This window comes from Virgibacillus proomii, assembly GCF_018916875.1.
Lineage (GTDB): Bacteria > Bacillota > Bacilli > Bacillales > Amphibacillaceae > Virgibacillus > Virgibacillus proomii_B.
The window spans coordinates 115,343-230,685 of sequence record NZ_JAHLNO010000004.1; the positions used below are offsets into that span (position 1 = coordinate 115,343).

108 protein-coding genes, 4 pseudogenes, 2 riboswitches and 1 other annotated feature (2 of these 115 running past the window's edge) are annotated in these 115,343 nt (G+C 35.9%); of the genes and pseudogenes, 82 read left to right on the forward strand and 30 right to left on the reverse strand.

Annotated elements, in window-relative coordinates:
* The 10 genes from KQI21_RS01755 to KQI21_RS01800 form a co-directional block, all read left to right on the forward strand.
* Positions 1-1,127 carry the 3' portion of a replication initiation and membrane attachment family protein gene (locus tag KQI21_RS01755; RefSeq protein WP_216482294.1) on the forward strand. 217 nt of this gene lie to the left of the window's left edge, so the window shows 1,127 of its 1,344 coding nt (coding positions 218-1,344); its start codon lies beyond the left edge, outside the window; it ends in the stop codon at positions 1,125-1,127.
* A 23-nt stretch (positions 1,128-1,150) separates the two neighbouring features.
* Positions 1,151-2,077, forward strand: coding sequence for a primosomal protein DnaI (gene dnaI, locus KQI21_RS01760; protein WP_216482295.1), 927 nt, complete (start codon positions 1,151-1,153; stop codon positions 2,075-2,077).
* Positions 2,078-3,190: 1,113 nt separating this feature from the next.
* A complete protein-coding gene (ytxC, locus tag KQI21_RS01765) occupies positions 3,191-4,039 on the forward strand; it encodes a sporulation protein YtxC (protein WP_309245492.1) in 849 nt (282 codons plus the stop codon).
* A gap of 334 nt (positions 4,040-4,373) precedes the next feature.
* A complete protein-coding gene (gene thrS / locus KQI21_RS01770; protein WP_216482297.1) occupies positions 4,374-6,320 on the forward strand; it encodes a threonine--tRNA ligase in 1,947 nt (648 codons plus the stop codon).
* 1,160 nt (positions 6,321-7,480) lie between these two features.
* Positions 7,481-7,807 (forward strand): phosphotransferase, encoded by a 327-nt coding sequence (locus KQI21_RS16620; protein ID WP_373687619.1) that lies wholly within the window; start codon positions 7,481-7,483, stop codon positions 7,805-7,807.
* Positions 7,808-7,928: 121 nt separating this feature from the next.
* Positions 7,929-8,051: a sequence feature (ribosomal protein L20 leader region), on the forward strand.
* Between the two features lie 75 nt (positions 8,052-8,126).
* On the forward strand, positions 8,127-8,633 hold the full coding sequence (infC, locus tag KQI21_RS01780) for a translation initiation factor IF-3 (RefSeq protein ID WP_216482669.1): 507 nt from the start codon (positions 8,127-8,129) through the stop codon (positions 8,631-8,633).
* A gap of 60 nt (positions 8,634-8,693) precedes the next feature.
* Positions 8,694-8,891: a 50S ribosomal protein L35 gene (rpmI, locus tag KQI21_RS01785; protein ID WP_216482299.1), complete on the forward strand. Its 198-nt coding sequence runs from the start codon at positions 8,694-8,696 to the stop codon at positions 8,889-8,891.
* 62 nt (positions 8,892-8,953) lie between these two features.
* Positions 8,954-9,310, forward strand: a complete 357-nt coding sequence (rplT, locus tag KQI21_RS01790) for a 50S ribosomal protein L20 (protein WP_216482300.1) — start codon at positions 8,954-8,956, stop codon at positions 9,308-9,310.
* 361 nt (positions 9,311-9,671) lie between these two features.
* Positions 9,672-9,953, forward strand: coding sequence for a DUF1294 domain-containing protein (locus tag KQI21_RS01795; RefSeq protein WP_216482301.1), 282 nt, complete (start codon positions 9,672-9,674; stop codon positions 9,951-9,953).
* Between the two features lie 465 nt (positions 9,954-10,418).
* Positions 10,419-11,003, forward strand: a complete 585-nt coding sequence (locus KQI21_RS01800) for a TVP38/TMEM64 family protein (RefSeq protein ID WP_216482302.1) — start codon at positions 10,419-10,421, stop codon at positions 11,001-11,003.
* 264 nt (positions 11,004-11,267) lie between these two features.
* On the opposite strand, the gene KQI21_RS01805 is transcribed toward KQI21_RS01800, so the two are convergent.
* Both KQI21_RS01805 and KQI21_RS01810 read right to left on the reverse strand, forming a co-directional pair.
* Positions 11,268-11,528 carry a hypothetical protein gene (locus KQI21_RS01805; RefSeq protein WP_216482303.1) on the reverse strand — a complete coding sequence of 87 codons (261 nt, stop codon included), beginning with the start codon at positions 11,526-11,528 and terminating at the stop codon, positions 11,268-11,270.
* A gap of 262 nt (positions 11,529-11,790) precedes the next feature.
* Complete coding sequence (locus KQI21_RS01810) at positions 11,791-12,171, reverse strand: sigma-w pathway protein ysdB (protein ID WP_216482304.1); 381 nt, start codon at positions 12,169-12,171, stop codon at positions 11,791-11,793.
* A gap of 217 nt (positions 12,172-12,388) precedes the next feature.
* Between KQI21_RS01810 and dut the strand changes: the two genes are divergently transcribed.
* Complete coding sequence (gene dut, locus KQI21_RS01815) at positions 12,389-12,823, forward strand: dUTP diphosphatase (RefSeq protein ID WP_216482305.1); 435 nt, start codon at positions 12,389-12,391, stop codon at positions 12,821-12,823.
* Between the two features lie 1,101 nt (positions 12,824-13,924).
* The gene (locus KQI21_RS01820; protein ID WP_216482306.1) at positions 13,925-15,010 is read left to right on the forward strand and encodes a M42 family metallopeptidase; all 1,086 of its coding nucleotides are present in this window, start codon (positions 13,925-13,927) and stop codon (positions 15,008-15,010) included.
* Between the two features lie 803 nt (positions 15,011-15,813).
* Here the strand turns inward: KQI21_RS01820 and KQI21_RS01825 are convergent.
* The 6 genes from KQI21_RS01825 to sspI form a co-directional block, all read right to left on the reverse strand.
* Positions 15,814-16,413: a lytic transglycosylase domain-containing protein gene (locus KQI21_RS01825; RefSeq protein WP_216482307.1), complete on the reverse strand. Its 600-nt coding sequence runs from the start codon at positions 16,411-16,413 to the stop codon at positions 15,814-15,816.
* A 68-nt stretch (positions 16,414-16,481) separates the two neighbouring features.
* A complete protein-coding gene (locus KQI21_RS01830; RefSeq protein ID WP_216482308.1) occupies positions 16,482-17,153 on the reverse strand; it encodes an ABC transporter ATP-binding protein in 672 nt (223 codons plus the stop codon).
* Positions 17,146-18,276, reverse strand: coding sequence for an ABC transporter permease (locus KQI21_RS01835; protein WP_216482309.1), 1,131 nt, complete (start codon positions 18,274-18,276; stop codon positions 17,146-17,148). Before KQI21_RS01835 ends, KQI21_RS01830 begins: the two co-directional genes overlap by 8 nt.
* Positions 18,273-19,496, reverse strand: a complete 1,224-nt coding sequence (locus KQI21_RS01840) for an ABC transporter permease (protein WP_216482310.1) — start codon at positions 19,494-19,496, stop codon at positions 18,273-18,275. Before KQI21_RS01840 ends, KQI21_RS01835 begins: the two co-directional genes overlap by 4 nt.
* 47 nt (positions 19,497-19,543) lie before the next feature.
* Positions 19,544-21,118 (reverse strand): DUF6583 family protein, encoded by a 1,575-nt coding sequence (locus tag KQI21_RS01845; protein ID WP_253291239.1) that lies wholly within the window; start codon positions 21,116-21,118, stop codon positions 19,544-19,546.
* 709 nt (positions 21,119-21,827) lie between these two features.
* Positions 21,828-22,049, reverse strand: coding sequence for a small acid-soluble spore protein SspI (gene sspI / locus KQI21_RS01850; RefSeq protein WP_216482312.1), 222 nt, complete (start codon positions 22,047-22,049; stop codon positions 21,828-21,830).
* Between the two features lie 115 nt (positions 22,050-22,164).
* On the opposite strand from sspI, the gene KQI21_RS01855 reads away from it, so the two are divergent.
* From KQI21_RS01855 to pheT, 4 genes are all read left to right on the forward strand, one after another.
* Positions 22,165-22,902, forward strand: coding sequence for a TrmH family RNA methyltransferase (locus tag KQI21_RS01855; RefSeq protein WP_216482670.1), 738 nt, complete (start codon positions 22,165-22,167; stop codon positions 22,900-22,902).
* A gap of 528 nt (positions 22,903-23,430) precedes the next feature.
* Positions 23,431-23,598, forward strand: a complete 168-nt coding sequence (locus KQI21_RS01860; protein WP_216482313.1) for a hypothetical protein — start codon at positions 23,431-23,433, stop codon at positions 23,596-23,598.
* A gap of 253 nt (positions 23,599-23,851) precedes the next feature.
* Positions 23,852-24,886, forward strand: coding sequence for a phenylalanine--tRNA ligase subunit alpha (gene pheS, locus KQI21_RS01865; protein ID WP_216482314.1), 1,035 nt, complete (start codon positions 23,852-23,854; stop codon positions 24,884-24,886).
* Positions 24,887-24,900: 14 nt separating this feature from the next.
* Positions 24,901-27,327, forward strand: coding sequence for a phenylalanine--tRNA ligase subunit beta (gene pheT / locus KQI21_RS01870; RefSeq protein ID WP_216482315.1), 2,427 nt, complete (start codon positions 24,901-24,903; stop codon positions 27,325-27,327).
* A 160-nt stretch (positions 27,328-27,487) separates the two neighbouring features.
* Here the strand turns inward: pheT and rnhC are convergent, their stop codons facing one another.
* Positions 27,488-28,423, reverse strand: a complete 936-nt coding sequence (rnhC, locus tag KQI21_RS01875; protein WP_216482316.1) for a ribonuclease HIII — start codon at positions 28,421-28,423, stop codon at positions 27,488-27,490.
* A gap of 239 nt (positions 28,424-28,662) precedes the next feature.
* Between rnhC and zapA the strand changes: the two genes are divergently transcribed.
* The 12 genes from zapA (at position 28,663) to uvrC (ending at position 43,106) form a co-directional block, all read left to right on the forward strand.
* Positions 28,663-28,926: a cell division protein ZapA gene (gene zapA / locus KQI21_RS01880; protein WP_216482317.1), complete on the forward strand. Its 264-nt coding sequence runs from the start codon at positions 28,663-28,665 to the stop codon at positions 28,924-28,926.
* 21 nt (positions 28,927-28,947) lie between these two features.
* Positions 28,948-29,511 (forward strand): CvpA family protein, encoded by a 564-nt coding sequence (locus KQI21_RS01885; RefSeq protein WP_216482318.1) that lies wholly within the window; start codon positions 28,948-28,950, stop codon positions 29,509-29,511.
* Positions 29,512-29,889: 378 nt separating this feature from the next.
* A complete protein-coding gene (polX, locus tag KQI21_RS01890; protein ID WP_216482319.1) occupies positions 29,890-31,608 on the forward strand; it encodes a DNA polymerase/3'-5' exonuclease PolX in 1,719 nt (572 codons plus the stop codon).
* A gap of 35 nt (positions 31,609-31,643) precedes the next feature.
* The gene (locus KQI21_RS01895) at positions 31,644-33,986 is read left to right on the forward strand and encodes an endonuclease MutS2 (RefSeq protein WP_216482320.1); all 2,343 of its coding nucleotides are present in this window, start codon (positions 31,644-31,646) and stop codon (positions 33,984-33,986) included.
* 22 nt (positions 33,987-34,008) lie between these two features.
* Positions 34,009-34,425, forward strand: coding sequence for a DUF350 domain-containing protein (locus KQI21_RS01900; RefSeq protein WP_216482321.1), 417 nt, complete (start codon positions 34,009-34,011; stop codon positions 34,423-34,425).
* A 504-nt stretch (positions 34,426-34,929) separates the two neighbouring features.
* The gene (locus KQI21_RS01905; protein ID WP_216482322.1) at positions 34,930-36,627 is read left to right on the forward strand and encodes a long-chain-fatty-acid--CoA ligase; all 1,698 of its coding nucleotides are present in this window, start codon (positions 34,930-34,932) and stop codon (positions 36,625-36,627) included.
* A gap of 108 nt (positions 36,628-36,735) precedes the next feature.
* The gene (gene fadR, locus KQI21_RS01910; RefSeq protein WP_216482323.1) at positions 36,736-37,326 is read left to right on the forward strand and encodes a fatty acid metabolism transcriptional regulator FadR; all 591 of its coding nucleotides are present in this window, start codon (positions 36,736-36,738) and stop codon (positions 37,324-37,326) included.
* 18 nt (positions 37,327-37,344) lie between these two features.
* Positions 37,345-38,118, forward strand: a complete 774-nt coding sequence (locus KQI21_RS01915) for an enoyl-CoA hydratase (RefSeq protein ID WP_216482324.1) — start codon at positions 37,345-37,347, stop codon at positions 38,116-38,118.
* A gap of 18 nt (positions 38,119-38,136) precedes the next feature.
* Entirely contained in the window at positions 38,137-38,913 is a 777-nt protein-coding gene (locus KQI21_RS01920) for an electron transfer flavoprotein subunit beta/FixA family protein (RefSeq protein ID WP_216482325.1), read from the forward strand.
* A gap of 27 nt (positions 38,914-38,940) precedes the next feature.
* Entirely contained in the window at positions 38,941-39,915 is a 975-nt protein-coding gene (locus KQI21_RS01925) for an electron transfer flavoprotein subunit alpha/FixB family protein (protein WP_216482326.1), read from the forward strand.
* 979 nt (positions 39,916-40,894) lie between these two features.
* Positions 40,895-41,209 carry a thioredoxin gene (gene trxA / locus KQI21_RS01930; RefSeq protein WP_077321297.1) on the forward strand — a complete coding sequence of 105 codons (315 nt, stop codon included), beginning with the start codon at positions 40,895-40,897 and terminating at the stop codon, positions 41,207-41,209.
* Between the two features lie 106 nt (positions 41,210-41,315).
* Positions 41,316-43,106 (forward strand): excinuclease ABC subunit UvrC, encoded by a 1,791-nt coding sequence (gene uvrC, locus KQI21_RS01935; protein WP_216482327.1) that lies wholly within the window; start codon positions 41,316-41,318, stop codon positions 43,104-43,106.
* A 77-nt stretch (positions 43,107-43,183) separates the two neighbouring features.
* On the opposite strand, the gene KQI21_RS01940 is transcribed toward uvrC, so the two are convergent.
* A complete protein-coding gene (locus KQI21_RS01940) occupies positions 43,184-43,624 on the reverse strand; it encodes a DUF2507 domain-containing protein (RefSeq protein WP_216482328.1) in 441 nt (146 codons plus the stop codon).
* A gap of 769 nt (positions 43,625-44,393) precedes the next feature.
* On the opposite strand from KQI21_RS01940, the gene KQI21_RS01945 reads away from it, so the two are divergent.
* From KQI21_RS01945 to KQI21_RS01960, 4 genes are all read left to right on the forward strand, one after another.
* Positions 44,394-45,008 carry a succinate dehydrogenase cytochrome b558 subunit gene (locus tag KQI21_RS01945; RefSeq protein ID WP_216482329.1) on the forward strand — a complete coding sequence of 205 codons (615 nt, stop codon included), beginning with the start codon at positions 44,394-44,396 and terminating at the stop codon, positions 45,006-45,008.
* A gap of 29 nt (positions 45,009-45,037) precedes the next feature.
* Positions 45,038-46,813 carry a succinate dehydrogenase flavoprotein subunit gene (gene sdhA, locus KQI21_RS01950; protein ID WP_216482330.1) on the forward strand — a complete coding sequence of 592 codons (1,776 nt, stop codon included), beginning with the start codon at positions 45,038-45,040 and terminating at the stop codon, positions 46,811-46,813.
* Positions 46,806-47,570 carry a succinate dehydrogenase iron-sulfur subunit gene (gene sdhB, locus KQI21_RS01955; RefSeq protein WP_216482331.1) on the forward strand — a complete coding sequence of 255 codons (765 nt, stop codon included), beginning with the start codon at positions 46,806-46,808 and terminating at the stop codon, positions 47,568-47,570. The genes sdhA and sdhB overlap by 8 nt, the downstream gene beginning before the upstream one ends.
* Before the next feature lie 246 nt (positions 47,571-47,816).
* A complete protein-coding gene (locus KQI21_RS01960; protein WP_216482332.1) occupies positions 47,817-48,257 on the forward strand; it encodes an acyl-CoA thioesterase in 441 nt (146 codons plus the stop codon).
* 484 nt (positions 48,258-48,741) lie between these two features.
* On the opposite strand, the gene KQI21_RS15940 is transcribed toward KQI21_RS01960, so the two are convergent.
* Positions 48,742-48,918, reverse strand: a complete 177-nt coding sequence (locus KQI21_RS15940) for an ATP-binding cassette domain-containing protein (protein WP_253291240.1) — start codon at positions 48,916-48,918, stop codon at positions 48,742-48,744.
* 149 nt (positions 48,919-49,067) lie between these two features.
* Here KQI21_RS15940 and KQI21_RS01970 point away from each other — a divergent pair, with 149 nt between their 5' ends.
* Positions 49,068-49,415, forward strand: coding sequence for a methylenetetrahydrofolate reductase (locus KQI21_RS01970; RefSeq protein ID WP_216482333.1), 348 nt, complete (start codon positions 49,068-49,070; stop codon positions 49,413-49,415).
* Between the two features lie 134 nt (positions 49,416-49,549).
* On the opposite strand, the gene KQI21_RS01975 is transcribed toward KQI21_RS01970, so the two are convergent.
* Together KQI21_RS01975 and KQI21_RS01980 are read right to left on the reverse strand one after the other, a co-directional pair.
* A complete protein-coding gene (locus KQI21_RS01975) occupies positions 49,550-49,888 on the reverse strand; it encodes a hypothetical protein (protein ID WP_216482334.1) in 339 nt (112 codons plus the stop codon).
* Between the two features lie 22 nt (positions 49,889-49,910).
* The gene (locus KQI21_RS01980) at positions 49,911-50,549 is read right to left on the reverse strand and encodes a hypothetical protein (RefSeq protein ID WP_216482335.1); all 639 of its coding nucleotides are present in this window, start codon (positions 50,547-50,549) and stop codon (positions 49,911-49,913) included.
* 12 nt (positions 50,550-50,561) lie between these two features.
* On the opposite strand from KQI21_RS01980, the pseudogene KQI21_RS01985 reads away from it, so the two are divergent.
* The 5 genes and pseudogenes from KQI21_RS01985 to KQI21_RS15960 form a co-directional block, all read left to right on the forward strand.
* Positions 50,562-50,752 (forward strand): annotated as a pseudogene (locus tag KQI21_RS01985) (3-oxoadipyl-CoA thiolase); the annotation flags it as partial.
* Positions 50,753-51,225: 473 nt separating this feature from the next.
* Positions 51,226-51,381: a MurR/RpiR family transcriptional regulator gene (locus tag KQI21_RS17015; protein ID WP_253291241.1), complete on the forward strand. Its 156-nt coding sequence runs from the start codon at positions 51,226-51,228 to the stop codon at positions 51,379-51,381.
* 46 nt (positions 51,382-51,427) lie between these two features.
* On the forward strand, positions 51,428-51,652 hold the full coding sequence (locus KQI21_RS17020) for a phosphoheptose isomerase family protein (protein WP_253291242.1): 225 nt from the start codon (positions 51,428-51,430) through the stop codon (positions 51,650-51,652).
* 626 nt (positions 51,653-52,278) lie between these two features.
* Positions 52,279-52,464 carry an acyl-CoA thioesterase gene (locus KQI21_RS15955; RefSeq protein ID WP_253291243.1) on the forward strand — a complete coding sequence of 62 codons (186 nt, stop codon included), beginning with the start codon at positions 52,279-52,281 and terminating at the stop codon, positions 52,462-52,464.
* 52 nt (positions 52,465-52,516) lie between these two features.
* Positions 52,517-52,717, forward strand: a complete 201-nt coding sequence (locus KQI21_RS15960; protein ID WP_253291244.1) for an acyl-CoA thioesterase — start codon at positions 52,517-52,519, stop codon at positions 52,715-52,717.
* Between the two features lie 336 nt (positions 52,718-53,053).
* Here KQI21_RS15960 and KQI21_RS02000 read toward each other — a convergent pair whose 3' ends face one another.
* Positions 53,054-53,278 (reverse strand): helix-turn-helix domain-containing protein, encoded by a 225-nt coding sequence (locus KQI21_RS02000; RefSeq protein WP_010651078.1) that lies wholly within the window; start codon positions 53,276-53,278, stop codon positions 53,054-53,056.
* 708 nt (positions 53,279-53,986) lie between these two features.
* On the opposite strand from KQI21_RS02000, the gene KQI21_RS02005 reads away from it, so the two are divergent.
* The 12 genes and pseudogenes from KQI21_RS02005 (at position 53,987) to KQI21_RS02060 (ending at position 65,550) form a co-directional block, all read left to right on the forward strand.
* Positions 53,987-54,523 carry a GNAT family N-acetyltransferase gene (locus KQI21_RS02005; RefSeq protein ID WP_216482336.1) on the forward strand — a complete coding sequence of 179 codons (537 nt, stop codon included), beginning with the start codon at positions 53,987-53,989 and terminating at the stop codon, positions 54,521-54,523.
* 364 nt (positions 54,524-54,887) lie between these two features.
* Positions 54,888-55,418, forward strand: coding sequence for a helix-turn-helix domain-containing protein (locus tag KQI21_RS02010; protein WP_216482337.1), 531 nt, complete (start codon positions 54,888-54,890; stop codon positions 55,416-55,418).
* 50 nt (positions 55,419-55,468) lie between these two features.
* Complete coding sequence (locus KQI21_RS16625) at positions 55,469-55,933, forward strand: IS3 family transposase (RefSeq protein WP_216482338.1); 465 nt, start codon at positions 55,469-55,471, stop codon at positions 55,931-55,933.
* Positions 55,909-56,280 (forward strand): IS3 family transposase, encoded by a 372-nt coding sequence (locus KQI21_RS02020; protein ID WP_253291245.1) that lies wholly within the window; start codon positions 55,909-55,911, stop codon positions 56,278-56,280. Before KQI21_RS16625 ends, KQI21_RS02020 begins: the two co-directional genes overlap by 25 nt.
* A gap of 362 nt (positions 56,281-56,642) precedes the next feature.
* Positions 56,643-56,732, forward strand: a complete 90-nt coding sequence (locus tag KQI21_RS16630) for a transposase (RefSeq protein ID WP_216482340.1) — start codon at positions 56,643-56,645, stop codon at positions 56,730-56,732.
* 302 nt (positions 56,733-57,034) lie between these two features.
* Positions 57,035-57,310 carry a hypothetical protein gene (locus KQI21_RS02030; protein WP_253291246.1) on the forward strand — a complete coding sequence of 92 codons (276 nt, stop codon included), beginning with the start codon at positions 57,035-57,037 and terminating at the stop codon, positions 57,308-57,310.
* A 750-nt stretch (positions 57,311-58,060) separates the two neighbouring features.
* The gene (locus KQI21_RS02035; RefSeq protein ID WP_216482341.1) at positions 58,061-59,197 is read left to right on the forward strand and encodes a CdaR family transcriptional regulator; all 1,137 of its coding nucleotides are present in this window, start codon (positions 58,061-58,063) and stop codon (positions 59,195-59,197) included.
* Between the two features lie 139 nt (positions 59,198-59,336).
* Positions 59,337-60,605 (forward strand): GntP family permease, encoded by a 1,269-nt coding sequence (locus tag KQI21_RS02040; RefSeq protein WP_216482342.1) that lies wholly within the window; start codon positions 59,337-59,339, stop codon positions 60,603-60,605.
* Positions 60,606-60,666: 61 nt separating this feature from the next.
* The gene (locus KQI21_RS02045; RefSeq protein WP_216482343.1) at positions 60,667-61,827 is read left to right on the forward strand and encodes a glycerate kinase; all 1,161 of its coding nucleotides are present in this window, start codon (positions 60,667-60,669) and stop codon (positions 61,825-61,827) included.
* 1,651 nt (positions 61,828-63,478) lie between these two features.
* Positions 63,479-64,375, forward strand: coding sequence for a class A beta-lactamase (gene bla, locus KQI21_RS02050; protein ID WP_216482671.1), 897 nt, complete (start codon positions 63,479-63,481; stop codon positions 64,373-64,375).
* Positions 64,376-64,467: 92 nt separating this feature from the next.
* Positions 64,468-64,622, forward strand: a pseudogene (locus tag KQI21_RS16335) (metal ABC transporter solute-binding protein, Zn/Mn family); the annotation flags it as partial.
* 610 nt (positions 64,623-65,232) lie between these two features.
* Positions 65,233-65,550 carry a hypothetical protein gene (locus KQI21_RS02060; RefSeq protein WP_309245489.1) on the forward strand — a complete coding sequence of 106 codons (318 nt, stop codon included), beginning with the start codon at positions 65,233-65,235 and terminating at the stop codon, positions 65,548-65,550.
* A 351-nt stretch (positions 65,551-65,901) separates the two neighbouring features.
* On the opposite strand, the gene KQI21_RS02065 is transcribed toward KQI21_RS02060, so the two are convergent.
* Positions 65,902-66,849: a lytic polysaccharide monooxygenase gene (locus tag KQI21_RS02065; protein WP_253291247.1), complete on the reverse strand. Its 948-nt coding sequence runs from the start codon at positions 66,847-66,849 to the stop codon at positions 65,902-65,904.
* 405 nt (positions 66,850-67,254) lie between these two features.
* Here KQI21_RS02065 and KQI21_RS02070 point away from each other — a divergent pair, with 405 nt between their 5' ends.
* The 4 genes from KQI21_RS02070 (at position 67,255) to KQI21_RS02085 (ending at position 70,917) form a co-directional block, all read left to right on the forward strand.
* Complete coding sequence (locus tag KQI21_RS02070) at positions 67,255-67,467, forward strand: hypothetical protein (RefSeq protein ID WP_216482345.1); 213 nt, start codon at positions 67,255-67,257, stop codon at positions 67,465-67,467.
* A 219-nt stretch (positions 67,468-67,686) separates the two neighbouring features.
* Complete coding sequence (locus tag KQI21_RS02075) at positions 67,687-68,514, forward strand: GNAT family N-acetyltransferase (protein WP_216482346.1); 828 nt, start codon at positions 67,687-67,689, stop codon at positions 68,512-68,514.
* Between the two features lie 702 nt (positions 68,515-69,216).
* Positions 69,217-69,654 (forward strand): MarR family winged helix-turn-helix transcriptional regulator, encoded by a 438-nt coding sequence (locus KQI21_RS02080; RefSeq protein ID WP_216482347.1) that lies wholly within the window; start codon positions 69,217-69,219, stop codon positions 69,652-69,654.
* Positions 69,655-69,705: 51 nt separating this feature from the next.
* Positions 69,706-70,917: a serine hydrolase domain-containing protein gene (locus KQI21_RS02085; RefSeq protein WP_216482348.1), complete on the forward strand. Its 1,212-nt coding sequence runs from the start codon at positions 69,706-69,708 to the stop codon at positions 70,915-70,917.
* Positions 70,918-71,597: 680 nt separating this feature from the next.
* Here KQI21_RS02085 and KQI21_RS16635 read toward each other — a convergent pair.
* The 6 genes and pseudogenes from KQI21_RS16635 to KQI21_RS02115 form a co-directional block, all read right to left on the reverse strand.
* A complete protein-coding gene (locus KQI21_RS16635) occupies positions 71,598-71,942 on the reverse strand; it encodes a DoxX family protein (RefSeq protein WP_373687620.1) in 345 nt (114 codons plus the stop codon).
* Positions 71,943-72,080: 138 nt separating this feature from the next.
* Positions 72,081-72,701, reverse strand: a complete 621-nt coding sequence (locus KQI21_RS02095; RefSeq protein ID WP_216482350.1) for a nitroreductase family protein — start codon at positions 72,699-72,701, stop codon at positions 72,081-72,083.
* Positions 72,702-72,716: 15 nt separating this feature from the next.
* Positions 72,717-73,283, reverse strand: a complete 567-nt coding sequence (locus KQI21_RS02100) for an NADPH-dependent FMN reductase (protein ID WP_216482351.1) — start codon at positions 73,281-73,283, stop codon at positions 72,717-72,719.
* Entirely contained in the window at positions 73,280-74,347 is a 1,068-nt protein-coding gene (locus tag KQI21_RS02105; protein WP_216482352.1) for an LLM class flavin-dependent oxidoreductase, read from the reverse strand. Before KQI21_RS02105 ends, KQI21_RS02100 begins: the two co-directional genes overlap by 4 nt.
* A gap of 2 nt (positions 74,348-74,349) precedes the next feature.
* A pseudogene (locus KQI21_RS02110) lies at positions 74,350-75,281 on the reverse strand (ring-cleaving dioxygenase).
* Positions 75,282-75,328: 47 nt separating this feature from the next.
* Positions 75,329-75,772, reverse strand: a complete 444-nt coding sequence (locus tag KQI21_RS02115; RefSeq protein WP_216482353.1) for a MarR family winged helix-turn-helix transcriptional regulator — start codon at positions 75,770-75,772, stop codon at positions 75,329-75,331.
* Between the two features lie 795 nt (positions 75,773-76,567).
* Here KQI21_RS02115 and KQI21_RS02120 point away from each other — a divergent pair.
* The 6 genes from KQI21_RS02120 to KQI21_RS02145 all read left to right on the forward strand — a co-directional run bounded on the left by KQI21_RS02120 (position 76,568) and on the right by KQI21_RS02145 (position 84,712).
* On the forward strand, positions 76,568-77,605 hold the full coding sequence (locus tag KQI21_RS02120) for a DUF1646 family protein (protein ID WP_216482354.1): 1,038 nt from the start codon (positions 76,568-76,570) through the stop codon (positions 77,603-77,605).
* Positions 77,606-77,811: 206 nt separating this feature from the next.
* Positions 77,812-77,908: riboswitch (guanidine-I (ykkC/yxkD leader) on the forward strand.
* A 63-nt stretch (positions 77,909-77,971) separates the two neighbouring features.
* Positions 77,972-78,313, forward strand: a complete 342-nt coding sequence (locus KQI21_RS02125) for a DMT family transporter (RefSeq protein WP_216482355.1) — start codon at positions 77,972-77,974, stop codon at positions 78,311-78,313.
* Complete coding sequence (locus KQI21_RS02130; protein WP_216482356.1) at positions 78,313-78,627, forward strand: DMT family transporter; 315 nt, start codon at positions 78,313-78,315, stop codon at positions 78,625-78,627. Before KQI21_RS02125 ends, KQI21_RS02130 begins: the two co-directional genes overlap by 1 nt.
* A 1,721-nt stretch (positions 78,628-80,348) precedes the next feature.
* Entirely contained in the window at positions 80,349-81,611 is a 1,263-nt protein-coding gene (gene cypC, locus KQI21_RS02135) for a CYP152 family fatty-acid peroxygenase CypC (RefSeq protein WP_216482357.1), read from the forward strand.
* 1,181 nt (positions 81,612-82,792) lie between these two features.
* On the forward strand, positions 82,793-83,686 hold the full coding sequence (locus tag KQI21_RS02140; RefSeq protein ID WP_216482358.1) for a LysR family transcriptional regulator: 894 nt from the start codon (positions 82,793-82,795) through the stop codon (positions 83,684-83,686).
* An 84-nt stretch (positions 83,687-83,770) separates the two neighbouring features.
* Positions 83,771-84,712: an NmrA family NAD(P)-binding protein gene (locus tag KQI21_RS02145; protein ID WP_216482359.1), complete on the forward strand. Its 942-nt coding sequence runs from the start codon at positions 83,771-83,773 to the stop codon at positions 84,710-84,712.
* 640 nt (positions 84,713-85,352) lie between these two features.
* Here KQI21_RS02145 and KQI21_RS02150 read toward each other — a convergent pair.
* Positions 85,353-85,793 (reverse strand): Dps family protein, encoded by a 441-nt coding sequence (locus KQI21_RS02150; RefSeq protein ID WP_216482360.1) that lies wholly within the window; start codon positions 85,791-85,793, stop codon positions 85,353-85,355.
* Positions 85,794-86,563: 770 nt separating this feature from the next.
* On the opposite strand from KQI21_RS02150, the gene KQI21_RS02155 reads away from it, so the two are divergent.
* Positions 86,564-86,755 (forward strand): hypothetical protein, encoded by a 192-nt coding sequence (locus KQI21_RS02155; RefSeq protein ID WP_216482361.1) that lies wholly within the window; start codon positions 86,564-86,566, stop codon positions 86,753-86,755.
* 255 nt (positions 86,756-87,010) lie between these two features.
* Here the strand turns inward: KQI21_RS02155 and KQI21_RS02160 are convergent, their stop codons facing one another.
* Both KQI21_RS02160 and ymaG read right to left on the reverse strand, forming a co-directional pair.
* On the reverse strand, positions 87,011-87,223 hold the full coding sequence (locus KQI21_RS02160) for a spore germination protein (RefSeq protein WP_216482362.1): 213 nt from the start codon (positions 87,221-87,223) through the stop codon (positions 87,011-87,013).
* A gap of 408 nt (positions 87,224-87,631) precedes the next feature.
* Positions 87,632-87,843 (reverse strand): annotated as a pseudogene (ymaG, locus tag KQI21_RS15965) (inner spore coat protein YmaG).
* Positions 87,844-88,177: 334 nt separating this feature from the next.
* Between ymaG and KQI21_RS02165 the strand changes: the two are divergent.
* The 13 genes from KQI21_RS02165 to KQI21_RS02225 all read left to right on the forward strand — a co-directional run bounded on the left by KQI21_RS02165 (position 88,178) and on the right by KQI21_RS02225 (position 101,940).
* Entirely contained in the window at positions 88,178-88,411 is a 234-nt protein-coding gene (locus KQI21_RS02165) for a glutaredoxin family protein (RefSeq protein WP_216482674.1), read from the forward strand.
* A gap of 899 nt (positions 88,412-89,310) precedes the next feature.
* Positions 89,311-89,394, forward strand: a riboswitch (cyclic di-GMP riboswitch).
* A 513-nt stretch (positions 89,395-89,907) separates the two neighbouring features.
* Complete coding sequence (locus tag KQI21_RS02170) at positions 89,908-91,431, forward strand: VanW family protein (RefSeq protein WP_216482363.1); 1,524 nt, start codon at positions 89,908-89,910, stop codon at positions 91,429-91,431.
* Positions 91,431-93,086, forward strand: coding sequence for a GspE/PulE family protein (locus tag KQI21_RS02175; RefSeq protein ID WP_216482364.1), 1,656 nt, complete (start codon positions 91,431-91,433; stop codon positions 93,084-93,086). Before KQI21_RS02170 ends, KQI21_RS02175 begins: the two co-directional genes overlap by 1 nt.
* Positions 93,087-93,098: 12 nt before the next feature.
* Entirely contained in the window at positions 93,099-94,142 is a 1,044-nt protein-coding gene (locus KQI21_RS02180) for a type IV pilus twitching motility protein PilT (protein ID WP_373687617.1), read from the forward strand.
* Positions 94,142-95,356: a type II secretion system F family protein gene (locus KQI21_RS02185; RefSeq protein WP_216482365.1), complete on the forward strand. Its 1,215-nt coding sequence runs from the start codon at positions 94,142-94,144 to the stop codon at positions 95,354-95,356. The genes KQI21_RS02180 and KQI21_RS02185 overlap by 1 nt, the downstream gene beginning before the upstream one ends.
* 231 nt (positions 95,357-95,587) lie before the next feature.
* Positions 95,588-96,025 carry a type II secretion system protein gene (locus KQI21_RS02190; RefSeq protein WP_216482366.1) on the forward strand — a complete coding sequence of 146 codons (438 nt, stop codon included), beginning with the start codon at positions 95,588-95,590 and terminating at the stop codon, positions 96,023-96,025.
* A gap of 114 nt (positions 96,026-96,139) precedes the next feature.
* Positions 96,140-96,913, forward strand: a complete 774-nt coding sequence (locus KQI21_RS02195; protein WP_253291249.1) for a prepilin peptidase — start codon at positions 96,140-96,142, stop codon at positions 96,911-96,913.
* Between the two features lie 12 nt (positions 96,914-96,925).
* Entirely contained in the window at positions 96,926-97,930 is a 1,005-nt protein-coding gene (gene pilM / locus KQI21_RS02200) for a type IV pilus biogenesis protein PilM (protein ID WP_216482367.1), read from the forward strand.
* The gene (locus tag KQI21_RS02205; protein WP_216482368.1) at positions 97,914-98,510 is read left to right on the forward strand and encodes a PilN domain-containing protein; all 597 of its coding nucleotides are present in this window, start codon (positions 97,914-97,916) and stop codon (positions 98,508-98,510) included. Before pilM ends, KQI21_RS02205 begins: the two co-directional genes overlap by 17 nt.
* The gene (locus KQI21_RS02210) at positions 98,503-99,213 is read left to right on the forward strand and encodes a hypothetical protein (protein ID WP_216482369.1); all 711 of its coding nucleotides are present in this window, start codon (positions 98,503-98,505) and stop codon (positions 99,211-99,213) included. The genes KQI21_RS02205 and KQI21_RS02210 overlap by 8 nt, the downstream gene beginning before the upstream one ends.
* 24 nt (positions 99,214-99,237) lie before the next feature.
* Complete coding sequence (locus tag KQI21_RS02215) at positions 99,238-99,690, forward strand: type IV pilus modification PilV family protein (RefSeq protein WP_216482370.1); 453 nt, start codon at positions 99,238-99,240, stop codon at positions 99,688-99,690.
* Positions 99,674-100,162, forward strand: coding sequence for a PilW family protein (locus KQI21_RS02220; protein ID WP_216482371.1), 489 nt, complete (start codon positions 99,674-99,676; stop codon positions 100,160-100,162). Before KQI21_RS02215 ends, KQI21_RS02220 begins: the two co-directional genes overlap by 17 nt.
* A 5-nt stretch (positions 100,163-100,167) precedes the next feature.
* The gene (locus tag KQI21_RS02225) at positions 100,168-101,940 is read left to right on the forward strand and encodes a bactofilin family protein (RefSeq protein WP_216482372.1); all 1,773 of its coding nucleotides are present in this window, start codon (positions 100,168-100,170) and stop codon (positions 101,938-101,940) included.
* Positions 101,941-102,008: 68 nt separating this feature from the next.
* Here the strand turns inward: KQI21_RS02225 and KQI21_RS02230 are convergent, their stop codons facing one another.
* The 3 genes from KQI21_RS02230 to KQI21_RS02240 are packed head-to-tail and all read right to left on the reverse strand — an operon-like array spanning position 102,009 to position 104,504.
* Positions 102,009-102,788 (reverse strand): sulfite exporter TauE/SafE family protein, encoded by a 780-nt coding sequence (locus KQI21_RS02230; RefSeq protein WP_216482373.1) that lies wholly within the window; start codon positions 102,786-102,788, stop codon positions 102,009-102,011.
* A gap of 52 nt (positions 102,789-102,840) precedes the next feature.
* Positions 102,841-103,476, reverse strand: a complete 636-nt coding sequence (locus KQI21_RS02235) for a response regulator (RefSeq protein ID WP_216482374.1) — start codon at positions 103,474-103,476, stop codon at positions 102,841-102,843.
* Positions 103,473-104,504, reverse strand: coding sequence for an ATP-binding protein (locus KQI21_RS02240; RefSeq protein ID WP_216482375.1), 1,032 nt, complete (start codon positions 104,502-104,504; stop codon positions 103,473-103,475). The genes KQI21_RS02235 and KQI21_RS02240 overlap by 4 nt, the downstream gene beginning before the upstream one ends.
* A 593-nt stretch (positions 104,505-105,097) precedes the next feature.
* Here KQI21_RS02240 and KQI21_RS02245 point away from each other — a divergent pair.
* Positions 105,098-105,310 (forward strand): hypothetical protein, encoded by a 213-nt coding sequence (locus KQI21_RS02245; RefSeq protein WP_216482376.1) that lies wholly within the window; start codon positions 105,098-105,100, stop codon positions 105,308-105,310.
* Between the two features lie 70 nt (positions 105,311-105,380).
* Here the strand turns inward: KQI21_RS02245 and KQI21_RS02250 are convergent, their stop codons facing one another.
* The 3 genes from KQI21_RS02250 to KQI21_RS02260 form a co-directional block, all read right to left on the reverse strand.
* Positions 105,381-106,790, reverse strand: a complete 1,410-nt coding sequence (locus tag KQI21_RS02250; protein ID WP_216482377.1) for an MBL fold metallo-hydrolase — start codon at positions 106,788-106,790, stop codon at positions 105,381-105,383.
* Between the two features lie 327 nt (positions 106,791-107,117).
* On the reverse strand, positions 107,118-107,678 hold the full coding sequence (locus tag KQI21_RS02255) for a hypothetical protein (RefSeq protein WP_216482378.1): 561 nt from the start codon (positions 107,676-107,678) through the stop codon (positions 107,118-107,120).
* Between the two features lie 21 nt (positions 107,679-107,699).
* Positions 107,700-108,893 carry an FAD/NAD(P)-binding oxidoreductase gene (locus tag KQI21_RS02260; RefSeq protein ID WP_216482379.1) on the reverse strand — a complete coding sequence of 398 codons (1,194 nt, stop codon included), beginning with the start codon at positions 108,891-108,893 and terminating at the stop codon, positions 107,700-107,702.
* Between the two features lie 297 nt (positions 108,894-109,190).
* Between KQI21_RS02260 and KQI21_RS02265 the strand changes: the two genes are divergently transcribed.
* The 7 genes from KQI21_RS02265 to KQI21_RS02295 all read left to right on the forward strand — a co-directional run.
* Complete coding sequence (locus KQI21_RS02265) at positions 109,191-109,835, forward strand: Crp/Fnr family transcriptional regulator (RefSeq protein ID WP_216482380.1); 645 nt, start codon at positions 109,191-109,193, stop codon at positions 109,833-109,835.
* A 324-nt stretch (positions 109,836-110,159) separates the two neighbouring features.
* Complete coding sequence (locus KQI21_RS02270) at positions 110,160-110,651, forward strand: OsmC family protein (RefSeq protein WP_216482381.1); 492 nt, start codon at positions 110,160-110,162, stop codon at positions 110,649-110,651.
* 618 nt (positions 110,652-111,269) lie between these two features.
* Positions 111,270-112,562 (forward strand): globin-coupled sensor protein, encoded by a 1,293-nt coding sequence (locus KQI21_RS02275; RefSeq protein ID WP_216482382.1) that lies wholly within the window; start codon positions 111,270-111,272, stop codon positions 112,560-112,562.
* A gap of 347 nt (positions 112,563-112,909) precedes the next feature.
* On the forward strand, positions 112,910-113,362 hold the full coding sequence (locus KQI21_RS02280) for a MarR family winged helix-turn-helix transcriptional regulator (RefSeq protein ID WP_253291250.1): 453 nt from the start codon (positions 112,910-112,912) through the stop codon (positions 113,360-113,362).
* A 21-nt stretch (positions 113,363-113,383) separates the two neighbouring features.
* Entirely contained in the window at positions 113,384-114,208 is an 825-nt protein-coding gene (gene racE, locus KQI21_RS02285; protein ID WP_216482383.1) for a glutamate racemase, read from the forward strand.
* Positions 114,209-114,328: 120 nt separating this feature from the next.
* A complete protein-coding gene (locus KQI21_RS02290) occupies positions 114,329-114,541 on the forward strand; it encodes a hypothetical protein (RefSeq protein ID WP_216482384.1) in 213 nt (70 codons plus the stop codon).
* A 346-nt stretch (positions 114,542-114,887) separates the two neighbouring features.
* Positions 114,888-115,343, forward strand: partial view of a GerMN domain-containing protein gene (locus tag KQI21_RS02295; protein WP_216482385.1) — the 5' end (the start) only. 615 nt of this gene lie beyond the right edge of the window; the window shows 456 of its 1,071 coding nt (coding positions 1-456); its start codon is at positions 114,888-114,890; the stop codon falls past the right edge of the window.

Here is a 115,343-nt window from a genome sequence, read left to right on the forward strand (position 1 = left end):
TTCCTTTAGACGAGATATATACTGCAAGGCTAAAACTCGAAGGGATAGGTCTCCTTAAAACTTATCAAATGGATAACGAAGCAAACCGGGTCTTTACATACGTATTACTACCTGTCTATTCACCGGAACGATTTTTTCAAGATCCAATGTTATCTCAGCTTCTATATCATCATATTAGTCCTGATAAATACGATCGATTAAAGCAACATTTTTTACCAGTGGCTGATAAGAAGTACGGTATAAATATAACTGCTTCCTTTCAGGATGTGTTTGAAACAATCACTTCTGATTTTCAACCGAATGTAAATGAGCAATCATTGGATCAAACGCCTGATACAAGAGGTATAGATTTTGCACCAATTGAGCAAAGCTTAAAACAGCGCATGATCCCAGAGAAAAAAGTACTAACGGGTTATAACCGTAAACTGATTTCCCAAATGATGTTTTTATATGATTTAGCTACATACGAAGTGGAAAAAGCGGTTATTTGGGCATTAACAGAAGATAATAGCTTAAATGTAGAAGAGTTTAAAGCAGCTTGCTATGACTTATTTCAATCGAAATATAAAGGAAGTCATGTTCGGCTAATTGATAAGACAAAAAAAGTTAGCCCAACATCGGAACAGAAAACACCAAAAACGCAAGAAGAAAAGCTTATTCAACATTTTGAAACGATTTCTCCAAAACAGCTACTAGAAGATTTGTCAGGCGGTCATCAAGCCTCGGAACAAGATTTACGCTTAGTGGGGGAGATTATGACATCTCAAGGACTACCAACACCAGTTATGAATGTATTAATTCACTATGTTTTATTGCAAACAAATATGAAGCTAACTAAAAACTATCTCGCAAAAATTGCTAGTCATTGGTCAAGAGCGAATTTGAAAACAGCAAAAGAAGCAATGGATTTTGCTAAGCAAGAAGTAAAAAATTATCAAAAAGCAAAGAAAACTGAAAATAACTATAGTAGCAGACAATCAAAAGAGGTAATACCAGACTGGTTTAAAAAACAGAAGCAACAGCAAAAACAAGAAGCAGTAGCTACATATGAAGAACAGGTAGATGAAGTACAAGAGCAAAAAGAAATAGCAGCGCTCTTAAAGCAGTATTCTAGTAATAATAAATAATAGCAATTTCAAGGATGATGGATATGAAACCAGTACAATCGACATTGCAAAAGTGGATGAGAGAAAATAAAAACTTTCAGGAACATTATGCAAAAATTAAACAGGAAATCCTGAATGATCCGGAAATTAAAACTTTTTTGGCTAAACATCCACAACTGGCAAAAAAGGAAATTGATAAAAATTTAATTAAATTATATGAATTTAAATCGCAATCGAAGCAATGCGATAAATGTACTTGCTTAGATAAATGCATTAATATGCTTCCGGGCTATTCACCAATTCTGCATGTCGAAGGGGGAGAGCTCCATTTATCCTATGAAAAGTGCTTTCAACGCATTGATTATGAAAAACAGCAAGAACAGCAGCGGTTAGTTCAAAGTTTATATATGCCAAAACAAATATTAGAAGCTAAGATTGATTATATTGATGCTGATCCAAAGCGAAGTAAAGCAGTACGGGAGATTTTGAATTTCATTGAAAAGTGTAAGCAAAATATACCACAAAAGGGACTATATTTGTACGGTCCGTTTGGCGTTGGAAAAACATATTTTCTAGGCGCTTTAGCAAATAAGTTAAAGGAAATATATATATCCTCAGCACTTATTTATATGCCGGAATTTGTACGAGAGATGAAAGCTTCCATGAAGGACGATTCGTTAAATACAAAGCTGGACTATTTTAAAAAAGCAGATGTATTAATGCTCGATGATATTGGTGCAGAAATGCAGTCATCATGGTTCCGGGATGAAATTTTAGGATCTCTGTTGCAATTTCGTATGATGGAAGGTTTACCAGTCTTTTTTACCTCCAATTACAGTATGGAGGAATTAGAATCACATTTAGCGCTTACGAAAACCGGTGTTGAAAAAGTAAAAGCCGGACGGGTAATTGAGCGTATCAAACAAGTTAGTCAGCCAATTCCCGTATTTTCCGAGAATCGGCGTACGTAATTTTTTACTTGTATACAACCAGCTCTAGTAAAAGGGATGGTTTAATGGCAGACTTGTGTAGGATTACATCCGAGTATCTGGTAAATGAATTATCCAAGACAATTGATTTTCTGAATAGATGACACATATTCTAAAAACAAACGTTTCTCGTACGGTTTTAATATCCTCTTAGTTGGTTAGATAGCATTACAGTGTAAAAGTAGATTACCAAAATAATAATTTTTAGATGCAACTAGCAGATGTTAAGCCCCCTGGCTCTATCTGCTAGTTTTTATCATCTAGGAAATTATATCCGCTTCTACATGGCGGATAATTCTTTTGAAAAGTAGCTTCGTCTAGCTTATGTACTGGAAGCTTGTCCAAACTTCGATCTGCTTCCTACGACAAGTCAGAATCGGATCGAATCTAAAGGAAGGCCGACTAAAAGCGGGCTTGTCGCTCAGGCGTAGGCATACCCCTGTTACAGGGGTATGTTTTCTTTATTCCTAATATGAAGTGTCGTACTTCTATCATTTGAAAATCTGCTTAATATTTTGTGAACTTTATGAGAAAAACGGCTCCTAAATTCGCGATTCGTTTGGGTCAACAGGACAGTCTTATACTATAAGCCCTAAAATTTTATACTTTCCTATAGTAGAACAAAAGCTAGAAGTTCTCGGTTAGCAGCATACACAACTGGAGAATCTCTGACCAAATAAGGAAAACTTCATTCAAGGAGTGTTTCTCTCCTTGAAGTAGAACAAAGGTTAAACTCAGGCGTCCTTGAAAAAGAAGAACGCTTTTTCTGCGTGCGGTGTAAAACTACGGCTTTCGTTAAAGACTTGACGGCAAGCCAAGTTTTTCTAAGAGGAGTTTTAGTCAAGGAAAACAGACGTTGTGGTCTAAATTCATGTTTATTCCGTAACAGCTGCTCCCAGTTTTTTGGTGTCCAGGTAGCATCAATTGACTACTTTTTTGCTGGAAACTAGAAAAATCACTCTAGCAATTTGAATCATGTTTCTTATAAAAAATTCTACTTTCATTATAATTTACTAGTTTTTATGGATTACTCATTATTTTAACTCTTTGTCCATATAATGTAACAGTTTGGTTGGATGAGGGTGATGTTTATTGGTGGAATTATTTATTGAGTCAGATAAAGAAGTTATTCGGTTTTGTGAAAGGATGCGACAGCATAACAAACATATTAATTTGCACTGGAAAACTCATAAAGAATGGGGGAATCTTTTACAATTTGAAGAACATATACCTGGTCAAGTACTTACCGGAGCAATTGCTAAATCGTTGACAGATGTTTATATGTCACATCGTTTAAGTAAGCTAATTACATCCGTAATTGAAGATTTTTATTACTATACGGATGCAGATGAAAAGGAGAAAATTCTTGAATTAACAAATTGGATGATGGCAGGGAGGGATAAAAATGATCTGCTCATTCATAAAAAAGAAGATCCTTATCAACTGCTCGAATCCTTGTTTATCGCTAATATAAAGGATACAGTCACCATTCACTATGATTCGCTAGTTAAATTTCGTTTGAAAGTGTTTAGAGACTACATCATTCATTATGTTGGCCTTGCTATTGATGAATATAAACGAGAAGAAGAACATCAGGAATTTATCAATATGCTTAGGGGGTATATTGCACGGCGGGAACCTTCTGTATCCGCGATTTATCTTTTGCAGGGAGATACATTTTCCTTTTTCAAAGAGAATGGTAAACCATTTTCGAATACGGAACTGCGCGCTTTAATGCAAAAAGAGCCGCTGTATCTCGTGGGATTAGATGAGAGTGAATTAAATTTATCACCATTAATAGCAATGGCGCCCAAAAAGATTTATATATATGGCGATGATCCGTCTGATCCAAAAACATTAACTGTTATTAATGTCTTTCAAGAAAGAGTTATCTTTGAACCGCTCCATCAGTTTCCATTTGTTTATTTTACAAAGAAAGGGTAATTCTAAGCCTTGCTTTTTCATGAAACGAGCGCTATAATACAGGTTATACTATTATATGTTAACTACAGGTTAGGAAAAGGACTTGAATCATTATAAGATGTATGGCTAGAGAAGGGAGTCTGTGGCTGGAAGCTTCCACATACTAATAATGATTTACCACCTTGGAGCCCTGCTATGGAAGGCAAGTATATAGCAGCGTATCATCTGCGTTAAAGGTGCATGAAGCCGTATGTTTTACGGGAATTAGGGTGGAACCACGACGTTACTAACGCTCGTCCCTTTGCTTTTTAGGCAGAGGGATGAGCGTTTTTAAATTGAAGAAGGAGTGAGAGCAGTGACTGAGCAATTAACTTTTATTTTTCCAGATGGTGCTGAAAAAGCATTTCCTACAGGAACTACCGGAGAAGAAATTGCAGCTTCTATTTCTTCGGGATTGAAAAAGCAGGCATTAGCTATTAAATTGGATGATCAGCTATATGATCTAAGAAGAGAATTAGATCATGGTGGGCAGATCGAGATTATTACTTATAAAGATGATGAAGGTATTGAAATAATGCGTCATTCGACCGCCCACCTAATGGCACAGGCAATAAAAAGGCTTTATAAAGATGTCAACTTTGGTGTAGGTCCAGTTATTGAGGAAGGATTCTATTATGATTTTGATATGGAGCATTCTGTCACACCGCAGGATCTTGCTAAAATTGAAAAGGAAATGAAGCGGATTGTAGATGAAGCTCTAGAAATTGAGCGGATCGAAGTATCACGAGAAGAAACGAAAAAAATGTTCCAAGATGATGAACTAAAGCTGGAGTTGATTGACGCTATTCCTGAGGGTGAACAAGTCACTATTTACAAGCAGGGTGAGTTTTTTGACTTGTGCCGGGGTGTTCATGTTCCTTCAACGAATAAGATTAAAGCCTTTAAGCTGTTAAGCATTTCTGGTGCTTACTGGCGAGGGGACAGCAATAATAAACAGTTACAACGAATTTATGGGACAGCATTTCAAAAGCAAAGCGAAGTTGAAGCGTATTTAAAGATCCTCGAAGATCGAAAAGAACGAGATCATCGTAAACTTGGAAAAGAGTTAGGTATTTTTACAGTGTCGCAAAAAGTGGGGCAAGGATTGCCGTTATGGCTGCCTAAAGGTGCAACCATTCGTCGAATTATTGAGCGCTACATTGTTGATTTAGAAGAACGACTCGGTTACAATCATGTATATACGCCGGTATTAGGAAGTGTCGAGTTGTATAAAACAAGTGGCCATTGGGATCATTATAAAGAAGATATGTTCCCTGAAATGAAAATGGATAATGAAGAACTTGTTCTTCGTCCGATGAATTGCCCACATCATATGATGGTCTATAAAAATCAGTTGTATAGTTATCGTAATCTGCCTGTCCGTATCGCTGAACTGGGAATGATGCATCGTTATGAAATGTCTGGTGCACTTGCTGGCCTACAGCGCGTACGGGCAATGACTTTAAATGATGCGCATATTTTTGCACGTCCTGATCAATTAAAGGATGAGTTTATCCGAGTTGTAAAACTGATACAAAAGGTGTATGAAGATTTCGATATTAAGGACTATTATTTCCGACTTTCGTATCGTGATCCTGAGGATAAAGAAAAGTATGTGAATAATGATGCCATGTGGGAAAAAGCACAATCAATGCTAAAAGAGACAATGGAAGATTTAAAGGTGGATTATGTAGAAGCTGAAGGTGAAGCAGCGTTCTATGGACCGAAGCTTGATGTACAAGTGAAAACAGCACTTGGAAAAGATGAAACATTGTCTACAGTTCAACTTGATTTCCATCTTCCAGAACGTTTTGACTTAACCTACATTGGCGAAGATGGACAACCTCATCGTCCAGTCGTTATTCACCGTGGTGTGGTTTCTACAATGGAGCGTTTTGTAGCATTCTTAATTGAAGAATATAAAGGGGCATTTCCAACTTGGCTTGCACCAGAACAAGTCAGAGTAATCCCTGTTTCGCCAAAAGCTCATCTTGATTATGCGAAACAGGTTGCAGAAAAGTTAAGGCTGGAAGGCATCAGGGTTTCGGTAGATGAACGTGATGAAAAGATCGGATATAAAATCCGCGAAGCACAAACGCAAAAAATACCTTTTGCATTAGTCCTTGGTGATCATGAAATGAACGATCAAAGAGTGAATATTCGCCGTTATGGAGAGAAGGAAACAGAAACGATTCACCTTGATGCATTTATTTCCAAAATTAAAAAGGAAATTGAAAATAAAGTAATCCATAAAACTAACTAACCATAAAACGAATAAATCATCTTTTTATCCCGCATGTAAGGTGCCGTAAGACTCCCACTTCAAGACCTGAGTTGGTACAAAAGGGTCTAAGTGGGATAAACGGCACCTAAATGCCCGATTCGTTCAACTAACATTCCGAGTAAAAAGCGTTCTACGGAATGAAGTTTCACTTTATCCCGCATGTAAGGTGCCGTAAGACTCCCACTTCAAGACCTGAGTTGGTACAAAAGGGTCTAAGTGGGATAAACGGCACCTAAATGCCCGATTCGTTCAACTAACATTCAGTAGGAGATGGAAGAAAACTCCTACGGAATGAAGTTTCACTTTATTTTTTGATATTCATCCCTCTGAGATAAGATTGATAAAAATCTGTTTTTTTAGGGGGATTTTTTATTCCACATCAAAGGTGCTGTAAGACTTTCATTTGAACAGAGAAGACGAGATGTTAGATTAACGGGTACCCAAATGCTTGCTTCATTTGGAATGACCGAACAGAAGAGCTTTGGCAGCGATGTATCGCACGCAGAAAAAGTGTTTTTCTTTTTTAAGGGTTAGAAAAAAATTCGGTGTGATCCATCGCGATTTTTCAAAAATGTTGCGATCTTAACCTTTAATCTATTCTTTCATGGAGAAAAACGATCCTTGAATGAGGTTTCGATTTATTCTTAATCAGGTCGATGTAATTTAAAACAAAGCAATTACCTCTACGCCAAATTTGCCACTAGTATAAAACGTAAAACAGGGCTTTTACTAAAAGGATACAAAGATGTGGATTTAGGTAAACCGATAGCTAAGGGGAAATACAGCAGAAAAATATTATTGGATTGCAAAGCTGTTTCATGAAGGTGCTCTTACTAATGAAGCTATTAAGGAAGCTGATAAACAGTCTACGTCTATTCATGGACTTCATGTGCCAAAGGGATTCGACGTAATTAAGAGAAATAGGCAGACGATTATAAATATACGAAAGGGAAACCGTTAGAAGATCTATTAATAACAGATTATCGTTTTCTCATAGATAACTTATTTTGCTTTCCGTAAAACAACGGATACATCATATTACCATTCATCCAGATAAACTCGAATCGATAAAAAGAATTTAGAGCGACAAATTACTGCTGCTCCAGTTGGATATTAAACAAAGAGCAAAACGAATTGTATTGCTTAATGAAGTAAAGTTATGTCATGGAAATTATCATCTGTTTAATTTAATTTTAGCAAATGACCATGTGACGATAATCGATTGGGTAGACGTAAGTGAAGGGAACGGTTGTGCTGATGTATATCAATCGTTTTCGCTGTACAGACAGCATTCATTAGAGTTTGTGGAAAAGTATCTCTTTTATTATGTAAGATTAGCGGTATGCCCAGACAGATATTTTTTAGTTGGGCTCCCATTATTACGGGTGTTTAAGAAAATGAACAGCGGCTTTTGGAGGTTGTGCAGGCCCCTTTACTTGATTTTTCTCGTTACGGGTAGAGGATAAAACCATTTAGTTTTTATCAGTATTCGTCCATGTTTTGATTTTTTCGTTTCTCGATTATTCCTACGTTTTGACAGAGTTTGATTTTCGTGTTATTATGATAGGGCTGAATAATTGAATGATCTGAGACAAGTAGAAGCACCCGCTTCTCACCTGCTCGACGCCATCTGGCAGTTGACTGGTTCTAACGATTGAAATAGACAATTGGAGTGTGGGTGCGTCGTGATGCCCACGCTTTTTTAATGATGTGAATGAAATAATAACTTGTCGAAAATGATCACGCATTGATAAACTTTGGAGGTGGATGATAATTAGCAAAGACATGAATGTTAATGAGAAAATTCGTGCCCGGGAAGTACGATTAATTGACGCCAATGGAGATCAACTTGGCGTGAAGTCTCGTCATGAGGCTTTAGAAATTGCCCAAAAAAGAAATCTTGATCTGGTCCTTGTTGCACCAAATGCCAAGCCCCCAGTGTGCCGGATAATGGATTATGGAAAATACCGGTTTGAACAACAGAAGAAAGAAAAAGAAGCACGGAAAAAACAAAAGGTTATTAATGTGAAAGAAGTGCGGTTTACCCCTGGAATTGGCGATCATGATTTTGAAACAAAATTAAAAAATGCACGGAAGTTTTTACAAAAAGGTGATAAAGTAAAAGCGGCTGTCCGCTTTCGTGGACGTGCGATTACTCATAAAGAATTAGGAAGAGAAGTTCTGGATCGATTTGCTGAAGAAGTAAAAGATATTGCGACCGTTGAAACAAAACCTAAAATGGAAGGCCGTAATATGTTTATGATGCTTGCACCTTTAAATGAAAAACAATGATTAACGACAGCAGCATCAACACAATGAATCAGCGCATTTGTAATAAGGAGGAAATCAATTATGCCAAAAATGAAGACTCATAAAGGCTCACAAAAACGCTTTAAAAAAACAGGTACCGGGAAATTAAAACGCGGGCACGCTTATACGAGCCACATGTTTGCACATAAATCACAAAAGCAAAAACGTAAACTGCGTAAAACTACTACAGTATCAGCTGGAGATTACAGAAGAATTAAAACAATGCTTCCTTATAAATAAGTTTTAATAAAAGCATTTGGAAGCACAGACTACTTTTTGATTTGTATTAGGAGGGAATTAATATGCCACGAGTAAAAGGTGGAACAGTAACGCGTAAACGTCGTAAACGCGTGCTGAAATTAGCAAAAGGTTATTATGGTTCAAAGAGAACGTTATTTAAAACAGCAAAGCAACAAGTTATGAAATCAGGTCAATATGCATATCGTGACCGTAAACAGAAAAAACGTGATTTTCGTAAACTGTGGATTTCTCGTATTAATGCAGCAGCTCGTTTAAACGATATGTCATATAGTAAGTTAATGCACGGTTTAAAAGTAGCGGGAATTGATATTAACCGCAAAATGTTATCTGATCTAGCTGTTCATGATGAAAAAGCTTTTACACAGCTTGTAACGAAAGCAAAAGAAGCATTAAAATAGAAAATAATTAAAAAAGGCTAATGCTTGCGCTAAAGCAGGACATAGCCTTTTTTCTTTATTATCCCGTATGTAAGGTGCCGTAAGACTCCCACTTTAAGAGCCTGATTTGGTACAATAGGGTCTAAGTGGGAGAAAACGGCACCTAAATGCCCGATTCGTTCAAGGGCTTTTAGGTCATACCCTTGTGGTAATAACATTCAGTAGGAGAAGGAAGAAAACTCCTACTGAATGAAGTTTCACTTTATCATAATTCTATGCTTGAAATAATGTGAAAATCATGAAGTCTTCTATTAAGGAGGACTTCATGAATCGAAGTATAAAAAAATTCTAATTTTATATCAATGGAAAGGAATAATAATAGATGGGGATTTGGAGTAGTCTTTTACCATATTTAATTGGTGTTAATAGTATTACCTTTTTATTGATGGGAATCGATAAACAAAGAGCTAAAAAACAGCAGTATCGAATACCTGAACGTACATTTTGGCTTCTGGCAGTAGTTGGTGGGGCTCTTGGTGTTTGGCTCGGAATGAAGATTTTTCATCATAAAACAAAGCACATCACTTTTAACATAGGAGCACCTGCATTACTAGTTGTTCAAATTGGTATTATTGGTTGGTATTTATTGTATAGTAACCATTAAGTATAAGTTTATAAAGTCCCACATATATAAGGAAGAACGTAAGCTTCTCGTAGCCAAGTAGTTAACAAAGTAAAGTAAATGCGATTGGCAATGGCTTCCCTAAATGCCTGATGAATCGGATTGACAGGACAAGGAAAGCTTCTTGGTTAAGCATCGCACGCAGAAAAAGCGTACTTCTTTTTCAAGGACAGAGTTGCTACGGCAGCAATACATCGCGATTTTTCAAGGACAAGGAAAGCTTCTTGAATAGGCATCGCACACAGAAAAAGCGTACTTCTTTTTCAAGGAGATAGCGAATTTAGCCTTTGATCTACTTCTACCATGGATTAAAAAGACTTCAAAGAATGAAGTCGACTATACAAATTAACCTATATTCTTGTCATAAAGGCTCGTCTCCTGTCATATACATGTAATAATGCGCATCCAATATATTCGCTGCAGAGAATTAGCATGAGGAGGCGGGTTATGGAAGTTTTAGGAAATCACATCATCACTTTTATTGAAGCCGGGGGATTGTTTGCTCCATTATTATTTATTAGTTTTCATTTAATACGACCGTTATTTTTTCTCCCTGTTATGTTTATCTGTATATCAGGTGGTATCATATTTGGGGCTATTGCTGGAACTGTTTATTCGCTTATTGGCATTACATTATCTAGCATTTTTTTTTATTTTTTTGTTCATAAAATGCCAAAGTCAATGAATCGGTTTCAAAAATTGAAAGAAAGGATTATTGGCAAACAAAAGTCATTTACAACATCACAAATAGCACTGCTTCGCTTAATTCCATTTATTCATTTCCATTTATTATCACTGTGCTTATTAGAAATATCCACAGGGTTTAAAGATTATACAAAATCTTCTTTCTTCTCTAATATTCCATTAGCTTTTATTTATACTTCTATTGGTCAATGGATCGCGAATCTAACTCCTTTATACCTTAGTCTGTTCTTCTTGTTGCTTTTTCCCTGTGTGTATATGTTACGCAGAAAAGAAGTACATATTAAATGGCAGGAATTTTTCCATGTAAGGTCAGAAGAAAGGGTCTAAGGATACACTATATTTTTATAATACCATGACATGTGACAAGATATTATCATTCTTAGATAAACAACGGATGTCGAATTTGGCATTCGTTTTAATTTTTAACATAAAACATATCTCTGATTCCGCTCTCTTAAATGTATTAAATAGCTTCTTTATTATTTAGAAATATTCACTGTTAAGTAACGTTTCTTTAAATGAAAAACGAATATCATGTTAATGAAGTTATATATAGCTTACCTTTGTTATGTTAATTCTTATAGTGCGTGTTCAAAAAGGAGTTAAAAAGAATCGAGTTTGGTTAAAATCGTAACGTCTTAAAAAATTACGATGTGTTGCTGCCGAAGCATATCCTTGAAAAAGAAAAAGCACTTTTTCTGCATGCGGTGTATCGCTTCCAAAGTTTTCCTTGTTCTTGAAAAAGAAGAACGCTTTTTCTGCGTACGATGCGTCGCTACGTAGCTTTCCTTGTCCTGTCGCATTACCAATACTAGTACGTTCTGTGTATTGAAGTTCGAGGCGGCATAGCATCGAGCAACAGATTGTATGCATTTAAATAAATAAGCACAAACAAGCCAAATTAAAAATTAATACAGAACGGTTTTTTATTTCACCATTTCTTACTTTCAAAAATGCGAGAAGGGGAAGCAGGTTTCATCGTTCTTGCTACGCTTTATTAAAAACAAATTATACGATAATAACACTTGTAACCGTTGAACATGAATACTACTGTAATTTTAAAACAAAAATATCGATATCTTACGCTACTATCGAGAGAGGATTTTTTAAACGGCTAAATCAATAACTTACTTATAGGATGTTTCCATTCAATTTTTGCAAAGGGATAGCGAATTAAGATTTCCTCTTCAAGAAAATATAAGTCATCTCTTCTAAGACCGCTTAATTCCAAAGGATCCTTTACTGTTACATGTATATCAACAACTTCAAATGAATCCTCTGTTGTTCCGACATACTTTTCCCCTTCAAATAAGCATCCCTTATAAACAAACAGAACATTTTTTTTGCTGTTATTTGGATCGTCTAAAAAGTAAAAATCACCTTCTGCTTTAGCGATCCTTAGCTTTCGTAGAGGATTACGATAATATTGAACCCAAGTATATACAAGTAGTGCTAAAGCAAAAACAATTAGTATGCGAAACAAAATAACTATCATACTACCGTCTCCCTGCTAGTTATTCTCCTATAATACGTATATAATACGTATTAGCGTATTCGAAGGTTTCACTTTTTTTAAATCTTCATGTTACAATCATAAAAAAGAAGTGATGATTTGTCATAATTGCAAAAAGCGATAAGCAGTTATGAGAGGATTAAATAGTTCTTCATACATAATGAAGTGGCATAAAATTTACTAAAATGGGGGATATTGAATGGAATACAAATTGAAAATTAAATTGATAGATGATGAGGCAAAATTACCGTATCGTGCCAATGAGGGTGATGCTGGGATGGATTTATTTTCTATTGAAGAGAAGATTATCCATACAGGGGAAGCCGAATTAGTAAGAACAGGAATACAAATCGAATTACCCAAGGGAACAGAGGCACAAATAAGACCGAGAAGTGGTTTAGCTTTAAAGCATTCAATTACGGTGTTAAATAGCCCGGGTACCATTGATGAGGGTTACAGAGGCGAAATTAAGATCATTTTAATTAACCATGGAAAGAAGGATTTCAAGGTAGAAAAACATATGAGAATTGCTCAGATGATCATAGCTCCAGTATTATCAGTTAATCTTGAACAAACAGAAGTTTTGTCCAATACTAAAAGAGATAAAGGCGGGTTTGGTTCATCTGGAAAATAATAAGAAAGCGTTATGGAAACAGTCAACATCCTGTAGAAACTTGTAGTAGAAAAATTAAAGGGTCGTCGATTTCATATCCTCTTAGGATAGAGATCGACTAACTATTTTGTTTTAATTAAAGAGATTCAAGCACAGTAAAAACAGTTGCATTATGTATAAATTCCGTATAGATTATGAAGAGGTGGATTTAAACTAATAGAGCAGCATATTGTGAAAGATAAAAGTGAATTTGCAGGGATAAGTTGGAAGATGGATATAAACCAACTATTTACCATAGACTGTGGTGAAATATTACTAATAGAGTTTAGAATTAAAGATGTTAATACTATTTTTGAATTATTTCACAACCGGAAGCTTATGAATTTTTGCCAGATTGACGTACAATAAAAGAACAACGATTATACTGGCTGAGAAATTATGAGATACCATCCAAAAAAGTGTTTTGTCAGCTGTACCGAATATTGGTGACCAAAATTATTTGAAGTTGGGAATTATATGAAAGCAAATGATGAATTTATCCCGTATGTAAGGTGCCGTAAGACTCTCACTTCAAGACCAGAGTTGCTGAAAACGGCACCTAAATGCCCGATTCGTTCAACTAAACATTCCGTGTTCCACGGAATGAAGTTTCACTTTATTGGCTTCTACAATACGGATAAGAAATAATGTTGAGAACCAAACAGAAATCGCATTTGCTTATCTCAACATATTTCAAAAATAGGGGATACACAATATAAGCAGTAAAGGATTGGTAACATATCTGTTTCAAAAAAAGTTGAACTATTTCATGCTATTGCTCTCCCATAATAGAAGCTCAATATAAAGTAATTCAAAACTGTGGTTTTCGCTTTAATGGAAAAATAGAATTGGAAAATCAACCACTTACCGTTACATTCTTTGTAAAGGAGAATGGAGAAGTACTACATAGTATTCAAACAAATAACTAGCGTTTCTGAACAAGCAGAAACGCTCTATTTATTAATAATTGTCTTAAAGTAGGAAAACATATCTTATAAAATCGGGCGACTCAACTTACTATTTTGAAACCGTAAAAATTAGCGGTATAATATGGAATAGATAAAAGATAAGAGGTGACTCCATATGGAAAAGATAGATGATACATTAAAAATGTTTAAAGAGTTAACAGATGCAAAAGGTATTCCAGGTAATGAAAGAGAACCACGAAATGTCATGAAGAAATACATCACACCTTATGCAGACGAAGTGGTTTACGATAATTTAGGCAGCTTAATTGCAAAAAAGACCGGTATTCACGATGGACCGAAGATTATGGTAGCCGGTCATTTAGATGAAATCGGCTTTATGGTAACAAAAATTGATAAAAATGGCTTTATCTATTTTCAAACCACTGGCGGCTGGTGGAGTCAGGTGATGCTTGCACAACGTGTAACAATCATGGGAAGTAAAGGAGATATAACAGGAGTTATTGGTTCAAAGCCGCCACATATTCTTTCTCCAGAAGCTCGGAAAAAACCAGTCCAGATTAAAGATATGTTTATTGATATTGGTGCTTCAAGCAAAGAAGAGGCTGAGTCATTTGGTGTAAAACCTGGAGATTCTGTCGTTCCTTATTTTGAATTTACACCATTAAAAAATCAAAAAATGTTATTGGCAAAAGCATGGGACAACCGAATTGGTTGTGCGATCGCTATTGAAGTATTAAAACAGTTACAAGACAGTGAGCATCCAAATATCGTCTATGGGGTTGGCACTGTTCAGGAAGAAGTAGGACTTCGAGGTGCTAAAACGGCAGCTAATACGATCAAACCGGATATTGGTTTTGCTGTTGATGTTGGTATCGCTGGTGATACTCCTGGAATTTCTGAACATGAAGCTGACAGCAAAATAGGAAAAGGTCCGCAAATTGTACTTTATGATGCTTCTATGATTTCTCATAAAGGTCTGCGTGATCTAGTTGTTAAAACAGCAGAAGAAAATGAGATTCCATTCCAATATACATCAATGGCGGGTGGCGGAACAGATTCAGGCTCCATCCATCTTACCGCAAATGGTGTTCCTTCTTTATCTATTACGATCGCAACACGCTACATTCACACACATGCTGGAATATTGCATCGTGATGATTTTGATAATGCTGTGAAATTAATTGTCGAGACAATTAAAAAATTGGATCAGGATACTGTAGATTCACTTATATTTAATTAGTGATAAAATAATTAGGGGCTTATAATTAGACATAAGCCTCTTTTTAAAATCGGTAAATTTTTTTGATGCACTCACCAAATATGTACGCCGTAAAACATGGCTTAACTAAGTTTTACCTACTGAAAAGTAGTCAGAAAAATTAGAGCGACAAGCGCTCGTTTAGCGATGTACAAACCGGAAAACTTCTGAAGAGATAAAGTGAAACTTCATTTCTTGGATCTTTTTCCAATAAATGTTAGTACTGCAAGGGTATGACCTAAAGGCCTCTGAACCAATCGGGCATTTAGGTGCCGTTATCTCCAATTTAAACTTCTCCGAATTCTCTAAGTTGTAATTTTACGGCACCTTACATACGGATATAGGGCAACTTTATTCAAGGAATGTTTTTCTCCTCGAAAAAAGAAAAACACTTTTTCTTCGTGCGAAGGTAATGCTGTCGTAGCTTTCCTTGTCCTGTCGACCTAAACGAAACGGGAATTTTAGAGTCGTTTTACTTGTAAAGTTCACAAAATAATAAGCAGATTTTTGAAAATGAGAAAAACACGGCTCCTTATATTCGGGATAAAGGAAACATACCTCTAAAACAGGGGTATGCCGACGCCTGAGCGACAAGCCCGCTTTTACGGTCTTCCTTTAGATTCGAGCCGACTCTGACTTGTTGTAGAAAGCAAATCGAAGTTTACATAAGCTTTCAGTATATAAGCTAGACGAAGCTACTTTTCAAAAGAATTATCCGCCATGTAGAAGCGGATATAATTCCCATAAAATAAAAAAGAAAATGAGTGAATATAATTTTCACTCATTTATGCTAAATAATTGGCCATTACTTTTTTAACATAATTTTGCGTTTCTCTAAACGGTGGAACGCCTTGATATTTATCGACATTTCCTGGACCTGCATTATAGGCTGCTAAAGCAAGTTCCGTATTTCCATTGTAACGACGAATCATTTGGCTTAGGTAACTAACACCACCATTGATATTTTGCGCAGGGTCAAATGGATTAGAGACACCTAAGGCTCTGGCAGTTGCAGGCATCAATTGCATCAATCCTTGAGCACCAGCGTTGCTCTTTGCATATGGATTGAAGTTAGATTCTGCTTGGATGACAGAACGTATTAATTTTTCATCGATTTGATATTTTGCTGCAGCATCACGTATTAAGGAATCAATGTTACTGTCTGATTCAGTTGCAGTTATTGAACGAACAGGTGTATATGTATGCTTTTGTGGAGTTAATGGTGAATATGCCTGCAGTTCATTTGCTTTGTTTATTTGCTCTTGGAGCAACTCCCTGAATGCGAGATCAATCATTGGAGAGTGACTGGAAAATCCGCTCGAACCAGATGAAAGCACAGACATTGCTTCGTATTGCATCATTTGCTGTAAATCTCTAATCTCCATATCAACATCCTCCTTCCTATCTTATCTCCTACTATTTTACTATATTCTCGTTTTTTCGCAATCTGTTTTTAAAAACTTGCAATCTCTTTCCCGGCCTGTTGTAATAGATCTTTATAAAATGGATCTTTACCAATACAGAGCACACGTGTACATAATCCCTTTATTTCATCCATATCATGGGAAGTATAGACGATCATTTTTTGATTATCTACAGCTAATTTTTGCAAGTAGAAGCTAATCTCTTTTTTAGATTTTAAATCAATTCCTACAGTAGGCTCATCTAATAGAAGAAGGTTCGGATCATGAATAAGACTGATTGCTAAATTCAACTTTCGTTTCATTCCTCCTGACAATGTATGTGCCTTCTCGTTCCACCTGTCTAAATTCATATCAAGACATAGCTGTTCCAATTGTTTTTCTGACTTCTTTTTCCAAGATAATTTCTCAAAAAACAACATATTTTCTCTTACAGTGAAGTTTTCCCAAATAGCGATATCCTGAGGGACAAAACCGATATGACGTCGTATTTGCTTTCGATTTTTTTTATAAGACCAATCGTATAAATAAATATTTCCTTCAGTCGGTGGCTGTAACGTAGCGAGTATTTGTAATAAAGTGGATTTTCCCGCACCATTTTCTCCCACTAAGCCAATGATTTCACCTGGTTGAACGGTAAAAGAAAGATTTGTAATTATTGGCTTTTTATGATAAGCCTTTGTAATATTGTCCACTTTAAGCATACTGATTCTCCTTTCTTCCATACCATAAGCAAATAATTAGTACGACCATGTATAGCCAAATATTGTGAAATAATCCATCTAGAAATGGTACAAGAGGATGAAGTACACTTAAAAATGGCAATTGGCTCATTAGATCATCTGTCGGAATAATAGCTCCGCTCGTTAATGCAAGTAACAATGTAATTATTAGTGATAAACTATAGTACGCAACAATTTTTTTCATGCTTATTGCGAGCAAAAAAGCGAATCCGTTAATCATGAGTCGGAATGAAATGATTGCAGCAATTCGTGAAAGATTAATGGCTTCTCCAAAGACATAAGAAAAGATAAAAACAGCTGCTAAATCGATAACGAACAACAAGATTGTATATACTAGAAGATTTAATAAAGCATATGTTTTAAAAGCAAAGCGAATAAATACAAAACGGGTCTGAACGGAAGAACGAGTTTCCTTTACTAACCAGTCAAATAAGAAAAAGGTTGCCAAGATGGAAAACAATGCCCACAATCCCCAATGATCCCATAACTTTAAATTCGTTTCATTTGTTTTTGCTTGGCCTTTAAATTGAAAACTAGCTTTTAATAAATCTTGCTCAGCCTCTATTTTTTTGCTTGTTGTAATGATTTCTTCTATTTTCCAATTTGTATTCGTCATCAATTGCTCTTCTAATTGTAGAATGGTATAAGCGGTTTTAGCACGACCAGTATCTTCTTGTACAAAGGAAGCAATCATTTCCGATACAGGTGTATAGGCAAAAGATAAATCCGATTGATAGCTTGTTAGTAAACGATTACGACTACCTCTGTTAACTTGATTCTCATAGCCTTCTTTAATAATAAATACACTATCTAATTCATGTTTTTTCAATTGCTGTAATGCCTGCTCTTCCTCCAATTGCTTAACACGGATAAATGGAGCTTCGTTAATTTTATCTACCAGTTCTCTAGCTGTAGTTGATTGGTCCTCTATTACAATTCCCACAGGAACTTTACTGTCTGCTTGAAAAGCTGTTACAGCATGGTTAAAACCAAGTATAGCACCTACAGGTAAGATCAGCCAAAATAATAAAGCAGGAAATTGCTGTTTCCAATGTAAGAAGCGAGTTTGGATAATAGCTTTCATTGACGGATGCGCTCCTTTCCCAGTGCCATGCTTAAAAGAAGAAAAAATCCAACCCCGGTCATTGTAAGTAAAGGAATGTAGTCAACAAATAAGCGGTCGTTTAATACTACTTCTTGAAGCCAGTACAGCGCTTCAGTTGAAAAGATGTAGCTTAATAGATTCTGTACATTCAAAGGTAGATAAATTGTCGGGAAAAACGCACCACTTAACAATAGAACCATCATCGTAATGCCAATTTGTGTTAGCAAACGTAATCGATAAGAAGCAATAAGCACTTCAATCATTGCAATGCTAAATAGAAAGCAAGTACTATATAAGATTGTAACGATAATTATCCTTATCGAATCCATCAGATGAATATCCCAATGTAATAATTCAATGACGAAGAATAAGAAAATGTAGCTTATTATCGTAACAAAGCCAAGGGTAACCAATAACTTGGCAAAGATTTGCTGTAAAGGATGAACGCCATATAAAGTTAGACGTTGTTTTAGTCGAGGTGACAAATCTTGATATAGGAAATTATAAATGATTAACAGCCAGATCGTAAAAATGATAAACCAACTTGCTAAGCTATAGTATGTAATTGGATTAGCTGTAGCTTGATTTATAATTTCCTCTTCCTGGATAAGCTGCTTCCTGCCGATCGTATAAAAAACAAACTCCTTAAATTGTTCAAATACCAGATCATTTCGCTCTTGGTCATTAATAGGAAGTTGTTTCGCATAGGTGTTAATGGTCAATACATTTGCTTGAGAAGCTCGAATATGTCTCGTTACACTTTCGATTAGTGTTTTTACCATTTGACTTTGAATCGGCTGAGTGGAGTTACCAATAATCGGTAAGGTTACGGGAACTCCCTGATAAAGATTCGCTGTAAAGCTTTCTGGAAATACGATATATGTACTGAGTTCATCTGTTTCTAACTTCTCAGTTGCTACTGTTTCATCCATGGAACTTAATTGAATGTAAGTTCCAAGTTGAGAAGTCTCATCCATCATACCAACCAGAAGCTTTGTTTCCTTTGATTGATCCAAGTCAACGAGGCCTACTTGAATCGGAGATCGTTCGTTCGGAGTAACGAATGTTACGATAATCGTGGCTAATAAGCCAATAATGATAAAGGGAAATAGCAAAACAAGAGGAAGTGTTAGCCACTTCCTCTTGAGCTGCAATACATTATTTTTAATTAACAGTAAAGTTATCCTTGCGAAATGCATAAAGAGGGCACTTCCATTCCATCGAATTATTTAGCTGTTTGCCTAAGTTAAAATTCTAGATTGCCACTAGCTGACAGCAACTCAACTAACCAACCTTCAAACTTAGGTCCAACCTCTGTTTCAAAGTATTGCATTATTTCTTCTGCCTGCATTGCTCCTAGATCTTTTGTTTCATCATCTTTCGGAATTTTTACGCTATCCATGGTTTTTCCATCAACAGCAGCATGTAGCGAAAATAGATGCTGGCTATCCGCAGCGGGTGCAAATGCAAAGCTGTGATCAGCATTCATTTTATCATCTTTATAAGTAGAAGAACCACTCCATATAATACTGCCACTTTCACCAGCAGGGTCTTCTAAACTGAACGTCCTTTCAAAATCTCGTTTCCCATCCTTTAATGATTCTTTACCATCATAGGAGAGGACAAGATCTTCAATTGTTAGTTTAATAGAGTCTTTAGCTTTCTCATCTTTCCAAGATAAATCTCCTGCTGCATTCATTTTACCTTGGCTAATAGAATCTTCAAAACTGAAGTCAAGGTTAAATTGTTGCTTTTCCTCTTTTAGGAGATGTGTTCCCTTTATACTAAACGTAACAAGCTGATCTTTATCAGGCCCTAGTTTTACACTAAAATCACGCTGGGCAATAACGTCATCATGAACCCAAATAGTTGATGTTAAACCATTTGGAATGTGTAGATCATCTATTCCATCTTTTCCTTCTTTTAAGGATGTATCAAATTCCTTCATCACTTGATCGATGTCACTATCAAGTGCTGAACTGCCCATTGCTTGTAGTTCTAATTGTTTGCGGATAAGGTCTTTTAGCTTATCATCTGATTGTAATTTTTCGACAGTTTCCTTAAGTATTTCTTTCAGCTTTTTTTCACTTAATTTCATCGTGATTTTTTCTGTATCTAAAGATTGATCATGAACCTTAATTGTTTCGTCTTCTGATTTAAATGCCTCATCAGAAAGTTGGTCATAAATCATTTCGCCATATTCTTTTTTTATATATTCGACATCTTCTTCAGAGAGTGAGCCTTCAAAAAAAGTAGCAAAATCAATGTTTTCTTCACCTGTAAATGTCATCGGATCTAATTGATACAGCAGATTACCTACATTTTTTCCTTTAACGGAAAGCAATTCATCAAGAAATGGTAAGCCAAGCATGAATTGTTCTGCAGTTAAATAATATTCAACGCCATCGACTTTAATGCCGCCAATATCTGCTTGCAATCTCCCAGCCATTTGTTTATTTTTCATATCTACTGCATGTTTTAATGAAATAGTCGAGTTGTTAATATATTGGGATAGACCCATTTCTCCCATACCAAGATCTTCTGTCGCCATATTCGATTCTGCTGACAGTTCGTAATTTGTTTCAACAGGTTTTTCCTTTGATTGCTCTAGCCAATCAAGTTCAGGCTCATATCGTTTTTCTATTTGTTCAGTCATAAATTCCATCGTATTTTTTTCTGCTAAGAAATATTTCTGTTTATCTGATACATTTGCAAAAATGTATGCTGCCACACCACCACCGATTAGTAGTATTGCTGCAATAATAATACTAATTAGTGCTTTTGGCGACAGCTTTTTTTTCTGAGATTGCGTTTCTTCCATAAACATTTTCCCCTCTCTCTTTGTTACTTTATACTTATTTGTATTATTTAATAAGTAAAAGGATTACAATGAAGTATCTCTTTAGTTTATAACACTTCGAAAAAATATAGTCAAATTGTGCCAGATCTTGTCCAAACAGGAGGAAGATAAAAGATATATTAATTATCTTGAAGTTAAAATAAATAAGGGAAGGAAGGACTATTAAATCAATAGAGAAGGATAAGAAAATTCATTGTTTTTGCACCTATAGACTCTTGTACTATTGAAGTTGGGTCAATAATACTGTTTTTAAGTATGTTGTTTTTCTTTTAAAAAAATTTACAAATTAGTTATAGTTTATTAAGCTGTCGTAAATTTTTTGGTTTGAACGAACACAAATCAAGCTATTTTTTCATTGTTAATCATAAAAAAGCAATAGTTACGTTTTGTTAAATGTAACTTATTGTTAAATAGCGGATTGGATAGAAAGAGTGATTTTAGAAATAACTAGATTTTTGCTGCAGAGCTTGTTTCATGTAAAAAACCGCCGATGGAACGGCGGCTATTCCTTTTCTTATCCTGCATGTAACTGGCAGTAAGACTTGCCTTCAAGGTACGGGGTAAAACCGGAGAATAAGTGAAGAATCAACTGTAAGTCAAATGTCCGATTCTGTTCACTCTAACCAACAGTGAGGGATAAAGGAAAACCTCTAGTGATTAAAGATTTACTTTATTGATTAGTAGCTTCTTTTACACCTTGCTCCAGTGCTTCAACCATACGCTGTTTTTCTTCTTCATTGGTATGTTTCCATATTAATTCAAATAAAACACCAAGACCGGGAAGCATTTTTTCCTCACCATTTTCAACTGCGTCGACAATCGTTGCTTCTAATTGCTCTTGATCATTAGATGCAATGTTACTCAAGATAGCTTTTCGTAAATTTAAATCCAAGGGAACTCCTCCTCTTTATAACACTTTCGAGTTAATTTAAATTTAGTTTGACCTTGTTAAGCGGAAATATGTATACTATTTAGGATAAGCTTCAAGGAAGTGAAGGATGATAAAGATGATTACTTCAATAAAAAATGATAAAGTAAAAATGTGGAAGAAATTATATAAACGTAAAGAACGAATGAAAACAAAAACTTTTTTAATTGAAGGCTTCCATTTAGTGGAAGAGGCACTTAAAAGCAATTGGACAATAATAGAAATGATAATCCAAGAAGGGGTCGAGCCGCCTTTATTGGGTAAAGATATACCAATCATTACAGTAAAAAGCAATGTATTTCAAGCATTATCACAAACGGATACACCACAAGGAGTTGCTGCTGTTGTTGCAATGAAGCAATTAGTTAGTACTAGGTCTAGTGCTGTTTTATTAATTGATGCTATTCAGGATCCGGGAAATTTGGGAACGATTATCCGTACAGCAGATGCGGCAGGGTTTTCTGAAGTGATTTTAGGGGAAGGAACAGTCGATGTTTTCAATGATAAAGCAATTCGAGCCACACAAGGCTCTTTATTTCATATTCCAATTCGACAAGCTAGTTTACCGGATGAAATAAAGCAATTGCAGGAGGCTGGATTTACGGTTTGGGCTTCTGCATTAGAGAAGGCGGAAGTTTATACAAGTCTAAAGCCGGAGCGGAAAACAGCTCTTATTCTAGGCAATGAAGCAAATGGGGTGCAAAAGGAATTAATGTCTTTAGCGGATAAATGCGTTACTATTCCCATTTATGGCAAGGCAGAATCATTAAATGTTAGTGTAGCAGCAGGGGTTTTAATGTATTATCTTCAAGCATAATGTTGCAAACTGTTGGGTAATTCTTTATAATATATGTAACTTTATATGTAAAGCGTTGAAAGAGCCGGATAACTTGCCAAATTCTACGTTAACAGGGAAGAATGCCTTAGACTGAGAGCATTATATCGTAGCGGTGTTATCCTTTCACTCTGGAGCAGATACTTGGACCTCTAGTCATGAGTAAAGGTATTCCGGATAGTTCCGTTATCAGTTACAAAAGTGAACACATGTAAATACTTGTGTTAACTAGGGTGGTACCGCGATGATAGACCTCGTCCCTTGTTGGGAGGAGGTTTTTTATTGTTTCGGAAACAATATCCGTTTGTACATGGTGGATAATTTTTTTTAAAAGTATCTTTTGTCTAGCGGTTAAACGCTCGAATGACGAGCAAACTTCGATCTTCTTCTATGAGTTAACATCGGTTCCTAAATCCCCATTTTCGTTTGGGCGACAGGACAAGAAAAGCTTCGGAAGCGATACACCGCACGAAGAAAAGTGTTTTTCTTTTCAAGGAGAAGTAAGACTTCTTGAATAAGCATCGCGATTTTTCAAGGACAAGGAAACCTACGTCAGCGAAACATCGCACGCAGAAAAAGTGTTCTTCTTTTTCAAGGACAAGGAAACCTACGTCAGCGATACACCGCACGCAGAAAAAGTGTTTTCCTTTTTCGAGGAGAAAAGCGCTTCTTGAATGAAGTTGTCCTTAATGACATCAGAAAAATCTGCCGCTAACCGAGCGCTTCTAGCCTATTCTGGGATTAAAAGTAGATAGAGGTTGCTTTAAAGTTGTAAAAATTTAAGTGAAAGAGGATGTTTATAAGTCGATTATCCTCTTTTTGAAACACACACTTAATAAATAACTGCTGTGCCAGAGACTAGACGTTAGCCAAATTTCTTTTTACGTGATGGATTCTATGATCATTTCAAAATAAGAAGGAGGAGTCTAAAATGAAAGATCAATTGAAAGCAATTGAAACAGAAGCATTAGAAAAAATTGCCAAAACAGAAGATATTAAAAAACTGCAAGATATTAAAGTAGCATATTTAGGGAAAAAGGGTTCCTTAACTAGTGTGCTTCGTGGAATGGGCAAATTGTCCAAAGAAGAAAGACCTGTTGTAGGTGAGCTAGCTAATGCAGTTCGTCAACAAATTACCGCAAGTTTAGAAGAAAAAATGGAAAAATTGGAGCAAATAGCATTAGAAAAACAATTAGAACAAGAAGCAATAGATGTAACGCTTCCTGGTCGACCAATAAAATTAGGTGGACCGCATTTATTAACGAAAATTATGGAAGAGATTGAAGATTTATTTATTGGTATGGGCTTTGAAGTACGGGAAGGCCCAGAAGTAGAGACGGATTACTATAATTTTGAAGCCTTAAATTTACCGAAAAATCATCCCGCTAGAGAGATGCAGGACACATTTTTTATTACGAAAGATTTGCTAATGCGGACACAAACATCTCCTGTACAAGCTAGAACAATGGAAGCGTATGGAGGAAATAAACCAGTAAAAATGATCTCACCAGGTAAAGTGTATCGTCGGGATACAGATGATGCAACTCACTCCCATCAATTTACGCAAATTGAAGGTTTATATGTTGATAAACATGTTCGAATGAGTGATTTAAAAGGAGTATTAGATATCTTTGCTAAGAAAATCTTTGGAAACGACCGGGACATTCGCTTACGTCCAAGCTTTTTCCCATTTACAGAGCCGTCAGTAGAAATGGATATTTCTTGTAAGATTTGTCAAGGAAAAGGCTGCTCTGTTTGTAAAGGGTCTGGCTGGATTGAAATTCTAGGAGCTGGAATGGTGCATCCAAATGTACTTTCTATGGCCGGTTATGATCCGAATGTTTATAGTGGTTTTGCATTCGGAATGGGCCCAGAACGAATTGCAATGCTTAAATATGGCGTAAAAGACATTCGTCAATTTTATACAAATGATATTCGCTTTTTAAAACAGTATCATAATGCGTAGGGAGGAAAATCAATATGTTGGTATCATTAAATTGGTTAAAAAATTATGTAGATATTAAAGATATGGATCCAGAAGTATTGGCAGAAAAAATAACCAAAACAGGAATTGAAGTAGATGGCATTGAGTATGTTGCTGAAAAGAGTGAAAATGTAGTTGTTGGCTATGTGGAATCTTGTGAAGAACATCCAAATGCTGATAAGCTTCATTTATGTCAAGTAGACGTTGGAGATGAAACGTTACAAATTATATGTGGTGCACCTAATGTAGCTCAAGGACAAAAAGTAGCCGTAGCGAAGCCGGGAGCAGTACTTCCAGGAAATTTTAAAATAAAAAAAGTCAAATTGCGTGGCGTTGAATCGAATGGAATGATTTGCTCGTTGCAGGAGTTAGGAATAGAAGAAAAATATGTACCAAAGGATGCAGCAGACGGAATTTATGTGTTTTCGGAAGATGTGATGGTCGGTGATGTGGTAGAATCGTTATTAAACTTGAATGATGCTGTTTTAGAGTTTGATTTAACACCAAACCGAGCCGACTGTTTATCCATGCTTGGCGTTGCTTATGAAGTTGCCGCTATTTTAGATCAGCCAGTACAGTTGCCAAACCCTGCTCCAACAATGGCGAAAGAAGCTGCACAGGATTTTATTTCCGTCCGAGTGGAAGCACCCGAAGATAATCCATATTACGGAGCGTTTATTATTCGTGATGTGACGATTAAACCTTCCCCATTATGGATGAGTAATTATTTGATAGCTGCAGGAATCCGTCCGATTAATAATGTTGTAGATATAACGAATTATGTATTATTAGAATATGGTCAACCATTACATGCGTTTGATTATGATAAATTGAATTCGGATCAAATCGCTGTTCGTCGTGCAAAGGATAAAGAAGTGTTAGTAACCTTAGATGGACATGAACGTATTTTGTCTCATGACCATTTAGTTATCACGAATGGAGCTGAGCCCATTGCATTAGCTGGAGTTATGGGCGGATTGGCTACAGAAGTAACAGATTCTACGAAAAATGTTTTGTTAGAAGCTGCATATTTTACAGGTGATGTGGTGACCAATGCTGTAAAGGAAACAGGGTTACGCAGTGAATCCAGTACCCGATTCACAAAAGGAGTTGATCCGAATCGAGTAAAGGAAGCAGGAATTCGTGCTTGTGAATTATTAGAAAAATACGCAGACGCAACTATTTTATCAGGTGTTGTTGAATACGATCAGCTTGATCGCTCTGAGAAACAAGTTGAAATGGATATGCATGAGATGAATAGACGCCTAGGAACAAATTTACAAGCTGACGATGTAAAAAATGCGTTAAAACGCTTAAAGTTTAACTATGAACAAAAGGCTTCTACGTTTATTGTACATGTACCAACACGTAGAGGTGACATTACTATATTCGAGGATATGCTGGAAGAAGTGGCAAGAATATATGGTTATGACAATCTTCCTTATACCCTTCCAGATGGTGTTGGTCAAGCAGGTGGATTAACAGAAAGACAGCAATTGATTCGTAATATTAAAAAATTATTAGAGGGCGCGGGACTGATGGAAAGTCATACGTATTCTCTAATCAGTCAAGAAACAAAGGATCAATTAATCAGTCCTGAGGTTAGTGAAGCAAATTATATGCCGATTCAATTAGCCTTGCCGATGAGCGAAGATCACAAATATTTACGATTAAGTCTTTTACCAGAAATCTTACGAGTGCTTGCCTATAATAAAGCAAGAAACCAACTAGACTTAGGATATTATGAAATTGGTAAAACTTTTCTTACGCAAGAGACCGTCTTAACGAAGCAGCCGGATGAGCGCTTACGTCTGGCTGGAGCACTAACTGGAAATTGGCTTCATCATCCGTGGCAGCAAGAGAAAAAACAGGTGGATTTTTATGTGGTAAAAGGAATTTTAGAGAGATTATTTGACTATCTTGGCTTTTCTGTGGAATATAAGCCATTCAAGCATAAAGATATGCATCCAGGCAGAACGGCATCCCTTCATTTACAAGGTAAAACGATTGGGTTTTTAGGACAAGTACATCCTCGTATCCAAAACCAATGGGATTTAAAAGAAACGTATGTATTTGATATCAACTTAGAAGAACTGTTGGTCGCCTATAAACCTGTAACATCTTATCAAGAAGTTCCAAAATATCCCTCGATTGGTCGGGATATTGCTTTTGTAATTGATGAAAGCATCTTAGCAGATGATATTAAGAAAGTAATTAAAGAAGTTGGCAAACCACTTGTAAAAGATGTTTCTGTCTTTGATGTATATGAAGGTGAGAATTTAGAAGCAGGGAAGAAGTCGGTTGCCTATCATATTGTTTATCAACATCCTGAAAAAACATTAACGGATAATGAAATCCAAGCTTCCTATGATCACATCATCGACGCTGTAAAAGAAAAGTATCAAGCGTATATCCGTTCTTAAAGACTAAGCTTTCGACTAACAAGCAACCTGCACCTAGCAGCTTTAGTTTGTGATCATCCCAATAACAAAGACAGCAATTCAACATAATGATTTGCTGTCTTTTAAAGGAAATATAAAGTATGGTCTATTAGCAAGCCGCTTAACTAAGTTATTACTGTATTTACAAATATGCGTAAGCTTTTTTCGTATTATTAAAATGAACCTTGGCATAAGAATCCAATATGTCTGCACCATGTGCTTTTATAATTTTTGCAATGATACGGTCTACTTTTGGAGCAGCACCTTTTGGCAGTTCTAATCCTAATTGTTTAGAAAGTTTATCCATTTGGTTTAAAAAACTTGCACGAGCTAAAATAGATGCTGCTGCAACGGCTGTTGAATAACTTTCAGCTTTTGTTAAAAAAAAGGTTGAGGGAGCCAACGTTTGTTTTTCAGACATTAAATATTTTTGATAAACAGCCGGTTCACAAAATTGATCAATAATGATACCTTGATTAGGTGCGTCGCCAATTTTATTTAATAACTGATGTATCACGTGGTGATGAAGCATTGCTTTCATTTTTCCTTGTGACCACCCTTGCTTTTGCAATACATTGTATTTTTCATTATGCAGAATGGCTGAAGCATAAGGAATTTTCCTTGTTATAATGGTATTTGCCAATTCACGAATTTTTTTATCAGTTAATGCTTTTGAATCTGTCACACCCTCCGATTTCAATTGAACAATATTTGTTTCTGTAATGTACACACCAGCTACCGTAATAGGGCCGAAATAATCACCTGTACCGGCTTCATCGGTTCCAATATGGTTTTTGTTGAATAGGTCAGGGCTTGGAACGTAGGAATGATTTGGTTTTTGCTTTATTGTTTTAGCTTTTGATTCCACTGCTAGCGCTTCATCAAGCCAATTTGCTGCTTCCTTCTCAGGTGAACTGCCCTGGAATAACACTTTTCCCGATTTGTAGGCAGTAATGACTGCATCTTTCGTCTTTGCCCGGAATATTGCTCCTGGTGGTGGAGTCAAAGATAAAGAAGTATAATATTCTTTCATCTGCTGTATCTTATTTGCAGAAAATTCATAAACAAGCTGAGACATCCTATTTCTCTCCAATCTTTACCGTTCAATTTCACGATCACAATTAACTTTTGCCCTATTGAATAAATTCGTTGTTTACAAACCGTCACATTCCTTTATACTATAGTAAATCAGTCAGTAGAGCAAATACCTAACAAAAAATGGGTAATCATTAATAACGGTAATGGATAGTTTCCTAAATGGCCCACTTCATGTTAAGATAAGGTGAACAATTTTTCTTATTTGGGGAGGATTAACACGTGACCCAGGATGAAAAAACACGTACAACTGTAGAAATACACAATCGAGCCTATACGATTATCGGCACAGAACCAAAAAGTCATATTAAATTAGTAGCCAGTTTAGTCGATCAGAAAATGACTGAAATTCAGGAAGCAAATCGGCAATTAGATACAACGAGGTTAGCTGTTTTAACTGCTATAAATACAATGAATGATTATTTGAAGTTAAAAGAAGACTATGCCTCTTTATTGGGTTCCATGAAGAGGAAAGAGAAAGACTAACTAGAAAGAGGAACACCGTCTATGATTAGTATATTATTATTACTTATATTGTTGTTTGGTTTTTTAAGAGGACTAAAAAGAGGATTTATCTTGCAATTATTCCATCTTATCGGTTTTATTGCTGCATTTATAGTTGCAGCACTCTACTACGATGAGCTGGGGCCAAAGCTGTCATTGTGGATTCCTTATCCAGATTTGGGAGGAAGTGGGAAGTGGGCTGATTTTTTACAAAACTTGCCGCTGGAGAAGGGTTTCTATAATGCGATTGCGTTTTTCCTCATTTTTTTAGCTGTTAAAATTGTATTGCAAATTATTGCATCCATGCTTGACTTTGTAGCGTCTTTGCCTGTTTTAAACTCCATTAATAAGCTGCTTGGAGCTGTATTGGGCTTTCTTGAAATATATTTGCTGCTTTTTATCGTGCTTTACATTGCCGTATTAATTCCGGTTGCGCAAGTCCAATCATGGGTTAATGATTCAACCGTTGCTTTATTCATCATTGAACATACACCTTTTTTATCGGAAAAAATGAAAGAGCTTTGGCTAACAAATATGGCAGATGTATTCCAAAATTTACAAATTTGAACAAAAGGCTGATTCGTATTATCAGGTGTATTGTATGTAGCATACAATTATTAACTGAATCGGATCAGTCTTTTTTACACTATAGGAAAGTATAAAATTTTATGGTTTATAGTATAAGAAAAACTACCGCTTTCGCTAAGGACTTGGCGATAAGCCAAGTTTTTCTAAGGACAAAGTAAGTAAGCGGCTCAACCGTATAAAGTGAAACTTCATTTAGTAGGAGTTTTACGGTACCTTATATGCGGGATAAAAACTTAAAGACTTGTAAAATAACGCAGGAGGTTTGTTAACAGGTGATGATAAGATTTATTGATATACTATAGGTATGATGTAGTTGAGTAAAACTTTATCAATGATATATAAATAGGGTGAGAGTATATGGGGATTAATAAAAAGGATGTCATTCGGTTAATGGAGAAAATAGCAATATATCTTGAATTACAAGGAGAAAATCCATTTAAGATCAGCGCTTACCGTAAAGCTGCACAAGCATTAGAAAGGGATGATCGTTCTCTTGATGATATATATGATTTTACGAAAATAAAAGGAATAGGAAAAGGAACCAATGCTGTTATTCAAGAATATATACAAACAGGGGAATCACAAACGTTATCAGAACTTGAAAAACAAGTACCAAATAGCCTAATTCCATTATTAGAGCTCCCTGGATTAGGTGGGAAGAAATTAGCAAAACTTTACCAAGAGCTTGGAGTAACAGATGCTGAAACCTTAAAGCATGCTTGTCAGCAAGGAAAGGTTGAGGAACTTCCGGGGTTTGGGAAAAAAACAGTGGAAAACATCTTAGCTGCTTTGAAGGAAGCAGGAAAGCGTCCCGCACGTTTACCTATTGCTATGATGCTACCAATCGCTGAAAGACTTGAGAGCTATTTAAAAAAAATAAAAGAGATTGATCGTTTTTCTCGAGCAGGAAGCTTGCGAAGAATGCAAGAAACGATAAAAGATCTTGACTTTATTATTACTACAGATGAACCAGAAGCTGTATGCGATGCGCTATTATCAATAGAAAATAGTAAAGAGGTTATTGCTAAAGGCGAAACAAAGGTATCCATCGTTATTGAAGATGTTTACGATATCAATGTAGACTTTCGTATTGTGAGGAAGGAAGAGTTTGCGACAACCTTACATCACTTTACTGGCTCTAAAGAACATAATGTAGCGATGCGTCAATTAGCAAAAGCACAAGGAGAAAAGATTAATGAGTATGGTGTTGAAAACGAAGAGACGGGTGAGGTAATCACCTTTATGACGGAAGAGGAATTCTTTAACCATTTTGACTTACATTACATTCCACCTGAAGTAAGAGAAAACACAGGAGAAACAGAAATATTTAAAGAACCTTATCGACTAGTTGAGTTCCAAGATATAAAAGGCGATTTACATATGCATACCACATGGAGTGATGGCGCGCAATCATTAGAGGAAATGGTTGTGCAGGCAAGAAACAAGTCATATGATTTTATCGCCATTACGGATCATTCTAAGTTTTTAAGAGTAGCGAATGGACTTAATGAAACCAGACTGCGGAAACAATGTGAAGAAATTGCTAATTTAAATAAAAAATATCCAGATATTCATATTTTTACAGGAGTAGAGATGGATATACTTCCTGATGGAAAGCTCGACTTTTCGGATGCATTTCTTAAGGAGCTTGACTTTGTCATTGCTTCGATTCATTCCAGTTTTAATCAAACCGAAGAGCAAATTATGTATCGGTTAGAAACAGCATTAGAAAATCCTTATGTTTCGTTGATTGCTCATCCAACAGGAAGGTTAATTGGCAGACGCCCTGGTTATCAAATTAACGTAGATAAACTTATTGAAAAAGCAAAAGCAACGAATACAGCTTTGGAAATCAATGCAAATCCAAATCGGTTGGACTTATCGTATGAATGGGCGAAGAAAGCACAAGCTGCAGGTGTTACATTAGCTATTAATACAGATGCTCATAATTATCAGATGTTAGAACATATGAAGTATGGTATTGGCATTGCTAGAAAAGGCTGGATAAAAAAAGAAACGGTTATGAATACGTGGTCTGTGCAAGCATTAAAAGATTATTTTAATCGTAATAAATAACAGAATGAAGGAAAGTATTTAAAGGAGTCATTTACATGAACGAACGTATTCTTCGCGTGCTTGAGTTTGATAAAATTATTGAGCGTTTGACAAGCTATGCGGAAACAACAATCGGTAAAGAGTTAACCAAACAGGTTAAGCCATCGATAAATATAGAGAAAGTTAGACAGCTACAAAAGGAAACAGATGAAGCGGTACACGTTCAACGTTTGAATAAAACACTACCCTTAGGCGGAATTGTTGATATTCGTGCTGGTATAAAACGAGCTGCCATTGGCGGTGTACTTTCAACGACAGAATGTATGGATGTTTCCAGTACGATTTACGGTGGGAGAAGAGCAAAAGCATTTATTGAGAATTTAGAGGAGGATTTACCAATAATCCGTTCTTTAGTGGAGCAGATCGCTCCATTACGGGAATTAGAACAGCAAATTAATAGTTGTATTGATGATCATGGTCATATTATGGATAGTGCTTCCGAGAAATTACGTGGAATTCGCTCCTCCATTCGGACGCTTGAAAGCAGAGTAAGAGACAGGTTAGACAGTTTTATTAAGACACAAGCAAATAAACTATCCGATGCAATTATTACGATCCGTAATGATCGTTATGTTCTTCCTGTAAAACAAGAATATCGAGGTACCATTGGCGGGATTGTTCATGACCAATCAGCTTCTGGGCAAACATTATTTATGGAGCCAAAAGCAGTTGTAGATTTAAATAACCAACTCCAAGAAGCAACAGCAAAAGAAAAACAGGAAATGAACCGGATATTAAGAGACCTGAGTGCACAAATCGCCAATGAAGAAATGCATTTAGAACAGAATGTACTAGTTCTGGCCAAGCTAGATGTTATGTTTGCACGTGCAAAACTGGGTCAGTCGATGAAAGCATCCATGCCAAAGATAAATAATAACGGAATAATCAATATGAAACAGGCGCGTCATCCATTGATTGATCAAAATCAGGTTGTGGCAAATGATATTGAGATTGGTAAAGATTTTACAGCAATTGTGATTACTGGTCCAAATACAGGTGGGAAAACCGTTACACTAAAGATGGTGGGACTTTGTACGCTGATGGCACAAGCCGGCTTGCAAGTACCCGCACAAGACGGATGTGAATTAGCTGTCTTTAAACATGTCTATGCAGATATCGGAGATGAGCAATCCATTGAACAAAATTTAAGTACGTTTTCCTCACATATGACCACCATTGTAGAAATTTTAAAGCATATAGATGAAGAGACGCTCGTATTGTTTGATGAGTTAGGTGCTGGGACTGATCCGCAAGAAGGAGCCGCGCTTGCGATGGCAATTCTAGATGAGGTCATTCATCGTCAAGCCCGTGTCATTGCGACAACGCATTATCCTGAATTAAAAGCATATGGGTATAACCGAAAGCAAGTGGTGAATGCTTCCGTAGAATTTGATGTACAAACCTTAAGGCCAACTTATCGGCTATTGTTAGGTGTTCCCGGACGAAGTAATGCCTTTGAAATTTCGAAACGATTAGGTTTACCCGACCGATTAATCGAGCAAGCTAAATCGTATATAGGAATTGATTCAAAAAGTGTAGAAAATATGATCGCTTCTTTGGAAAAATCGCAAATCGATGCAGAAAAAGAGTATAAAAAAGCACATGAGCTTTTAGTAGCGACAGAAAACATCCATCGCGATTTACAAGCGGCATGGGATCAATGGGAAAATAAACGAGAGTTACTATATAAAAGAGCAGAAGAAAAAGCGGCTAAAGCGATTGAAAAAGCTCGAGAAGAAGCAGAGATAATCGTAGAAGAGCTTCGTAACATGAAAACCGACGCAAAATGGAAGGAACATGAATGGATTGAAGCGAAAAAAATGCTTGATGCTGCCGAACCTAAGCTGACTACCCAACAAACAGGAAATCAACGTGATAAAAAACAGCGACAACAAGAGCTTCACCCTGGGGATGAAGTTAAGTTATTAACAGCCAATCAGCAAGGGTCTGTGCTTGAGAAGATTAATGATAAAGAGTATTTGGTACAAGTTGGAATTATGAAAGTAAAAGTAAACCGTAAAGATTTACAGTATATAGGAAAACAACAAGAAGCGTATCACCAGCCAATTACAACGATTAAAGGTGCAAACTATCACGTGAAAACAGAGATTGATTTACGTGGAGAGCGAGTAGAAGATGCATTATTAAAGTTAGAAAAATATATTGATGATGTACTACTAGCTGGTTACTCTCGTGTTTCTATTATCCATGGTAAAGGTACAGGCGCCTTACGAAAAGGAGTGCAGGAATATGTAAAGCAGCACCCAAGAATTGCAGATTCACGACCGGGAGAATCTGGAGAAGGCGGCAGTGGTGTAACTGTCATTCGCTTGAAATAGATATAGCTAAGAGGTGAATGTAATGGTAATAGGAGCGAGTTTTTGGGAAAATATAGTTGTTGAAACAACAGCTAGATATAGTGTAGTCATTCTATGTACGTTGGTGTTTCTTGCTATTTTAGAAATTGTTACATCATATCGGAATTGGGAGGAAATTAAAAAAGGTAATTTTGCTGTCGCAATGGCAACAGGAGGAAAAATTTTCGGTATCGCGATTATTTTTCGTTTTTCCATTGAACATAATGATACCTTATTGCAAAGTATTGGCTGGGGGGTCTTTGGTTTTATATTATTGCTTATTGGGTATTTCATTTTTGAGTTTTTAACTCCGGTTATTAAAGTCGATGAAGAAATTGGAAATGGAAATAAGGCGGTTGGTTTTATTTCCATGATTATTTCTATTGGTTTAGCTTTCGTCATTGGTGCGAGCATTTTATAGGGGAGGAGATTTAGTGGTTTTAGAACGACTGGCAAAGATCTTAACGGTTGTTGCTATTATCTTCTTTGTAGTAGGTGTAGCTTGGCTTATTTGGTAGATGATAAATTTATCTTAAAAACTTGGCAGATGATGTTTAAAAGTCAGATAAGAGTTGTGGTGAAGTTTCTTTTATCCCGCATGTAAGGTGCCGTAAGACTCTCACTTCAAGACCAGAGTTGCTACAAAAGGGTCTAAGTGAGAGAAAACGGCACCTAAATGCCCGATTGGTTTCTGGAAATTATTAATTCATCTTATCGTCCTTTTAAACTTATATGTTTTGCCAAGTTTTTTTAACACTGTAGGAAAGTATAAAACTTTATGGTTGATAGTATAAGAAAAACGATAGCTTTCGCCATAAAGACTTGGCGACAAGCCAAGTTTTTCTAAAAAAAGTTATATAATATTTCAAAAATAGTGATTAATCGGTATAATGGTAATAACTATACCAAAAAGGGAGGAAAAAATATGGAAGGTAAAAGAAGTTGGCACAAGCATTATCCACCAGAGATAAAGACGTCAATCGCTTATGACGAAAAGCCACTTCACGCATTTTTATTAGAAAGCGCTGAAAAGTTCCCAAAAAAGAAAGCGCTTCATTTTATGGGCAAAGAGTTAACCTACGGTGAAATCTATATACAAGCGACGAAGATGGCAAATTATTTACAGCAGATAGGCATGGAAAAAGGAGACCGCATTGCGATTATGCTTCCTAATTGCCCGCAGGCTGTTATCGCTTATTATGGTGCACTAATGGCGGGTGGTATCGTTATCCAAACGAATCCGCTTTATAAAGAAAGAGAGCTAGAATATCAGCTGAATGATTCCGGTACTGCGTTCATCGTATGTTTAGATATTTTATTACCGAGAGTTACAAATATAAAAAATAATACCGATCTCCAGCACATCATTGTAGCAAGTATAAAGGACTATTTACCATTTCCAAAAAACCTTATTTACCCATATATTCAAAAGAAACAGTACAATATGGTTGTAAAAGTAGAACAAGAAGAAACCACCCATGTATGGGACTATATCATGGATACCGCTCAAGCAGCTTATGAAAAAGTAGCGATTGATCCGAAAGAAGATCTAGCTTTACTTCAATATACTGGTGGAACGACAGGGAATCCAAAAGGTGTGATGCTCACACATTATAATTTAGTTTCCAATGTACAAATGTGCGATGCTTGGATTTATAAAACAAAACGTGGAGAGGAAACTATACTCGGAGTTTTACCATTTTTCCATGTTTACGGCATGACAGCTGTTATGAATAACTCAATTATGATTGGCGCCATGATGATCTTACTCCCAAAATTTGATGCAACAGAGGTTTTAAAGACGATAGATAAGCTGAAACCCACATTGTTTCCGGGCGCTCCGACTATTTATGTCGCATTATTAAACCATCCTAAATTAGCTAATTATGACCTATCCTCGATCGAGGCTTGTATTAGCGGTTCTGCTCCGCTTCCAGTTGAGGTTCAAGAACAATTTGAAAAGGTCACAGGGGGGAAATTAGTAGAAGGCTACGGTTTAACAGAAACTTCGCCAGTAACCCATGCTAATTTTGTATGGCACGAACGAAGAAATGGAAGTATTGGAGTACCGTGGCCGGATACGGATGCTAAAATTGTTCAGGCGGAGACAATGGAAGAAGTGCCGATTGGTGAAGTTGGAGAAATTGCTGTCAAAGGACCGCAAGTCATGAAAGGTTATTGGAATAATCCTGAAGAAACCGAGCAAGTATTACGAGATGGCTGGTTATTGACAGGCGATCTTGGTTATCAGACAGAAGACGGCTACTTTTATGTGGTTGATCGTAAAAAGGATATGATTATTGCTGGTGGATATAATATCTACCCACGTGAAGTAGAAGAAGTGTTATATGAGCATAAGGCTGTTCAAGAGGCAGTAGTTGCCGGTGTTCCTGATCCATATCGTGGGGAGACGGTAAAAGCTTATATTGTGCTAAAAGATGGTCATTCCGTAACAGAGTCCGATTTGAACACATATTGTCGTAAACATTTAGCTGCGTATAAAGTACCACGTATTTATGAATTCCGTGATGAATTACCAAAAACGGCTGTCGGAAAAATTTTACGCAGAAAATTAGTCGAAGAAGAAAAAGAGAAGTTGAACGATAAAGTGAATACCAATTAAGCTCTCTTTTTTGCTATAATGATACAAGGTATATATTGACAGAATAATTAAAAGAAGATAAAATAATGAATGAACGATCATTCATTATTGAGGATATAGGAGAGAACGATGAAAAAAAATAAGCCTAAATACAATCAAATTATCGAAGCAGCTGTACAAGTTATCGCAGAAAATGGCTATCATGCATCACAAGTATCAAAAATAGCAAAAAAAGCTGGTGTAGCGGATGGTACGATCTATCTTTATTTTAAAAATAAGGAAGATATCTTAATTTCTGTTTTTGAAGAAAAAATGGGGCAATTTATCAATCACATCAGTGATGAAATTAAGAAGAAGGATAATGCAAATGACAAGCTTTATGTGCTAATTCAAATGCATTTTCAGCAGCTTAGTGAAGATCCGCATTTGGCAGTTGTTACCCAATTGGAGCTAAGACAATCTAACCCTGCCTTACGCATTCAGATCAATAAAGTGTTAAAACCGTATTTAACTGTAATTGATTCCATCATTCAAGAAGGGATAGAAGAAAAAATTTTTCGCAATAAATTGAATATTCCCCTTGTACGACAGATGATTTTTGGTACACTAGATGAAACGGTTACAAATTGGGTGATGAAGGAGCGCAAGTATAATTTAGTACAGCAGGCTCTAGAAGTTCACACCTTATTAACCGAGGGAATTACTTCAGAGAAAAATTAACAAGAGGAGGATGAAATCATGTCAACCTTAGCCTTGAAACGAGAAGAGTCGATAGCTTATTTAACGATTCAAAGCCCACCGGCCAATGCTCTATCTAGTACTCTATTAAATGACTTGGCAAAAAAACTAGACGAGATGGAGGCAGATTCTAGTATAAAGGCGATTGTTTTAAAAGGGGAAGGAAGGTTTTTTTCTGCAGGAGCAGATATTAAAGAGTTTACCTCCCTTCAGCAGGCTTCTGACTATGAAACGTTAGCGAAGCGAGGACAAGAGTTGTTCGATCGCATTGAGCAATTTTCTATTCCTATTATTGCTGCAATTCACGGGGCTGCGTTAGGCGGGGGATTGGAGCTGGCAATGGCTTGTCACATGCGAATTGTAACAGCAACAGCAAAATTAGGATTACCTGAAATTACGTTAGGAATTATCCCTGGTTTTGCGGGAACACAGCGGCTGCCACATTATGTTGGCTCAGCAAAAGCGTATGAAATGATCTTGACAGGTGAGCCAATTAGTGGAGAGAAAGCATATACTTATGGTTTAGCTAATAAAGTAGTTGAAGAGGGGGAGTTAGAGGAGGAAGCTAAACGCTTAGCACAGAAAATTGTAGAAAAAAGTAAATTGACGATTAATCAGGTAATGCAACTGATTCCTTATGCAAAGACGAGTCAGTTTATAAAGGGAGTAGCGAAGGAAAGAGAGGCCTTTGGGCAAATATTTGGTTCAGATGATGCGAAGGAAGGCGTCCAAGCATTTATAGAAAAACGTAAACCAAACTTCCAGGATAAGTAAACTTAAGGAGGAACAATGATGGATATTTATGTATTACTAAAAAAGACGTTTGATACAGAAGAAAAAATAAATATATCCCAGGGTCATATTGAAGATGACGGTGCAGAATTCATTATTAATCCGTATGATGAATATGCTGTTGAAGAAGCTATTAAGCAGCGTGATGAACATGGAGGGGAGGTTACCGTTGTCACAGTTGGTGATGAAGATTCCGAAAAGCAATTGCGCACTGCTTTAGCAATGGGGGCAGATAAAGCAGTACTTATCAACACGGAAGACGATGTAGCGGAAGGGGATCAATATACAACTGCTAAGATTTTGGAAGCTTTCTTTGCTGATAAGGAAGTGGATTTAATTCTTGCTGGAAATGTAGCAATTGATGAAGCAAGTGGACAGGTAGGACCTCGGCTTGCAGAGGCTTTAAGTATCCCTTATGTGACAACGATTACAAATTTAAAGATTGCAGGAGAAACAACAGTGACGATTGAAAAGGATGTAGAAGGGGATGTGGAGATTGTAGAAACCTCACTTCCACTTTTAGTAACGTGTCAACAAGGCTTAAATGAGCCACGCTATCCTTCATTACCTGGAATTATGAAAGCAAAAAAGAAACCATTAGAGGAATTGGAAATAGATGACCTTGATTTAGATGAAGATGATGTGGAAGCAAAGACAAAAACGGTTGACGTCTTTTTACCGCCTGAAAAAGAAGCGGGTAAAATGCTTGAGGGGGATCCACAACAACAGGTGCAAGAACTTGTTTCTTTATTAAAAAATGAAGCAAAGGTACTGTAATATTTTTGACAGGGAGGAGTAATCGACGTGAACGATAAATATTTAGTAATTGGGGAAATGAAAGACGGAGCATTACGGAATGTATCTTTTGAAGCGGTTGCAGCTGCCAAAAAGATTAGTCCGGATGCTGAGATAGTAGGAGTTATTTGTGGAGACGGTGAACTTAGTTCTTTAGGAGAGGAAATGGTTCATTACGGTGCAGATCGTGTGATTACGGTAGCACATGAAAATTTAAAAAATTATACCTCCGAAGGCTATGGGCAAGCAGTTATGGCAGTTATTAAGGAAGAATCGCCGACTGGTATTGTCATGGGTCACACTGCAATTGGTAAAGACCTTACACCAAAACTAGCTACTAAGCTCGAAACAGGTTTAATCTCAGATGCAGTTGACATAGAAGTTAATGAGGATAGTCCTCAGTTTATTCGGCCGATTTATTCAGGAAAAGCGTTTGAACGCAAGGTTATTACAGAAGGTTTAACCTTTTTTACGATTCGTCCAAATAATATACCGGCTTTAGAAAAAGATGAATCAAGATCTGGTGATGTAACAGCTAAAAGCGTAGATATTACCGATATCCGTACCATTATTAAGGATGTAGTGCGGAAAGCTTCCGAGGGTGTTGATCTTTCAGAAGCAAATGTGATTGTTGCTGGTGGAAGAGGGGTAAAAAGCGCGGATGGTTTTAGACCATTGTATGAGTTGGCAGAAGTGTTAGGCGGAGCTGTCGGCGCATCTCGTGGGGCATGTGACGCTGAATATTGTGATTATTCTTTGCAAATTGGTCAGACTGGAAAAGTGGTCACACCTGACTTATATATAGCAGTAGGTATATCTGGAGCTATTCAGCATCTTGCCGGTATGTCAAACTCAAAAGTTATTGTAGCGATCAATAAAGATCCGGAGGCAACGATTTTTAATATTGCCGACTATGGTATTGTAGGAGATTTATTTGAAGTAATTCCATTATTAATCGAAGAGTTTAAAAAGGTAACGGTGTAAAAAAAAGCATCATGTTTTAAATGATTGAGAGGGTTGACATTCCCTCTCAGTTTCTAACATATAAGGGTATTATTATGGAAGTGATAGCCTTATTTACATATACCTTTATCCCGCATGTAAGGTGCCGTAAGACTCCCACTTCAAGACCTGAAAGTGGGAGAAAACGGCACCTAAATGCCCGATTCGTTCAACTAACATTCAGTAGGAGATGGAAGAAAACTCCTACTGAATGAAGTTTCACTTTATTGTCTTAACACGAACTGGAAGTAAGACTGGTATAGAGAACCGGCAATATCTAACAGAAATATAGAGGTACTTAACTTACCGTAGCAGTTTAGTTAATTTAAACGAGAAAAGGCTGTTTAGATAACGTATTACTTTCTGTAAGAAAATCCAAAATTGTAGGGAAAAGAATTCGATATACTAACATTTTCTATATGTTATGTGTAAATATGATTGTAATCGTCATTGCGAAGCTTATACCGTCTGTTTTTACACTATAGGAAAGTATAAAACTTTAGGCTTTATAGTATAAGAAAAACTACAGCTTTCGCTAAAGACCTGGGGATAAGCCAAGCTTTTCTAATGTATACGCAAGTTTTTAGCGTAGTCAAAATATGTAGACTCCTGCGGGAATAGCTCGAGCTGAAGATCCCGCAGGAAAGCGATCTTTGCTTTTCCGAGGAAGCTGAAGCCGTGCCCGCGGAAAGCGAAATATTTTGACGTAGCGATGATAGTTTTTTTTAACACAAACAAACCGAAAGTATAAAACTTTATGGTTTATAGTATAAGAAAAACTATAGCTTTCACCATAAAGACTTGGCGACAAGCCAAGTTTTTCTAAGAACAAAGGCTAATGAATTGATTTTTTTATTTGTGGGATGTTATAAACAGAGTAGAGCAAAATATTAGGAAGCATATGAAAACGATGATATACTCATCAATAAGCATGATAGCTTTTAAGAGGAGGAATTAATCAATGGCAATTATAAATGCAACGGATCAAACTTTTGCTAAAGAAACAGCGGAAGGTTTGGTATTAGTAGATTTTTGGGCACCTTGGTGTGGACCTTGTAAAATGATTGCACCTGTTTTAGAAGAAATTGATGGTGAAATGTCAGATAAAGTACAAATTGTGAAGTTGGATGTTGATGAAAATCAAGAAACAGCTGGAAAGTTTGGAGTTATGAGTATTCCAACACTGTTATTATTTAAAGATGGTCAAGTAGTTGATCAAGTTATTGGTTTTCAACCAAAAGAAGCACTAGTTGATCTAATTAACAAACATGCTTAAAAAAATGCTATACTAGAAGTATGATTTAAAATCCCTTGTTGCTTCTGTAACAAGGGATTTTCTAAAGGTGTAAAATCGAAGTACATGCTAAAGGAATGGGGAAGTAATGAATCAGAAAATAAAAGATAAGCTAGCAGTACTTCCTGCTAAGCCTGGATGCTATATTATGAAAGACAAACATGAAACAGTAATCTATGTAGGGAAGTCGAAGATTCTAAAAAATCGTGTCCGCTCTTATTTTACCGGTGCCCATGATCGTAAAACACAACGTTTAGTACAAGAAATTGCCAGTTTTGAGTATATTGTAACGTCTTCTGAAATTGAGGCTCTTATTTTAGAAATGAATTTAATTAAAAAATATGACCCTAAATATAATGTCATGCTGAAAGATGACAAATCATATCCATATTTAAAAATTACATCTGAACGGCATCCGAGATTATTAATTACTAGAAGGGTGAAAAAGGATAAAGGAAAATATTTTGGACCTTATCCCAATGTTATTGCTGCCAGAGAAACGAAAAAACTTCTAGATCGCCTTTATCCATTGAGAAAATGTAATAATCCCCCGGGGAGACCGTGTCTTTATTATCATATGAAACAATGTTATGCTTGCAGTGAGCATCCGCCAACGAAGGAAGAGTATGCAGCGATTGTACAAAATGTCACTTCTTTCTTGCAGGGGGGCTACAAAACTATAAAAAAAGCATTAATAAAGAAAATGCATCAAGCAAGTGAAGAATTAAATTTTGAACGAGCAAAGGAACTGCGAGATCAAATACAGCATATAGAATCTGTGATGGAACAACAAAAAGTGTCGTTAAATGATCGCACTGATCGCGATATTTTTGCGTATAGTTATGATAAGGGCTGGATGTGCATTCAAGTATTTTTCATTAGACAAGGAAAGCTGATTGAAAGAGATGTTTCTATCTTTCCTTTTTTCGATGAAGCTGAAGAAACATTTATTAGTTACATTGGGAGATTTTACTTGCATCAAAATCATCTAAAACCAAAACAAATTCTCGTTCCGGTTGGGATAAATGTTGATTTATTAAAAGATTTATTAGAAGTGGATGTTCATACTCCATTTCGAGGCAGGAAGAAAGAGTTGGTTGAACTGGCAAAAGAAAATGCTCGGATTTCATTACATGAAAAGTTTTCTATCATCGAGAGGGATGAAGAAAGAACAATTGTTGCCGTCGAGAAGTTAGGTGAAATATTAAATATTGAAACACCCCATCGAATCGAGGCTTTTGATAATTCGAATATTCAAGGGACTGACCCGGTTTCTGCCATGGTGGTGTTCATTGATGGTAAGCCGGATAAAAAAGAATACCGAAAATATAAGATTCGCAATGTTGATGGTCCCGATGACTATGAAACAATGCGTGAAGTAATTCGGCGAAGGTATACAAGAGTACTGCAAGATAAGCTTCCTTTACCTGACTTAATTATTGTCGATGGAGGTAAAGGTCAGATGAGTGCTGCCTTGGATGTTTTGGAAAATGAATTAGGACTTGATATTCCATTATGTGGCCTAGCTAAAGACGATAAGCATAGGACAAGTGAATTATTATATGGCTTTCCACCTAAAGTGGTTGATTTAGATCGTAAATCGAATGAATTCTATTTAGTTCAGAGAATTCAGGATGAAGTGCACCGGTTTGCTATATCTTTTCACCGACAATTACGTGGGAAAAATATTGTTCAGTCTGAATTGGATAACATACCGGGTGTCGGCCCGAAGCGAAGAAGGCTATTATTAACCCACTTTAAAACGATCAACGAGATCAAACAAGCCGATTTGGAAGATTTTACTCGACTTGGTATTCCAAAAAACATAGCAACGGGTATCAAAACTTATTTAAATCAAACTCCATCAGAAAAGCAGTAGTTCTCTAATCCAATTTAGTAAACTACTGCTTCTTCTATTTCATTAAGAAAATAAGTTAGTAGGAAATATAGCTGCATCTATTGGGAAAATATTACTTTAAATTCCACTTGATGAATTCGTGAGTGAATGGATTCTATGCATTCACATTCCCTCTTTTGAATTTGCTGTAAAGATTCAGCTAAGAATCCAGCCTCCAGACGAAAATCCGCAGGGAAAGGCGCTTTCAACCGTTGTACAACAGAATCAGCCATTAATTGAAACGTCATCTCTTTCTTTTTTAGTTTCACTAATTCAAGATTTCCCCACCCTAAATGTGCAAAGATATGTACAATATCCTCCGTGGTTTCTTTGTGAAACTTCCTTGCCAGTTTTCTCCCCATAAAATATAAGAGAGTATGAGATTCCTTTCCCAGTAACTCTGGTAGGCTTACATAACGTAAAATATCATAGCCAGCACCTGCTGTATGTAAATTCTCTAATTCTTTAACGGATATCGATGTATCCTGTTTATAAGTCATGAATGTCATCCTCTCTAGTTTCTCTCAAAATCAATTCAGATAGGCAAAAACTCATCTTACATTATCTATCATTGAGCATACTCTTGCAAAGAAAAATGGGCGAGCATCAAGCTCCACGCAGGTGACGACCTGCTAGTTGTACTTCTATGTCAAGCATTAATATTTTTTATAATGCCAAAGCAACTTCTACGCAAAATTTTATCCTTTCTTTACGTGCAAGTAAACAATTAATTTACTACATATTAGTTTACCATATATAAATAAAGCTGCTAAACTATGTTTTTAAATTGAGTACTAGGATGCCTCTCGTATCTGAAGAGTATGATTTTGCCACACTTTTAGTCACTCCTAAAAACAACTGTCGCTTAATATAATCATCCAACATAAAAGAATCCGTTACGTTTTTCTTTATTCGTTGTCATACTTTCATAAACCAAATGAAAACTAGATAGCTGAAATAGAGCATTTAATAGAAAAAAAGTTATGTTTTATTTTACACCTATTTATCATGCAATTAGCGAAGATTTTTATACAGTATAAATGATTTGAAAACTACTCCTTAATGGGAATTTTATCCTAAATTTAGAAATAAACGCGATAGGTACCGTTTTCTTGACGCTTCCATCTGTAAGAAGTACAATAAACATGTCGCAATTGTACAAATGTCAACTCGCTGTACTTTCCTTTTTTGAGAAGAGTAGGGTTGACTACTAAATATGTACAACATTTTGATGCTTATTACAGATCAAACTAAAGGGGGGGGAACAGATTGACAGAACATCGTGAGTTTCTAACTAGAAGACTTCACTCGTTGTTAGGCGTACTTCCAATTGGGGTATTTTTGATTCAACACTTAGTGGTGAATCATTTTGCTGTTTATGGCGAAGAAAACTTCAACAAAGCAGCGGATTTTATGCATAATCTACCATTTCGCACACTCTTAGAAATAGTAGTTATTTTCTTGCCTATCTTGTTTCATGCTATTTTAGGAGTTTATATTGTTTTTGTAGCACGAAACAATACGAGAAATTATGGTTTTTTCCGTAATTGGATGTTCTTATTACAACGCGTAACGGGTATTATTACGTTTGTCTTTATTGTATGGCATGTATGGGAGACTAGAATACAATTGTGGTCTGAGGGTGCAGACTATAGTCTCATGGAAGGAATTCTTTCCAATCCGTTCATGTTTTGGTTTTATATTGTTGGTGTTTTATCTACTATTTTTCATTTTGCAAATGGGCTATGGAGCTTCTGCGTTACTTGGGGGATTACGCAAACGCCAAAGTCGCAAAAAGTTGTTACATACGCAACATTGATCGTCTTTTTAGCGTTAAGCTATGTCGGTGTGAGGACATTAATCACATTTGCATACGGTGTTTAATTTAAAGGAACAGGGAGTGAGTGACAGTGATGAGTAATCGAAAAGTTGCTGTAGTCGGCGGAGGTTTAGCTGGCTTAATGGCAACGATAAAAGCAGCAGAAGCAGGCGTTAGTGTCGATCTTTTTTCTATTGTTCCCGTAAAGCGCTCTCACTCAGTATGTGCTCAAGGTGGAATTAACGGTGCAGTCAATACGAAAGGAGAAGGGGATTCTCCTTGGCTTCATTTTGACGATACTGTTTATGGCGGTGACTTCTTAGCGAATCAGCAACCGGTAAAAGCGATGTGTGATGCAGCACCTGGGATTATTCACATGTTTGATCGCATGGGTGTTATGTTTAACCGTACACCGGAGGGGTTACTTGATTTCCGCCGTTTTGGTGGAACCCAAATGCACCGAACAGCATATGCAGGAGCGACTACAGGGCAACAATTACTTTATGCAGTTGATGAACAAGTTCGTCGTTATGAAGTAGAAGGGCTTGTTACAAAATATGAAAACTGGGAATTCGTACGGGCGATTATTGATGAAGAGGGTGTTGGAAGAGGAATTGTTGCGCAAAATGTAAAAACACATGAAATAAAGGCATTTCCTTCTGACGCTACTATTTTTGCTACTGGTGGACCGGGGATAATTTTTGGTAAATCTACGAACTCCATGATTAATACTGGTTCAGCAGCAAGTAAACTGTATCAACAAGGTGTAAAATATGCGAATGGTGAGTTTATTCAAATTCATCCTACCGCGATACCCGGTGATGATAAGTTACGATTAATGAGTGAGTCTGCCCGTGGAGAAGGCGGCAGAATATGGACATATAAAGATGGAGAACCATGGTATTTTCTAGAAGAAAAATACCCAGCTTACGGTAACCTGGTACCACGTGATATTGCTACACGTGAAATATTTGATGTTTGTGTAAACCAAAAGCTAGGTATTAATGGAGAGAATATGGTTTATCTTGATTTATCACATAAGGATCCGGAAGAGCTTGATATTAAGCTTGGCGGAATTATTGAGATTTATGAAAAATTTGTTGGTGAAGATCCACGAAAAGTACCGATGAAGATATTCCCTGCAGTACATTATTCCATGGGTGGACTATGGGTAGACATCAATCAGATGACAAATGTTCCAGGAATATTTGCAGCAGGTGAATGTGACTATTCCATGCATGGCGCTAACCGATTAGGTGCTAATTCTTTATTATCTGCAATATATGGAGGGGCGGTTGCCGGGCCAAGTGCAATTAAGTATATTGAAGGCTTAGATAAGCATGTAGATGATCTGTCATCCAGCTTATTCGAAGAAAATGTGAAGGTTGAACAGGATAACTTTGAAAAATTAATGAAGAAGGATGGCGACGAAAACGCTTATCAAATTCATAACGAGCTTGGTCAATGGATGACAGATAATGTAACCGTTGTTCGTGAAAACAAAAAACTATTAGAAACCGATGAGAAAATCCAAGAATTACTGGAGCGTTTTGAAAATATTAATATTAATGACACTTCACGTTGGAGCAACCAGGGAGTAATGTTTACCCGTCAACTGAAGAATATGCTTCAGTTAGCACGTGTTATAACACTAGGTGCTTATCATCGGGATGAAAGTCGTGGAGCTCATTACAAACCAGAGTTTCCAGATCGTAATGACGAAGACTGGTTGAAAACAACTATCGCTGAATTTGATCTAGAAGCAAATTCACCTAAATTTTCCTATGAGGACGTTGATGTTTCTCTGATTAAGCCACGTAAGCGTGACTATACGAAGAAAAGTGAAGGGGGAGTAAGTAAGAATGGCTGAGAATAAAACAGTTACGTTTATCATTACTCGACAAGACGGCTCAGATTCTGCCCCCTATCAAGAAACATTTAAAATTCCATATCGACCAAATATGAATGTCATTTCTGCATTAATGGAAATTCGTAAAAATCCAGTTAATGCAAATGGGGAGAAAACAACACCAGTTCAATGGGATATGAACTGTTTAGAAGAAGTTTGTGGTGCTTGTTCCATGGTCATCAATGGCGTAGCTCGACAGTCATGTGCGGCACTTGTAGATAAGCTGGACCAACCAATTCGCTTAGAGCCAATGTCAACATTTCCGGTAGTTCGGGATTTAATTGTTGACCGTGAACGTATGTTTGATGCGCTAAAACAAGTTAAAGCTTGGATTCCGATTGATGGTACACATGATTTAGGGCCTGGTCCACGTATGCCGGAAAAGAAACGTCAATGGGCTTATGAATTATCTAAATGTATGACGTGTGGGGTTTGTTTAGAAGCTTGTCCAAACGTTAATGATAAGTCTAATTTTATTGGTCCGGCTGCTATATCGCAAGCTCGTCTATTTAACGCACATCCAACCGGTGCCATGAATGCCAGCGAACGGCTAAATGGTCTAATGGAAGATGGCGGTATAGACGGTTGCGGTAATTCACAAAACTGTGTGCAAGTATGTCCTAAAGGTATTCCTTTAACTACTTCCATTGCAGCCATGAACCGGGCAACAAATATCCAAGCGTTTAAAAACTTTTTCGGAAGTGATAGCGCGCTTTAATCTCATTATACAAAAGGCCCCTGCCAAAAGCGGCTGGGGCCGTTTTACACATAATGAAAGTTTAATAAGTAAGTTGATGTTTCAAGTTTATTATATGATGGGAAATTAGCGTTCTTTAGACTTGTTGTTTATCAATAAGTAATATATGAATAATGAAGATTGAATGTTCAGTTTATTTAAGGGTAAGTAATATGATTAGATGTTCAGGTTAACAAAAGTAGTCTAATATTAGAGGGGTGGGTACTCATGAGAATTCCATACATAGAGGATTTAGATAAATGGCGTTCAACATTTACGTTTTTCATTCCAATAAAGGTGCGTTTTTCAGAAACAGATTTATTTGGTCATATGAATAATACTGCTTCATTTATCTACTTTGAACAAGCACGAATCGAATATTTAAAGTCACTAGGCTTATTTAATAGTTCAGGAGAAATGGAAGCTATCCCGGTAGTTTCTGATTTGCAATGTAACTATTTAAAACAATTATATTTTGATCAAACGCTTCATGTTTATGTAAAAGCTCAACATGTAGGAAATACATCAGCAGATATTCACTACATGGTTTTAGATGACAAACAGGAGATCGCACTAACTGGACGTGGTAGACTAGTATACATTCATGTTCAGACAGGTAAGCCAGTGTCGCTAGAAGAATCAATGAAGGAAGCTCTTCTACAACAGTAGGTAATAATAAACCGGTTTTTCGCTTTCATCGAAGCAAAAACCGGTTTATACATTAGCTTTATTTCCGATAAGTTGGTTTATAAGGTTGTTCACAGCTTAATTCATGGCTCTTTGTTCAATAGGTAAAAATATATATAATCAGAATATAAATAATCAAGAACAGCATTAATTCATCGCATTCATATAAAAAGATGCTCCGTAAACAAAAATAGCTAAACTTAAAAATAAAAGTGTTGTTTATCGCCATTTCTTCACACTTTGATTTGATTGTAACCTTTACATCTTCCATATGTTGCTTTCTCGTTTTAATAACATAACAATATTTAAAGTTTTGAATTAGTTCATTCGTTTTTTCCTGTAAAACCATCTTTCCCTGATTCAGTAAATAAATGTAATCACTATATTGTGAAGCTTGATTTAATAATGGTCGGAAACAATAACAATATGATTAACCGCATAATCACGAATCATATTCCAAATTTCATCACGATGTGTCCAATCCTGAAACTGGTTCATCTAAAACAATAATTTTATACTTTGGTAGTAATAACATAGCAATTAAAACTCTACGCTTCGTACCACCAGATAGTTTTTTCGTTTTTTCATGGTAATACTCTTGTAAAGTAAACTTTTTTAAGTCCTTATAAGGGTTGATATCCAATTGAAAGATGACTTTTAGATGTTACATCATTTGAACTTATTAAACAATTCAACGAAGGAATATCTTTTTCCGCAAAATCATTAAAACGGCGAACTACCTTTCACGTTGCTGGTGCTTTTAATCCAAATGTTCATAATCTGGAAAAAGCAGTGAAAAGATTAAAAAAGAAGATTCATTATGGTACAGATTATTTTATTACTCAACTCGTCTATGAGCCGGAAAAAATAGTTGCTATTAAGAAATCGACAGCACATCTTAAAACACCGATTTTTATCGGCGTCATGCCGCTTACTCCGACAGAAAATGCAGCATTTTTACACCATGAAGTCCCTGGCATTCGCCTCACAGATGAAGTGCGAAAAAGAATGGCAAAAGCAGCAAAGGACCGAGAGAAATCTGCTCAAGAAGGAATCAAAATCGCCAAAGAGCTTATTGACACAGCAATGGAACATTTCAACGGCATTTATTTAATTACGCCTTTTTATGCTATGAATTAACAGTCGAGCTTGCCCGCTATATGAAAGAGAAAGCGAAACAGAGACAGGTAAGTTTAGCTTAAAGCATTATAAAGATAAAGGAAGCTAACCCAAATGAATACGAAAAGTATCCTTTTTGCGGTCAGCCCCGATTTTTATTTAATGTGAATATTTACCGATTTACTTTTGTTGTTTCTGGAAACCTTAATTCCTGAACCGCCCATTTTTTGAGCAATCTCAAAAACAACTCTTTTCCCTACACTCGACACATCTATTCTATAAGTTTTTTCTGCTCCAGGCTCCAAGGTATCTGTATGCGTAAGTTGTTTATCTACATAAACGGGTAATAATTCTTTTGTTGGTGAATCACTGTCGTATACATTTATATCGAATTTACGACTATTGTTTTCGTTCATGTTTTTAACTTTCACATATAGGTTGTTATTATTTTTCTTCTTAGGGATGGTACAGCGTGAGACATTTGTTTTTGACATACAATCTCCTCCCGAATTTTGTTTATTCCTTTTTGAGGGAATTAATAGCATCAATAATCGCTTTACGGTTTCCATTTTCTCCTTGTAATAATGCATCAAGTGTGTTAGATAGACCTGAAATCATTTTTTCTATATTGTCCTTATTGTCTCCTTGTAAAGCCTGCAACATCGTAAGTGTGGATAGAGATATAGCGATTGCTGAACTAACATTATCGTTTATATTGATGACTGTATTGTTCCCGTTTGTAAAGGTATTTCCACCTGAACTTGCCTCAGCATTTGAATCAGTGTCGGCATCAACATCAACGTCGGCATCAGCATCAACATCGGCATCAACATCCGCATCGGCATCGGCGTCCGCATCAGCGTCAGCGTCAGTGTCAACATCAACGTCAGCATCCGCGTCGGCATCGGCGTCCGCGTTAGCATCAGCGTTAGCATCAGCGTTAGCGTCAGCTTTGGAATTAACCTGAGCCTCATCTTGGTTCTCACCGTATTCTTTTGCTTGAACATCTTGGTTTAAATCTGAAATGATGTCGTATAAATAACCATCATCATATAATTCTTTTAGTTTCCTCCTTCTTTTCTTCATTCTTTTTCTCATTTCTTTATCTTCTTTACTTTCTCTATTCTTTTTATTTTCTTTTCCTTCTTTAGCCAAAATGAATCCGGTTTAGAGAGCAAAAAAGTAAATGTGAATGGCGGTTCGATTGCATATGGTCATCCTTTAGGGACAAGTGGAGTCAGAATCTTCCAACATTGATTCATGAAATGAAAAAAGGGGGAGCTGCCTATGGACTTGCCACGATGTGTATTGGTGTTGGTCAAGGAATTGCAACAGTAGTAAAGAGTTATCCAAAATGAACTTCAATGCGCTATTTGAACGAAGAGACTGACACAAGACACAGGGTAATGTCTATCATGCGTTTCTCTTCGTTTATGCCCCCTTTTTTACCTCAAATGGCTACTTTCCCGTTCTTTCTATAAATGTAGAATAAATTCGTATTTTTTGGTCATACAAGTGAGTAAAGTCGAGAAGTCCTATCTCCAATACTTCTATTAAACAGTGAACAAAAATGCAATAAAATTCTTTTTTCGTACTATAAGAAAGTATAAAATTTTAGGGTTTATAGTATAAGAAAAACTACAGCTTTCGCTAAAGACTTGGCGACAAGCCATGTTTTTCTAATCTTTCGTTCATTCCAATATAATGAAGTTATAAGATTTTAGAAAAAGAGGGGCTATAAATGAGTGAAAAATTGCTTGATATCTCACCGGATATATACCAATCGTTAAGTGGTTCGGAACGGCATTTGCTGGTTTATATTTAACAAAATATGCAAAGAATAGCCACTTTATCGATTGTGAAATTGAGTAAGGAAGCAAATGTTTCAACCGCTACGATCGTCCGTTTAATGAAGAAGCTTGGTTATAATGGCTATACTTCATTTAAATATACAATAAAGGAGCATCGAAATTTTAAAGAAGGATGATATAGACAGTCAAATTAAAGAAGCAATTCGCAAAAACGAGCGTGAAGTGCTAGATACAATTCATATGTTAAACATTGGTAAAATTGAAGATGCCGATAAAATATATGTTTTTGCGAGAGATTTTTCAGAGTTAATTGGTACTGAATTAACGATTAAATTACAGCTTCTAGGAAAAAATTGTGAAATGCCATTCTTTCCTGAATATGAAGTACGCTCGCGCTTACCTTTACAAGTACTTTCAAGGGTTTTGTTAGATTCTTATGTCATTTAAACAAACTTTTACGAAAGTTGTAATTTAAGAGTGATTCTTTAGGAATTTATCTTGTACTTTTTCTGAACTTTTTCCGTACGTATTCTGGACAAATTTGGCTGGATATTTCCGTTCTCTTATGATGGATTGCTTTTTCCAAGCTTTTTTAACACTTGGCGCAACGTCTCGGGCGTGTGTTTTCATACCTTTTTGGTTAAGAGAAGCTCGCTTGTTTTCATATTCCACAACATAAGTAGGGGTAGTTTATTGTTAAAAACCAGACAACTGTATAAGGTATTCATATTAGCGGTTGCATTTTCTAGTGCAAGTTTTTTTGTTTTTCGCTGAACCTGTACACGCCATTAAAACAATTTCTGATGGAGAAGCAACGTATTCAAATGATTTGGCTCCTCGCTATTTAATGTTGGGAAATATTTTTGATTTGGAGCTTGGGCAGGTATGATGACGAGACAAGACGGCAGGACAAACGATATTGGTTCATGCAATAAGCGTTATCATACCCGCCACTTTGTATAAAAATCTTAAACCACCTGCTGAGTTCATACTAAATAGCATGAAAATTAGTTAGATACGAGCGCATTTTAAGGCAAAATTACAAAATATATGTTGAAGAGGTGAGCGTAATCATGAGAATTTCTTATATAGAAGATTTAAATCAGTGGCGCTCGACATTTTTATTTTCCATCCCTGTTACAGTTCGTTTTTCTGAGACAAATCTATTCGGACACATGAACAATATAGCAGCCTTTATTTATTTAGAACAGGTCAGAATCGAATTTTTAAAACCAGTTGGCATCTTGACGGCAATATGAATACCGAGGGGATTCCGGTATTATCTATCTACAATGTGATTTCTTAAAGGAATTGTACTTTGATCAAACCATCCATGTATATGTAAAAGCGCACCATGTCGGCAGATCATCTGTTGACATTCATTATATGGTTTTGGACGACAAACAAGAAATAGCTTTAACAGGACGAGGGAGACTTGTCTCTATTCATGCAAAAACAGGCAAGCCAGTATCATTGGAAGAAGCAATGAGAGCAGCATTGTTGGAACTGTAAAAACTAGAATTGTATCGATTCGTGTATGTCTTTTGTAATAACCAATAATTGAAGAGAGGTCCCTCAATCAAGTATGGGCTCAACGAATGAAGTGATTGCAGAAAATAGGAGTTTTATTGAGTTGGGGGAAAGTTGCTTCTTCGATTGCAAGTGCAAAGCACAAATAAGATGAAATGCCCACTAAATTATTTTGAAAAATTATGCAGAACGCCAAACTGCATTTTAGTGTAGTCTGAAGTATGTAAGGATTTAACGAATAACTTCTTTAAATAATATATTAGTGGTGTATTTAAGACTATAGCAAACACGGCTTTCCATAGTGGAAAGCCGCGTTGATTAGAGCTTTAATTCCCCCATGCGAAGGAGCTCTACAACAGCCTGCGAACGCCCCTTAACTCCCAACTTCTGCATAGCATTTGAAATATGATTTCGAACTGTTTTTTCTGATATGAATAATTCCTGGGCAATTTCTTTAGTTGTCTTATCTTGTACTAATAGCTCGAATACTTCTTTTTCCCGTTTAGTTAGTAATTGCTTCGGTTTATACTCGTTATCCTTCAAATGGTAACCCCTCCTTGCTGTCAATAGAGCTGCATATTGAAGGGAAATTATTTAGTCAATAATAGCTTATGATGAAGCAAATAAACGGTGCGTACATTTGTCAAGAGTAGCAGGAATCTCCCTGGAAATGTTTAAATAAGTTTTCCTGATTGCTACTTATGTTCTAAAAGTGTCATTTTTTATAATGTTGCTGAGAATCAACGTAAAAATAATATTTAATTGGAATGTATATATGCTTTAAAAGTAATTAATCGTTTACTGAACAAGCTCTCAATAAATATATTTATTAACTATGAGTACATAGAGAACACAAACGGAAAAATAAATGGGTGTAAAAAATATAAAAAGTGTTGCGAGAAGGTTAAATTAAAATATATTCTATCCAAAGCGTTCAACATGAATGTCATATTGAATCATTCGATATCTTGGAAGGTTTATTTCAGGTTTGATAGCTTGAAATGTATGGGAAGCATATGAGCTATTATAGAATGGACTTTATAACAGTGAGTGGTAAGTATTCTGGATCCTAGCCCCAACATAATACGATAAGTTATCAAAGGGCGATGACCTTTTTCTTTTGTGACTTATTTCAGAAATTTACAATTAAAGTGTTAGGTACTGAATTAACGGGGCAGGATTGTTTAACAAGAAATACTTTTATATGATATATTGTGGAAAAGAATAAAATGGAATGAGGGAAGAATTATTATGATTGAATTAAGGTTTTTCGAGCGTTCAGATTTTCAACAACTTATTAATTGGATTAAAAGCCCACAGTTTTTACTTCAATGGGGAGGTCCTAATTTTAGTTTTCCATTAACTGAACAACAGTTGGAAAATTATATTAAGGACGCTAACAATAATAATTCTAGTGTATTGATTTACAGTGTTATAGATAAGGAAACTGGAAATGTAATAGGACATATATCATTAGGAAATATAGACAGAAACAACAAGTCGGCGAGAGTAGGAAAAGTGTTAGTTGGAGACAAAAATGCAAGAGGTAAAGGTATCGGTGTACAAATGATGACAGAAATTCTCAAAATTGCATTTGATAAACTAGAATTACATAGAGTTAGTTTGGGTGTATTTGATTTTAACACTTCAGCAATTGCTTGCTATGAAAAGGTAGGGTTTAAAAAAGAGGGATTACTGCGAGATTCAAGAAAGATTAATAAAGAATACTGGAGTTTGTGGGAAATGAGTATTTTAGAATATGAATGGAAGGAAATGAAGAAAGCTTAGGATTTTTCAATTATTGGGTGTTTTCTACAACAATGAGATCTTTATTACGAGGGTTAAATAAACGTAAAGGTAATATAGTTTTATGAACTCTCATATTGGGAGAGGAGTATTTACTAATATGTGTATGGATGCTGGATTTAATGAAAAACAAACGGCAGTATCACGGGGGGCGTAACGGCTACATATAACATTCAAAAGCTTTGGGTTTACTTTCCCCAGATCAATCAAGTAATCTAGCAAACTTAAATATAACTCATTTATAAATCCTGGGAGTGTAAACTGAACTGTATAAGTGAGAGAGCGCACGGCTCGGTACCTACCCCCGAAAGTTAGAGTAGAAAATCTAATTTTCGGGGGTGTTTTTATGGCTAAATATAGTGAAGAATTTAAAATAAAGCTTGTCACCGAGTATTTATATGGCAACCTAGGATATAAATCATTAGCAAAAAAATATAATATGGGTAGCGAAACATCAATAATTGAATGGGTGAAAGTCTATAATTCTCAGGGAATGGATGGGTTAAAAAGAAGGCAAACTAGGGAGATGTATCCTGTCCAATTTAAATTAGATACGATACAATTTGTGTTAAAGACAGGTGCTTCTTTTTTAGAAACTGCTGTTCAATTTAATTTGAACAACCCTTCCTTAATTAGACGCTGGATGAAAGAATTTAAGGAACAAGGTGTAGAGGGCCTGGAACCAAAATTAAAGGGGCGACCTTCTATGTCCAAGAAATCCAATAAACCAAAGAAAAAGAAAGAAATAAGGTTAACACGTGAAGAAGAACTGGAACGTGAGAATGAACTACTAAGGCTAGAAAATGCGTACCTAAAAAAGTTGAGAGCTTTTCGGGAGAATCCGAATGCCTTCCACGAAAAGCACAAACAAAGTTAGCATTCGAACTCAAAAAAGAAGGATTCCGATTAAAAGATATTCTCCTTGTTGTGGGTATTCCTGAAGCAACCTACCACTATCATGTAAAAAACTTTGGGAAAGAAGATTCGGATGCAGAAATAAAAGAACTCATTAGACACCTATTTAAGCAATTCCAAGAACGCTATGGTTATAAACGAATCACAAAGGAATTAAAGAAATTAGGACATTGCGTTAATCATAAAAAAGTGTATCGGCTTATGCGGGAATTAAGTTTGAAATGTGTAAAATTTATGCGGAAATCTCGGAAATACAACTCCTATAAGGGAAAAGTTGGAAAGGTAGCGAAAAACCTTCTATCCCGCCGTTTTAACACACCTATTCCTCTTCAAAAATTAGTAACTGACATTACAGAATTCAAATGTCTAGGCGAAGAGAAGTTGTATTTAAACCCTATTCTTGACCTTTATATGGAGAAATTATTTCGTTTGGAATTAAGAAGCGTCCAACATTGGATCTTGTCATGGAACCTTTAGACGAAACAATTGAGATCATAAAAAATCACGCAACCTACCGTACTACCGTCCACTCGGATCAAGGGTGGCATTACCAACACAAACAATGGGTGAAAACATTAAAGAAAAATAAAGTATTCCAAAGTATGTCACGTAAAGCAGCCTGCGCAGACAACGCCTCGATGGAGAATTTCTTTGGCATTTTAAAGCAAGAAATGTATTATGGGGAAAAACTAGTAAGCTATGAGGAATTAAAAAGAAGAATAGAAGAATATATCTACTGGTATAACAATGAACGATCCAAAGAAAAATTGACTGGACTAAGTCCGGTCCAATACCGAACTCAATCCAGCCAATCAGCTGCATAATAAAAACTTTAACTTTTGGGGGTAAACACACTCTTGCTTCGGTCTAAGTTTATTATTTATTTCCCTGCTGTAAGTCAATCGTCCGTAAGCATTAAATAGCCCCTTGTTTAAGTAGACAGGGGAAATAATAAAAAGGATTTAAGGGTCTTTAGTGCTTCATGCATTTCCCAACACTCGAGATATATTGTGTGTCATTACTAATTTATCTATCCTACATTTAAAACCATGATGATGTACTGGAAATCTCTATCAATAGGCGATTGGTTGTCAACACTTAACTAACCTGGGCTATTCGCTCTCAATTACAACCCCATAATGGATGCTGCCAAAACGTTAAAGAAATATAAAGCAGGTAGTTTGAGATGGGGGTTGTTACGAAAATAACAAACGGTTTGTTGGAAGGGGTAAATAGCTTAGTTCAAGCAACAAAAAGAAAGGTACGCGGATATTGAACAAGTGATAATTTCATTGCTATGGCTTATGCAACAATTAACAACAAGTTAGACTTGACTGAACAGTCATGACTTATAGTTGTTCCTTTCGTTTGACTTGTCAACCTCTAAAGAATCTAAGATAACGCTTGAAGCAAACAAGGAATGATAGATTATCATAGGACTAGTAAAATCATTTTTTTCAACACTATTTAACGAGAGTTCAAAAAAATGAACTTTTAATTTAAACTTAAAATTATTACATTTTTCAAAAGCTGGAAGGAAATATTTTGATAATCAATAATGCTCAAGGAGATGACAAAATGAATCAAAAATACCTTTGCACCGTGTGTGGTTACGATGGGTTAAAAGAAGAAGCATTTGATGAAAATGGTGTTGGCTCATATGATTCTTGCGATTGCTGTGGGTTTGAATATGGTTATAGTGAAGATCATGAAGTGGGTTTAGGCTATATTGTAACACCTAAAGAAATGTTAGGTGCTGCTTTTCAATTATATCGAAAAAAATGGATTGAAAAAGGAGCAATCGTTGCTCATCCAGAATATTGTTCAAAAAAGTTTCAAGAAAACGGTAGGTGAAAAAAGAAATCTTACTGAAGCAGTTACAACGTTTGGACTTAGATCTAGATAATTTAGAATTTCTTATGGATGAATAATTTATATACTATTTGTCTACGAAATCAATACGAAAATTGATAAATGGTCATGATATAAATAACATAAGGTTATATACTTTATCCGCTAAAAAGCTTTGAGCAGAGTGATTTCTTTGTTGAAAGTTTTTTATTATGACGTTAGTGTAAGCTGATCAGCCACGAAAGCCTTATGTACATAACTGTATTACAATATTGCTCGTTTTACTTTCTATGTTTTCTCTACCTTTCTAAATTTTTTACTCGGTGAGTTGTTATAAATATGTGCTCCTTTCCTCTTTATTACAATATCAATATATAATAAAGTAAAATACGGGTGCCCCTATCGATTGTATTTTTTACTAATGGCGGATGCTACGTTGTAAAACCGTTTAGATTCCTAATTGTAAATTATAAAACTTTATAAGAGAAGCTTCAGCAAAAAATTTAAAATGGTCTCCAAGAATATGAACTCTATTTCCAGTAAGAATGATCTAATGAATTTATGGACTTCAAATTTGGCAAGATATAGGGGGATGGTGAATCGATTCCAAATATAACTAGTTAAGTCGTTAGTGTAAAAATTATGGTTAAAAATTTTATCTGAATGAATCAGTAAATCGATTATTCGATTATCATATCTTTAAGTAATTAGAGAAACAAGAGAATTTTAAAGATATAGAGGGAGGACTTTCCTATGTTAACAGATCAGCTTGCTTCAGAGATTGTAAAGCGAACCATGTCTATACTAGATTTGAATGTCAATGTGATGGATAGAACAGGGACGATTCTTGCTTCAGGGGATTCGGGGCGTATTGGGCAACTTCACAACGGAGCGCGAAAAGCAATTGAACAGAAATTAACAATAGAGATTAACTCAAGTGAAGCGAACCGGTGGGAAGGGGCAAAACCTGGGATTAACTTACCAATTCGATTTCACGACGATATTGTTGGTGTCATTGGTATCACTGGTGAACCAGAAAAGATCAGGGGCTTTTCCAAATTGGTGCAAATGGGAGCCGAATTAACGTTGGAACAGGCTTTTTTGACAAGAGAAATAGATCGAAATGCCAGAATGCGTGATGATGTTATATCCCATTTGCTACTAGGGTCTGAAAAAGAAAAAGCGTACATATTAGACAGGGCGCGATCACTAAAAATAAATACAAATGAGACGTTTGCAATTATCCTCCTTTCCGTTCCATTTCATATAACAAGTGTCCAACTGGTGAAACAAATAGAAAAATGGGCGACGACTTTGGTAACAAAAGGAGACGAAATGGTTCATTTGTACACGAATCAATTTGTTATCTTAAAAAAGCAACAGATCCCATATCTAGATACAGATGATAAATTAAAAGAATTCATAGAGAAAAAATTATCTCATGCCCCGATTTCAAATTTAACAATAGCATTAGGATCGTTTGCAAGTGGATTCCTAGGCTGGAGACAGTCCTTCCAAACAGCACAGATCATTAAAGACACTGCAGAAACTTTATATCCAGAAGGCGGTGTTTGGGATCAACACACATTAGGAATATCCATTCTGTGTTATCGCTTTTTAAATGAAGCAAGAGAGGAAGCGGGTAAAATTAGTGCTATTTATAAAAAGTTATTGGCTGCAAGTGATGGTAGATCATTGGACGTAACATTTACTACTTACGTTAAAGAAAATGGGGAAATGGCTAAAACTGCAGATAAGTTATTTATTCATCGGAATACATTAGCATACAGGTTGGATAAGATTTATGAGATCACTGGAAAGAACCCAAAGAATTTACAAGACCTTATTGAACTAAAAATAGGACAAATACTTTATCAGTTATCGATATGATAGTGCATTTGCATAAAACACAAAAATGAAAACGCCCTCTTTGTGTTCATTCGCACAATGACCTGCTATATGTTTTGCACTTACAATAGATATATAGGTGTACTAAACTACTACATTTTATCAATGAGGAGGAAATGTAATGGATATTGAAGTAAGTGCATTGGGAGCAATTATTGGATTATTAGTAGCAATTGTCATGATTTTAAAAAAAGTACCACCTGTCTATGGACTAGTTGCTGGTGGAATTGTAGGTGGTCTTATTGGTGGTGCGAACTTAGTAGAAACGGTTAGTCTAATGATTGACGGGGCTCAAGGTATTATGCCAGCCGTACTGAGAATTTTAGCTGCTGGTGTATTAGCGGGTGTGCTGATTGAGTCAGGTGCAGCATCTAAGTTAGCCCAGACAATTGTTTATAAATTTGGTCAGACGAAAGCATTGCTTGCTTTGGCAATTGCAACCATGCTCTTGACAGCAGTGGGTGTGTTTGTGGATGTGGCAGTTATTACCGTGGCACCGATTGCACTTGTTATAGCATTAGAAGCAAAACTTTCAAGGTTTGCAATTCTAATTGCCATGATCGGTGGAGGTAAAGCTGGTAATATCATGTCCCCAAACCCGAATACGATTGCAGTTTCTGACGCATTTGATGTATCTTTAACATCCGTAATGGCAGCAGGGATTATTCCAGCAATTATTGGACTTATTGTAACCTATATATTAGCAAAAAGAGTCTCTTCTAAAGGTACTGCTATTCAGTTGAGTGAAATTGAGCAATCTACAGCTGAATCTTTACCTTCTATATATACAGCTGCACTAGCTCCAATTGTAGCCATTTTATTACTTGTGTTACGACCGTTATTTAATATAAATGTTGATCCAATGATCGCATTACCTGTGGGCGGTTTAGTAGGTGTTGTAGCAATGGGGAAATGGCGCAGCACGAATGAGTATATAAAAAGCGGATTAGCTAAAATGGCACCGGTTGCAATCTTGTTAATTGGAACAGGAGCAGTAGCAGGTATAATTACAAATTCAAGACTGGACACGGCTTTAGTCGGGATTTTGGAAAACTTAGGTTTGCCGGCATTTGCCTTAGCACCAATCTCAGGTGTGTTCATGTCAGCAGCAACAGCATCAACAACAGCAGGTTCTGCTGTAGCAAGTAGTGTTTTCGGAAATACGATTCTAGAATCAGGAGTAGCAGGTTTGGCCGGAGCAGCAATGATCCATGCAGGTGCAACAGTGCTTGATCACATGCCACATGGTAGTTTCTTTCACGCAACTGCAGGAAGTGTTGGAATGCAGATTGAAGAACGTTTGAAACTAATCCCATATGAATCATTAGTCGGTATAACAATGGCGGTGGTTTCAACGTTGATTTACGGTGTCTTCCAGTGGTTTTTATAGAAAGTTGGATTGTTTGTTGTAAGTAAACTTGTTTCAGCAAGGACAGAGAGGAAGAGAGATTATGAACGCAAAAACAAAAATTGTAATAGCACCGGATTCATTTAAAGAAAGCATGACAGCAAAACAGGCAGCGAAGGCTATTGAACGTGGGTTTCGCTCTGTTTACCAAGATTCTATTGAGATTGATTTAATACCGATGGCAGACGGTGGTGAGGGAACAACCCAATCTTTAGCAGATGGATTAGAGGGGACGCTCTATGAAAAAGAGGTAACTGGACCGTTAGGCAACAGGGTGACGGCAACGTATGCGATTTCTGGTGATGGATCAACAGCTGTAATCGAAATGGCTGAAGCGTCTGGTCTTCATCTTGTCCCGAAAGAAAAGCGTAATCCATTAAAAACAACGACATTTGGTACAGGGGAATTAATGAAAGCAGCCTTAGATAAAGACGTATCTAAAATTATACTAGGAATTGGTGGTAGTGCAACAAATGATGGCGGTGCAGGAATGATTGAGGCTCTTGGTGGCATCATTTACGGTACCGGAAATAAGACACTAGCCCGAGGAGGTGGGGCATTAATCGATTTAATTGACATCGATCTTTCAAATTTGGATCCTCGCTTAAAGTCTGTAGAGGTGGAGGTTGCGTGCGATGTCGATAATCCACTCCTTGGGCCTAATGGGGCAAGTGCCATTTATGGACCGCAAAAAGGTGCAACTGAGGAAATAATTGTTCAATTAGATGATGCATTACGAAATTTTCATGAGGTAATTTCTAAAGCTACCGGAAAGGATGTGAAGGATATTCCTGGTGCAGGTGCTGCAGGGGGGCTTGGTGCGGGAGTATTAGCGGTACTTGATGCTAAATTAACACGGGGAATTGATATTGTGCTACGAGAAACAAACTTTTTTGCTCGTGTGACAAATGCTGATCTAGTAATAACTGGAGAGGGCAGGATGGATGGACAAACGATCTATGGAAAAACACCAATTGGAGTAGCAAAAGCTGCAAAACAAAACGGTGTAGCAAAAGTGATTGCCCTTTGCGGTACACTAGGAAAGGGTTATGAAGCTGTATTTGAGCATGGTATCGATGCAGCATTCAGCATCACTCCTGGACCATGCCAACTCGAAGAAGCTATTACGAATGGTGCAGAATTTCTCGAAGGAGTAGCACGGAATGTAGCCAGTATCTGTCACTTACCGAGTTTTATCGAATGAACGCACTTGGTGTGAGAGCTTAATTAGGCATAGAGAAGAAAAAGGTAATTAGGTAATGTTATTTTAGTCGTCCAAAGTGAATTCAATTCACTTTGGAATTTTTGGGTTTACCCAGTATAGGCATAATTTCTAGGGTGTAAGTCACGAGCCCGGAAAGGTAGAATATTAAAAAAATTCTATTTGCAAAACAAGACATTTATTAATTTTATAAAGACGTTGAAGGTTGATCAGGAAGATGATACAGACGTTGGCAATGTAAGTTCTGGTAAGATGATGAATCATTAGGATGAATACTTTATGTTAAATACCCGGAGCTTGCCTAATTTGTGTTTCAGCAAATCAAAGTTATGATTATCGTTATCAAACACGAATAGTTGTTTTCTTCACTTTTTATCAACCATAATTGGCATTGAGTGTATGTAAAGGCAAAAGAATAGTTTTGGTTATCCCATATACAAACCAGTTTTTTCAAGACAGTAACAAAGTATATTTACTTTTCTTCACTTATTTTAAACACTTTTTAGCATCCTTTGAAAGCCTAATTTTTAACAGCAATATAGGAAGTATAGCCTTACTTGATTTCTTTATGCTTTTCTTTTCAGCGAGCCTTTCAGATGTAAGGTGTTGATGATAGAAAAATACGATCGATTCATCCTCGGTATAAAATAGAAGCCTGTTCTTTTGTTGAAAGCAATTTGATTATACACTTATCGTTCGAGACATAGGATTCACCCCCTTTGTTGTTATTGTTCAACATTTCGTTTAATTGTTTCATTCGATACGTTCTCATGTATTTAGGACAAAAAGACTGATAGTTGATTAATCATTTGGTTGTGTTGTTCGTCCGTACTCATTTATATACAAGATTTTCGGATACGGATACAGAGTAAAACAAAAACGTTATGTCTTTTAGTAGTCCGACCTCACTCTCATCCCACCCTGAAGGAGCATACTTCCTCGATTCGGAAATCAGTAAGCATTTTGCATTATGTGTTTTTTATCCCGTATGTAAGGTGCCGTAAGACTCCCACTTCAAGAGCCTGAGTTGGTAAAAAAGGTTCTAAGTGGGAGAAAACGGCACCTAAATGCCCAATTCGTTCAAGGGCCTTTAGGTCATACCCTTCTAGGTACTAACATTCAGTAGGAGATGGAAGAAAACTTCTACTGAATGAAGTTTCACTTTATTTTAATTGACAATCACGACTACATATGTAATATTAGATTACAAATGTAATCTAAAATGATCCCGCACCTAACTGAGCGTAATACTCCCGTCTCACAAGTTAATACGAAGAAGTCTAAGTAATAAGGGTACCTAAAACAGATTCGTTTGAATTGATAGGACCAGGAAAGGTTCGACAGCGGCACATTGCACACGGAAAAATGGATTTTCTTATGTCAAAGATAAGCAAGACCTCTGATTAGGTATCGCACGCAGAAAAAGCGTTTTCTTTTTTAAGGACGTTCGATTACAGCCTTTGATCAGTAGGGGATGAAGAAAAAGTCTTACTGAATAAAGTTTCACTCTATATCTGTTATTACATGATAATAATGTACTACAAAGAGGTGATTTTTAGTAAAAAGACTAATTGTTTTTTGCGTTATATGTATAGCTTAGCAAAAAATTGAAAAGGGAAAGGTTTTGATAAATATGCTACGTAAATGGAAAGTTATTACTTTACTCTTTATCTTTGTTGCTCTTGTTGGCTGTGTAGACAAAGAGATGAAAGTAAGTAGTGATGAATCCAAGGAAGAAAGGAAAGCGATAACTGAAAAAGATGTATTCCGTAAGCTGGAGGAAGAATATGATACGAAACTCGGTATTTACGCACTGGACACTGGTACTAATCAAATTGTATCTTATCGAGCAGAGGATCGGTTTGCTTATGCTTCCACGCATAAAGTGCTTTCAGTAGGTGTTTTGTTGCAGCAGAACGATATAAATAAACTGGAGGAAGGTATTCTGATCAAAGAAGATGATCTTGTGAATTATAACCCAATTACTGAAAAACATGTCGGTGAACAGATGACATGGAGGGAAATTAGCGATGCTTCGATCCGGTATAGCGATAACGCTGCAGCTAACCACATATTAGAACAGATAGGTGGGCCAGAAGGCTTTAAGAAAGCACTGCGTGACATCGGGGACGATGTGACTAACCCGGAAAGAATTGAACCATATTTAAATCAGGTAAAGCCAGGAGAAACAAGGGATACGAGTACTCCTAAAGCACTTGCGACCAGCCTGTATTCTTTCACTATTGGCGATGCTCTGACAAAAGAGAAACAGGATTTGTTGGTGGATTGGCTTAAGCGAAATACAACAGGGGATAATTTAATCCGGGCAGGAGTCCCTAAAGGATGGGGAGTTGGCGATAAATCAGGGTCAGCGTCTTATGGGACTCGTAATGACATAGGTATCATTTGGCCACCAAACGAAGACCCTATTATTCTCGCTGTTCTTTCCAGCCAAGCTGAAGAAGATGCCGAAGCAAACGATGAACTTATCGCAAAAGCGACCGAGGAAGTAATTAGCATCTTAAAGTAATAAATATCGTTCCCAATGTGCTTTTCTACTAAAACTTCATACTATGAACCTAGATATATTTTTAAATTAGATGAACAATATGAGTCGTCCTAAAGAGTGTGAAAAATAAAGAAACTATTACACAACATGCAGCTTTTGGATACTTAGCTGATTCATATGGTTTTAAACAAATTCCTATTGCAGGTTTATCTCAAGATATGAGCCAAGTGCTAAACAATTAAAAGAGTTAAAAAAGTTTGCGAAAAAATGGAAGAAATTTCTTGAAGTATATAGGCTAAACGTGCATTTTTAGTCATCACTCTCTGACCTCTCCACGGCTTTAAAATACTTAATAATAGCTTCATTGAAACTATGAACTTACTTCATTTTGATTGAAGTGCTGAGATATCGTTTTAAAAGTTATTCAGATGTTTCAATTGCTATCATGATGGCTGCTGGCTTATCTTTTTAGCACTTTGTTTAATGACAGTTAGCTAAATCCATGAACCAATATTTATTTGGGTCTATTGTTACTGTAACCTCTAACCAAATTATTTATTTTAGTAATGGGATTGTTTTTTTATTTTTTTATTACAAAACGTGCACTTTATACAATAGTAATCCATGAAGATGCTGCGGGGGTTGTTGGCTTTTCTGTAAAACTTCTTTCCTTCTCTTTTAGTGCGCTAGTTGGGCAGTATGAATTATGAGGTCATAATTATCTGACATATTTGACTGTTTTGCAATATGATACTAAAATGTAATTAGCAATATTACTAAATAAAACTTTAGAGTTAATCATAGATTACAAAGAATATACGTTAACAATTTTAGAGAAAGCCGTATAACTGTTAAAGGATATAAGGGGAAGTGATACTGTGTTTGTAGCTGCTAATAAGGATGACCTGTTAATGGCTTTAAAAAATAAGGAACCCTATATATTGATTAAAGGTGATTATAAAAAAGAAGTAATAAAATTAGCAGATCACTCACTTTCTGAAAAAGAAACATTAGGCTTTGACTTAGGTTCAGCCGGTACTAGCAATATTTTAGCAGAGCTGTTTTATCAATTAGCCAATAAATTTAGTAATAAGCCCGACGAAATAAAGACCATAGAAAGTAAATTGCGAAAATATAAACTGAAAAAAACTAATAAAGATGAAATAATTTTATATTTGCGGCAACTAGATTATTAAACAATCTGGTTCTTGAAGTAATACTTTGGACACTTACAGTTAATTTTTTACTTGAGATAAGAGTTTTTATATTAACAGCTGATATGGATCATATGAAATGTTATTGAAGTTTGATATTATTACTGGAAATGTATTATCCGGTTTATACTCATAACTCAAAACCACCAGTTCACACTGGTGGCTTTAAGTTTGTAACAATCATAAAAAGATACAGCTTCCAATAATTTAGTTAAAACATTTTAAGTATAAAACCATGTGCAAACCAGCACATTATTTTTCGCTAACTTATAGTCGTATTCATGAAATAATGTACTGTATTTTTTTAGTTCTTTCAGCATGGATTAAACCTAATTAATCCAAAATTCTCCAAACATTGTTAGAGTCAGGAGTATCACCTAATGTCCACCATTTTGCTTGATAAATAACGCCATTGTGGATTACCTTATCCCCGGCAAGATATACTTTAGATGGATCCCAAGGAGGGGTGTCGCTATTATCAACGGGATTGTCATGGTCATTATCATTTTTGCTTATTAATTCCCAAACTTGAGATTGATCAGGCTTTTCATTTTTGGTCCACCATTTTGCTTGATAAATGGCACCATTATAAGAAACTTTATCTCCACTTACATACACTTTAGCTGAATCCCAAGCAGGCATCTCGTCAGAATTAACTGGGGGATCATCAGGCTCATTAGAATTACCACCAAAGTCAACATCAATTATATTATAAAATGCATTGGCAGTATCATAAATTTCCCAATAAGCAAGGATAACATGGTATCCACTTCGTTCCGGTACAAAACAGTTATGGCTTACTCTAGAGCCTGGGCGCTTTCCACCGTCATTAATCGTACAGAATAGTTCCAAATCGGAACGCTTTAATGGCTGATTAGGATCCCACCCCTCTTTTGTAATATAATATTCCCATTTATTAGTAGCATGAGCAGCAGTTAAAGTCCAAGAAAATGTATTCATACCACTTTTTATTGGGGTTTTTGCCCATCTGGTAGATGACTGCTCATCGAGGTTAGGAAATATCCCACCTGCACTAACAATTTTCCCATCAGGTACCCCTTGAATAGGGAAATTACCTGGACCTTCCAAACTTTGAGGCTCATAAATAATAGCTCCACAATCTTTATTAACTTCTTCTTTACAGAGTAGAGCTCTACTTTTAGGAGAATCAACATAACCATGAGCTGATACTTTAGTTGAAAAAGCCATCATAAATATTATTGCGATTAAAAGGCTGGTTAAAAGGAACAGTGATCTTGAAAGCGAAACTCTGAATACCAAATTATGCTTCTCCCTTCTAGAAAATTATATAGATTTACCAAAATAGACTCTAGTAAAAGATGAATTACTTACATAATATTGGTAAATCCATTTTAAAGTATACATACATTGGGAAAATATGCAATGATTTTGCAAGGATTTTAATGTAAATTTATCTTATTATTTAAGACGTTCCTAATGTAATAGAGTAACGATTAGATTGATACATAATCGAATTGTCCTTCGTACCGTTCTTGTTATACTAGAGTAAACATGTGAACTATGAGATTTTTTAAGGACAGATCGAAGTGCTGTTTTTCCAACGTGATCACTCCACTATTTATAAAAAGGCTCCAAGGTTACACCACCCCTGACACTCTTTGATATAGCAACCTTACATGAAGCTTAGAAAGCAGGATCGATGTTGTGCATACAACAACTTATCTGCTAGATATGGTACAAGGAAAGCCTGTTGATTGTATTACCTTTATTGTAGAGACCAGGGAAGGTTGTAGGGTTGGCATGGGGCCTAATGGCACAGGGGGTTTCTCTACAATTACTGCTATACTGGGTATTGAAAAGCGATTACGAAGAACTTTCAATACTTGGAAAATCACCCAATTCAACATCTTTCAATAGGTGGTGCCCAATTTCAAGAATCAAATTTTCAAGATAAAATAATGGTACATGACGCGTGTGAACATTGGAAATCTCTTTATAAGCATACGGTTTGTCTGCGTTTGCATTTATTTGCTTAGTCGGGAAGGGGGGGAGCAGTTGGTAAATTCTCTTTCAGAAAGATAACATCAACGCTTAGCAATTCTATATCGATTTTTAAAAGAGATTAGAGTTTATACTATGATTCATAAACTTGAGAAGAAAAACTATCAAAAGATACGGGCACTATTAACACCCGAGCAAAAAAATGATCTAACTCTTAATGCGATTATTAACCTTACCAATAGGGGAACGATTTACGTAGATGATGTGGAACAACCTCGAACAGCATTGATAGATGTAACAGGGGTATGTAGTATCTTTATTGGGGATGTTTCCAATGAACAATTTATCTCTCATCTACGTGAGTTTATTGAAAACCAATTGAAAATAGATACTTATGAATCCTGTGGGGGAACTTATTTTCTAGTGGTTATAACGGATGAAACGTGGGAAAAAGTACTACGAGATGTTATTTCTCATAGAGATTTTGAAATAGATTATGAAATATATTATCAATTTAACAAAAGTCGTTTCAATTCTTTGAAAAAAAGTTATAAATCCTTACCAGATGGATATACCATAAAAAAAATTGATTCTGAAGTCATTAGTAACGACCCGGATGAAATAATTTTTGATGTTTTAAGTGAATTTTGGTATTCAGTGGATGACTTTCTTCATCAGAGCTTCGGATACTGTGTTATGAAAGGAAATAGAATAATCAGTGCTTGCTTGTCCTGCTGCGTGAACGAAAAAGATCATGAGATAAGTGTAGAAACATATGATGAAGAAGAAATGAATAAAGGTCTGGCAACGTTGGTATGTACTGTGTATTTGGAGCATTGTATTGAAAATGGGATAACACCGCACTGGTCAACGCTTGAAACGAATGTCGAGTCGAAACAATTAGGAAAAAAACTGGGGTTTGAGTTTGAGTCGAAATGTAAGACACTTGAGTTCGAGTTTTAAGGATGGATGGTAAAAAATATTTTTCATTGGAGTCCAAATAACAATTTTATACGTTAAGCATTCCTATAGATAGTGAAACACATATAAATAAATGATGCTATCTACAAACTATCTCCTTCATGGTGACCTCACCACTACCTTCCCAGCATGTAAACAAATCAATGAAAGATTCTTTACATTCCTATGGAAGCAGATATCACTCAGATCGAAATCGTTATCTTAAGATTGTAGTATACAATGAATATTCTTAGAGGCCAGAAGGAGTATCTCCAAGGCTTGTTATATATAGTATCTCCAAAGGCTTTCGCGGCAAAGAACTTATCAATCATGGAATTTCATTCAGAAACCAAGTAGCAGAATTAAAGTAATGGAGTAATGGTCTACCACCTACATCCAATCTGTTCCCATGATAAAAAGATATACATCAAATTCTTTGGAGCAACGAGAATGTCCACCTGTTAGCGGTCATTTTCTTTTACTCGCTTTATCCCATATCCTTTATAATTAAAAAACTGTGTTATTTATATAGAATAACGTTGCATTTTGGTTACCTTTATTTACATCAACCGTATTAAAAGCCGTGTAGCTTATAGTCATGGTGAAACAACCCAAGGTGATTATCATTTATTATTAAATAATATTGACTTTTTTTAGATTATCCTCTAACATGTTAGGTATCTAATATATTTGAGGGTGATCTGATTGGAACTTTATCAACAAGTAAGACAAATTAATGAAGCTGATTATGCCATTAATCGTCTTATTTACAAACACTATAAAAAATATCTAGCTAGTAATATTACTACGCAACAAGCTGTTCTGTTAGATATTGTCTATTTTGCTAAAAAAATCAATGTAGGTGAGATTGCTTTAGAAATGAACATTAGTTCTAGTGCAGTAAGTCAGCTTATTGCTAAGATGGAGAAAAAACAGTTCATTCATCGTACGATTAACCCTGAAAATCGCCGTGAAATTTTTATCACATTAGGTACTAAAGGGTGGGAGTATTTTAAGAAACAAGAGCATGTTGAACGGGCTGTGGCTAACCGTCTATTTTCTAAATTGACTTTCTCAGAACTAAATGAACTGGAACGAATTACAAAGAAATTAAAAAAGATTGCTTTAGAAGAATTCGTGTGAATTCTTCATATCAAATATATTAGATATCTAATTTAATTAGGAGGCTTAAATATGCATCATACGATTTATTCTACGCTTGAAAGAATACAATTTAATGGTACTGTGTATGTAGAGACGGATAAAAACGAGAGCTTACATTTAACATTAGGCTTTGCAGATATGAATAATTCAGTACCTATTACAGAAAATACATTATTTAACATTGCTTCTGTGGGTAAGATGTACACGTCTGTGATGATACTACAGTTAATAGAAAGAGATTTGATTCGTTTTGAGGATAAGCTGACAAAATGGTTTTGTACTAAAAATTTTAAAAATGTAACTATTGAACATTTACTAAACCATACATCTGGTATTCCAGAGTACTTTTCGTCTCAAGAAGGGATTGAAGGGATCTTAAATAATAAAGAACCTTATTTTCTGCCTGGGTGTGGTTGGCTTTATACTAATACAAACTATGTCTTGCTAGCTAAAATTATTGAACAAACAAGTAAACACTCTTATGAGGATTATTTGCAAAAAATGATTGCCAATCCTTTGCAACTTGAATATACTACAACAAAGCCAAGACCTGAACAACTTGCTATCGGTAAACTATTTGATTATATTCATAACAAATATATTCCTTTATCAGAAGATCCTATTTATAAAGATATTGATAAAAAATACAACTTTTATGGTGATGGTGGGATTTATTCTACAGCGAAGGAGATTTCCAAATTTTTAAAAGGGTTTATACAAGGTAGATTGGTATCACTGGAACTTGTAAAACGCGCATTAACTCCTACTCCTTTAAATGACAAATATGGCTATGGCTTTATAATTCAAGAGAATTCATTTGGTCATTCGGGCGGATGGCCCGGTTATTCTTCACATTGTTCATGTTCTCTGACAAATGAAACAATGACTATTCTCTTAACTAATGAAGAAATAAGCCCTTTTTATGAGCAACAAATATTAGCGTTCTTAAAGCAATCTCAAGACAGTAAAGAACCTAATGCTCCAAAACATCCCCGTATTATGTTAGCAAACAATAGTGATCATATAGAGGGGACTTATCAACTTTTTGATGAAAATCAAACTCGCTTTACGATTAAACGAGGTATGAACTTCCATATTATATCCTTTGATGATCAACACGATACCCACTTGTTTAAAGTGGAGCCTGATCTCTACTGGATACGAAATACAATGAGTTATATCGATATGTTAAATGGATTGTTTATTGAGGATGGTATCGAAATACCGTTCAAAAAACAATAGAGAACCACTTAGTCAAATGCTAAAGAAATATGTTTAAAAACGTAGAAAAGTGCTTTCCTTTCAAGGAGTAAGAAGACTGCTTGAATAAGCATCAACGCAGAAAAAGCGCTTTTCTTTTTCAAGGACAAGAAGAACTACGACAGCGAAACATCGCGGTTATTCAAGGAGGGTGCGAACTTAGTTTTTGATTTACTGCTTACTGCTTCAAGGAGAAAAACAACCCTTGAATAGGTTTCTCTTTATTTTGTAGAAGATCTCTGGCTGTACGCCGCTATCCGAGCGCTCTAGCTTTGGTTCTTAAAGCTCAATAACCATCAATCATGCTGAGTATTCTTGAACAGAATTTATTTCAAAAGTCTATCTTATCTTGGAGAGGGTATTTAGGATGATGCAAAGAGTGAATAAAACTTTGACTCCTTTTTTTGTAGTTTTAGATGCATGATAGAATTTATTGAAAAGTATAAAAGGAGAGGGGCGTATTTTTTGGTTATAAAATCTTAGCGGCATAAAGGAAACCACCACATTTAGTACTGGGACAAAATTCTATAAACAAAACACCGCTTTCCGTACAGTAAGGAATAGCGGTGTTTAGTCTAATTTATAATTTTTGATTATTGTAAGACCTTATCGATTTAAAGCATCATAAACAGTTGTATAAAACTCACTCCATCCATTTGGTTTTATAGTAAGTTTATTATGGTTACAATTGAACCAAGTACTAATAAAACGAGTGGTATTAACATTTTGTTAAAAGAGTCCTTCATTTTAAGATGTGTAAATATTGCGCCTATCATCGTAACCATGATCATTAAACTCCCTATTACCGCTAATGACTTGATCCAGATCCCAATAATAATAGTAATGGCTGACGCTATTTCAAAAATTCCAGTAAATATACGGAAACTATTACTATACCCAAAATAATTAAAGCCTTTCTTCATGTTTTCTGATACTAATTTTTGAATACCAAACATTAAACATCCTAATTCCAGTGTTATTTGTAAAACTATTGATAAAATAATCATCAATATTAGTTCTTTCTAATATTTTTAGTTTAATTAATATTTTTATAGGGTGACAGTTTAAGAAATTGTACATTTATCCATATTTTTTCGGTGTACTTTAATATGGTACAGGCTAGATCTTCGTACTCTAAGCAAAAATCAATTTAAAAATTTCACAAATTCATTGACTGGTTTACGGTATCCGCGCAATCTTCTGGAGTTTTCCTTTTCCTTTCCAATTGTCATCATTAATACAATTTCATGTGTTTGCGGAATTTCCAAAAGCTGACGAACTTTCTTAGCATCAAAGCCAATCATAGGGCATGTATCCCAACCACGATTTTTAGCTGCGAGCATGAAAAACATAGATGAAAGTGAAGCATTGCGAATTGCCTCTTCTTTCATAAATTGTTCGCCTCTTCTTTCATAAAAAGAATAGTTTTCTTTAATCATCTTATTCAACTCAAATTCAGTCAACATGCCAAGAGCAACCATTCCTTGATGTAATCTTTCCGTTTGTTTATAAGCATAACGATCACCTGTTACAATAATAACTCCTGATGCAGTATGAACTTTATATTGCCCGTAGGCAGCTTCCATTATTTGTTCTTTTAGTTCAGGATTTGTAATAACAACATATTCCGTATGTTGTAAATTGTAAGCAGAAGGTGCCAGTTTAACATCATTAAAAATGGGTATTAAATCTTCCTCAGTAATTGGTATATTCGATAAAAAGTTATTTGCAGAATGACGAAATTCAATTAATTTTTGAAAATCCATTTTCTTACTCCTTTATTAAAAATCATATTTGGCGTCTTTTATGGCATGAATTGCTTCAAAAGCTTCAACTGTTAACACGATATCCTCTACAAGACGTTCTATACGGAAGATAATATCATCATTAATAATTTCTTTACGCAAAAAATCTTTTTCTTCTATAAAAACGTAAGTGGGAACAGTATGTGCTTTCATATAAGCTAAAATGGGTTTTAATTGTTGCTCAGCCATTAAATAATGCTTAGATGTTCCAGCAGTGACAACTATACTTGCAACCTTATCCCGGAATGCATGAATTGGCAGCAAATCAAAAATGTTTTTAAGTGTAGCTGGTATGGATGCTTGAAATACAGGTGTACCGATAATAAGGGCATCAGCCGCCATAATGGTTTCAGTTACATACTTGGTGTCCCCCTCGTAATCAAAATAATTCCGCCCATCGCTGAACTCTATTTTATATTCAGCTAAATCTAGTAAGATTACTTCATGTTGTGGATATTTTTGTTTAAATATCGCTATCACTTTCAACATCGCTGTTTTTGTTTTAGAACCTATTGTTGATCCAGATATTGCTACAACTTTCATTGCATCCCCTCATTTTTTGTATATTTTTTAATTGCAGGAATAATATCGTTCCCAATCATCTCAATGTTCTTCATGATTTTACCAAATGGTACACCGCCAAAATCGATTTGTGCCATAAAACGTTGCATACCATATAATTCATATTGGTATAAAAGCTTCTCAATAATTAGTTCTTTGCTACCAACCATAAGTGCATCTCGGTAATCCGTTGCCTGTGCAAATTGTTGTTTTGGATATCCTGCTCCACGAACTGCCTGAAAACCAACATTAATATGGGGGTACATTTCCTGTAATGCTTTCTTTGTTGTATTGGCTACATAAAATAAACTTGTTGTTGCAATTGGCAATGTGTCCGGATCAAATCCTTTATTCTGTGCTGACTCACGGTAAGCATCAACAGAGAGTTTAAAATTCATTGCCGGTCCTCCTAAAGTGGTAAGCATCATAGGAATTCCCATATCTCCTGCTTTAATTGCACTTGCCGGCGGTCCTCCAACAGCCCGCCAAATGGGAAGTGAGCCATTTTTTGGTTGTGGTATAATTTCCGCATTTTGGAGCGGAGCACGAAATTCACCTTGCCACGTTACACGTTCTTGCTCATTAATTTGTTTTAGAAGATCTAGCTTCTCCTCAAAAATTTCTTCATAGTCCTGTAAATCAACACCAAGTAAATGATAAGCTCCAACACGTGAGCCGCGGCCAGCGACAATTTCAGCGCGTCCATTTGAGATTAAGTCAATCGTTGCAAAGTCTTCAAACACACGTACAGGATCTAAAACGCTTAGGACAGTTGCTGAACTTGTAAGCTTTATTTTTTCGGTTGCTTGTGCGATCGCTCCTAAAATTACAGTGTGTCCTTGAGATGTAAAGTAAGTTTGATGGCTTTCACCAACACCAAATACATCAATACCTGCCTGTTCTGCTAATTTACTCGCTTCTATTAGTTCATGAATGCGCTGCTGTGCTGAAATACGGTTACCTGTTAGTGGATTGATAATATGATCACCTAATGAATATAGACCGAATTCCACTCCTTTTGATTGATCCATACGATATTTTTCCATTTTTATGCTTCCTCCAATGGGTGTAATTTTGCTTCAATTTCGACACGGCGGCTTTCTAAAAGTGGTGGTAAATCCAGGTGTTGACCAAGAGTTTCTATATCTCTATCAATTGTAAATCCTGGGCCGTCTGTTGCAATTTCAAATAAGATTCCGTTGGATTCTCTAAAATACAAACTTTTGAAATAGTAACGGTCAATAATTCCAGATGAATGAAACCCCCGCTTACGAACTTTTTCGTCCCAATAAGCTAGCTCTCTCTCATCTTTCACCCGAATAGCTAAATGGTGAATACTGCCTCGACCTGGTTTTTCAGGAGGACCTTCTAATGATTTGACCACAATTTCACCAAAAAGTTCACCTTTTATTGATTGAAAGATTGCTTCTTTGTCTGATCGCAAGATTTCTGTGTAACCAAATACTTCTGTTAAAGTACGTGCCAGTTTATCTAAACGACGCACTGTTATTTCAACAGAACCCATCCCTAGAATCTGATGTTTAATTGGAACGGTTGAGTTTTCCCATGCTTCCCAATGTGCTATTTTTTTACCATTTGAAACGAGAAGTACCATTCGTAAACCTTCTTTATCCTCAAAGTGTAAGGCTGAATGATTAGCGTATGTTGTTATTTCACTGTGTTTGATTTCATATTGTTCAAAACGTTTTTTCCAATACATTAAACTTATTTCAGATGGCACTAGTAACCCGATTTGTGTAATTGCATTCGTTCCGCTATACGTACTTCCGACAAAGGGCATTTCAAAAAAAGATAACTACCAGTACGATCTCCATAAAACAAATGGTACATGGATGGATCATCTTGATTGACAGTTAATTTAACCCTGCGTAATCCTAAAATCTTGTGATAAAAGAAATGATTTTGCTTCGCATTTTTTGTAATCATCGAAATATGATGATGTCCTGGGATGATATATATTTTTCCTCCTCCATTCATTTGACTAATCAAGTGAAAGAATAAAAAAATTATCTGTTCTTTGACAGCTTTTTTTCACTGTTTTTTTGTACACGAGACATAAGTGATAACAACGTTTTTTGTTCTTCTTTTGTTAAGCAATCTTCAAAAAATGACGACTGAAATGCAAGCTGAGCTTTAAATGCTTGATCTAATTTTTTTCGTCCTTTAGTTGTTAAAGAAATAGTTTTTGTTTTCCATTCTTGTTTGCGTTGGATTAGTTTATCTTTTTCAAGACGTGCAAGCATTCGTGAAATACCGCCTTGGGTTACCGTAACTTTTTCTGCAAGTTCACTTTGGGTTAATGGTTCATATGTTGATATTTGAATTAACACATCAAACTGTGCAGCTGTTAAATCATATTGCTTTAAAAATTCATTTGATAGCTTGTTACTTTGATGTGTAAAGCGTGTAATTCGTAACCAAATAAGTGAACCAAGAGTATTTTTTTTCATTTTGTCCAACCCTTTCTTTTTACATGAGTCAATATCAGTTTACTACTCAAGTGATGAGATTGCAAGTATAAAACTTAATAATGTGGGGAAAGAGGTTAAGATAACTTTGATTATCCTTCATAATTATACCTTTTCTCCCCATATATGAACATAATCTTTTCAATGTTCTAGTCCAATTTTTTAAAAACCTAAGAAGTTGTGTCCATAATACTATACCACCATTATTAAGTAACTGATAACGATTTAATGCGTTCATTGATAAACACAAGGATGACTGTCCGGTTCGAACTAAGTGTTTTATCCTTGGCATTTCTAAAAGTACGTATTACCAGTCTTTCAACAAAAATGAATCGTAGTCAAGAAAACCGTGAATATACTAAAAATCAAATATATTTAGCAGAATAGTAGAGAACGCTATGTTGCACCAAAGATTTATGTTACTTAGAAAGCAAGGCTATGAGATGCCAAACCTGTAAAAAAGGCTTCTGTGTTTAATTTTTGTTGGGAAAATCGCTAAACTTAAAAAATATATAATGAAAAATTAAAGATGCTGTGTTATACTATAATAAATTAAAGCTATACTTAGGAGGAGTCTGCCACCAAGGGGGAATTATGTCTTTTGGTAACGGGCTCTTTTTTGTGTTTTTTAAAGGGAGGTGAGGCTAATACGTTAGAATCAGATACTATTATTTATAAAAAAGAGTCTAGTTAAATTTTTATAAAGTAGTTAAATAATTTTAAACGATAATGAGGAATTTTAGATGATGAAACAACTACATAGGAGGATATTGCATTATGATTATTGGATTAACAATAATATTAGTACTTGTACTGTTTTTGCCTTTTACAAAAATTGTCGAACGTAATTTGGAAGTATTTTTATTTATTATGGGGGTCTTATCCGCATTGGTTAGTCAAGTCTTAAATAGGGACTTGATAAATGAGGCCTTAATACACCCAATAAACATTACATTGGCAGTTCTAGTTGCTGGTCTTTTGTTCAGGTGGTTCCAGGGTACAATTAAAAAAGGAGTATTAGGTATAAGCAAAGCGATACCATATCGCTTGTTTATTGCATTATTAGTAATTATTCTTGGATTGATCTCTAGTCTGATTACCGCTATTATTGCTGCAATCATTCTTGTTTCTGTCGTCAGTGTTTTGGAAATGGATAAAAAATCAGAAATTCGCTTGGTTGTTTTAGCATGTTTTGCAATTGGAATGGGTGCTGCACTTACTCCAATTGGTGAGCCACTTTCAACAATTGTAGTGAGTAAATTAGACGAAGATTTTATGTATTTATTTCAATTAATTGGTGTATACGTAATCCCAGGTATTATAGTTTTTGGGATATTAGCTGCATTTATGGTTAAATCAAGAGAAGAATCAAATACAATATTAGTACAATCTGCACCGAGATCCACTAATCAAGAATCTCAGGTTGAATCATATGCGGAAATAATTATTCGCAGTTTAAAAATTTATTTATTTGTTATGGCTTTAACTTTTCTTGGTGCAGGTTTTCAACCTTTTATTGAGAAGTACTTAATCGACTTAAATCCATTAATATTATATTGGATAAACATTGTCTCTGCCGTTTTGGATAACGCTACATTAGCGGCAGCAGAAATTAGCCCGGTAATGAACGAGACGACAATTAGGGATATTTTACTTGGACTACTGGTCAGTGGAGGAATGCTCATACCAGGGAATATTCCAAATATTATTGCTGCTGGAAAGCTTAAAATTACAAGTCTACAATACGCACGTTTTGCTGTTCCAGTTGGCTTAATTGCTATGGTAGTATATTTCTTTGTAATCCTTGTGATTTAATTCCTAAAAAGCAGCAGGATTGAAAATACCAGTAGTTATTAATATCCATAATTTTAATCGCAATTTAATGGTAAGGAATGTTTTGTTTACAGCCATATTTTTATAACCCGGTATCGATTAATTAAACAATATCACTTGTTCCTTTTTCAATACTTCAATCTTGAATAAAAGTTTGTATGTGTGTATAATCGAAATTAATTCTATAACCAAATGTTTTCTAGGGTTCCGCAACAAGTTGTTGGTCTGGTCCAAGAGAAAACTCACAGCCTTGCTGTGACACGGAAGGATAAAAGCCTGGGAGAAACTGTTAAACAGTTTTTCTTAGGTTTTTTGTTTTTTTGAGTAAAAAATGGAGGTGTCACTTAAATGAATAAAGACTGGGTGAAAGTATTTATTGCTGCTTTTTTTGAAGTTTTTTGGGTTATTGGCTTAAAACATGCTAATAGCATTTGGGAGTGGACTGGGACTGTTATTGCTATAATCATTAGCTTCTATTTAATGATTATGGCTGGAAGGAAACTTCCTGTTGGAACCGTGTATGCTGTTTTTGTAGGATTAGGTACTGCGGGAACTGTTTTTTCAGATATTGTAATTTTTGGTGAACCATTTAAAGTAGCAAAAATTATATTGATTTTAATTTTATTGGCAGGGGTAATTGGTTTGAAATTAGTTACCGATGATAACGTCAAGGAAGGAGATAAAACATAATGGCATGGGTTTCTTTGGTTGTTGCAGGTTTCTTTGAAATGTTTGGTGTTTTAATGATAAATACGTTGCATAAAAATCGTAATTGGCAATCGTTGGTACTTTTAATTTTTGGATTTGGAACAAGTTTTCTATTTCTTGCACTTGCAATGAAAACATTGCCCATGGGAACCGCATATGCAATTTGGACAGGTATTGGTGCATCTGGCGGAGCAATATTAGGAATGGTTTTATATGGTGAATCAAAAAACTGGAAAAGAATTGTTTTTATAGCAATGGTATTAGGATCCGCTATCGGTTTAAAACTAATCTCGTAAAGAAGGGAGTTATCATTGCAGGTATGTCAGAGGTTTTCGTATGCTCATGCTTGGCTGGACAGACGGAAATACTTTTATTCCATTGGTTCCGAGAAAAGGAAGAAGTGCCATCGACAAGCATATAGTCGGTTATAAGCTCGTAAGAAGGCTGTAAAAAAGTCAACAGAAGCGATGTTCAACCTCCTGGGTAAGGTGAACTCACTGCAGCTATTTATCAAAAACACTGCTTTTTTAATAGTTGGTTTGCTTATCTCAAAGTGATTAAACGAGTCGTTTCTGACTCCCCCTCTTCAAGTATGCTCAAAAATATGCACTGTGTTTATTATATGTATGAGGATGAAGAGTACACACTAAGCCAGCTGTATAAGAAAGTTCGAAAAAAGCGTGGACGCGCTATAATTCTTACTTCTGTCGTGGTTGGTTTAGGCCTGAAAATAAAGGTAACAATATACAAGTCCGCATTGTTTTTGTGCGGGATAGGAACCGCAAAAAAATTAGAAATTCGACCTCTCCGCTATTTGGTATGGATGCGGCCGTAGTCTAGGAAATTTTATACGGAGTGGCGGCATGATAGCATTGCATGTTTGAGCCAATATCCCTTGGTACTGGCGTCTTGGTTTAATGGATCATGCCCGCAGAAGCTCCGTATCAAACCGAATGCGATTGGTTGAGTTTCTAAAGGAGTTATTTATTCAATTGTTTTCAAGCTTCATTCATCATACAAGCACAATGTCTGAAAATAAGATACGGTCAAATAACTATAAAAGGTATTTGCCGCATCAGTCGTATCAATGCTGTAAAAATTGAAGTAAGTAAAGGCTTTACGTTATAGAAACGCCTGATATGTGAAGAGATCACAGGAAAAACTGTAGTCTTAACACATACGAAAGCAAATATAGTACGGGGAAATGATGTATTTATTGGAGAAACATTGTGAAATTGAGACTTTATTTTATCAACATCAATACACAATTGCACGTACTGCAACCGTAATGCAGATCGTAAAGGAGACGTTATAAATTTGGGGCTATCGCTTTTTTGCTGTACTTGGTTTACTTGTATCCGTTGTGTTATATATTAGCTTAATAGGAAGTGTAATTTTTGGTTAGGCGGTAGTGTTTTGCGTACAATTGGTGTAGATCAAATTGAAATGACATTTATGCCGAATACGCCAACCTTTTCAATGATAATTAAAATTAGCTGCATTTATCCATGAAACGAGAATCATAAGAATATGATGTATTTTTTTCGGTCCATTGTTTTATCTTTAGTATAAATATGTAAGAGAGTCAGGAATCAGATTTTGGCACCGCTTTCTTTGCGGGAGAAATAGACCCAAACTTAATTTGTGATATTGTTAAATGGTCAGGCATTCAATCCCCTATAATCTGATTTTAAATGATCGCGACATATGGCAAGTGTGGTAACTGATGAAAAGTTATAAAGCTTTTATGACAATGTTCCGTACATCAGTTAGTTTTATTTTCTTTTTTAGAGCAAATCGTGCTGATAGATTTTACGAAAAAACCATTTATTTCATAGTGCAATGCCCATCCATAAATTTTACTAAGAAGAATTTATGGTGTTTTTTTATTTTTAATTCGAACGAATGCTTTTAAAAAAAGAAGGGTTTTTATGCTAAATCATATCGATTTTCAGCATAAAATTAAATTAGTCACAAACAATAAAGACTGTTATTAATGGAAAATGGAGATGATCAGATGACAAATATTAGAGAAATCCCCATGGAAGAAGGGGTAGATAATACTTTAAGCTTGATTAGAGAAGGATATATGTATATTTTAAACAGACGTAAAAGTTTTAATTCTGATATCTTTACAACCAGGTTATTTGGAAAGAAAGCAATCTGCATGGGAGGAAAAGAAGCTGCAAAAATTTTCTATGATGCGAAGAAGTTTAAGAGAAAAGGCGCGGCTCCAAATCGAGCAGTACAAACATTGTTTGGCAAAAATGGTGTACAAATGTTAGATGGAAAAAATCACAAACATCGTAAGGAAATGTTTATGTCCATCATGTCTTCTTCAAGACTTGATAATCTCAGTGATGTTACTAAAAGACAATGGGAAATAGCTATGAGTAAATGGGAGCAGATGGATGAGGTGATTCTTTATAACGAAGTAAAGGAAATGTTGTGTAAGATTGCTTGTGAGTGGGCTGGTGTACCTGTTCAGGAAAATGAAGTAAAAGAATTAGCACAAGATTTAGGGGCAATGTTTGAGTCGCCAGCTACCATTGGACCAAACCATTGGCGAGGAAGGAATTCACGGAATCGCGTAGAAAAGTGGGCAGCTGAACTTATAAATAAGGTTCGTAATGGAAAAGTAAAGGTTCCAGAATATACTGCATTACATACATTTTCTTGGCATCGTGATATAGCTGGAAATCTTCTTGATGCTAATATTGCTGCTGTTGAAGTGCTTAATATTTTACGACCAATTGTTGCAATCGCAATATACATTAACTTTCTGGCATTGGCAATACATCATTATCCAGAGGAAAGAAAGAAACTGATCTCCGAGAATGAGGAAAGATATGCTGACATGTTTGTACAAGAAGTACGAAGATTTTATCCGTTTTTTCCATTTGTTGCGGCACTGGTAAAAAATGATTTTACATGGAATGGCTATAAATTTGAAAAAGATACATTAACTTTGCTTGACCTTTATGGTACTAATCACGATTCTAAAATATGGGAAAATCCGGAAATATTTCAGCCCAATCGTTTTGCCAAAAAGGAGACCAACCCATTTGATTTTATTCCACAGGGTGGTGGCGAATATTTTATGGGACATCGCTGTGCTGGTGAATGGGTGACTATCGAAGTGATGAAAGTGAGTCTGGATTATCTGGCTAAACGAATGAATTATGATGTGCCTGATCAGGACTTAAGCTTTAGTATGGTAAGAATTCCTAGTATCCCTCATAGTAAAGTAATTCTTAAAAGTGTGAAGAGAAAAATATAATCACCTTTGTTATGATGTTAGCGGGATTCAAAACGTTACGGAATAACGGTATCTAAGTTGACACAGATACAAATAAAATATATGTAGATAGGTTAACAGATGCTCCTGTTAAAAAATCAAGTTTAAAATACTACACTGTTAAATCTATTGATTTGGTTAGTGAACTAGCTGTTAAATATGGTGGCCGCAGAAATAAATTTAAAAATGAAGTAACCTGTCTAAACCAATAAAATTTACGTTGGTTAGAAATTGCGTCTTAAATAACATCAGCCCCTCTTTGTTGAGGGGGCTATACATAAGATGGGATGGGTATCTTTTTTAGTTTGTACAGGATAGTTCTTTTTAAACAATGAAGGACAAAGGTTCAACTTTGTTAGAGGTGTATATGTACGATTTTCTTTAACACTTACCAATACGTATAACAGAACAGCTGTTGTGACTAATAGAATAGCCACAGCAACTTTTCCTCGATTGCTTAGCCCAGTCTACACATTCTACCTCCATCTTTCTTCGTTTATGTAATATTTGATTTTGAGAGATATATAATCCTATAAGGTCACTATCTAGAAACCACATATAGAACAAGTATAAGTTGAAGGATTTAGAAATAGTGACAATTTTACACTATATTGAATATAAAGAACCGAAAAAGCAAGGATATAAAAATGTAATAAAAAATAGACCATTGAATCACAGTGGCAATAAAAAGATGAAAAGTGTAAAATCAGAATAGGATAACTAAGTAAATCTTCATAAAAAAGGTTTTGGAAAATTGGTAAAGTTAAAACCAGAGGTGACGTAATTCATTAGTTAATATGTGAAGCTATCAGTTGGTTTTATTCTGCATGTAAGGTGCCGAAGACTCCCGCTTCAAGATCCTGAGTTGGTACAAAAGGGTCTAAGTGGGAGAAAACGACACCTAAATGTTCGATTCGTTCAAGGGCTTTTAGGTCATACCCTTCTAGGTACTAACATACAGTAGGAGATGGAAGAAAACTCCTACTGTATGAAGTTTCACTTTATAAACGAAGAATTAACAGTATTATTAGTAAACATTTTTCCTATCATACAGTGACAGTAAATGAACTGGAAAAAGTATATATTCGTAAAAAAATATACAAAAATACAGTATCACATAGAAGGTTATAATATTACAAAACATATTAAACGGGGTTTGTAAGATGAATATTGAAAAAGTTAAATATTTTATTGATTTAGTAGAATGTAGAAGTTTTACTGAAACAGCAAAGAAGAATTATGTATCTCAAACTACCATTAGTCAACAAATTGCTTCACTTGAAAAAGAGTTTGACATGCAATTAATTGACAGAAAACAAATTCCTATTGAACCAACACAAGCTGGATCGATTTTTTATGAAGAGGCGATTGTGCTCTGGAAGCAATACAATCATATGCAAGCTCAGATGAGGAATTATCAGCAATGTCATACTCAACTATTGTCTATAGAATATTCGGCTTTGACGGATATTCAAGTTTTATTAAGTTTTATTACCTCGTTCAAAGAACTGAATCCAACGATTAACCTAAAATTAAATAAGGTATTGTTAAAGGATATTTCAGAATTCCTAAGAAAAGGGATATATGATGCTGCAATTGCTGTTGATTCAGAATTTAAAGGAAAAGAGGATATTTTAACACATACATTATACAGAGGAAGATATTGTGCGGTTGTGGGTAAGCAGCATTCCCTTTTCCATAATAGGACTATTTCAAAAGAAGAACTATATAAATATCCACTTGTCATGCTGAATTCAACTGCGATTGGAACCTCCTATTATTTAATGATTCAAAATGCGATAAAGGATGGATATGAGCCAAATATACTGCAAATGGTCGATGATGTCGAAACAGAGTTATTTTATATCGTAACAGAGAATTTAATTGGGTTTTTACCAGATAATTATAGCCTTGCATACCCAAAAGATGAGGTTCGATTAATCCCATTAAAAGATTCACATCACACTTTTAAAATAGAAATAGGCTATTTAAAAAATAATACGAATCCATCATTACAACGATTTCTTCTTCAAATACAAGATTCGTTTCCCCAATAGGTTATAAGTTTTTTGTATTTGATTTTGTTCAGTGCTTCACTTAATGTTTAGTTATAGATACTTTCAAAAGGAGTGCTAGAAATTATGGGGAAATTATTATTGACTGGTATTGATGGAAATTTAGGTAGGCAAGCAGCTGAATATTTATTAGAATTGGTTGATAAAGATAAAGTTATTTTTTGCGGCTATAATCCTACAGCTTTAAAAAAGTACGAAAAACAAGGTATTGAAACACATGTGACCAATTTTAATAAATTGGATGGGCTAGCAGACGCTTTTACTGGTGCGGATAAACTTGCTTTAATATCTATGCCTTTTGTTGGATTAAAACGTCAACTTGCACATAAAAACGTTATAGACGCTGCTAAGAAAGCTGGCGTAAAACAAATCATCTATACATCATTAGTAAATGCAGCGGATAAATCAAATCCAAGTGTTGAAAAAATTGATCATATTTATACGGAAGAATACATTAAAAGTATCGGTTTAGATTATATTTTTCTTCGTAATTCTCAATATGCCGAAGCAATGATTTCAAATTACTTCACATATGTTAAGGGTGATGGAGTACTAAAAAATAGCCAAGGTGATGGAAAAATGGCATATATTTCACGTAAAGATTGTGCAAAAGCTGTTGCATTTTCGATAGCATCTAATGAGTATCAAGAAGCTATTTTAAATATTAATGGACCGGAACTAATGACCATTTCTGAGTTTATAGCAATTGGAAATAGAGTTACGGGCAACCATGTAACTTATGAAGAAATTACGGATGAAGAAAATTATGCTATCTTTGATGCAATGGGAGTTCCTAGAACAACTGATGGTGAATTTAAAGAAGGCTCCGAGGCTCCATTTTCATCAGATGGTATGGTCACTTTTGCTCAAGCTATTCGTTTGGGAAAAATGGATGTATTTACGGATGACTTTAAGAAACTTACAGGTCAAGACTCTCTTACAGTGGAATATATGTTTGAACATGCTAATCAATTTCAAATAGGTAATCGTCATTCAAAAGATAACTGAACAACTAATAACATTAACAAAAACAAGCCTATTTTATAGCTAGAACGGATTTATCCTATATCTAACTTGCCGTAAGCCTACCACTTCTGTATATACGAGGAGTCTAGGGGAGATAACGGTACCCAAATATTCACTATTACATTGGCTGATTCTTTTCCGATCGCTTCTTAAATAGTAGCTACTCCATATATTGTTTTAAAGTGGCAAAGTGTTTTTCAATATTCGTTCATCAATGTAAGCTGCTGCATTCATTAGAATATAGTATAAAATACTCCCACTCCTGTACATCCCGGTTGAAAATCATTGCTGAAGTTAGTGAAACAAAAGCATAAATCTTCTACCAAAATTGTAGAAGTATGAAGGTCAACCATTAGCAGAAAATTATAGTGAAGTAATTTTTTTATCATTACTAAGTAAAAGTTTGAGTTTATTGGATAAATAGAAATAGTTTTAATTATATCGTATTGACAACGCGGTAACAAAGTAAAAATCAACATCCGTTAATTTTCCTTATTATAAAAATAAGGAATTATATTTAAAAAGGATAATCTATAAAACTGCTAAAATAGTTAATCATAGAAACGCAACAAATGCTAGGCACCATCCATGGGGATAGTCGTCCTCATGGATGGAAGTATCCTTATTTTGCATTGAATGCATTTAGCATCCATATATGTTGTTCTAATGAAGTTTTTATGCCGATAAATAGATCACTTGTAGGCTGATCTAGTAAATCCTCTGCTGCTTCAATAATCTCCTTGGAGTCATCAACAATTTTTTGGAAATCTTTAGCTATTTGATCCACCATCTCATTGGCTGACTCTTTTCCGATCGCTTCTTCAATAGTAGCTACTTCCATATATTCTTTTAAAGTGGCAAGCGGTTTTCCTTGAATGGTTAAAATTCGTTCAGCGATTTCATCAATGTAATCTGCTGCTTCATTATAATATTCTTCAAACTTCTCATGTAGTGTAAAAAATTCCGGTCCCTTTACATACCAATGATAATTATGAAGCTTTGTATTAAGTATATTCCAGTTGGCAAGTTGTTTGTTAAGTGCATCGATTAATTGTTGATTCATCTATCCCCACTCCTTGTAATTTATTTTATTTCAATCTATATTATACACTTAAATTATAATATTATCAAATAATAATAATTATAATAAATGCAACTGATAATCTATCAGAATTAGCTTCTATTGGGTTTGTCAGATGAAATAAGCAACTCTCAACGAGAAGATTTTGATAAATAGCCAGTTCCAGTTGCATAATATACAGAAAAAAGCATATTATGTATAAAAATAAAGGCCGGCTGATTGTCTTTATAATTCCGTTCTCAATAAGATTTACTTATAAAGTACAAATAAAGAGGGGGAAAAGATCGCTTTATTCTAGACAAATAGTAAATATATATCAAAAAATTATTGAAAAGCAGAACTTCTTTACTAAAATTTATCCAACTCTGCATCAACAGTTTAGTGCTGAAAACTTATTCGCTTTTATCGAGCTAACAAACAGCATGAATCATTCAATGATGAATTATTTACAAGCGAAAGGTCTACAATTGACCTATATCGATCATATAATTAAAGGCTTATATAACACTTGTCAAAATTTAAATAACGGATTATTGATACTATCCGTAACCTCCGTCGACCAATATAAACAGGCAGTCCCAAAGAAAGCAATTTGTTTTATATACAAATAGGAGCTTTAATACCGGAGATCATGGTAACACTAGATATTTCTTTACTTGCCAATCCATCAGCAATCGAGGATTTTTTATTAAATGGAATGACAATCGCCAGGATTAATTATGCCTTACGGAGATTGGTATGATTGGGGGGAATTGATCAAAGTAATTCGACAAGTGGAGAAGGAACTGGAATTAAGCGGGTTTAATTTACCAAAATGTAAGATCTATATGGACTTAGCTGGTCTTAAAATTAGAGTCAGTCCAATTCAAAGTGCTTTTCTTTACAAGGACATGGAAAGCTGTGACAGCGACACATCGCGGTTTTTCAAAGGCTCGAGATTATAGCCTTTGATCTAATTCTTTGCCGTAGGGAATAAAGGAAAAGCCTTACGGAATGAAGTTTTACTTTATTTATGTTTTAAAATTGTCGTTAAAAATATTTTTAAAAATATTCGGTGTAAATTACTTATGAACTTCCTTGTATAAATTGATTTTTATTATAACAAGTAATTTCATTGTGTTTACACCGAATGTTTTGTTTTTAACGTCTGAGCAGGAAATGATGATGCATAGGTACATAAAAATATTTATAATTTAAGCTTAGAATTTGGATTGATCGCTTAAGTCAGGATCATAATGGTTAAAAGAACTGGAGCGACTACTTACACTAATGGAATCACCTGTATTCAATGCTCCAGCTCCAGTGTTTGATTTACTAGTATCGGATGGTGACAAGCTATAGATATCACCGACATTTACTAGTGAACCAGGTCCTACACGTACTACTTTTACTGGCCCTACAACGGAAGACATGTTTTACCACCTTCTATTAAATTCGGTTTATTACTTTATGATATGATATTCACCTATTATTTGTGCTTTTTATTATTTTTTAGATTAATTATTTTATGAGGTGTTGCAGCAGCCTATGTGCCTTGAGGAGATGTCAAATTTGGTAAGATGATTGTAATAAGAAAAAATGCATAAAATAAAAGTGTAATAGTGCAAGCCAATGTCTTTTCTTATATGATCTCCACAACCTTTAGTTTTTTAGTTACACTTCCAGCTTGCGCTTTTATTCACTTTAATTTAGAGAAACATAAAGAAAGCAGGGAATAGCTGCATGAATCATTCACTATCATTTATTAACGTAAAAAAGTTTGATAGATGGAAGCAGTATTTTAGTTGAAAGGAAGAATGTAGTGCCTCTTCAAAACAACATTAGCCATAATAACCTGGCCCGTAGCCGTAATATCCGGGACCATATCCATAATATGGACTAACGAGAGAAGCACCTAGTAAACCGCCAGCTAAGCCTCCTAAAAATAGACCACCAAAAAAGGCCTCCTCCAGAAAAATGGTCTGCCAAATCCAAAAAATGGTCTATCGAAGCCAAAAAAAGGTCTGCCAAACCCCCATCCCCAAGGTCGAATTACCTTTCATCATTTGACATTTCATTCGTAGCTAAATCATCATGGTATGATTCATTGTTCGCTAATTCGTTATGATTTACATCTTGATATTGTAAATAATCCATCATTTTACCCTCCTATCCGCGTATATGATGTGGTTATTCATCTAATAATAAAATGACTGGGCTTTTTTTATCTGAATTCGCAATTTTAATGATGTTTTGAAAAAGCAAATGGATGTGTTATTAAAGGGGGTGATTGTCTGTTTGAGATAGTTAGAGCAGGCTACTTGATTTTATACCTATAGGGGTATAAAATGAGGTTAAATGAATATGAAAAGGAGAGAAATAATATGATGGCTACGGCTGAAGTATATGTAACATCAACATGTCCATTTTGTACGATGATGACAAATTATTTAAAAGAAAATAATATCCCTTATAAGACGATTAATATTGAAACAGATCAACAAGCTGCCAAACGTTTAGTTGAAACAACAGGGCAACTGGGAGTCCCACAAACAAAAATTAATGGAAAATGGATCATTGGCTTTGACCCAAACAGGGTGCAGCAAGCTTTAAAAGGATAAGCAATTGAAGAAGAAAAACATCATATCTTGTAAGAGTTGCTCTTTATCGGAATTACCCCAAGATAAACAGACGAAACACCTCGTTTCTTTTTGTCCTGGTCATTATGGCTTGTTACTAACGGCGATTGTCATTCTGATTATGCAATGGATGTAGTGACAAAATATAAATCCATTGATATAGCTGCCCGATTTAAAAAATGTAGTGGGCAGCTTTTTTATACTATAGGAAAGTATAAAATTTTAGGGTTTATCCCGCATGTAAGGTGCCGTAGGACTTCCACTATAAGATCCTGAGTTGGTACAAAAGGGTCAAAGTGGAAGAAAACGGCACCTAAATGCCCGATTCGTTCAAACTAACATTCCGTGTAAAAAGCATTCCACGGAATGAAGTTTCACTTTATAGTATAAGAAAAACTACAGCTTTCGCTAAGACTTGGCGATAAGCCAAGTTTTTCTAACATGAACATATCCGTTTCTACGTGGCTATTTTCTTGAAAGGCTACTTCGTCTAGCTTATGTGTTCGTGCTTCTAACAAACTTCGATCTTCCTTTCTACGGTAAATCACCATCGGTTCGAATCTAAAGGAAGGTCGACTAAAGCGGGCTGATTGCTCAGGCGTCGGCATACCCCTGTTTTAGAGGCATGTTTTCTTTATCTTATTAGAAGTCTCCGGTTTGCACATTGCTAACCGATCGCCTACGCTTTTGTTCCATATAAAAAATTTAAACGCAGAAGTAGAATTAATATTTGAAAAATCTTTAAGTGTGTTATTTATATGTTTTATTGTCGATTAATAAAATACTTCTTTATGTTTTATATAAACAATTGACAAGCAAAGCTGAATGTTGGTAATATATACCTATACACTAAATGATTCTAAAGTACTAAAAAAGTGAATAAATATTGAGGAAGCAACGATATGCGATTGTAATTGGGCGCCTGAGATCGCATGGAGCTAGTGGTGCAACCGGCCTCTACGTAAATCATTGTATTTATGTAGGGGCATTTTTTTGTACTATAGGAAAGTATAAAATTTTAGGGTTTATCCCGCATGTAAGGTGCCGTAAGATTCCCACTTCAAGAGCCTTTAGTTGATACAAAGGGTCAAAGTGGGAGAATACGGCACCTAAATGCCCGATTCGTTCAAACTAACATTCCGTGAAAAAGCATTCCGCGGAATGAAGTTTCACTTTATAGTATAAGAAAAACTACAGCTTTCGTTAAAGACTTGACGATAAGCCAAGTTTTTCTAAAAAAAACAAATCGTTTGGATCGTTTACATGGTTAGATATACATATTTATCAATTTATAGAAAACCTACATTTTTAAATAGGAGTCTAAAGCCCCTGTCGATAAATAACAATACAATGAAAACGTTATACTAACGGAGCTTCAAACGGAGAACAGGTAGAGTTAAGTTACTTATCTATTTAGTGTAGAGCTGATAGGGAGTCTCAGAAACGGGATAAAAATTAGAAAGTGATGGGATGAATTCATGAAATTAAAACAATTTATTCTTGCATTAATAACTTTCTTTTCAATTAGTATGGCAGCTGCTTATTTTTCCATTAGTCAGGCGGAACCTAAAAAGGCTGATGGAGAATATATAGCTGGAATTTCAGTACAGGATCTTTCCAAAGAAGAGATTCGCACTTTAATAGAGTCCGAAGTGGAACAATGGCAGCAAGATAGTGATTTTCTTATTGCTAAAAGTGAATATGAACAGTGGAAAATTCCAAAGGCTATGTTTGATTTTTCTATTGAGGATACATTGAAAGATTTAGAAGCAGAAACGAAACGACGTTGGAGTAATTTTTTAAGAAAGCCGGATCATGTAAATATACCACTAAATGTAAAAGTAAATTTATCAGCTGATGAAGAACTTATGTTACCGGCATATATTGATGTAAAAGCAGTTCTTAAACATGCAGAACAAGTTGCCAGTCATCTGGGGAAAGAAAATATAGCACTGGAGTATAAACAAGATCCCAAACAAATTTTTGAAAAAGTAGCTGATATTAAATTAAATGTTACGAATCATTCAAAAACTTTCATGGAGTACGCTGCAAATAATATAAATGGAACAATTATTGAACCATATAGTCGGTTTTCCTTTATCGATATGCTTCATATGAACGATACTCTAGCTTATTCACAAACGGATATAAATCTGTTGGCATCAGCCATTTATAGCTTAGCTTTGCAGACAAACGTAAAGATTATAGAGCATCACGTAAAAAATATAATGCCTGACTACACGGAAGCAGGGCTTGAAGCAACGGTTAATAAGAAAAATAAAAATCTTATCTTTTATAACCCAAACCAATCTGCTTATTTACTTCAAGCTGAGTTTAAAAAAAGACAATTGCATTTTACATTACATACATTTCCAAGTGATAAAAGATATGCTTATGAAATTACCAATCGAAAAGAAATAAAGCCAAAAACAATAAAACGATATAGTCATAAATTAGCTCCGGGCAAAAAGGAAGTAATTCAAGCAGGAGTTGCAGGGGCAAGCCTAGATGTTTATCGGGTGAGTTATCAAGGAGATGCCGAATTAGATCGGGAGTTCATTCGCAGTCACTATTATCCACCAAAGCATGAGATTATTCTTTACTCTTTGCAAGAGAGGAAAAATGATGAAGATCAACAAGATAACCTAGCTAAAACAAATGAGACCACACCTGAAGATCTCGAAATCGCAAAAGATCTTAATGAAACAGCAGAACTTCCTGAATTTTCCTTGAATACAAGTGATTCTGTTAAACAAGAAGAAGAATTTGAAAAGGTAAAGAAACATTACTGTGAAGGAGAAACAGTGAAAAATAAAATGGGAGAGTTTTTAAATGAAGCGCCTGAGTTAAAACAAATGCTTTGTGAAAATGACCAGGATGATTTAATAGGATTGTTTATCGAATGGTTGAAACTAATGGAAACATTAGATAAGCAGTTAAATGAACAGTTAATCATTAAAGAGAAAAAAACAGATAACCGAAAGATAGAGGAGCAGCAGTAATGGCAAGAAAACGACTAGGTGATCTATTAGTAGCATCTAACTTAATAACGGAAGATCAATTGAATACGACACTAGCCAATAAAGACAATGAAGAGAAGCTGGGGGATGCACTTTTACGCGAAGGATACATTACAGAGCAACAATTAATTGAAGTTTTAGAATTTCAGTTAGGTATACCTCATATTAACTTGTCGCAATTCTCGATTGAGCAAGAGGCAATTCAACTTGTACCAAGAGAGTTAGCTAGACGCCATGATGTAATGCCAATACGAACAGAAGATTATAAATTGTATGTGGCTATGGCAGATCCAATGGATTATTTTGCGATTGAAGAATTGAGAATGGCAACCGGTTATCAAATTACTCCGGCCATTGCAACGAAAGATGATATTTTCCAATCGATTACAAAGTACTATGATTTACAAGAATCATTGGCTGATGTATTTGATGATATGGCGGAGGAAGAGCAAGTAGCCGAGACTGGAATAGCAGATCAAGATTCACCAATTGTTCGGCTTGTCAATCAGATCATTGCCAATGGAGTCGGTCAGCGGGTTAGTGATATTCACTTTGATCCGCAAGAAACGGAGCTGAGAATTCGCTATCGAATCGATGGTGTATTACGGACAGAGCGTTCTTTGCCAAAACATATGCAAAATGTTATCACAGCAAGAATTAAAATAATGGCAAATTTAAATATAACCGAAAAGCGTTTACCACAAGATGGAAGAATTCAAGTAAATATTGATTTTAAACCAATCGATATTCGTATTTCTACTCTGCCCTCCATGTATGGAGAAAAAATTGTTATGCGAATTTTAGATCGAAGTAATGCGTTTGATGATTTGGATAAGCTGGGTTTTAATGAAGCAAATTTACATGCATTTACGAGTATGATTGAAAAACCAAATGGAATTGTGTTAATTACAGGTCCAACTGGTGCCGGAAAGTCCTCCACTTTATACGCAGCATTAAATCGCTTGAATAAAGAAGACGTAAATATAATCACGATCGAGGATCCGGTGGAATACCATTTGGATGGGATAAATCAAGTTCAAGTGAAGGAGCAAATTGGCATGACATTTGCGCATGGGTTGCGGTCGATTTTACGCCAAGATCCGGATATCGTCATGGTTGGGGAAATACGTGATATAGAAACAGCACAAATTGCCATTCGGGCATCTTTAACAGGACATTTAGTGCTTAGTACGTTGCATACCAATAGTGCACCGGCAGCGTTAACACGGTTAATTGATATGGGAATAGAACCGTTTCTTATTGCGTCATCTTTAACGGGAGTGGTGGGTCAAAGACTCGTTAGAAGAGTATGTCGTGATTGTCAAATCGAAATCGCTCCAACAGAGCGAGAACAAGCTATTTTTAAACAGCGAAATATAAAAGTTTCTAAGGTAGTCAAAGGAAAGGGATGTGTTAGCTGTGGCATGACCGGATACCGGGGCAGGTTAGCCATTCATGAAGTACTGGTGGTAGATGAACAAATTCGTACATTAATCATGCAATCAGGAAATGCTAATACAATTCGCGAGCATATTGAAAGTGCCGGAACAAGGTTATTAATTGATGACGGATTAATGAAGGTAGCTCAAGGATTAACGACAACAGAAGAAGTATTGCGCGTTGCAGCTATAGAATAGGAGTGAATCAAAGTGCAATTAGATATTAATGAACTACTAAAGGCGGCAGTTAACAATTATGCTTCTGATGTACATATTTCTGTTGGTTGTCCTCCAGTTTTTCGTATCAATGGGGTACTAACATCATTTGGTGAGAGGCGGTTAACCAATACAAATATTGTAGAAATGGCCAAGCAAATGTTATCACCTAAACAATGGGAAACATTTTTAAAGGAAGGTGAATTGGATGCTTCCTATGAAATTACGGATGTCGGAAGGTTTCGTTTAAATGTATATTATCAAAAACAACAAGTTAGTTTTGTAGCCAGGATTATTCCGAATGACATTCCTAGTCTTGAAGAATTAAATATGCCGGCTATTTTAAAAGGATTGGCGTTAAGGCCGCATGGGCTTATTCTTGTGACCGGTCCAACTGGGTCAGGAAAGACAACAACACTCGCGGCAATGGTTGACTATATCAATCATCATAATGCAAAGCATATTGTTACATTAGAAGATCCCATTGAATATATTCATCAACACAGCCAGTCTATCATTCATCAGCGGGAAGTTGGCGTGGATACAAAAAGCTTTGCAAAGGGATTGCGGGCATCTTTACGTCAAGATCCAGATATTCTTCTAGTTGGAGAAATGCGAGATTTAGAGACGATCTCAACTGCGATTACTGCTGCAGAAACGGGACATCTCGTACTGGCAACTTTGCATACGAATAGCGCGGTCCAAACGATTAACCGAATTATTGATGTGTTTCCACCACATCAACAAGGGCAAATTCGGGTACAACTAGCGGATGTATTAGAAGGTATTTTATCGCAACGACTATTTAAGAGTATGGATCATCGCGGAAGAATTGCGGCAACGGAAATACTTATTAATCATCCATCAATCGCTAACTTAATTCGCAGCGACAAGGTCGAACAAATTGAAAATGTCATTCAAACGAGTCGTTGCATGGGGATGCATACGTTGCAAATGTCAATAAACCAATTACTCCAAGCAAATAAAATTACCAATGAAGAAGCCAAGTCTTATCTGTCGCGTTCGGGGGTTATGTAATGCCTCTATATAAATATGTAGTACGAGCAAAAAAAGGAAAGGTAAAACGTGGAACGATCGAAAGTGTTTCTAAACATGCAGCGATAAAACAACTACAACAAAGCGGAGTTAACTTAAGAGAAATAAAAGAGACGAAAGAAACGATTTTTAATAAGAATTTATCCTTAACCATGCATTCTGTAAAAAACCGTGATTTCGTTATTTATTGCCGACAGTTTGCGACATTAATCCGTGCAGGTATTAGTATTGTTGAAGCGACAAATATTCTCGCTCAGCAAACCGATAGCAAGGCATTAAAAAAGGCATTATTGCAAGTGGAGGATGATGTGAGAGAGGGACAAGCGTATTCGACTGCAATTAAAAAACAGCCGAAAATATTTCCCGTGTTATTTGTTAACATGATTCGTGCCGGCGAAATGATAGGAAATCTCGATGAGACCCTTGATCGCCTCGCTACATACTATGAAAAGCAATATACATTGAAACGAAAAGTGCAGTCAACGATGACGTATCCAATTATTTTATTCGTATTAATCTTAGTTGTTGTAAGTTTTATGTTAATTTTTGTCGTTCCGAATTTTGTCACGATTTTCGATCAATTTGATGGAGAAATACCGGCAATAACTAAAATAGTGATGAAGCTGAGTGAGATCGTGAAGGAATTATGGTGGCTCGTGCTATTGATTCTAATGGTATGTATTAGTACCTTTATTGCGCTATTTAAACGGAATAAAACTTTTCATTATGGTGTGCATCTAGTTATCTTAAAGCTACCTGTTTTTGGAAAAGTATTACAAAAGTCAGCAATTGCCCGGATGACTAGGACGCTCGCTTCGTTATTCGCAAGCTCAGTTCCCATCTTGGACGCTCTTGAAATCGTTGAAAAAGTGGTCGGAAATCCAATTATCAGGAAAGTGGTACGTGAGTCGCATGACAATTTAGAGAGGGGCAGCCCTTTGTCGGAGCCACTAGCTGATAGTTGGGTATTTCCCCCGCTTGTTTCCCAAATGGTTGCTATTGGGGAACAAACCGGGTCACTCGATTATATGCTTATGAAAATTGCCGATTTTTATGAACAGGATGTTGATCGCACCGTCGATGCATTGAAATCACTTATCGAGCCGGTTATGATTATTTTTCTTGCCACGATTGTCGGATTTATCGTTTTAGCTATTCTTATTCCGATGTTTACTGTTTTTACAGAAATCCAATAGAGAGAGCAGTCTGTCCATGCGTGTAACTGGCTGATACCTCTTTTTTTATATACTCCGTAGACGGAGGATTCAACACCGACTTCCCAATCCGTTTATCTAACAATCAATTTAGGGATGAAGGAAACTTCAGATAATTGAAGATTCATTTTAATTTTAAGGGGGTGGTAGTGAGGGCAGAGCAAGTGATGAAACACTATCATCATATCATTCATTTTAAGGAGTGGAAACAGGATGTTAAAAAAATGGAAACAAAAATTAAAATTGGATCAACGTGGGTTAACACTTGTGGAATTACTTGCAGTTGTCGTTATTTTAGCGATTGTTGCAGCGATTGCTTTTATTGTTATTAGTAATGTGATTGAAAACTCGAAAAAGGATAGCCATGTGGCAAATGCCCAGCAAATTATTTCCGCTGCGAAAATGCATGAATCTACTGGCGGGAATATTGGTGAAAATGGTGTAACATTAGATGATCTAAAGAAAGAAGGTTTCATTGAAAAAGAGATTTTGGATCCATGGAATGATAAAAACACAGATTACGGAAAAGGTGTAATTGTAACAAGAAGTAGCGGTGAAAAATATTATATTAATAATTTCGACGGAAAAAACTGTAAATTAACTAATAAAAGCGAAGCGGATCTTAATGGTGGTCGCAAAGCTTGTAATTAATGATTTATAACATCGTTTTGTGAATTAATTACACATTATTTAATAACTAAATATGTCCAAGCCCCTGATATTATAGGAGGCTGGACATATTAACACATATAGAAAGAGAAAGGTATGCGGACAATGATCGAAGCTCTCCTATATATCTATCTGTTTATCGTCGGCTTAGTATTCGGTTCATTTTTCAATGTGGTTGGCATTCGCCTTGCTGCGAATCAATCGATCATCTATCCGAGATCATACTGCCCGAACTGTAAGCGCCAGCTGACTGCAATGGAACTGATACCCGTCTTATCGTTTCTTATGCAAAAAGGCCGATGCAAAGGTTGTCAAGAACCTATTTCGTTTCAATATCCACTGGTCGAGTGTATTACAGCGCTTTTATTTGTTACAGTTCCACTTGGAGTGGGATGGTCGAGTGAACTAGTCATAGCTTTCTTGCTTATTTCATTACTGATTACAGTAACGGTTGCTGATTTAGAAAACATGATAATTCCAAACAAAGTGCTGCTTTTTTTTGGCTGTCTTATGTTGGTTTTACGGCTGTTTTTGCATACTTCTCCGTGGTGGGATAGTTATCTTGGCGCTATAGTTGCTTTTTTTCTTTTGTTTCTTATCAGTTTGTTAAGTAAAGGAGCAATGGGGGGTGGAGATATCAAGCTATTCACCGTTTTAGGGATGTTTGTTGGGACAGCAGGAGTGATTTGGACACTCTTTTTAGCTTCTTTGTTTGGGCTGATTTATGGTGTGATCCAAATTGCTAGAAAAGTGAGGAGACGAAAAGAGCCTTTGCCATTTGCACCGTTTATTAGTATTGCTGCCATGATTTTTTATTTTTTTACAGATGAGTTAAACGATTTTATTCAGCTGTTTTTGATTGCTATGTAGGAAGGTGACCACATGTTTTTACTATCTAAGCCAAAACGTGTTGTAAATATAATGATTGATGATTACGTTATTCGAATTGCAGAAAATAAAGGGCATGATTTAACGACGATTCGTCTATTAGAAGAAAGAGAGTTACCTCGTGATTTAATTCAGCACGGGAAGATTATCGATGAACTAAGATTTTACCAGTTTATGAAGGAACTTGTCCACTACTGGAAGCTAAAACATCGAGAAGTTCGATTTTATGTGCCGAATTCACTTGTTATTATGCGTCATGTTGATGTCCCTAGCGAATTAGAAACGGAAGCGATAAACACCTATTTTATGGAGGAGGTCGGGAAATCTATTCACTTTCCTTTTTCACCGCCACTACTGGATGTGTTTGTCCCAAATATGAATCAAGAACAAACGGAACAAGCAACAAAGAAGGGCATCTTATTTGCTGCACCAGAAGAGGAAATTCTGAAATATGTAGGTGTGTTTGAAGATGTAGGCTGGACGCCAATTGCGTTCGAAATTCAACCGCTTGGGGTTTTTCGTTATTTTCATCATCAGTATATAGCACAGCATGAAAAAGTCTATTTATTGTTTGAATGTAATTTACTATCTACGAACATTAGTATTTTTTATCGCCATTTACCTGAGTTTATCCGTTTTCAGCAACTTAATTTGCAAAGGGCAGATTGGCAGGCTGATACTAAATATAGCAAAGATTTAAATTGGTCATTTGTACCAGAAGTAGAGATATGGAATCAGGTTATGGGGGATGAGTTGACGGAGCTGCAGCGGATTATGGATTTTTATCGATATTCCTTGTATAAAGGCGAGAAGACAGTTGAAGCCATTATTTTATATGGAGATATGCCTCATTTATCATCGATAGCAGAAAAAATAAAAGCATCCGTTTCCATATCTGTTACCATTTTGCGTGGGAATGTAGAAAATGAGAATACAGCTTTTGTTCCTGTACTTGGGTTAGCGTTGAAAGGAGATACAGCTAATGCTTCCAGACATTAATTTACTCCCTGAAAAGCATAAAGAGAGGCAATGGCTATATTATAGCTTCCTTACAAGCGTTGCTTTAATAGTTATCGCTTTTGGTATATTGGCTTACTTTTATTTTCAAGTAACGAAGGATTTGGACAAGCTGACAACGCAGTATAACCAAGATTACGAACAAAACATGGCGTTAGAAAAGCAATTAAGCGATTTAACTAAAGCAAAAGGAAAGGATAAGCAAACGGCGGTAGAATTTATTCAATCGTATCAATTACATACTTCTAAGCTGATTGAGGAATTAACAGCGCTCTTACCAGAGAACGCTTATCTTAGTGAATATGAATATACGTTGACAAATGTGACGATTCAAACACAGTTCGAAACGTTATCTGCTGCTTCTAGTTATGTTAAACATCTAGATGATTCGAAGTACGTCTACGATACTGCAATAACGAAGGTAGAGGCATTTTCTGCTTATGAGTCGGAAGAGAATCAGAATAATCAAAAAGTAAATTATGATGTTATTCCCCGTTATGATGTTCAATTAACGTTTAAACCAAACAAAGAAGTGTTACTGGAGGGCGCAAATAATGAATGATCTATTTCAAGAAAAAAAGTCCTTGTTCATTGTAATTGTTGGTTTATTATTTGTCTTACTTCTTGTGTTGTATATCGCTGTATTTCGACCATTAGCAAATGAAGTCACAGCAAAGGAAACGGATAAACGAACTCTTCAACAAGAAATCTCACAAAATGAACAAAAACTAGCAGAAGCTGAGAAACAAGATCCGGAAATCGATACGATATCCGTGAAAAGGCAATTACCATCATCAAGAGAGTTAGATGAATTACTACTCATGCTGGAAAAAAACGCTCAAATTAGCTCTAGTCGTATTGAAAACATGGAGTTTTCCTATGATCAACCTCTAGCTGATTTGGAACAGGAAGAAGAGGGCGAGGATCAAGACGCCACAGATGAAGCAAAAGAAGCTCCATCCGAAGAAGAGGAAACAACTGCTACTGAAGACGAAGGGGAAGAAGAAGGATCAGATGCTGCACAGCACGTAATGGAGACAGTTGCCAATTCGGTTCATACTGTTCAGCTGCGAGTACAGATTTTTTCACCCGACTACAAGCAATTTAAGCAGTTTTTAAAAGAAGTTGAAAAACTGGAGCGGCTTACGATTGTCCATACAATTGAAATGAAGCAACCAGGTGAAATAGAGCGCAATCAAGCAGAAAAACCTGATAAAACGGTAGAATATTACGTCGAATTAATGACATTTTATGATGAAAATTAGCTTCCCTCTGGAAGGAGTGAGTACATGTTTCAGCAACGTGGATTTACCTTGGTTGAAGTACTGGCTTCACTTGTCATTCTGTCTATCGTACTTATTGGGGTTAGTAATTTATTTATTTTCACCAATAAAACAGCTGTAACTAATAATGAGAAGCTACTTGTCATGAATCTCAGTAAAGCGACTATGGAGCGAATGAAGATGGAGCCATTTGCTTATATAAAAAAATCGGAACAGTTTAACGAACCGATGACGTATACATACGAAACTTGTAAACAACAACATTTAGCGCAGTGTGAACAACGATATCAACCGACGATTAATAACAAAAGGTATTTGGTTGAAATAACAGCAAGCCAAAGCAAAGATAGCTATGTTGTAAATGAGGAAAAACTTGGCTTGATCAATGTTATCGTGACGGTGGAAGATGAAACAAAGAAAATTAAAAATCAAGTGGAAGGCTATGTTAGGGATGGTTAGAAGAAATGAACAGGGTATGACATTAGTCGAAGTGCTTGCCGTATTCGTTATTGGGGCGATTATTTCTGTGATTGCTGTGCAAATTTTGCTGAATGGTTATCGCTCCTACGAACGAACAAAGACAAATGTTGAACTTCGGGATTCGGCCGATTTAATAATGGCACATCTGGTTGAAGAATTATATACATTAAAGGTGAGTGAAATTAAAGAATTTCATACCGATGATGGATTTTACATTGTTTTAAAAGACACAGAGGAAAAAATCGGCATAGCAGATGGAAAAGTCATTATTAAACAAACAAGTTATCCGATAGCATCCAGTGGCGTACGCATACGTCATCGGTCGAAAATAACAAGGGAAAAGGATGGATTATTTCATATTACATTAGTTTTAGAAAAAAATGGAAACTCCTTGCATCTGGAAAGTGAAATTGGAATTATAAATGATATCGATATCGTGCCTAAGGAGTGAGAAGCATGAAGCGTTTTTGGCAAAATGAAGCGGGCTATACCTTATTTTTAGCATTGCTTATTACCGTTTTATTTATGATATTAGCTCTGTCGACTGTGGCTTTTACGATGTCAGGTATGAAAAAAAATACAGCTCGTGAAGAATATGTCCAAGCGACAGAACTAGCGGATAAAGGAATGCAACATATTACGCAAGAAATAAATACACAATTAGAGGAAAAGTTGAGTGAAAACGGGATGCCACGTCACCAATTCGCTCAAATCTTAGAAGATGTCTTAGCTGATTATACTTGTGAAGCAAATTTAGTAACAGGGGGAACAATCGGGAAATATTCAGCATGTATTGATGGGGAATGGGAGGATATATTTGATCAGGATGGTTCCAAAAATGAACTTCGTAAACTCGTTCCGTTTAAAAGTGTCGGTACAAAAAAAGGGAAGGAACGAACGATTTATGCAAACATTGAGATTGGTGCAAAGACCGTTCCAGATGCCTTAAAGTATGCGATTGGCTCTCATAATAATTGTGAACAACAGAAAGATTGTGGTCGGATTCCTGGTGAAGGGAATTTATTTTTACACGGTGGAGTTGTTATTAAAGGTGATTTAAAGGTTGATAATCATATCATCACTTCAAATAGAGGATATGCTTTGTTGAGCAGAGATTATTGGTTAGACTCCCTTTTCCCAAGTATTCTTCCAAGTGGAAATGATCAGAAGGCGAAGCTCGTATTAGACGGAAATATGTATACGATCGAACATCCTCTCCAAGGAAGGTATGCCGATCATATTAATTCTACGCATTTTTCTACTCCCACATATAAAAAGCATAATCGACCAGAGGAAGCTTTCCTGCAGGCGCCAGATATAGTAAATCGGGCACCGGTTCAAGATAAAGTGAAGATTCGTGAGCAGCGTGATCGCTTTTATTATACGAAAGATGATGTAGAAGATCGAAATATCCTCCATAATTATCGGATAGAAACAGGTAATCAGTATGCAGAAGAGAAAGTATATCCTTATGCGGAAGATTGTTTCTTTTGGTGGTGTGATGAAATTAGCGAATATAGATTACAAGGAACTAATACTTTTCGTAAATTCGCTACTGAAAAAAATCTATTGATTCGAGGTAATAAAAACGAGTTCGGTAAAACGACGATTTCTGAAGGGATGTATGTTGGAGGAAATCTTTATATTGGAAATCATTCGATTGGTGACAATAATTATAATCCTGAGGCTTATGACAAGATTCAAATGGAAGGATCCATTTATATAGATGGTGACTTAACGATAAAGGGCGTAGATGCAAAATTAAATACACTTATATATGTTAATGGGGATGTGACGATTCAAAACACCCGTATTAACGGCTTAGTAAATGATGGAAAGGAAGGATCCCTAATTATTTTTGCCAATGGAAAAGTCCATATAAGCAACAATAGTGTTAATCAGGATGAACCGAGTAATATCCGAGGGTTTTTTTATTCAGAAAGTGATTTTGAGATGTTTGGAGTGGGCTCTAATATTCACATTAGTGGTGGCATCTCTGCACGGCGTATTGTGTTAAACGCGATTCGCGGTCGAGCGAGTTACCAACGCTTTGAAGGAGCACAAGAAGCTAATTATAGATATTTTGAAGGAAGAGAAGGGCAAGGAACTAGACCATCTCGATTGCAAGTCATTTACAATCCGGATATTATTCATACGTACTCGGATTTAAAGCAAGAGGAACCGGTTATTTATGATATTGATCCACCGCTAGTAAAAGAACGAAACTAAATGGTTTGAGAAAACAAATACTTTACGTGCAAGCTATTCCAGCTTGCACGTAAAATGCATTTCAATCATTAAATGAGAATGTCCCACCAGATTTTTATTGCAGTAGCTAATATTAAAAGAGCAAGTAATGCTTGGAGAAGCTTTGTATTTGCGCGTTTTCCCAATGCTGCTCCGAGTGGCGAAGCAATTAAGCTTGCAATAATCATGATGATCGCAGGAACGAGCAATACCTGATTTGTAGCTATCTTGCCAATGGTAGAACCAATGGAAGAAATAAATGTAATAGCAAGGGAACTGGCAATTGTCATACGTGTTGGAATCTTTAAGACGGTAATCATAATCGGGACAAGAATAAATGCCCCTGCCGCACCAACAATACCTGCAGCAATCCCTACGATAAATGATAAGCCGGCAGCAAGTGGTTTATTAAAAGTCACTTCGTTTAGATTTGTTGGATCATCATTACTTTTTGGCATAAACATCATAATAACGGCAATCGTCGCTAATATAGCATAAACGATATTAATGGCAGCTTCTGGAAGTAGATTGGATCCGTATCCGCCAATGAGTCCACCGATTAAAATACTAACACCCATATATAAAATGAGCTTTTTATTTAAATACCCACCTTTACGATATGCCCATACGCCGCCGATGGTAGCAAAAAACACTTGAACGGCACTGATACCTGATACTTCATGTGCACTAAAAGCTGCAAATCCAAGTAAAGCGGGAATGTATAATAACATAGGGTATTTAATGATAGAACCACCAATTCCCACCATTCCTGAGATAAATGAACCGATAAAACCAATTAAAAAAATGAGGATGATAAATCCAAAGCTCATTTGTTGTATCCCACCTTTGTTGTTATTCGGTAATATGAACTGGATGATATGGCTAAATGGTGTGATAGTGATTCGTTAAGCCATATTGAACTAACTCTGATTTACATTTCAAATGAAGTTTTTGCATCATATTTGCTTTATGATTTTCCACTGTTTTTGGACTGATGATTAAGCGCTGAGAAATTTGCTTATTTGTATAGCCAAGAATGGTGAGGCGAAGAATTTCTTTTTCCCTAACAGAAAGAATGGAATAATCTTTTTTGCTATGCTTAAACAATTTATCAAGTTGTTCTTTGGGAATACCCACCTTGTAGTATCGCTTACCTTGATAAACAGCATGAATCGCTTCATGTAGCTCACTACCTTTGCTGTTTTTTAAAATGTAGCCACAAACATTAATTTGGATTGCTTTTTGAATATAAACCTCCTCATCATGCATAGATAAAAGTATAATCCGAACCCGTTCGTTTTGTTTTAAAATAACTTCTGAAGCAGTAAAACCGTCTAAACCATTTGGCATCGATATATCCATTAAAATGACATCGACTTCATTACTGTTGGTTAGTAATATGGCTTGCTCCCCATCCTCTGCTTCTCCGATAATCTCAATATCAGGATAAGCTTCGAGCAACAGTCTAAGACCACGTCGAATTAAACGATGGTCATCAACAATTAATACTTTTATCAATGAAACTTCTCCCCCTTTGGAATGGATGCACGAATAATTGTCCCCCGTTGTAACTCTGATACGATGTGAAAAGCACCTCCCAGCAAATGGATTCTTTCTTCCATATGTTTTAATCCAAGACCTTTTGAGCGTTCTTTCGTTATATCAAAGCCGATACCGTTGTCCCATATCGTTAACTCGAGCTTATGCGATAATTCCATAAGTTCAATATCTGCCTGATTTGCATCAGCATATTTAATCATATTGTGTAATGCTTCTTGAATAACACGATATAAATTAATTTCGATTAAAGGTGGAAGGCGGTCTGTTAAATTAGATGAAAAGGTAAACGTAATGGATGGATTGCTTTTTTCTAACGTCGTAATTAAACCATTTATCGTTGCGATTAAACCTAATCTATCAATGCTTTGCGGTCGTAACTGATAAGAGTAGGCCTTAATATCACTCATCACTGCGTTTAGCTCTTCTCGCACATCGTCTACGTAAGTTTGGATACGTTTATCATTCACAAACGACTCAATTGCCTGCAAAGCGACGGAAATGCTGTATAAAGCCTGCCCTACTCCATCGTGAAGCTCTTGGGCCAGACGTTTATGTTCATTTTCCTTTGCTTCAATCAGCTTTTGGATCATTTGTTTTGACAGCTGAGCTTCTTTTTCCTTTTGCATGAGAGATTGATCACGCAAAACAAGCAAATATTCTTTTTGATCTGTCTGTTTGTCGTGATACATTAAAGCAGTACTCATTTCTACGTTTATTTTCTTGCCATGATAGGTCGGCATATCCGAAAGAAAATATGGGACTTCGTCATGTGCGATGAGATAACATGTATTTTCGCCACTTCGTAAGCGTCGTTGCTCACAAAAAGAACAATATGGGACACGGTCATGTACCATCCATCCCGTTAGTTTTTTTGCACTCGGATTCATGGCTAAAATCTTGCGGCTTTGATCCATGATGATAATACCATCTTGAATATTCTCAAAAATTTGGCGTAAATATTTATTTTCATATTGGATCGATGACATCGGTTGAATTTTCCCCCTTTGTTTTTTCCCGAATTATAGATACCGCAAATCCCTTCTTTAAAGTGTTGAGGTATTACGTCTGGATAAATATTTGCTTTTTCAGTGATATTCTGAAAAAACTTTTGTAGGTTGGTAATCTTGTATTAAGATACTGTAAGCTATCAAGCTGTATCGAAAAATGAAAGTGAAGATCGTTTGATTTAACAATAAATTTCTCGAAATGAAGCTTTACTGAATAATAAAGCGTGTTTCTAAAAAAGATAGTCTTTCTAATATCATATACTGCCATTCAGCTGAAGAGATCGTCAATAAAATGAATTAGTTTAGAATCCTTATTAAATATCAGCAATAAAAATTTACTTCTGCTTGTATATATTCTAAAATTTTTGGAAGCTATTCCTTTTAGCTAGATTTAAGGTAGCTTGCTTTTTGGTGTTTTACATAAACTTTCTTTTAGATAAAATTTGCTAGGTAAAGACAATTACCATAGAGGGAAGCCCCTCTATGGTGGTTTCACAGATCAAAGTTATTCTGCATGTAAGGTGCCGGAAGACGCCCACTACAAAAGTTATAGAGAATACGAAGAAGTCTAAGTGGAGAAAACGGTTCCTAAATGCCCGATACATTTAGCGACAAGACAAGGAAAACTACGACAGCGACACATCGCACGCAGAAAAAGCGTTCTTCTTTTTCAAGGACAAGGAAAACTACGACAGCGACACATCGCACGCAGAAAAAGCGTTCTTCTTTTTCAAGGACAGAAGATTCGGGTAGTACTACATCGCGTTCTTATCAAGGGACGCTAGAGATTATAGCTCTTGGTCTATTTCTATCAGTAGGGGATGAAGCAAAATCCCTACTGATAGAAGTTCCACTTTATTGTGGAATGAATACCTCTGTTAGCCAGCGCGAATATCCTCCAGCTAAATTCAGGACTTTCTTAAATCCATTAGCTTGTAGGAGGCTTACTCCAATGGCTGAACGACCACCTGATTGACACGCTACGATAATGGTTCGATCTTTCGGGATTTCCTGAAGACGGTCTTTTAGTGTACCGAGCATCATATGATCAGCACCTTCAATATGACCTTGCTCCCATTCTGATTGATTGCGGACGTCAATTACAACCGGGTCATTGGCAGTTATCAATTGTTTTGCTTCATCTGGTGTGATGTTGTTGTAGGATTCCAAGTTGTCCATATGTTTAATAGTCTTGTTTACATCTATGAATCCGGCAATTTGGTCAATCCCAATGGAACGAAGGGAGGTTACAATCTCATTTACTTGCTTTGGGTCGGCTAATAGATAGAGTGGTTGATCATAGTTAATCATCCACCCCGCCCAATTCGTAAACGATTGATTGTATGGAATGTTTATCGTTCCTTGGATATGTTGTTTGCTGAATGCTTGGGCATCGCGAGTATCAAGAATTTGAGTGCCGCTGTTTAACAGTTCTTTTATTTGTTTCACATCTGTTATTTTTGGTGGGTCTTCGAGCTTATGAATCATATTTGGTCCAACTTTATTGATATGCTTCATGATTGCAAAATAGGTAGGCGCTTCCGGTTGACCAGCTAGCAAAGCATCAATAAATGCAGATTCATTATCATATTGCATCGCCCAATTAAATCGTTTTTCATATCCTACCGTTGAGGATGGAACAGCTCCAAGTGATTTCCCGCATGCACTTCCGGCTCCATGTGCAGGCCAAACCTGTAAAAAGTCAGGTAATTGTTTAAAGCGTTGTAAAGAATGAAACATACTCTTCGCTCCAGACACGCTTGTTCCTGCTTCACCTGCTGCTTTTTCTAGTAAATCTGGTCGACCAACGTCTCCGACAAAGACAAAATCTCCTGTAAAAATGCCAATTGGTTCATCTGCATTTGCACCGCCGTCTGTGAGCAAAAAGGAGATGCTCTCAGGTGTATGTCCAGGAGTATGCATTACTTCAAAGGTTAAGTTGCCTAATGTAATGGTGTCTCCATCTTTTAGCAGCGTATGTGATAAATGCTCTACATTTTTGTATTTCCAATCGTCATTTCCTTCATCTGATACATATAACTCGGCTTCTAATCGATTGGCGATTTCTCTACCTCCAGAAACATAGTCGGCGTGAATATGTGTTTCTAATGCACCAACAATTTTCATTCCCTCTTTTTCAGCAGCGGAAAGATAAGGCTCAATATTTCGAGCCGGGTCAATAACTAAAGCTTCCCCTTTTACTTGACAACCTACTAAGTAAGAGGCCTGTGCTAACTGTTCATCATAAAAATATTTTAAAAGCATCGTTTCACAACTCCTTTTTAATTAAAAATGATCTATTTATATACATAAGAAACGTAGGGCATCGAAGTCTAACGATAATCCCATTTAAGCCTATCTAATAAATGGGAGAAGCGAGAGACAGCGGTCTAAAAGAGTAGCTGATTATAACTTATAACTTAAATCAGTATACCTAAAGAAAAGCAGTTTTCTTCTTTCAGACTGATAATCCGTTATTACGACAAAAAGTTTTCATTGTGCTACAAATACACGAAAAAACAATTTTCGCATCATTTGCAATTTTATTTATTATTTTAGAAGCTTGGTAAATAAGCTAGGTTTGATTTTCGTTTACTCGTCATGCTTTTGTTGCAAAACATCTAATGTAGCTTGTATATATTTAAGGTAGTTTTGTATTTTTGGCTCTTTTATCCATTTCATGATTGTAAAAATGGAAATAGAATGATCCATGGAATTTTTTCTTTCTTGAATAGCTGCTATCAGCTCTTTTACTTCTTTTCTTTGATTAAGTAGTGATAGTTCGAAGAGTGATGCTTTAAGTTGTTCCAAGGATTGTTCATCTGCTAATACGTTTTTTATAAATAATGTAATTTGTTCCATAAGTTCAATTATTTGTAGAAGGATAGGAAGCTTTCCTAAGATGGTAATTAATGCTTCAAAAGATTCCTCATTTATTTTTGATAGCTGAAAGCGTTGTTCAAAAGCTTTAATGGTGGCTGTATCCTTAGAAATATATTTAGAAAATTGGGTTATTTGTTCAATTGAATGAAAAGTGCGCTCTAATTCAGGTAACAGTCGAATCAAGTTTGTTAATGCACTCTGTATTTCTGGACGTGCCAGTTCTTCCATCCAGTCATGATTTGCTTGCAAATTTGCAGCAGTCTTCGTCATTACCTCACCCCTCTTTGATTGTTACATGATCCCTTTAAGCATGCCGTCCCAATACATAATTGGAAGAAAATCCTTTTTCATTAAATACATACTTTTCCGTTCAACTGCTTGGTTAAATGGCATAGACTCTTGTGGATTTTTGTCATAATCAAATTCAGCTAAAATTAAACGGTTATAGCCTGTTACCAGTGGGCAAGAACTGTATCCATCATAAGTCGCTTCAAATGGTTTTTCCTTCATTATCGCTATAAGATTATTAACTACTACCGGTGCTTGTTTACGTATCGCAGCTCCCGTTTTAGAAGTAGGTAAATTACTGCAATCTCCAATGCCAAAGACATTTTCATAATGTACATGTTGTAACGTATGTGGGTGCACATTCACCCAGCCGTTATCATCGGCAAGCGGGCTGTCTTTAATAAATGTTGGCGCTTGCATTGGCGGGGTAACGTGTAACATGGAGAAAGGTATTGTCTGCTGTTCCCTCGTGTCTAAATTTTCTAAGACCGCTTCTTTTGTATCTCCTCGCACTTCAATTAAATGATTGAGAAAATATGTTTTTATTTGCTTCCTGGATACTATCTTTTCTAAAGCTTTACGGTATTTCAATACATCAAATATGGCTGAGTTTGCAGAAATAAATAGCATTTCCGCTTTGTCACGAATTCTTGCTTTTCTGAAAGCGTTGTCTGCAAGATACATAATTTTTTGAGGCGCTCCGCCACATTTTACAGGTGAGTTTGGGTGAGTGAAGATAGCATTACCACCAGAAAAATTACGAATGACTTCCCATGTATATTCGACATGTTCATAGGAGTAATTGCTGCAAACTTGATTTTTTCCCAGTGTGTCTTTTAATCCTTTAATTGCATCCCAATTGACTTCAATTCCTGCCCCAACGATAAGATAATCATAATGGATTTCAGTTCCTTCGTTTGTGTATACACAATTATTTTCTGGATCAAAATTAGTTACCGCTTGTTGAATCCAATCAGCACCATCTGGTATAACGCTACGCATGGAACGCTTTGTTACTTCTTTCTTAGCGACTCCTGCCCCTACTAGAGTCCATAATGGTTGATAATAATGAACTTCTGCAGGATCTATAATCGCGATTGCTTGTTCAAACCCTTTTGAATATCGAAGGAGTTGAGCAGCAACTGTAATTCCTGCAGTACCACCCCCAACTATAACAACTCGATAATGTGTTGCCATATAAATCCCCCTTGATTTTAGCTAGGTATAATTCGTACATATACACATCTATTGTATGACAGGGCTGCTATAAAATACTATAGGGGGTTTCCCTTATTTTTCTTAGTGACATGTATAAGTGTTAAAAGTAACTTGATAATTACTTTTAGTAAAAGGTAAACGTATAATAAATAAGGTTGTTCGTCGTTTTATATATAAGAATTAAAACGATTGTTATACTCTTAGCATTTTACCTATAATAATCTTATTAAGATTTGAAACGATAAAACTTACTGTACTGTAAAGGAGTAATTTCCAATGATAGAGCAAAGCCCACTGCAACCGACTAGAGTTATTCACTTATTTGATCAACAGTTAAAAGGGGAATGGAAAATGCGTAAGAAATATACATTTAAAAAAGGGGAGCAAGTTACTTATCCATATAAATTAACAGAGCATATTTATTTAATTATGGAAGGTGACATACGAATTTTTCACCTACATCAAGATGGAAAGGAATGCGTGTTAGGCATTTTAACTGCCGGTGATTTTATCGATTTAGCTAGCATTTTCACTACCGAAGAAAGTGATGCATATGCTATCGCGTTAACGACTGTTTCCGTTGTAAAAGTAGAAAAGCAAGAAATACTGGATGCCGTTGCGCATACTCCAGAGTTGTCTTTAGCGTTATTAAAGCATTTTTCTAATCAATTACATGAAGTTGTTCGTATTTTAGAACAAGTCGCTTATGATAAGGTAGAAGAGCGTTTATGGAACTCCTTACATAAATGGAAAAATAAAAAGGAAGAGAAAGGCGGCTGGTATCCTCTCCCCAAATATCTCACCCATAAAGATATGGCTGGAATGATTGCGTCAACTAGAGAAACGGTCACGTTCTTAATCAATAAATGGGTACAACAAGGGATGATAAAAAACGATAAACACCAGCTCTGGATAAAGTGAAGCTTCATTCCGTGGGGCTTTTCTTTCATCCCCTACTAATAGAAGTAGAACTAACATCTTAAACGTTTTGAAAAAACGTGATGGTTCGCTACCAAAGTTTCTCTACCCTTGAAAAACCACGATGTATTGCTATCGAAGCTTTCCCCTATCGAACGAATCGGGCTTAGACTTCGGCATATTTCTCTGTACCTCTTGAAGTGGGAGTCTTTCAGCACCTGAGATGCTAGATAAAAAAGTTGGATAATGTAAGGAAGCTTACATTCATTTTTAAGCCAACCTTGTAAGATGTATGTAGATGAAACCACTACATTGGAGGAATAAATCATGAATGGAATTAATTTTGAAGCAGTAGAGCAAACAACAAAGGTGATTAAAGAGAATCCATCACAAAAAATGCGTCATTGGCATGCAAAGGTAACTTGGGAATCAGGAGTGAAGAACAACGTACAAATTCGTGATTTTAAGCCAATTACGATGGATGAGCCAGTACCATTAGGTGGCACGGATGAAGGTGCTAATCCAGTAGAGATGTTAATAGGAACCGCAGGCAGCTGCTTTGCCATTACGTTTGAAGTACTTGCCAGTCAACAAGGAATTACATTGGAAGTAGTAGAAGTGGATGTAGAAGCAGATCTAAATGCTGCCGTATTTTTAGGATTAGAAGAAGGAGACGGTGGAATATTACAACCAACCATCCGCTTAAAAGCAAAAACTTCGGCACAAAAAGAGCAAGTGAAGGAAATTGCAGAGACTGCATTGCAAAAATCTCCAGTACTAGCTAGTATGAAAGCAAAATTACAACTAGAAATCAACTAGTTTTTTATAACATATACGGACAACAAATCACCTCCAATTTACTAATGTTGGAGGTGATTTATTGTACCTATTCCATGGTGGATAACTGTTTTAAAGTAATGTGTTTTCTAGTCAATGACAAGCAAACTTCGCTCTCTTTCCTAAGATAAGTTAATATCAGCTCGAATTTAAAGGAAGGCCGACTAAAAGCGGGCTTGCCGCTCAGGCGTCGGCATCCCCCTGTTGTAGGGGCATGTTCCTTTATCCCGAATGTAAGAACGTGCTTTTCTCATTTATGTTTTACGAACATAATGAGAAAAACAACTTCTAAAGTCCCAATCGTTTAAAGGACTTTAGGTTATACTCTTGCCGTACTAACATTCAAAGAGAAAAGCACTCCTTGAATGAAATTTCACTTTATCTCTGACAGAAGCTCTCTTAAGTACGACGCTAACGAGCGCTTCTATTTTTTATTCTTTTGTCTATAAATTGTAGATAAAAGTACAAATTTTCCTAGTATTCTTGACCTAGGTTCTTTTATAATAAGAATAACAAGGGGCAGAAGGGGTGTTCTTTTAAGATTGGCACTGGAAAGGAAAAGAGTTAGTAGCATAACTAACAGATAAGGGGGAGAGCTAAATGTTTTTTAAACAAAATAGACAAGAAAAGAAATGGTTAAAGACCTTTTCTGATGTAGAAGTAGTCATCAACATACATGATGCTGCCGTTTTACAGAAGATGGAGATGATAAATCTTACGAAAACAGATATGAAACGAATAAAAAGCTTGCAACCACTTGTAATGGAAAATATTGATTTGTTTGTTGATTCATTTTACTCGACTATTTTACGATTTAACCATTTAAGGCGAATCATTGAGAAGTATAGTACGATTGACCAGTTACGATTAACATTAAAGCAATATGTAAGTGAATTATTTGCAGCAGAGATAAATCATAAATTTTTGGAAAAACGGTTCAATATTGCCAGGACTCACTATCGTATTGGTTTACAGCCTGCTTGGTATATGGGAGCATATCAAAATTTACACAACACGATTATTGCAACCATTTATGAAGAGATGAAGAATACGGAAGATCTTCATGCTATACTTGTTGCTGTTAATAAAATAATGAGCTTTGAGCAGCAAATTGTATTAGAAGCCTATGAACAGGAAAACATAAAAAAAATGCAAGCAAAATATGAAGAAGGAAAAGACTGGCTTAAAGATAAAATGACTTCCGTAAGTGAGGGACTTGTAGCATTTGCTGAAGAAAATCACACCTCTGCAGAAACATTAAGTACAAATATTAATGAAGTGAATAAAGTCACAGAAAAAAGCACGTATCAAGCAGAAAAAGCCAGAGCTAAGGCTTTAGAAGGTCAAAGTCAATTAGACCAACTGATTAACAGCGTGAGCTACATGGAAACAATGATAAAGCAAATCACACAATTTTTGTCGGAATTCGATAAATCTTCTAGTGAAATCGCCAATATCATTTCAATTGTACAAAAAATTGCCGATCAAACGAATTTACTTGCCTTGAATTCATCAATAGAAGCAGCAAGGGCAGGAATACATGGCAGCGGTTTCGCAGTAGTTTCACAAGAAATAGGTAAGCTAGCAGAACAGACAAAGCAGTCGATAACGCAGATAACCTCATTAATCACAACCTCTAAGGAAATTAGGAAACATACAAAAGCAGCCATCAATGAAATAGAACACGCGGTTGAAACAAGTGTGTCTTCTACGGAAGCTACCCAACAATCTTTTCAGCATCTTATAAATACAATACAGGTTAATGAAAAGGCAATTAAAACAGTTTTAAAGGAAATAGAAGATTTAAAACAAGTAGTTCAAGAAATGGAACGAGCTACTTCGAGTGTTGTCGCCGCTGCTGAGCAGTTAAATGAAGCAGCGACGAAGGCATAATAAACAAAGGGTGTATTCAAAATAGAGGATTAAAAAACTAATATCTAAGAGCAAAATTGCGATGTATCGCTATCTACGTTTTTTGGCCTTGTAAATTGGGGGAAGTGTCACTACCCGAGGTTATTCTTATCCTGTTGAACGGCGAGATTAGCTCGTCCATTCGTTGAAATTTGCTGTTTCATCATTTTTAGCGTGCTTTTGGAACACCTCTAAAAGAGCAAAAACAAAGATCGTTGATTAGGCTAACATAAAAATATAATCATGGTTTTAATATAATAATACTTTACGTAGCACCGTTTCGTTATGTAAAATAACAAGTATATACGGGAGTGTAGGAGGTAACTTTGTTGAAAACGAATGAGACAAAAGCTTCAATCGACAGGATAGAAAAGCGCATGCGCTATATCTCTGGAATTATTAAACAAAAGGGAAGAAAAATTCTAAATAACTACCCAATTACATCTCCGCAATTCGTTGCGTTACAGTGGCTATTGGAAGAAGGAGATTTAACGATCGGCGAGCTTTCTAACCGGATTAGTTTAGCTTTTAGTACGACAACAGATTTAGTCGATCGAATGGAGAAAAATGGGCTTGTGGAAAGAGTAAGAGACACTAATGATCGGCGAGTCGTTCGTATTCATGTACTCAACAAAGGAAAGACAATTATTCACGAAGTTATCGGAAAGCGACAACAATATCTTGGGGAAGTATTGGAAAACTTTTCGGAGGAACAAATAGAGCAACTTTATGATTTACTTTCCTATTTACATGAACAAATGAAGGAAGTAGAGAAAAAATAAACTTCAAGAAGAGGCGATATTGTGAAGCAAGCAATAGGAGTCATTGACTCGGGGGTAGGAGGCTTAACAGTAGCATATGAACTAATGCGTCAGCTCCCTAAAGAAAAATTGATTTACGTAGGGGATCAAGCGAGATGCCCGTACGGTCCAAGATCAGCAGAAGAAGTAAAACAATTCACATGGGAAATGGTTGATTTTTTATTAGAAAAAGATATTAAGATGTTAGTCGTTGCTTGTAATACAGCAACGGCATTTACGCTAGCTTCTTTGAAAAAACATTTAAGTATCCCAGTTATTGGTGTGATTCAGCCAGGTGCCAGAGCGGCGATTAAATTTACTAAAAATAACCGAATTGGGATTATTGGTACAGAAGGAACGATTCGCAGTAATGCTTACACGCTAGCTTTAAAAAATATTAAAAAAGAGCTGGAAATCCGTGCACAAGCTTGTCCGATGTTTGTACCGATGGTAGAACAGGGCATTTTAGAAGGTCCTAAAGCAAAACAAGTAGTAGCAGATGCTCTAGAACCATTAATGGAGCATAATCAGATGGATACGCTTATTTTAGGGTGCACCCATTACCCGCTGTTGAAAGATACAATTCAATCCGTTGTTGGTGAACAGGTGACAATTATTTCTTCCAGTGAGGAAACTGCAAGAGAGACAAGTACTATTTTAGAAGTGCATAACCTTCTAAACCATGATGAAGTATTTCCAGTTCACCAATTTTATACGACAGGAGAGCTGGATATGTTTATTCAAATTTCGGAACGGATTTTTAAAGAGCCAAATTTGCAAATGATTACTATAAAAAAAGCAACCCTACCACAAATGCAAGATTCTTAACCAGAATCTTGCATTTTTTCGTTTTAAAATTTCAGTGCTTATCATATTGAGATTTTTAAACCTGCCTTACTTCAAATATCTTATTATTTTAGATGATTATGTAAGAAAAACGGCTCCTAAATGTCCGATTCGTTTCATTTACTAGGACAGAGTTGCTACGATAGCACTACATCGCACGCAGAAAAAGCGTTCTTCTTTTTCAAGGACAAGGAAAGCTACGACAGCGATACATCGCACGCAGAAAAAGCGCTTTTCTTTTTCAAGGACAAGGAAAGCTACGACAGCGATACATCGCACGCAGAAAAAGCGCTTTTCTTTTTCAAGGACAAGTAAAGCTACGACAGCGATACATCGCACGCAGAAAAAGCGCTTTTCTTTTTCAAGGACATGGAACGCTACGACAGCGATACATCGCGATTTTTCAAGGACAAGTAAAGCTTCATTATCGGTACATCGCTTTTTTATTAAAAGCTTAGGCAGTAATACATCGTGGTTATTAAGGACGTCCGAGATTTTGCCTTTATTCTGTTCAAGATAAAAATACTTCTTGAATAAAGTTTTCCTTTACTAGGGGGTTCTGCGTCAAAGACTTGGTTTCAGACAAGTTTTCTAATAAGCTTGGTCTATTTTACTGTGTGCTTGTATATATATAGTACAAACTATCGTAGGAGGGGAATACATGCATAAGCGCGGAATACTAATAGCTGGTATGGTCACTTTTTCCATGATTTTAACCGGGTGCTTTCAAGGGGAACAGTCTTTGGAGGAAGAAATGGATCCACCACAAAATGCAAAGCCCGTTGATAAATTGGATGAATCTAAAAATGACAAGCAGCAGGGAGAAGAAGATAAAAAAACAGCAAGTGAAACGGTTGCACGTGAATTATATTTATTAGATGCCAATGGAATGGTAGCTTCGCAAACTTTGGAATTACCGACTCCAGATTCATATACGGTAGCTTCACAAGTATTGCAATATTTAGTGAAGGATGGTCCTGTTTCTGAACTGCTGCCTAATGGCTTTCAAGCTGTATTGCCAGCAGGAACAGAGGTACTGGGAGTAAATTTGCAAGAGGATGGTACGATTGTAGTTGATTTATCAAAAGAATTTGCTAATTATGAAGCAGAAGATGAG

Excerpts from the sequence above, each read along its gene's own strand:
- KQI21_RS02220 (WP_216482371.1), top strand. The coding sequence starts at position 99,674 with ATGTTAGGGATGGTTAGAAGAAATGAACAGGGTATGACATTAGTCGAA.
- KQI21_RS01885 (WP_216482318.1), top strand. The coding sequence starts at position 28,948 with ATGATTAGTATATTATTATTACTTATATTGTTGTTTGGTTTTTTAAGA.
- KQI21_RS02250 (WP_216482377.1), bottom strand. The coding sequence starts at position 106,790 with ATGCTTTTAAAATATTTTTATGATGAACAGTTAGCACAGGCCTCTTAC.
- dnaI (WP_216482295.1), top strand. The coding sequence starts at position 1,151 with ATGAAACCAGTACAATCGACATTGCAAAAGTGGATGAGAGAAAATAAA.
- KQI21_RS02075 (WP_216482346.1), top strand. The coding sequence starts at position 67,687 with ATGATTCATAAACTTGAGAAGAAAAACTATCAAAAGATACGGGCACTA.
- KQI21_RS01795 (WP_216482301.1), top strand. The coding sequence starts at position 9,672 with ATGGGGATTTGGAGTAGTCTTTTACCATATTTAATTGGTGTTAATAGT.
- pheS (WP_216482314.1), top strand. The coding sequence starts at position 23,852 with ATGAAAGATCAATTGAAAGCAATTGAAACAGAAGCATTAGAAAAAATT.
- KQI21_RS17015 (WP_253291241.1), top strand. The coding sequence starts at position 51,226 with ATGCAAAGAATAGCCACTTTATCGATTGTGAAATTGAGTAAGGAAGCA.
- KQI21_RS02130 (WP_216482356.1), top strand. The coding sequence starts at position 78,313 with ATGGCATGGGTTTCTTTGGTTGTTGCAGGTTTCTTTGAAATGTTTGGT.
- KQI21_RS01820 (WP_216482306.1), top strand. The coding sequence starts at position 13,925 with ATGGAAAAGATAGATGATACATTAAAAATGTTTAAAGAGTTAACAGAT.
- pheT (WP_216482315.1), top strand. The coding sequence starts at position 24,901 with ATGTTGGTATCATTAAATTGGTTAAAAAATTATGTAGATATTAAAGAT.
- uvrC (WP_216482327.1), top strand. The coding sequence starts at position 41,316 with ATGAATCAGAAAATAAAAGATAAGCTAGCAGTACTTCCTGCTAAGCCT.
- KQI21_RS01830 (WP_216482308.1), bottom strand. The coding sequence starts at position 17,153 with ATGCTTAAAGTGGACAATATTACAAAGGCTTATCATAAAAAGCCAATA.
- KQI21_RS02140 (WP_216482358.1), top strand. The coding sequence starts at position 82,793 with ATGAATATTGAAAAAGTTAAATATTTTATTGATTTAGTAGAATGTAGA.
- KQI21_RS15955 (WP_253291243.1), top strand. The coding sequence starts at position 52,279 with ATGAGAATTTCTTATATAGAAGATTTAAATCAGTGGCGCTCGACATTT.
- rplT (WP_216482300.1), top strand. The coding sequence starts at position 8,954 with ATGCCACGAGTAAAAGGTGGAACAGTAACGCGTAAACGTCGTAAACGC.
- KQI21_RS02095 (WP_216482350.1), bottom strand. The coding sequence starts at position 72,701 with ATGGATTTTCAAAAATTAATTGAATTTCGTCATTCTGCAAATAACTTT.
- dut (WP_216482305.1), top strand. The coding sequence starts at position 12,389 with ATGGAATACAAATTGAAAATTAAATTGATAGATGATGAGGCAAAATTA.
- KQI21_RS02035 (WP_216482341.1), top strand. The coding sequence starts at position 58,061 with ATGTTAACAGATCAGCTTGCTTCAGAGATTGTAAAGCGAACCATGTCT.
- KQI21_RS02205 (WP_216482368.1), top strand. The coding sequence starts at position 97,914 with ATGCTTCCAGACATTAATTTACTCCCTGAAAAGCATAAAGAGAGGCAA.
- KQI21_RS01975 (WP_216482334.1), bottom strand. The coding sequence starts at position 49,888 with ATGTCAAAAACAAATGTCTCACGCTGTACCATCCCTAAGAAGAAAAAT.
- KQI21_RS02120 (WP_216482354.1), top strand. The coding sequence starts at position 76,568 with ATGATTATTGGATTAACAATAATATTAGTACTTGTACTGTTTTTGCCT.
- KQI21_RS01915 (WP_216482324.1), top strand. The coding sequence starts at position 37,345 with ATGTCAACCTTAGCCTTGAAACGAGAAGAGTCGATAGCTTATTTAACG.
- pilM (WP_216482367.1), top strand. The coding sequence starts at position 96,926 with ATGTTTTTACTATCTAAGCCAAAACGTGTTGTAAATATAATGATTGAT.
- KQI21_RS01840 (WP_216482310.1), bottom strand. The coding sequence starts at position 19,496 with ATGCATTTCGCAAGGATAACTTTACTGTTAATTAAAAATAATGTATTG.
- KQI21_RS01855 (WP_216482670.1), top strand. The coding sequence starts at position 22,165 with ATGATTACTTCAATAAAAAATGATAAAGTAAAAATGTGGAAGAAATTA.
- KQI21_RS02085 (WP_216482348.1), top strand. The coding sequence starts at position 69,706 with ATGCATCATACGATTTATTCTACGCTTGAAAGAATACAATTTAATGGT.
- polX (WP_216482319.1), top strand. The coding sequence starts at position 29,890 with ATGGGGATTAATAAAAAGGATGTCATTCGGTTAATGGAGAAAATAGCA.
- KQI21_RS02100 (WP_216482351.1), bottom strand. The coding sequence starts at position 73,283 with ATGAAAGTTGTAGCAATATCTGGATCAACAATAGGTTCTAAAACAAAA.
- KQI21_RS01825 (WP_216482307.1), bottom strand. The coding sequence starts at position 16,413 with ATGGAGATTAGAGATTTACAGCAAATGATGCAATACGAAGCAATGTCT.
- KQI21_RS02260 (WP_216482379.1), bottom strand. The coding sequence starts at position 108,893 with ATGGCAACACATTATCGAGTTGTTATAGTTGGGGGTGGTACTGCAGGA.
- KQI21_RS01800 (WP_216482302.1), top strand. The coding sequence starts at position 10,419 with ATGGAAGTTTTAGGAAATCACATCATCACTTTTATTGAAGCCGGGGGA.
- KQI21_RS02255 (WP_216482378.1), bottom strand. The coding sequence starts at position 107,678 with ATGACGAAGACTGCTGCAAATTTGCAAGCAAATCATGACTGGATGGAA.
- fadR (WP_216482323.1), top strand. The coding sequence starts at position 36,736 with ATGAAAAAAAATAAGCCTAAATACAATCAAATTATCGAAGCAGCTGTA.
- KQI21_RS02275 (WP_216482382.1), top strand. The coding sequence starts at position 111,270 with ATGTTTTTTAAACAAAATAGACAAGAAAAGAAATGGTTAAAGACCTTT.
- KQI21_RS02105 (WP_216482352.1), bottom strand. The coding sequence starts at position 74,347 with ATGGAAAAATATCGTATGGATCAATCAAAAGGAGTGGAATTCGGTCTA.
- KQI21_RS01895 (WP_216482320.1), top strand. The coding sequence starts at position 31,644 with ATGAACGAACGTATTCTTCGCGTGCTTGAGTTTGATAAAATTATTGAG.
- KQI21_RS02265 (WP_216482380.1), top strand. The coding sequence starts at position 109,191 with ATGATAGAGCAAAGCCCACTGCAACCGACTAGAGTTATTCACTTATTT.
- KQI21_RS02125 (WP_216482355.1), top strand. The coding sequence starts at position 77,972 with ATGAATAAAGACTGGGTGAAAGTATTTATTGCTGCTTTTTTTGAAGTT.
- KQI21_RS02210 (WP_216482369.1), top strand. The coding sequence starts at position 98,503 with ATGAATGATCTATTTCAAGAAAAAAAGTCCTTGTTCATTGTAATTGTT.
- KQI21_RS01805 (WP_216482303.1), bottom strand. The coding sequence starts at position 11,528 with ATGCTATGCCGCCTCGAACTTCAATACACAGAACGTACTAGTATTGGT.
- KQI21_RS02030 (WP_253291246.1), top strand. The coding sequence starts at position 57,035 with ATGAATCAAAAATACCTTTGCACCGTGTGTGGTTACGATGGGTTAAAA.
- KQI21_RS02230 (WP_216482373.1), bottom strand. The coding sequence starts at position 102,788 with ATGAGCTTTGGATTTATCATCCTCATTTTTTTAATTGGTTTTATCGGT.
- KQI21_RS01900 (WP_216482321.1), top strand. The coding sequence starts at position 34,009 with ATGGTAATAGGAGCGAGTTTTTGGGAAAATATAGTTGTTGAAACAACA.
- KQI21_RS02175 (WP_216482364.1), top strand. The coding sequence starts at position 91,431 with ATGGCAAGAAAACGACTAGGTGATCTATTAGTAGCATCTAACTTAATA.
- KQI21_RS02005 (WP_216482336.1), top strand. The coding sequence starts at position 53,987 with ATGATTGAATTAAGGTTTTTCGAGCGTTCAGATTTTCAACAACTTATT.
- bla (WP_216482671.1), top strand. The coding sequence starts at position 63,479 with ATGCTACGTAAATGGAAAGTTATTACTTTACTCTTTATCTTTGTTGCT.
- KQI21_RS02290 (WP_216482384.1), top strand. The coding sequence starts at position 114,329 with ATGTCCGATTCGTTTCATTTACTAGGACAGAGTTGCTACGATAGCACT.
- KQI21_RS02215 (WP_216482370.1), top strand. The coding sequence starts at position 99,238 with ATGTTTCAGCAACGTGGATTTACCTTGGTTGAAGTACTGGCTTCACTT.
- KQI21_RS16635 (WP_373687620.1), bottom strand. The coding sequence starts at position 71,942 with ATGATTATTTTATCAATAGTTTTACAAATAACACTGGAATTAGGATGT.
- KQI21_RS02195 (WP_253291249.1), top strand. The coding sequence starts at position 96,140 with ATGCGGACAATGATCGAAGCTCTCCTATATATCTATCTGTTTATCGTC.
- cypC (WP_216482357.1), top strand. The coding sequence starts at position 80,349 with ATGACAAATATTAGAGAAATCCCCATGGAAGAAGGGGTAGATAATACT.
- KQI21_RS02010 (WP_216482337.1), top strand. The coding sequence starts at position 54,888 with ATGGCTAAATATAGTGAAGAATTTAAAATAAAGCTTGTCACCGAGTAT.
- KQI21_RS02170 (WP_216482363.1), top strand. The coding sequence starts at position 89,908 with ATGAAATTAAAACAATTTATTCTTGCATTAATAACTTTCTTTTCAATT.
- KQI21_RS02240 (WP_216482375.1), bottom strand. The coding sequence starts at position 104,504 with ATGTCATCGATCCAATATGAAAATAAATATTTACGCCAAATTTTTGAG.
- trxA (WP_077321297.1), top strand. The coding sequence starts at position 40,895 with ATGGCAATTATAAATGCAACGGATCAAACTTTTGCTAAAGAAACAGCG.
- KQI21_RS01940 (WP_216482328.1), bottom strand. The coding sequence starts at position 43,624 with ATGACTTATAAACAGGATACATCGATATCCGTTAAAGAATTAGAGAAT.
- KQI21_RS16630 (WP_216482340.1), top strand. The coding sequence starts at position 56,643 with ATGGGGGTTGTTACGAAAATAACAAACGGTTTGTTGGAAGGGGTAAAT.
- KQI21_RS01845 (WP_253291239.1), bottom strand. The coding sequence starts at position 21,118 with ATGGAAGAAACGCAATCTCAGAAAAAAAAGCTGTCGCCAAAAGCACTA.
- KQI21_RS02225 (WP_216482372.1), top strand. The coding sequence starts at position 100,168 with ATGAAGCGTTTTTGGCAAAATGAAGCGGGCTATACCTTATTTTTAGCA.
- KQI21_RS01960 (WP_216482332.1), top strand. The coding sequence starts at position 47,817 with ATGAGAATTCCATACATAGAGGATTTAGATAAATGGCGTTCAACATTT.
- KQI21_RS02045 (WP_216482343.1), top strand. The coding sequence starts at position 60,667 with ATGAACGCAAAAACAAAAATTGTAATAGCACCGGATTCATTTAAAGAA.
- sdhB (WP_216482331.1), top strand. The coding sequence starts at position 46,806 with ATGGCTGAGAATAAAACAGTTACGTTTATCATTACTCGACAAGACGGC.
- KQI21_RS01905 (WP_216482322.1), top strand. The coding sequence starts at position 34,930 with ATGGAAGGTAAAAGAAGTTGGCACAAGCATTATCCACCAGAGATAAAG.
- rnhC (WP_216482316.1), bottom strand. The coding sequence starts at position 28,423 with ATGTCTCAGCTTGTTTATGAATTTTCTGCAAATAAGATACAGCAGATG.
- KQI21_RS02190 (WP_216482366.1), top strand. The coding sequence starts at position 95,588 with ATGTTAAAAAAATGGAAACAAAAATTAAAATTGGATCAACGTGGGTTA.
- KQI21_RS02270 (WP_216482381.1), top strand. The coding sequence starts at position 110,160 with ATGAATGGAATTAATTTTGAAGCAGTAGAGCAAACAACAAAGGTGATT.
- KQI21_RS02150 (WP_216482360.1), bottom strand. The coding sequence starts at position 85,793 with ATGAATCAACAATTAATCGATGCACTTAACAAACAACTTGCCAACTGG.
- KQI21_RS01810 (WP_216482304.1), bottom strand. The coding sequence starts at position 12,171 with ATGATAGTTATTTTGTTTCGCATACTAATTGTTTTTGCTTTAGCACTA.
- KQI21_RS01920 (WP_216482325.1), top strand. The coding sequence starts at position 38,137 with ATGGATATTTATGTATTACTAAAAAAGACGTTTGATACAGAAGAAAAA.
- KQI21_RS02115 (WP_216482353.1), bottom strand. The coding sequence starts at position 75,772 with ATGAAAAAAAATACTCTTGGTTCACTTATTTGGTTACGAATTACACGC.
- sdhA (WP_216482330.1), top strand. The coding sequence starts at position 45,038 with ATGAGTAATCGAAAAGTTGCTGTAGTCGGCGGAGGTTTAGCTGGCTTA.
- KQI21_RS02185 (WP_216482365.1), top strand. The coding sequence starts at position 94,142 with ATGCCTCTATATAAATATGTAGTACGAGCAAAAAAAGGAAAGGTAAAA.
- KQI21_RS01835 (WP_216482309.1), bottom strand. The coding sequence starts at position 18,276 with ATGAAAGCTATTATCCAAACTCGCTTCTTACATTGGAAACAGCAATTT.
- rpmI (WP_216482299.1), top strand. The coding sequence starts at position 8,694 with ATGCCAAAAATGAAGACTCATAAAGGCTCACAAAAACGCTTTAAAAAA.
- KQI21_RS02040 (WP_216482342.1), top strand. The coding sequence starts at position 59,337 with ATGGATATTGAAGTAAGTGCATTGGGAGCAATTATTGGATTATTAGTA.
- KQI21_RS02160 (WP_216482362.1), bottom strand. The coding sequence starts at position 87,223 with ATGTCTTCCGTTGTAGGGCCAGTAAAAGTAGTACGTGTAGGACCTGGT.
- infC (WP_216482669.1), top strand. The coding sequence starts at position 8,127 with ATGAATGTTAATGAGAAAATTCGTGCCCGGGAAGTACGATTAATTGAC.
- KQI21_RS02145 (WP_216482359.1), top strand. The coding sequence starts at position 83,771 with ATGGGGAAATTATTATTGACTGGTATTGATGGAAATTTAGGTAGGCAA.
- KQI21_RS02165 (WP_216482674.1), top strand. The coding sequence starts at position 88,178 with ATGGCTACGGCTGAAGTATATGTAACATCAACATGTCCATTTTGTACG.